The organism is Shewanella sp. GXUN23E, from assembly GCF_050865035.1.
Classification (GTDB): Bacteria; Pseudomonadota; Gammaproteobacteria; order Enterobacterales; family Shewanellaceae; genus Shewanella.
Genome location: NZ_JBOZWP010000012.1, coordinates 1 through 115343, shown reverse-complemented (window position 1 = coordinate 115343; position 115343 = coordinate 1). Strand labels below are relative to the sequence as shown.

Genomic DNA, 115343 nt, shown 5'->3' with positions numbered 1-115343 from the left:
CAGCGGGAGTTTTGCCCTTATTGCGGCACCCAAATCGCCTTTCGCGCGCAGGTAAATCCTGCCATGGTGGATGTGACTCTGAGCTCATTGGATGACGCAGAAGCCATCCGGCCTGAATATCATATCTGGTGTCAAAGTCAGCTCAGCTGGCTTCATCTGGACGACGGCCTGCCGCGCTTTGACGATGCAGGCCCTGATGAGGAGCCTGTTTAGTCAACGGGCTCAAAGGGCATCAGCACAGGTAGCAGCGCAGCTCGTCGGCCAGCGATACCGTACCTTTCACAAACCGCACTTTTCACAAAAAAAGCACCTTTCACTAATCACCAAATCACCCAGTGGCCTCATGTGACAGGTGCGGACTGAAAAACTGAGCACAGGCTTAAGGCCGACAAGCGCATATCCGGCCCTGACATGATTATACTCCCGCCAATCAGAATCTGAGTTTGGCTTTACCTTTGAGGTTATCGTTGTCTGTCACTTCCAGCTTCACTTTTGATGCTCTGTGGCCAAATATCACCGCCACCGGCCCATTAATGCGTGAGCCGTTGTTGAACTTCCATTTGTGAGATTTTATATAACCATCAGGATCATAGCTTTGTGAGATAAACAGCTGAATAAACCTCATATCAATGTGACGGATAACGGCCACCGGCTTTTGCTTATTACCGTGATTGGGCACCGACACTGTCTGCACCCGGGTATCGCTCAGGCCATCCTCATCAGTGACCGTCAGGCTGACCTGATAGTCTCCGGCGCGGTGAAATTTGTGGTTTGCCTGCTCGCTATCGGCACTGCTGCCATCACCGAAATCCCATAGATAACTCAGTAACTCACCATCCTCATCGCTGGAGGTGCTCTGAAAACTCGCCCTAAGCCCCTGAGTCTCGACCGTGAAGTCGGCCACCGGCGGATAGTTGGCGTCCAGAGTAATCGCATCCACCGAGGCATCCCCTTTTTCGCCATCAACCTGATAATCCAGACGGAACTGCACCTTCTTGCCTGTGTATCCGGACAGATCCACCTGTGCCAGCTCCCAGTCGCCATCCGTATGCTGAGGTCCATCCATCTGCCAGATTGGCTGCCAGGACTGGCCATCATCGATACTGGCCTGCATCGCCAGATTGCCCATGTGCGCACCATACATGTTGAAATAGAAACTCATAGAGGGCGCTACGACACGGGTAAAGTCATAACAGGGACTGAGCATGGCCACATGATCGCCGGCCGTGATAAAGGGCTCCATATTACTGGTATCGACATGGATAAAGCTGTGACCATCCACCGGCTCATCAGCCCCGGTACGGGAGGATGAAGTATCGCTGTCAAAGCGCCAGTTGAACCGGTTGTTTTTGACATCCTGAACCCAGGGAAATGGGGCGACCGCTTCGTTGATGTTGAAACCTTCGTGATGGGGATACGCCGTCACTGAGCTGGTATTACTGCAGGTTGGCAGTGCCCTGTCCATGCCGTAGGTGTTGAGCAAGTGGTACTTGTCAGTAGACAGTATGCGCTGCATCCGCGCCTGTTGCTGGGGCGAGAAATGGGTCCGGCACTTGTTGCTGCCGCCACTCATAAAGTTGGCGGCATCCGGCGCATAGGGCACCCCCTCCTCATCCAGCACATCACCGCTGTAGACGCAGTTTTCAATCAGATCATCACGGTCCGGATCTGCCGGGGTATCTATGACTTTGTCACCGTATTTCCAGCCCTCCAGCCCTTCCAGCAGCGAAATGGGACCGTCATTTTTACCCTGATAGGTATGCAGCAGACTCAGGTTGTGACCAATTTCATGCACAGGCGTGGTTCTGACCAGATCAACCGGGTCAACCTCTACCGCATCCGTTGCCTCATAGGGCCACCAGGCGTGACCGTTTTTACCGGAAAGCTCGGTCACTATGATGTTGTAACTGTCCAGCGCGAAGAAGGGCCTCAGCAGCTCCTCTTCATCAGTATCCCAGCCATCATCCGGATTATGAAAACCTGGCACCTCCTCGTTGGTGATGTACAGGGTATCACCCAGGGAAAACTGCAGCCCCATCTCCTGATATCCCAGATTCAGTTGCTCAATACCCTGCGCCAGCATCTCCTCGGTTGCCTGCGCGCCCGTTCCGTCTTTTTCCTCAGCGGCCACCAGAAACCTGACCTTAATGGTGTTGTCGCTGTCCTCTGTTGCCTGAACCAATGAACTCCCTGAGTACATCATCATCAGTGCCAGCATGCCTGAACTTAAGTATTTCACTGTCTTGTTCCTCCCTCACAATTAACTGTGAATCAATATGATTGTTATCGGGCGGGGTGGACTTTCCTGCCCGGAATCCATCAGACATGGGAGTGAAAGGAGCACAAACTGTTTCCAGATCGTTTTTATATCGGTTTTTTATCTATTAACCCCAACGGATTCATTTGAAAGAAGAAAAAGATCAGAACACCAGACTGCAAAATCAACAAGCTGTGGAATTATTATCCACTGAAATCGACTGTTTTTGCACAAATATAAAAAAAGCCGACAGGTGATTCCGGTCGGCTTCAATATCAATTTCGTTTAATCGCTGCGCTGCGTCAGCGGGATCACCCCACCACCAGCATCTCGCACTTATGGCAGTCAAACACCAGCTTGAACTGCTTGCCACCCAACTCCATTTCCAGCGGCTCGGCTTTCAGGCCCGGCACCTCTTTGGGGCACATGTTGTAGCTGTAACGAATGCAGTGTTTGGTGATCATCAAAGGCGCATCGCCCTTCACCGGCCGCACTTCATAAGCATCACGGATAGATACCACGCCATGGCGGGTGTAGAAATCCCTGGCCTTCTGGTTGGATACATTACCCAGATAGGTCAGGCTGCGCTGGGGATAACGCACACTGTCATCCCGCTGCCAGGGAGTGGGCCGCTGATAACCCGCAACCCGGGCCTGACTCAAGGCATCGATGGCCTCGCGGCGCAGCTGGTTTATTACGGATGCCGGCGCAAATACCTCGGCGGCATCGCCATACTCCACCCGGCCGGGCATAAAGTCTGTGCCGCCCAATTTGCCGAGGTTCTTGCGCAGCCCCTCACAGTTACGGGCGATATCTTTGGCCACCTGTTTATCGAAATCCGCACTCACCTGGACTGAGTGACCGTGCCTGTCAGCAGCAACCAGCGCCAGTCCAGTGGCGGTCGCCGACAGAGCAAAGTCCACCGGAATAAGCCGCTCAGCCGACTCTTTGGCCAGCAGCGCTTCAAATGCCTGATCCCGGTTGCGGTATAAGGTCACACCAACACGCAGATCTTTGGGCATCATCTTGAGATACAGCACATTGCCTTCGGCGCGGTTGACCCGAAAACCGGTCAGCTTGTCATCGGACAAGCGGGCTTTTTCAAAATTGCGGGCAAAAAAGCCCAGACCATCGCCGTTCTGAAATACCGCATCTGAGTCCACCACGATATGGTCTTTGCCTATGTGGCTGACCTTACCCACTTCCACCCCGAGATACTTGGGGGTACGGAAATCGGCGATACCCGGCTTGCGATCATGGACAAAGTAATCTGTCTTGCCACGGTTAAAGCTCTTGTCCGGATCCGGCACAAAGGTATAGCTGCAACGGCCATGGGAGGATGCCTGCAGCTCGGGGCGGCGGGCGATGATCTCATCCAGCTTCTGCCGGTAGTGAGCCGTGACGTTCTTGACATAGTTGACGTCTTTAAGGCGACCTTCAATCTTGAAGGAGCGAATGCCGGCGTCGATCAGTGCTTCGAGGTTATCCGTCTGGTTGTTGTCCTTGAGCGACAGCATATGGTCATTGGTGGCAATCACCTCGCCCTGACGGGTCTTGAGATTGCCCGGCATACGGCACTGCTGCGAACACTCACCGCGGTTGGCACTGCGATCGGTATAGGCTTCGGAAATGTAGCACTGGCCACTGAACGCCACACACAGGGCGCCGTGGATGAAAAATTCCAGCCGCGCCTGAGTTTCACTGGCCACCGCGCGGATCTGCTCAAGACTCAGCTCCCGCGCCAACACCACCTGAGAGAAGCCCACATGTTCCAGAAACGCCACCTTTTCCGGCACCCGGTTGTCCATCTGGGTACTGGCATGCAGGGCAATTGGCGGCAAATCCAGCTCAAGCAGTCCCAGATCCTGCACGATAATGGCATCCACTCCGGCTTCATACAGCTCCCAAATCAGCGCACGGGCGTCGTCCAGCTCACTGTCCAGCAAAATGGTGTTTACCGTGGCGAACACCTGAGCATGGTAACGATGGGCAAATTCACATAACCGGGCGATATCGGCCACGCTGTTACCGGCGGTATGACGGGCACCGAAGGCAGGGGCACCGATATACACGGCATCGGCACCGTGACGAATGGCTTCAATACCGAAATCGGCATTCTTGGCCGGTGCCAGCAGCTCCAGTTTGTTGTCTGCCAGTGCCACCGGCGCAGCAGTCATCGGCTTGCTGGTCGCCGCGCCGGGAGTGAAGATTTCAACGCCATTTGTGTTCATTGTTTAAAACCGCCTATGTGAGTCAACTCACCCTTGATACATCATCGCCTGCTCAGTGACGAAAAATCAGAGCCAGATCACCAGTGAAAAATCGGCGAGAGTATAACAGAGCCTGAGCAGCAGAAAAGTTCCGGGGCAACAAAAAGCCAAAACCCGCCATCAATGGCGGGTTTTGGCATGGGTTAACGCAATCAATACCGGCAATTCAGTTCAGCGCAGTTTGACCACTTTCAGCCGGTTGGCGTTGGTGACCACAGTCAGGGAGGATAGCGCCATCGCCGCGCCAGCCACCACAGGACTGAGCAGAATGCCAGTTAGCGGGAACAGTACACCGGCCGCCACAGGAATACCCAGGGTATTGTAAATAAAGGCGCCAAACAGATTCTGTTTGATGTTGGCCATGGTGGCCCGGGACAGCGCCAGCGCATCACCCAGAGTCGTCAACTTATGGGACAGCAGGGTAAAGTCAGCGCTTTCAATGGCCACCTCAGTGCCACTGCCCATCGCAATGCCCACATCGGCGCTGACCAGTGCCGGCGCATCGTTAATACCATCACCGACCATGGCGACAATCCGCCCCTCAGATTTGAGTTTCAGCACCTGAGCCTGCTTTTCATCCGGCAGCACATTGGCGATCACCTCATCAATGCCCACCATGGCAGCTACTGCCCTGGCGGTTTTCTCATTGTCACCGGTCAGCATCACCACCCGGATCCCCTGTTTTTTGAGCACGGCTATCGCCTCGGCGGCATCTTCTTTGACCGGATCGCTGATGGCTATCATCCCGGCCAGCTGACCATTGAGCGCCACATAGACAGGGGTTTTCCCGGCACTGGCCCAATTTGCCAGCTGAGGTTCAACGCCCTCAAGGCCGGTGACACTCTGTTGCTGCATCAACTTGGCGTTACCAATGGCCCAACGCGCGCCGTTGATCTCGCCGGTAATGCCCCGCCCCTGATGATTGTCAAACTGCTCCGGTTCCTGCAGCGTTATCCCGGCCTCTTTGGCCCTGGCCACCATGGCGGATGCCAGCGGATGCTCCGAGTGTTGCTCGAGCGAGCCGATGGCCTGCAACAAAGCGGTTTCGTCAAGCGCCTCACCAATCACCTGGTTGAGCACAAGCATATCTGTCACCTGCGGCTTACCCAGGGTGACTGTGCCGGTTTTATCCAGCACCACAGTGTCTACTTTGGATGCGGTTTGCAGCGCTTCACCGTTCTTGACCAGCACGCCCATCTGCGCGGCGCGGCCCACTGACACCATGATAGACATGGGCGTTGCCAGCCCCAGCGCGCAGGGACAAGCGATAATCAGCACACTGGTGAGCACCACCAGCGCATGTGACAAGGCCGGTGCCGGACCTGCCAGATACCAAATCACACTGGACAGCAGCGCAATGACCACCACCACAGGCACGAAGTAAGCCGCAATCTTGTCGGTCAGGCGACCGATGGGCATTTTGGAGGTCTGCGCCTGCTGTACCAGCGAGATGATCTTCGCCAGTTTGGTGTCCCCCGCCAGCGCGGTGACCCGGTAAACCAGTACGCCATTGCCGTTGACCGTACCGGCACTCAGGCTGTCGCCGGAGTGTTTCATCACAGGCACAGGTTCGCCGGTCAGCATGGACTCATCCAGCGCCGAGGAGCCTGATTCCACGCTGCCATCCAGTGCCACTCTGGCTCCGGGCTTTAATCTCAGGCGATCACCAATACGCAGCGCACTGATTTCCACTTCCTCATCACCCTTTGCCGTCACCCGAATCGCCGTGGTGGACTGCATCCCAATCAGCTTTTGCACCGCTTCACTGGTTTTGCCCCGGGCCCGCAGCTCCAGCGCATGGCCAAGGTTAATCAGCCCCAGGATCATCACACTGGCCTCGAAGTACACATGACGGGTACTGGCCGGGAAGTACTGAGGGAACAACACCACCAGCATGGAGTAAAGCCAGGCCGTGGTGGTGCCCAGCACAATCAGGGTATCCATGTTGGAGCTGCCGACTTTCAGCGCCCGCCACATGCCCTGGTAAAAGTGCTTACCTGTGGTAACAAGCAAAATCCCGGTAATGACCCCCACTATACCCCAGCCAAGCTGCAGCGAGGGCGAGTTAATCATCATCTCACCACCGGCCAGTCCCCAGAGCATCAGTGGAATACCCAGCCCCAGGCCCAGCGCCGCTTCTATCATGCGCGTCCGGTACTCTTTTTTGTCGTTCAGCTGCTTTTGCGCTGCCGCCTCACGGGCATCGACCACCAACTCTGCCCGGTAACCGGCTGAAGCAATACGGGCAATGGCATCATCGGCAGACAAACTGCCGGCCACCTGTACCTGCTTATCTGCCAGATTGACCACGGCACTGCCATCATCAAAAGCCTTCTCGATTTTTGCCACGCAGGAGGCGCAGCTCATGTCCGGCACATAAAAGGTCATGGCATCGGCCAGCGCGCGGTTATCCGTTTGCGCTGGGCTTTTCTGCACTGGGCTTTTCTGCTCTGGCTCAGGGCTTGATTTACCTGGCTCAGGGCTGTTTGTATTTGGCTCAAGGCTGTTGTTCACCTGCGCCTGCTGACGCTCACTTGCCGTCTGCGAAGCGCTGGCAGTGTCAGCAGCACTTGTTGAGTGTCCGGCATTTGCCGGCAACAGGCTGGCAGGATATCCGGCGCTGTCAAAGGTTTCGAGCAAAGTGATATCGGCAAGTGTCGAGCGCACTGCAACAGTTTTGGCCGTCAGATCCACTGTCACCTCAACGGTACTGCCGGTATCGGTTGCCAGCGCTGCAAATGCTTTTTCAATACTGGCCTGACAGTGAGCGCAGGTCATATCCGGCACCGCAAAAATTCGCATCGCCGCAGCACTCTTGTCCGCGGAGACAGCCGCGTTCACCTCGGTGCCTTGCGGTATCGCTTCAGCCTTATCGTTTTCGACCGGTTCATAGCCTGCAATATATAAGCGCGCTTTGGCTTCACCCGGGCTTATCTCGCCATAAAGACGCAGGGATTTACCTTCCACCTCAGTTTCGGCTTCAATACCGGGCAACTTATCAAACAGCGCGCGAATACGACCGGCGCAGCCACCACAGCGCATATTACTGATGGTCAGAATTACCGAAGGCACGCGCTCTATGCACTCTATGGACTGGGTGCGCTGCGCACCGGCTGGCAGACCAATCTTGGGCACAACACTCTCAGGTACAGCAGGCTTAACCTGATCATGAGGCGCCAGCGCACCGCTCAGTTTGATGACAGGTGCAGCACCGGCCATGGCTGACACAGGGTTTAATACCAGCGATGCTGATGGCTTGCTTGTCGCAGCAGAACCCTTGCCAGTGTCCGCTTTACCTTCAGGGATATGCTCGCCATCGGCAGTCATGTGCTGCGCCTGATAACCGGCGTCATTCAAGCGTTCGGCAACCGCCTGACTGCTCAGGCCGCCTGTATAGGTGAGTGTTTTGGATGGCAAATCAAAGCTCAGTTTATCGGCTTCACTGGTAAACAGTGCGGTGATTTTACGGATACAACTGCCACAGTTCATATTGGCGATATGGAAAACCTGTCCCATGCTTTACTCCCCCGGCATCTGCCGGGCCATTGAACTTTAGATGGAGCAAGAGTAAAGTCTCCCCCAACTGGAGAGTCAAGCCTCTTTTTAAAGGGGTTTGCAGCCCGGCTCAAAAATACACTAACCCAATGGTTGAAAAGGGATCTGAATGAAAATCGGTGAAGTGGCCAAACGTACCGGTATGACCATCAAAAGCATCCGCTATTACCACGATATTGGCCTGATCACCGCCCAGCGGGGCGACAACGGCTATCGGGTCTATCGCGAGCAGGATATTGCGGCGCTGCAGTTCGTGCACCACTGCCGCGAGCTGGGATTTTCACTGGAAGATTGTCAGGCTTTGCTGTCACTGCGCAATGATCAGGCGCGCACTTCCGCCGAGGTAAAAAGACTGGCCATGGCACATCTGGCTGAAGTCGATACCAGGATCCGCAAACTCAACACTCTGAAAAAAGAGCTGAAAGCCCTGGTTGATGAATGCAGCGGAGATGAAAGTACAGAGTGCGCCATCATCAATGGGCTCAGCTGCAGCAATCATTAATCAACGTTTGAACTTTGCCAGCAGCCAGGCAAGCGCGCTGCGCTGCCCGGCGTCCGACAGCCCGAAAAAGATGCAAATCCAGGGACTGAGCAGAAAAAACCAGGGAATCCCCGAAGTATCCCGCCCACTGAAAAACAGATAAAGAAAGCCGCCGTAAATCACCGCAACTCCCGCAATACCCACCACCAGCAACATACGGCGGGTCCATTTCTCCAGGCTATCAGCAAAGGACAAACTCAATTCTCCCCTATTTTTTGGTCGCGCCAATTGTGACAGAAAAGCCCCAGATTGCGTAACTGATTTGTGACTGTGTATTCTCAATGATGCTGCTATCGTTGTTCGCTGCACTATTTATTGGGCCGGCAATTGATTCAGCAAGAGCTAAAGTTATATTTGCATTAATCCTGAACTACTCACCAATCAACACCCCCGGGTAACATTCTCCCCTGCCCTTTGGAATAATAGTTAAACATTGACACTAATTAATTATTCGCCCACTACCTATTTTTATTTAGAGGACTATGCTCAATGCTGTTGTGTACTTAACTGTACCAACAGGCATTAACTATTGATGTATTATCCAGTTCAATGGCGGATTAATCGTGGCAAAATGATATCACTGAATATCCTGCATTTTATTTTTGATTTCTGATTCAGTGTATAGTTTTCATTTTTAACCATAGTGTGGTGCTGTCTGTCATTGATATCGAGTCAAAGATAACCCTTTGCTATGGAATAAATGATGAAAGCCAACCGTAATATTTTATTTGTTGCCAATGAGCACATGCATGAAGATGATGGTCTGGCGTTGACGACTTTGCAGCAATTGTGCGACGCAACGCAGGCCCTCGGGTTTCAAAATCATTACGCCAGATCCATTGAGGATGGTTTGCAGAAAATCACCGGCAGCCATCACTACAGTGCACTGCTGTTACTGTGGGATGAGCAGCAAACCACAATGCCATCTCAGTCTATCTCGTTATTAACCCAGATTCGTCAGCGCAATCCACAATTACCGATATTTTTGATTGCTGAGCAGGATGTTGTTAATCAATTACCGCTGGACGTTATTCAGCAAGTCAAAGAATACATATATCTCTATTCTGAAACCCCGGCATTTACCGCCAACCGTATCAATACTGCGGTGCAGCAATATTACCAGCAATTATTGCCAGTATATTTTAAAACGCTGAAAGAGTTTACTGAAGCCGGTGATTATTATTGGGACTGCCCGGGACATATGGGTGGTATGGCTTATACCAAACATCCTGTCGGCGCGGAATTCCTGAATTTCTACGGTGAAAATATGTTGCGCTCCGATATTGGGGTCGCCACCGGTGAAATGGGGGATTATCTCGAACATACCGGTGTTCCCTATCTGTCGGAACAAAAGGCGGCGAAATTATTTGGTGCCAAATGGACATTTTATTGTGTTGGCGGGTCTTCCGCATCCAACCGGATTGTTTCCCAGGGCGCCGTGGGCGCAGATGAAATCACATTGGTGGACCGAAACTGTCACAAATCATTGAATCACGGACTTACACTCTGCAGAGCACGTCCGGTTTACCTGCAGCCAACCCGAAACGGTTACGGCATGATTGGCCCCATCCCCAACAGACGTATGACTCCCGAAGCCGTTCAGGCGCTGCTGGATGCCAGTCCGCTGGTCAAGGATGCCAGTCATCCCAAACCCACTTATGCAGTGGTCACCAACTGCACCTATGATGGTTTTTGTTATAACGCCGGACAGGTCGCCAGCAATCTGGGACAAAGTGTACCCAGACTGCATTTTGACGAAGCCTGGTACGCCTATGCCAAATTCCATCCCCTGTATCAGGGCCGCTATGCCATGGGAATAGAGGACGATCAGCCAGATCGTCCAACTCTGTTTGCCGTGCAATCCACCCACAAGATGCTGCCTTCACTGTCCATGGCATCGATGATCCACGTCAAACCCTCTGCCCGCGCGCCGGTCAACTATGAGGACTTCAACGACGCCTTTATGATGCACGGCACCACATCTCCCTTCTATCCCATCATCGCCTCCATGGATGTGGCCGTTGCCATGATGGAGGGCGATTCCGGTCGCTCTTTGATGCAGGAATCGCTGGATGATGCCATCGAGTTTCGTAAAGCCGTGGTCAGGATAAAGCGTCAGTTTGCCGCTCAGGATACCGTTCCAAACTGGTTCTTTGATGTACTGCAGCCCACTCAGGTGACCGACCCCAACACAGGTGAAACCTTTGATTTTGAACAGGCTCCGGCGGCGCTGCTCAGCGCTTCTCCGGCATGCTGGCAACTGCTTGCCGACGATGAGTGGCACGGTTTTGCCAGGGAGGATATTGAAGATACCGACTGTATGCTGGATCCGGTGAAAGTCACCATTACCTGTCCGGGGGTCACGCCAGCCGGTGAACATCAGTCTCAGGGTATCCCCGGCTATGTGGTGGCCAAGTTCCTCGACTCCCGCCACACCGAGATTGCCCGCACCGGCGACTACACGCTGCTGATCCTGTTTTCCGTCGGCACCACCCGCGGTAAGTGGGGCACGCTGGTAGAAAGTCTGGCCGAGTTCAAACGACTTTATGACTCGGGTGTTGCGGCATGTGAAGCCATTCCGTCACTGCGCGATGCCTCCCCCATCTACCGGAACCTGAGCCTGAAAGAACTGTGTGATTTGATGCACAGGCAAATGAGTGAGCTGAAATTGCTGGAACATCTGGCAGCAGCCGTCAACACAGTGCCACAGCCAGTCATGTCACCCGCTGAGGCTTACCAGAAAGTCGTCAGATACCAGACTGAGTCGATTCCCGTCAGTCACTTCGGCGGACGTATCGCCGCCAGCATGCTGGTGCCATACCCTCCCGGAATTCCTGTGCTGATGCCCGGTGAACGCGTTGCCAGCGACAATGCCGCGATTGTCAGCTACCTGCTGGCACTGCAAAGTTTCGATCGCCAGTTCCCTGGATTTGAGCATGAAATTCACGGCGTCAAAGTCGATGACCAGGGCAACTATCACGTCCGGGCCATCATTGAAGATCAACAATCCTGCCAGCCCCAGACTGAGTGCAGGCCTTAGCACCATCCGGGCCTGCAGCCTGCCTGACAGGCCCGCTTGTTACCTGACGGAACAACGAGGTACACCATGTCACAAGAAGACTCCTCCAAAGGAACATCCAACGGCAAATTAGGCATGCTGGCGCTTGTCGCCATCGTGGTTGGCTCGATGCTGGGCGGCGGTGTATACAGCCTGCCGCAGAATATGGCACAGCATTCTGCCATCGGACCTGTGATTATCGCCTGGCTCATTACCGGCTTTGGCGTTTACTTTATTGCCAATACTTTCAGGATATTGTCTGACACCCGTCCGGATCTGCAGGCCGGCATCTACATGTACGCCAGTGAAGGGTTCGGTCCCTTTGTCGGCTTTAATGTTGCCTGGGGTTATTGGTTGATGACCTCATTCGGTAACGTGGCTTTTGCCGTTATCCTGATGGATTCGATGAACTATTTCATGCCCGGAGTGTTCACCGGCGGCAATAACCTCACCTCGGTTATCTGCGGCTCAATTCTGATCTGGGGCTATAACTTCCTGGTGCTGTCCGGCGTCAAGGTTGTCGGCTTTGTCAACACGCTGGGAACCATAGGCAAACTGGTGCCGCTGGTCATCTTCACCTTTGTGGTCGGCGCTGCGCTGAACTATCACCAACTGACCACTGACATCTGGGGACAGGTGCATACCGCCACCCAGGCACCGCTGGGGGGACTGGGTGGGCAGATTATGTCGCCCATGATCGTCGCCCTGTGGGCCTTTATCGGTGTGGAAGGCGCAGTGGTGCTCTCCGGCCGGGCTAAAAACAAACAGGATGTGGGTAAAGCGACGCTTATCGGCTTTTTGATTGCCCTGCTGTTTTATATTCTGCTCTCTATTCTGCCTTTCGGGCTGGCGCCGCAACATGTGCTGGCAAACATTCCCAATCCATCCACTGCGGGTGTGCTGGAAATGGTCGTTGGCCACTGGGGCTCCTGGCTGATGAACATTGGGCTTATCATCTCGGTACTGGCCGGGTGGCTGGCCTGGACATTGCTGTGCGCAGAGATCCCTTTTGTGGCAGCGCAGCATGGTACCTTCCCCAAAGAGTTTGCCATCACCAACAGCAAAGATGCCGCCTCCGTTTCGCTCTGGGTCAGCAGCTTTGTTATGCAGGCCGCCATGTTGCTGGTTTACTTTGCCAACAATGCCTGGAATACCATGCTCAGTATCACCACGGTAATGGTACTGCCGGCGTACCTGACCAGTACCCTGTTTCTGTGCAAAATGTGTCTTAACGGGAAATTCGATCAATATGCCCCGCAAGGCCGCAAAATGGCGCTGCTGAGCGGTATCATTGGCTTTATTTTCTGTCTGTTCATGTTCTATGCCGGTGGCATGCAATATGTGGTGATGATCCCACTGCTGCTGACTCTTGGTTTACCTGTGTATATCTGGTCCAGAAAAGAGCTGAAAAATGGTAAGCCACTGTTTTGTCGAAAAGAGCTGTTGTACCTGGCAATACTGCTGGTGCTGGACGTGCTGGCGCTGGCACTGTTTTACACAGATACCATCAAACTTTAACGGCGCCATCCTCAACGTAAGCGGCATGCCATCGATAAGGACATAGTCGATAGCCCCACTTCAGGTACAGCAACATTCAGCAGGAGCGTTCTGACCCTGTCGGTCCGGCGCTCCTTTGCTGTTGCCTCCAAATCACGGGCAACAGCTCGCTATCGTCCCAAACAATCACCACAAGTCACGCCCCCTGGGGGAATGGCCCGGGTCCAAACGACCCGAATGAGAATCCGCGCAGCTAAAGCTCAACGCTCAAAGAAGATTCACACCACCTGTTTTTACGGCTAGTTTGAGCTGCAGGGTTGCAAAAAATCTTGTTGTAAAAAACGTTGACCGAAAAGGTTGGTAAAAAGGCAGGTATAAAAAGCAAGCTCAGCTGGTTGATAGCCATGACTCAGGGATATCTGCACAGGCTAACGCAACCTGCGTACCTTCGCCTTTGAGCAACATCATTAAAGGAGCCGATATGACGCTGACTCTGACCGAAGTAGACGGTGTTATCATTCAGCCGCGCCATCAGGCCAGCTGCCATTGTGGTGCGGTGCAGTTTGAGCTTCAATTGCCCGTGGGACTTGTCGATGTGCGCCGATGTGACTGCTCGCTTTGCCGGCGCAGAGGCGCGATTGTCGCGTCGGTTCCACTTGCTGCCATCCGCATCCTCAGAGGGGCCGACAGCCTGAGGCTTTACCAGTTCAACACCAAAACCGCGAAACATTATTTCTGTGGCCACTGCGGTATCTATACCCATCACCAACGGCGCTCAAATCCACAACAATATGGTTTTAATGTGGCCTGCCTTGAAGGAATTAATCCACTGAAAATCAGCAATATACCAACTTACAATGGTGTAGAGCACCCAGCCGACCAAGTTAAATAGTGCCCAAAACCTATCAACGGAGCACTGACGTTGCGAGCATTGAACGACGCGGCGGTGTACTCGCGCATCATTGCGGCATTTACGTCAGTGCCGAAAGCGTCCATTACGCGGATCTAAACCGTTGATAAACCGCACGCCCCACTCAGGTCTGCCTCAGATAAACACATCAGCGGTCATCCGCAGAAGTCAACGCGAACACTTCAGTTTTCAAAATACCATTTCCGCCAAAGAGGCGGTTTGCAGAGACAAAAATGCCCGGATATTCCGGGCATTTTCAATTCAACTGGCAAGCTTTTATCGCTTCGCGCATCCACAACTTTCAGCTAACTTGCAGGTGCAGATTTTTTCTGCCAGCAAGGCGCTGGCGACCTATGTTTAGCAACGCTACATGAGGAGCCGGCAACACAGTGAGCGGGAAAGAGATGCCCTGCCTCGCTTTTAAGCACAAAACTTAGAGACGGATGCCGCCATCAACTTCCAGAACCCGTCCATTGATGTAGTCATTTTCTACCGCAAACATCACGGTTTTGGCCACTTCCACAGGCTTGCCCAGACGCCCAACCGGCACCATCTGCTCCAAACGCGCCAGTGCTTCTGGCTTCATGCCAGCGGTCATTTCGGTTTCAATTACACCGGGCGCTACCGCCACACTGCGAATGCCGTAGCGCGCCAGTTCTTTGGCCCAGCCCACAGACATGGCAGCAACCCCGGCCTTGGAGGCAGCATAGTTGCTCTGCCCCATGTTACCGGCACGGGCCAGACTGGAGATATTGATGATGATGCCCTGCTGAGCTGAGTTGATCATGGCTGCCGCCGCTTCACGGCCGCACAGGAAGCTGCCGGTCAGATTGACATTGATCACCGACTGAAACTGCGCCAGCGACATGCGGTCGGTAACTTCACCGTCTTTGGCTTTCAGCAGCATACCGTCACGCAGAATACCGGCATTGTTGACCAGCACATTGACCTGCCCCAGGTCTTCCAGAATGTACTGAAAACCGGCCACCACGTCCTCTTCGTCGGTGATATCCAGCGCATAGCCCTGCACCTCGGTGTGAGGATGGCTGGCACCCAGATCAGCACAGGCGTTTTCCAGCTTGTCCTGATCCACATCGATAAGCGCCAGACGCGCACCGGCTGCGGCAAATTCCTGGGCCATGGCCAGACCCAATCCGCCTGCGCCACCTGTGATGACGACTACCTTATCTTTCAAATCCATCCGCTTATCCTCAATTCTTGTACGTAATTCGGTTTATTCGTCGTTGGCAGGCACCGCAAACTGCTCAAAAATACTGGAGAAATCCCGCTTGCCGTGGCCGCTCCGGGCATGGCTGACATACAGGCTGCGGGCCAGTGCCCCCATGGGCGTGCTGGATTGGCTGGCCAGTGAGGCATCCATCGCCAATCCCAGATCCTTGACCATCAGATCCACCATAAAGCCGCCCTGATACCCTTTTGAGGATGGCACATTGTCCATCACCCCGGGACAGGGATTATATTTATCCAGCGTCCAATTACCACCACTGCTGACCTTCATGATGTCGGATAACACCTTGGGATCCAAACCATTATCTATACCAAGGGACAAAGCTTCACTGGTGCCAACCATGAGCACAGACAGCAGCATGTTATTGCAGATTTTGGCAATCTGGCCGGCGCCCGCGCCACCGGCGTGGAATATATTGGCGCCCATCGCCTCAAGCACAGTTTGTGCCCGGGCAAAGGCAGAGTCACTGCCACCACAGATAAAGGTCAGGGTTCCGGCTGCCGCGCCTGCTGTGCCGCCGGATACCGGCGCATCGATAAACTCCAGCCCCTTTTCGGCCGCGGCCGCAGCCACTGCGCGAGCACTTTGGGCATCAATGGTGGAGCAGTCAATCAGCAAAGTATCTTTACCAACCACATCCAGCAGGCCCTTGTTACTGCCATCGCCACTGCTGTCAGCGCTGTTGTCACCAAGATAGAGACCACGCACATGTTTGCCCGCCGGCAACATGGTAATCACCACATCAGCCCCGGCCGCGGCGCCGCAGGCAGTATTGGCACTGAGACCACCAACGTCGGTCAGTGCCTTGAGCGCCGCCGGATTCAGGTCAAACCCTGTCACTGTCATGCCAGCCTTAACCAGATTGGCCGCCATCGGGCCGCCCATATTACCCAAACCAATAAATGCTACCGTGGCCATTGGGGTTCTCCTTTGTCTGTGTGTTGGGCCGCAAGGCCGTATTCCATTCCGTTGATCATTACCATGCGAAGCGGTTAAAGCCCACGCAGTGGATGACTGTTCGCATCCCAGGGCGAGCGGGTCAGTTTGCCAAGAGCAGCGTCAGTGACCTCGTCCAGGGTGGCAAACTGCCAGCGGGGATTTTTATCCTTATCCAGCAGCAGCGCCCTGACGCCTTCACAGAAATCCCCATAGGCGCAGCAATTGACGCTCCAGCCAAGCTCTGTACGAAAACACTCGGCCAGACTCATCTGTGCGCCCAGTTGCATCTGCGCGTCAATCAGCCTCCAGCTGAGCGGGCTGCCAGCCAGAAAGGTGCTGCGGGCCCGCTTGAGCCAACTGTCATCAGTCTCAAGCAGACTCAGCCTGGTGTGAATATCCGCTATGCTGCCAGCCATCAATGCATCGATGCGATGCTGATTAGCGTGCAACTGACTGCCGGTTTGCAGCGCACTGTCAGCAAACCGCCCCAGCACAGCGGTCAAGAGTTCGCGGTTGTCTGAAGCCTCATCCTGCCAGTGCACTTCTGCCAGCGCATCCCACAGTGGCTCTTTGTTATCTCGGTCAATGGCCACATCCGCCAGTCCCACATACAGAGCATCGGCAGCATTCATGTTGTAACCGGTCAGCCCCAGAAACAGGCCGGTTTTGCCTGGCATGCGATTGAGAAAATAACTGCCGCCCACATCCGGATACAGGCCAATGGTGACCTCAGGCATGGCGATACGCGAAGTCTGGGTTACGACACGGTGACTGGCGCCAGCCATCAGCCCCAGACCGCCGCCCATGACGATGCCATCGCCCCAAACCAGCACAGGTTTGCCCAGCTCATGGATGAGATAGTCGAGCTGATATTCCTCGGTAAAAAAGGTCGCTGCCGCTGGCGATATCTCGCCGGGTGACGCCAGTGACGCCTGGGTAATGGCGCGTACATCGCCACCGGCACAAAACGCCTTGTCGCCGGCGCCATCAAGCACCACGCAGGCAATTTCATCCTGCAGTTGCCAGGCTTTGAGCTGCAGGGTCAGCAGCCGCACCATATCGAGATCCAGCGCGTTGAGCGCCTGTTCCACATTCAGGGTAGCTACACCTATCTGCTTGCCGCCCTCACATCCCAGGGTTTGAAAGACTACTTTACCCATCATGCTTACCTCAGCAGTTTTTCCATTGTGGCTTGCGCTTCTCCAGGAAGGCATTGACGCCTTCGGCCTGATCTTCAGTATCGAACAGACCGATGAACAGTTCACGCTCCAGCGGCAACGCCTGAGTACGCGGCATGGCGCGTCCGGCCTGAATAAGCTGCTTGCACACGGCGACACTGGATGGACTCTGACTGGCCACTTTGGCGGCAAGCTCAATGGCGGTTTCCAGCGCCAGGCCGGTATCGACCACCTCTTCCACCAGCCCGATGCGTTCAGCCTTGTCCGCCTTGATACGTTCACCACAAAGGATCATGCGCTTGGCCCAGCCTTCGCCCACCAGCGCCGTCAGATTCTGAGTGCCACCGGCGCAGGGCAGCAGGCCCACAGTGGCTTCCGGCAGTGCCATCTGCGCCTGCGTCTCGGCAATACGGATATCACAGGCCAGCGCCACTTCCAGCCCGCCGCCCATGGCATAACCGTTGATGGCGGCAATCGACACACCCCGAAAAGCACTTAAGGTTTCAAAGGCTTCGCCAAAGGCCATCGCCATGGTGGCGGCATTGCCCTTGTCACCGTCGGCAAACAGTTTGAGATCGGCACCGGCGGAAAAAAACTTGTCGCCTTCACCGGTCAGCACCAGCGCATAGATTTCAGGGTCGGCATCCAGCTCGAGAATTTTGTTTCTCAGGTTGTACAGGCCCTGCTGAGTCCAGGTATTGGCCGGTGAATTGCTGATGGTCAAAATGGCCGTGTGGCCTTCAATGCGTTCAATCAATTGGGTCATGCTTACTTCCTTAAATGCTGCTTGCGTCCTTAAATTCGGGCATTGCCACGGGGGCGAGTCTATTTACAGAGACCAACCTGAGCCGTCACGCGGCTCCGGCGGCCAACGCCGGTCAGCGAATGTCACCCACATGCTCATCGAGCAGACGGCGGGCAATGATCAGGCGCATAATCTCGTTGGTGCCTTCGAGGATCTGGTGCACCCGCACATCGCGGAAATGGCGCTCCAGCGGATATTCACGAATGTAGCCATAGCCGCCATGCAACTGCAGCGCGGCATCACACACCTGAAAGCCGACATCGGTGGCAAAACGTTTGGCCATGGCGCAATAGGCGGTGGCCTCCGGATCTCTGTTATCAAGCTTGAACGCAGCCAGCCGCACCATCTGACGCGCGGCCACCAGCTCAGTGGCCATATCCGCCAGCTTGAACTGCAGCGCCTGAAAAGCCGCCAGCGGCTTACCAAATTGCTTGCGTTCTTTAAGATACTCAGTGGCTCTGTCGAGCGCCGCCTGCGCCGTGCCCACCGAGCAGGTCGCGATATTGATGCGGCCGCCATCCAGCCCTTTCATGGCGAAGGTAAAGCCCTGACCTTCCTGCCCCAGCAGGTTGGACACGGGCACCCGCACGGCTTCAAAGGTGACCAATCGGGTGGGCTGGGCATTCCAGCCCATCTTGTGCTCGGCCTTGCCATACACAATCCCGGGCGCATCGGCGGGGATCGCGATGGCAGAAATGCCTTTGGGGCCCTCAGCCCCGGTGCGGCACATCACCACCAGCATTTCAGTGGCACCGGCGCCTGAGATAAACATCTTGGAGCCGGAAATCACATACTCATCCCCCTCGCGCACCGCTTTGGTCTGCAGCGATGCGGCATCACTGCCGCTGCCGGGTTCAGTCAAACAGTAGGACGCCAGTTTCTGCCCGGTCGTCAGGGCTTCGCTCCACTCGGCGCGCAGGGTTTCGCTGCCCCAGGTAGTGATCATCCAGGTCGCCATATTGTGAATGGTGAGCATGGCGGTGGTGGCCGTACAGCCCATGGCCAGCTCTTCAAAGATGATGGCCGCATCCAGACGACTCAGTCCCATGCCACCTTCACCTTCCGGTGAATACAAAGAGCAGAAGCCCAGCTCCCCGGCTTTATGGATCACTTCCTTGGGAAAATAATGCTCTTCATCCCAGCGGGCGGCGTGAGGCGCCAGCTCATCGGCGGCAAACTGACGGGCCAGTTCGGCAAACTGACGCTGATCTTCGTTGAGATTGAAATTCATCTGACAACTCCTGTTGCTTGTATCCTTGGCTTGTATCTTTGCGCTCCAGCTCTGCTGAAGCCGGTATCTTTTTAACAAACGGGATGCCTGACAGCATCCCGTTTGACATCCATCAGCGCAGGGCAATGGTCATATTGGGGCCGGACGGAATATCATCCTCGAACCAGCGGGCGGTAATGGTTTTGGTTTCAGTGAAAAAACGCACCGCCTGCTTGCCATAGGCGTGCTGATCGCCATAGAAACTGCCCTTCCAGCCGGTGAACGAGAAAAACGGCAGGGGGACAGGAATGGGTACGTTGATACCCACCTGACCCACTTCGATTTCGTGCTGGTATTTACGGGCGGCAGCGCCGCTGGCGGTGAAGATAGAAGTGCCGTTGCCATAAGGGCTGGCATTGACCAGGGCTATCGCGTCTTCCAGTGAGTCCGACTCCACACAGCACAGTACCGGGCCAAAAATTTCTTCCCGGTAAATGGTCATCTCAGGGGTGACCTTGGTGAACATGGTCGGCCCCACCCAGTTACCTGACTCATACCCTTCAACGGTAAAGTCTGAGCCATCCAGCAGACACTCAGCGCCTTCTTCCTTGCCTTTGGCGATCAGGCCCAGCACCCTTGCCTTGGCCTGTGGGCTGATCAGCGGGCCGTAACCTGCCTCTTTGTCATCCCACAATCCGGGACGAACCGCCGCCAGACGCTCTTTCAGCTCAGGGATCCACTCTTTGGCCTTGCCGACAAACACCGCCACCGAAATCGCCATGCAGCGCTGACCTGCCGCGCCCACAGAGGCCCCCACCAGGTTGTTGAGCACCTGCTCTTTATTGGCATCAGGCATGATCACACTGTGGTTTTTGGCACCGGCGAATGCCTGTACCCGCTTGAGGTGGTCAGTGCCTGTCTTGTACACATACTGGCCGACACCCACAGAGCCGACGAAAGAGATCGCCTTGATATCAGGATGCGTCAGCAAAATATCCACTGCGCTCTTGTCACCATGCACCAGCTGCAGCACACCTTTGGGGGCACCGGCCTGTTCAAACAGTTCAGCCAGTCGCAGCGGGGTCATGGGGTCCTGCTCGGAGGGCTTGAGTACGAAGGTATTGCCGCAGGCAATGGCCAGCGGGAACATCCACAGCGGGATCATCGCCGGGAAGTTAAACGGGGTAATGCCGGCGCAGACGCCCAAAGGCTGGGTGTAGCTGTAGGTATCAATTTTACGGGCGACGTTTTCCACGGTTTCGCCCATCAGCAAAGACGCGATATTGCAGGCGTGCTCGGCCACTTCAATGCCGCGCCACACATCACCTTTGGCATCTTCAAAGGTTTTACCGGTTTCCTTGGCCAGTATGGTCGCCAGTTCATCATGGTGTTCTTTAAGCAGATGCTGGTAGCGCAGCATCACCCTGGCACGCTCGGATACCGGCGTTTCTTTCCAGCTGGCAAAGGCGGCTTTGGCACTTTTGATGGCAGCATGTACTTCATCATCGGTGGCACAATTAATGTGGGCGATTGGCTGGTTGTTGGCCGGGTTGGTGACTGTGATCTGACGGGTGCCGTTACCCTGGGTAAATTCGCCGTCGATGTAATGGTTGATTAGCGTGGTCATGTTCTGGTCCTGTTGATTATTCGCGTTCCCTGTGGCCTTCAACCCGCTGGAAGTTGACCGGTAGCCGGGAAAAACTTGCCAAAGAAACAGGGCCGCATCGCGTCACGATGCAGCCCTGCGGGTTATTCAATCTCGATTGCCATGGCCGTGGCTTCGCCGCCACCGATACACAGACTGGCAACACCGCGCCTCAGCCCCTGATTGCGCAGGGCATGGATCAGGGTCACCAGAATACGGGCACCGGAGCAGCCGATGGGATGACCCAGGGCGCAGGCGCCGCCATGCACATTCACTTTAGTTTCATCCAGCCCCAGCTCAGAAATGGCCAGCATGGTGACCATGGCGAAGGCTTCGTTGATCTCATACAGATCTACTTCATCCTTGCTCCAGCCAGTTTTGGCAAACAGCTTGTTCATGGCGCCAACCGGCGCTGTGGTAAAGGCCGCAGGCTCCTGGGCATGAGTAGTGTGACCACGGATCACTGCCAGCACGTCCAGCCCAAGCTCAGCCGCCTTTTCACGGGAGGTGACCATCAGCGCCGCCGCACCATCGGAAATGGATGAGGAATTGGCGGCCGTGATGGTGCCATCTTTGGCAAACGCCGGACGCAGGGTTGGAATCTTTTCCGGGCGGGCATTGCCCGGCTGCTCATCGGTATCGATAACCAGCTCGCCCTGACGGGCAGCCACAGAGACAGGCACAATTTCCTGATTGAAAGCACCGGAGGCAATCGCGGTAATGGCCTTTTGCAGTGATGACAGCGCAAACGCATCCATCTGCTCACGGCTGATGCCAAAATCATCTGCGGTTTTCTGCGCAAAGGTGCCCATGGCGCCGCCTGTGTAGGCGTCTTCCAGACCATCAAGGAACATATGATCAAGCACCTTGCCATGCCCCATGCGCATACCGCCACGGGCTTTATCCAGCAGATACGGCGCCTGACTCATGCTCTCCATGCCACCGGCAATCACCAGTTCAGCACTGCCGGCTTTCACCAGATCATGAGCCAGCATCACGGTTTTCATGCCTGAGCCGCACACCTTATTGACGGTAGTGGCACCAACGCTCAGTGACAGCCCTGCACCCAGTGTTGCCTGTCTGGCCGGTGCCTGCTTAAGCCCAGCTGGCAACACGCAGCCCATCAGCACCTCGTCCACCAACTCACCGGCAATACCAGTGTCAGTCATTAGCCCTTTAATGGCTGTCGCTGCCAGTTGCGGCGCAGGTACAGTGGCCAAACTGCCCTGAAAGCCTCCCATAGGGGTGCGCCTGGCCGCCACAATCACAATATCCTTTTCAGTGCTCATAACCACTCCGATTGCTTGTATCTGCCTCCTGTCGCTATCACAGAAAGCCTTTGATTGCTCAAATAACAGCACTGTGACGTTTACGCGAACGTAAAGCAAGTGTTAATTAGTCTAATGCATTCGCTTTACTCCCTGACAAATGTCACTCTGAATTTACAAAACGCCCGCCCGGCACCATGCTGCCAGCGGGCATAGTGAAGTGACTCACACTGGTCATACCCCTGAGGCAAGTGGTGGCCCTCTGTCACGTGATAGCCATCCGCGATGGAAATAGCCTTAAGCGATGGAGATGGACTTAGCACTAAGCGAAGGAAATAGCCCTAAGCGATGGAGATGGACTTAGCCCTAAGCGCTCGAAACAGCCTTAAGCCATCGCAATAGCCCCGCCCTCCCGGCATCAGCGCTTTAGCATTAGCTTTGAGCCAAGGGCTCTCAGCATTCATCATCAGGCGTTACGGCGAAGCCCGCTCATTTCAGCACAGGCTTTCAGCTTGGCTAACGCAGATTCTTGAATGGTTGGTATTGAACGTTGACGAATAACTGCCGGGGAAGTTGGCAGTTATATAAGGGATGACAGCCCGGTCGAGATCCGGCAAGGTAAAAATTAAACAAGGTCGGCCAACGGCAAGCTGGGGCTTGCCGGCTGCACCATCAGGGAGAAAGCCGTCATATGCCAGTCAAATCCGCACCACAGCAAACAATCTCCACAGCCCACACTGCGAATCCAGCTCACTCAGCGCACGGACCAACACTGAAATCGGCCTTTGCAACACTGCAAATAGGTGCCGCCCGCTCCGATGGCACACTGTATCTGACCAATACCGAGGTTCTGTTCGAGCCCCTGAGCAAAGCGCTCAGTCTGGGACGCTGCCGGTTCAGTCGGCAGGCCATCTCTGAGGTTCAACAATGTCTTGGTAAAGGCGCGGGGATATTGCCGTTAACCCGGGATGCCATTCGCATTACCCTCAATAGCGGCGAACATTATGAGTTCGTTCTGGCCAATCCCGACCAATGGATTAACGCGCTGCAGGCCGTCGCCGGCTAAGCTGCGCCACAACTGGGGCTGGAATTTACCGGAATACTTGCCAACGGCGCTTAGCGGTGAGGTAAGGTCTGTTGCGATACGTGCAGATCCGCACGGATGCAGTCATGGATTCATATCACCGAATATCGAAAGGCCTGTCGCCAAATATCGTGAAATGCGATGTGGTATCCGCCCGGTTATTCCGACAACCGGGAAGATACCGAATGAGCACGGCGCTTATGACTCCCAGGGCGTCATGGCATTCATATCATGCAGATCATAAGGCGTCAGCTGATAAACATAATAGTTAAGCCAGTTGCTCACCAGCAAACTGCCATGCCCGAACCAGCGGGCCACGGCCTCGTGCTGTGGATTGTCATTGGCAAAGTAATTTTGCGGAATATCCGGCTCCAGCCCTTCTCCCAGATCCCGGAAGTACTCATCCCGCAATGTATGTTTCTGATATTCCGGATGGCCGGTCACAAACAGCTTGCGGTTATCTTTTGACAAAATCAGGTAGGCACCGGCTTCATCGGAGTGCGCCAGTACATTGAGCTCGGGATGGGCCTCCAATTTGGCCAGCGGAATTTCTGCATAGCGCGAATGCGGCGCAAAAAACTCATCATCGAAACCACGCAGCAACGGATAAGGCTGACTGGCACGCCGGTGGGGAAATACCCCGGAGCGTTTGCGTGCCAGCAATTCACGCTCCAGACCATACAGATGGTACAGACCGGCATGAGCCGCCCAGCACAGATACAGGGTTGAGGTGACATGGGTTTGCGACCAGTCGATAATCTCCTGAATCTTGCTCCAGAAGGTCACTTCTTCGTAAGGCACCTGGCCCAGCGGCGCACCGGTAATGATTAGGCCGTCATAGTTATTGCTGCGCACCTCATCAAAATCCCGGTAAAAGGTATTCATATGATCTGTCGGAGTATGTTTGGAGACTTTGTCATGAATACGCAGCAGGTCCACGTCCACCTGCAGCGGCGTGTTACCCAATAATCTCAGCAGCTGGGTTTCAGTTTCAATTTTGTTGGGCATCAGATTCAGGATAAGCACCTTCATCGGGCGAATATCCTGATTGGCTGCGCGGGTTTCCGACATAACGAAGATATTTTCGGAAATAAGCACCCCGGCAGCGGGGAGATTGTCTGGGATCCTGACCGGCATACTGCGCCTCTTCCTTAGTAATGGCAGGCGCAGTATCCGGCTCTGGATTAATGGCCTACCTTGTTCAACAGTACTGATATCGGCTCGCTGGCATTCAAGTCGACGTTATAAGCCTGAGTGTTGATGAACAGCAGCTGATCCCCCAACATAATGCGGGCACCGATGGCATAGGTATGACCAGGCTCAAACTGATCTCTGGCCATCACAAAGGAGAAAGTGGACGGCGTACTGACATCGTCACGCACCATCTCGGCAATCACTTCTGCCGGCGCATCAGCGCGGGAAACGTCTTTAAGCTGCACAGTCAACACCGCATCCGGTGGCAGCGCAATACGTTCGCGGTACCAGACCTCACCGTGGATATCCACTGTGGCATTCTGGGTAGCACAGCCACTCATCAATCCGGACACCAATACCAGCGGGGCGGCGATGAATTTAATCCATTTGTTCATAAACTCTCCTAAATCATACATTAAGACTTCTGGATGTCTACACTTCCAGATATAAATCTTGAAGTCACCTGTGGTTGTTCCTATGATAAGCGCCCCTAGGTTTGCCCGAAACCCATATGACTCAAGCGACTGCAATAATTATTGGCGCCAGCTCACAATTGAGCCGTGAAATTGCCAAACAACTCAGTGAACAACAGGTGAAGCTGGCATTATTGGTGCCCTCCCCCGACACCATCGCCGACTTTGCCGCGAGCCTGCCCGGTGATATCAGTGTTCATGCGCTGGATATTTATGCTCCCGACACCGCCATCGCGCAACTTGAACAGGTATGGCAGGAGCTGGGCGGCGCACATCTGGTGCTGGTCAATACCGGGGTTAATCATTATGACCCTGAGCTGCCCTGGGCACCGCAGGAAGATATTATCAAGGTCAATGTCACCGGCTTTGCCGCCATGTGCAACACCGCCTTTAATCTGCTGCGGTCACAGGGCTACGGCCAACTGGGCGCCATCAATTCCGTCGCCGGTCTGCGTGGGGGACCCAGCATGTCCTATCACGCCTCCAAAGCCTTTGCCCAGAATTACCTCGAAGGCCTGTCGATGCACGCCCAGCGCCTGAAACTGCCGATTACCATTACCGATATTCAATTGGGTATGCTGGATAAAGCCGCGATGCAGGGCGCTAAGATGTGGCTGGCACCTTTGCCTGTAGTGGCCAAACAGATCCTGTCAGCGTTGGCAAAAGGCAAACGCCGCGCCTACGTTCCCAAGCGCTGGATTATTGTGGCCTGGATGACCCGTTTGCTGCCGGAGTTTATTTACAACACCCGCCGCTGGAAGAAAAAACAGAAAAAGCAACAAGCGGAATAACGCCGGGTAACAGACAGAAAAAAGCCGGCTTACGCCGGCATAAATCGGAGCACCTGGGGAGAGTGCTCCAGCAGAAGACAGGGAACGAAGACTGTCTTTAGAAAACGTAACCGACGCTGATCATGTAGACCCAGGGATCGATGTCAGCTTTGTATTCCAGTGGACCGGCAACGGTATCAAATTTCACATCAGTGCTGATATCGGCGTACCAGATTGAACCATTCACCAGCCAGTTTTTGTTAACCTGATAGTCCAGACCTACCTGAGCAGCAACGCCCCAGGAATTGGACAGGCTCAGATTATCCAGCTTCAGATTAGTGCCAAGAGCCTGCTCAACTTTCGCATTGGCATCCGATTTAAATTCGTTATCAAAGAAGTTGGTGAAGTTCACCCCCAAACCGATATAAGGACGCAGTTTGGACTGGGCATCACCGAAATAGTACTGGGCAACCAGAGTCGGTGGCAGGTGCTTGGTTTCAGCGATATCAATCCCTGCCAATGAAACTGTGTGCTTGAATGGGGTCGCGGCCAGCAGTTCAATACCGATATTGTCGGTAATCATATAACCAAAGTTCAAACCCAGTTGCGTGTTGTTATCAACGGAGAATTCACCCAAATTTGGCAAACCCAATCCCGTTAAATCTACATCCTGACTCGACTCATTGGGCGCTACCATCACCGCACCGGCACGCACAATAATATCACCGGCCTGGTGAGCCAATGCAGGAGCAGAAATCAGGGTGGCAGCAATCAACGCAGACAGCACAGACTTTTTCATTTTCACTCTCCATAACAACAACGCAAAACGCTGTTTTGTTCACATCCTTAACAAGTTGTGAATACACTGCCAAACTGTGTTGCCAAATAAATTGATCTCTATCAAGTAAATGAGGTTGCAGAATATTTCACCAGTATTAAGTCGATCTGGATCACATATTTCACTGATTTGTTACATGCATTCAACGGATAACCCGGGGTAAGTATCGAGCCAGCCTTTGCCGGCAATCCGCTGCAAAAACAGCTGGCGTTCGCGTTTAATATTGTGGCTGATACCGCCATCAAACAGGCAGGCGAAGCCAAATGCACTGATAAGCTCAAGCTCGTTGTTGGCATTAAGCCTCACGGCCACCGCGGTTTGCCGCTCTGGCCAGAAGGACATGGCATCCAGCACGCTGTGGTAAGGCCGGTCGCCATTGCGCACATGCATACGAGCCTGATTCTTGACTGACCAGGGCAACTCCCCGGCAATCGCACCAAGTTGCAGTTCCAGTTGCCTGTCATATTGAGACAGCAGATTGTGCTGGCCGAAATAAATGACATCCAAATCATTCAGCGGCAATGCGGTCTCACGATAAAGTCTGTCCCATACCAGATTGCGCACAAATCCAGCCGCCAGCCACAGCTCATCGCCCGTTTGCGCGGCAACCCGGGCCACGGTTTGCAACATCACCATTCGCGCTATGTCCTGCGAAAGCCAGTGAGTGATCTGGCGTCTGGCGCTGACTTCATCCAATGCGATTCTCCTGCTGAGTAACGTTCATAACAACCTTAACCGGACGCATAAAAAAAGGCCCCTTTCGGGGCCCTGATTTACTGGCCGACCGGCTTCATCAGCACTTCTGTGGTAAATTTGCCGTTATTAATAACCGGATAACGGTTGAAGGTCTGGAACAGCACCTGTCCCTTGTAGGTGATCATTGCCACAACCCCGTAATTGACCCTGGGCGCCACAGTTTCCGGTGGCAGAATAAACTTGAACGGCACCGGCACACGCGCGATTTCAAAGGTTTTTTGCGCCAGAATAGAGCCGGGAGTATCCAGATCAATAATGGCAATATTGATGACAGCCCCCGGAGGCAAGGCCACCCGTTCAAGGTAACCGGCAGCACCGTTAACAATCACCGGCTTGGGTGGTTCGACTGTCACACAGGCAGAGATCCCCAGGATCAATGTGCACAATGCCAGCACGCGCACCAGACTGTTGAGCATATTATTTTCCTCCCTTGTAACGCATGAGGCCTTCCTGCGTGGTGGATGCCACCAGGTCGCCGGCCTGATTGAAGAACTGACCACGCACAAAGCCACGTCCGCCAACCGCATTGGGGCTGTCGATGCTGTACAACAACCATTCATTGAAGTTAACCGGACGGTGGAACCACATAGCGTGATCTATCGTGGCAAACCGCATCCCCGGCGTCAGGAAAGACACGCCGTGGGGCTGGGCGGCTGTCACCAGGAAATTGAAATCCGAGGCATAAGCCAGCAGATATTCGTGTACACAGGTATCCGCAGGCAAGTTGCCATTGACCCGCATCCATACATGACGCACAGGCTCACAGGTCGCAGGGGCGATAGGATCCAGCGGCTCAACCAAACGCATCTCAATCGGCGCATCCGCCACAAAGGCCTCGAGGATTTTTGGCGGTACCTTATCCTGCATGGTCATGGCGGCCTGCTGTTGATTCATCAGCCCCTCTGGCCCGGGAACCTGCGGCATGGGAGCATGATGGCTGAAACCGGCCTCAGGCGTCTGGAACGAACAGGTCATATAAAATATCGGCTGACCTTTCTGAATCGCCTTCACCCGGCGGGCACTGAAACTGCCGCCATCGCGCATAATTTCAACATCATACACAATCGGCTGCTTCTCATCGCCCGCCCGCAGAAAATAGGCGTGAAAAGAGTGCACCATCCGACCGGGCTCCACCGTCTGACGGGCAGCGCTCAGCGCCTGCCCCATCACCTGACCACCAAATACATGGCCCAAACCAATATCCTGACTCTGGCCACGAAACAGTCCCAGTTCGATGGGCTCCAGTGACAACAAAGACACTAAATCATTTAAAACCTGACTCATGATTACCACTTAATGGAATAAATTGAAGCTGTAAGTCGGAGCGTCAGTATAACCTGCTGTCGCGTGGAGAAAAGGCCAATAACCATTTGATTTCATCCCGGGCATATTTCAGCCACAGTGAGCTCAGGCGCAAAGCGTCTGCCCACGGCTCATTGGTCCGTCATCCAGCGGTCCTGTGCCACCGACGGCGGCTGCCAGCCAAATCCGGCTCTATACCGCTCACCAGGACTGTCTCAACTGCCGCGGGAAATCGGGCAGTGTTGACCCGTTGCCCGGACGAAATCATCAGGTCCGGGCAGGACAAAGCTATAGCGCTTGTTAAAAGGAATGAACAGCCAGGAGATCAGTTCCTGTCCATAAGAGGTATAAATTAATACAGAAAAACGGTAACATGTGCGCCCTTCCGACAGGCTGTCAACACGCCCGGCGGAACAGGTCCCTGAACACTTGCAACAGAAATGAACATGAACAATCCCTGGATTCTCGCCATTCGCCCCCGCACTTTGCCTGCAGCCATCGGCCCTTTGCTGGTCGGAAATATGCTGGCACTGCGACTGGACTCTTTCAGCCTGACCATCGCCCTGCTGTCTACCGCCTGCGCGGTACTGTTGCAGATCGCGGTAAATCTGGCCAATGACTATTTCGATTTTAAAAACGGTATCGACACCGAAGAGCGTCTCGGCCCGGTGCGGGTCACTCAAAGTGGTCTGCTGTCACCCAAGGCGGTGCGCAACGCCATGATCCTGTCGCTGATCGCAGCGGTCGCCGTTGGCATGTTTCTGATTGCCCATGGCGGCTGGATCATCGCCCTGCTGGCGCTGTTTGCCGTACTGGGCGCGCTGGGCTACAGCGGCGGTCCTTATCCACTGGCCTCCCACGGTCTTGGGGAAGTGGCCGCATTCGTGTTTTTTGGTCTGGTGGCCGTGGTCGGTGCCTATTTTCTGCAGGCCGGTACCACCAGCACCGATGCCTGGCTGCTGGGCAGCGCCATCGGTTTTTTCAACGCCGCCATCATGCTGGTGAACAATACCCGGGACATTCAAACCGATACCAAAGCCAACAAACGTACCCTGGCAGTGCGCATTGGTGAAGGTCGTGCCAAAGATCTGTATCAGGCGCTGGTATACCTGCCCTTTGGCCTGATCATAGGTGGCTTTCTGGTGGGAGTTCTGCCCGGTTGGCCGGTGCTGCTGGCCGGTCCGGCCTTGCTGATGGCCCGCAGTCTGAGCAGCGCCTTTCAGCACACCAGCGGTCAGGCTCTTAACCCGTTACTGGGACGCACCGCCAAGCTGACCATGGTGTTCAGCTTCCTGTTCAGTGCTGGTTTGATACTGCCGCAATAAGCCCGGTTCAACACGGCCAATACCGACCCCAACAAAAAGGCTTCGCGCCATCACAGCGCGAAGCCTTTTACATACCAACTTCATTAATAGTTTGATCAATTCAGAGCGTGTCAGGGATGCTGATTCAAGGCGCATTGATTGACTCAGGGTGGCTCCCTTTGAGAGCAATGCAACACAGAAGCAGGATGCCCGACACGCTCACGCAGTGCGGCAATGCTCTTGATTCTGTGTTGAGCTGTCTCAAGTGCATTGAACGCCCGCTGAAACAGATCAACGATTAAATGAAATTGTTATAAATCCCCGCCATCAGTTGACTTTAACCAGATCCCGGGGCGAGTGGCTCCAGTTCAGATGATACTTTTCAGCTGCCGGTTTATCGGTACGCTCGAAGGTGTGAGCGCCGAAATAATCCCGCTGCCCCTGCAATAAGTTGGCAGGCAATACGGCCGTGCGGTAACTGTCGTAATAACTCAGCGCACTGCTGATACAGGGCATGGGGATCCCCAGCATGACGCCATGGGCAACCACCTGCCGCCAGCGCTGCTGATGAGTGGCCAGCATGTCGGCAAACGATGATGCCCCCAACAGGTGGGCCAGCTCAGGCTCGGCGTCAAAGGCATCTGCAATCTGCTGCAGGAACCCGGCGCGGATAATACAACCGGCGCGCCAGATGCGGGCAATATCGGCAAACTGCAGCTGCCAGCCCTGCTCACTGGCATTCATCGCCATCAGTTGAAAACCCTGCGCATAACAGGCCACTTTAGCGCACAGCAGCGCCGACTCCAGCGCATCGATAAAGCCGTCGCGGTCAGCGACCTGATAATCCGAAGACGCCGTCAGCTCGCGCGATAACTGCTGTCGCAGCGGCTTTTGATTGCTGACAGCCCGGGCATACACAGCTTCGGCGATGGTTGGCGCGGGACAACCCAGCTGCAAACTGGATACCGCGGTCCACAGCCCCGTTCCTTTCTGCCCGGCCTTATCCAGAATCACTTCCACCAGCGGCGAGCCGGTCAGCGGATCCTGCTGGGACAGAATGTCAGCACTGATCTCCATCAGATAGGAGTTCAGCGGCCCATTGTTCCAGCGGGCAAATACCTGACCTATCTCAGCCGCCGCCATGCCAAGGCCGGCAGACAGCAGATGATAGGCTTCGCAGATAAGTTGCATATCGGCATATTCAATGCCGTTGTGTACCATCTTCACATAATGACCGGCACCGGCGGGGCCTATGTAAGCCGCGCAGGGCTCGCCGGCCACAGGTGCCTGACCGGGCGCCGTGCGCTCAACCGGCTGCCCGCTTTGCGGGTCGACCTTGGCGGCAATCGCCTGCCAGATGGGGGCCAGATGCGTCCAGGCTGCTACACTGCCGCTGGGCATCAGGCAGGGACCGAATCGGGCACCCATTTCGCCACCGGAAATCGCTGAACTGAAGAAATGAAACTTGCCGCTGTATTGCTGCTCACGCTTGATGGTATCGGTCCACAGGCTGTTGCCTGTGTCTACTACGATATCGTCCGTCTCAATACCGGCATTGAGCAATGACTGACACACAGCATCCACAGAGGCGCCGGCAGGAACTGACAACACCAGTAATCTGGGCCTGGCCAGGCTGGCGAGCAGCGAGGGTAAATCAGTAAATCCCGAAAGACGAGCCGGGGTGCCGAATTCTTGTTGTGCTTGTTGCTCGGCGGCGCGGATTTTGGCGACGTCCAGGTCAAAGGCGGAGACAGCATATCCATTGTCGGCAATATTAAGTGCCAGATTTTTGCCCATCACGCCCAGACCAATGACACCAATCGCCGCAACGGATGTTTCATGTTGCATTAAATGGGTTTCCAAAGACTGGGGAAAAATCACGGGCGCGATTATAACGGTAACCTTGGCGCAAATTCCAGCACACAATCTGTTACATCAAAACAACAGGAGGCATCTCATGATGCCTCCTGATTCTTTATTGGTCAGATTGTCGGCAAACCGTCGCAGGGGTTACCTGAAGAAAAATCAGGCGTATCCCAACTTGGCCAGCGCCTCTTTAACTAACTCCAGCGTCAACGGATCTTCGATGGTAGCCGGGATTTTCAGCGGCTGATGCGCCGCAATCTGGCGCATGGTACCCCGCAGGATTTTCCCTGAGCGGGTCTTGGGCAGTTTGGGGATAGCCGTCACCAGCTTAAATGCCGCTACCGGGCCGATTTCATTGCGCACCAGCGCCACCAGCTCCTGCTGCAACTGCGCCTCTGAAATATCCACTCCATTACGCAGCACCACCAGCCCCAGCGGCAACTGACCTTTCAATTTATCCTCAACCCCGATCACCGCCGCTTCCGCCACGGCGTCATGCTGGCACAACACTTCCTCAAAGCGGCCGGTGGACAGTCGGTGTCCGGCCACATTAATGATGTCATCGATACGGCTCATGATGTACAGATAACCGTCCTCATCCAGATAACCGGCATCCCCGGTCAGGTAGTAGCCCGGATACATGGACAGATAGCTGTCCTCGTAGCGTTTGTCATTGCCCCAGAGGGTCATCAGGGTTCCCGGCGGCAGCGGCAGCTTAATGACCACATTGCCTGAAGTATTGGGCGCCACAGGCTGCCCCGATTCATCCAGCACCTCCACCTGATAGCCAGGTACAGCCTGCGCCGGTGAGCCGGGTTTAATCGCCACCGGATCTGTCCCCATCAGGTTGGCGGCCACCGGCCAGCCGGTTTCTGTCTGCCACCAGTGATCGATCACCGGCTTACCCAGTTTTTCCGATGCCCAGTTGAGGGTATCGGGATCGCAGCGCTCTCCGGCCAGATACAGGGTATCCAGGCAATCCAGATTGATTTCCCGGATAAACTCACCATCGGGGTCTTCCCGCTTGATGGCGCGAATGGCGGTGGGGGCAGTAAAGAAACTCTTCACCCCATATTGATTGATTGTCCGCCAGAATGTCCCTGCATCGGGCGTACCCACCGGCTTGCCTTCAAACAGCAAACTGGTAGCCCCCACCAGCAGCGGTCCGTAGACAATATAAGAGTGACCCACCACCCAGCCGACATCGGATGCCGCCCAGAACACATCACCGGCTTGAATGTTGTAGATATGCTTCATCGACCAGGCCAGCGCCACCGCATGCCCGCCGTTGTCGCGCACCACGCCTTTGGGCTGACCTGTGGTGCCTGAGGTGTAAAGAATATACAGAGGATCAGTGGCTTTTACCGGCACACAACCTAGCTGCGGCGAGCCAGGCACCACTTCGTCCCAGTCATGATCCCGCCCCGGCTGCATCTGCGCCTGGCACTGGGGCCGATTGAGAATAAGGCAATCGCTTACCTGATGGGCAGACTGGCGCAAAGCCTCATCCAGCAATGGCTTGTACTGCACCACACCGGAAGGCTCGATGCCACAGGAGGCGCTGATCACCACTTTGGGTTTGGCATCATTGATGCGGGTTGCCAGCTCATTGGCGGCAAAGCCACCAAACACCACTGAATGAATCGCCCCTATACGGGCACAGGCCAGCATGGCAACTGCAGTTTGGGGCACCATCGGCATATAGATAACCACCCTGTCGCCCTTCTGTACTCCAATGGAATGCAGAAATCCGGCAACCCGACTGACCTGCTCAAGTAACTCGCGGTAACTGATCGCCTGCTCAACACCGGTGACCGGGCTGACATACTGGATAGCGGTTTGGTCACCCAAACCGGCGGCCACATGGCGATCCACCGCGTTATAACAGGTATTGAGCTCACCACCGGCGTACCACTGATAAAAAGGTGCCCGACTGTCATCCAGCACCTTGTCCCACAGGGTGTGCCAATCGATAGCGCTGGCCGCTCTGCTCCAATAACCATCCCTGTCCGTCAGCGCCTGAGTCCGTAACTGCTCGCCCATGCTCCCCATACAACCTCCGCTTTTCATCCTTCGCCGGGTAAGTGAAACCGGGATCCCGCTGAACGAAATTCCGGCATATCCCTGACTAGATCTCATGTCCGCGTAATTTTGAGAATTAGACTTTGGGTTGAGACAAAGCTCAGACAAGCCCGCCAACGCCCATAGTGACAGCAAATTATTAACATTAAGCAGGCGACAATCTTTACCTTTACGTAAACTTCATATAAGGTGCTTAAAAACAATACACAGAGTCTGTCGATGAACACCAACCAAGCCCTACAAACCACATATTCAATCAGTGATTTATCAAAAGAATTTGATATTACCACCCGAAGCATTCGGTTTTATGAAGATCAGGGGCTGCTCAAACCCAAACGCCGTGGTCAGACCCGCATCTACAGTCTGAAAGACAGAGTGCGCCTGAAGCTGATCCTGCGCGGCAAACGCCTTGGATTCTCACTGGCGGAAACCCGTCGTTTGTTTGAGCTCTACGATGCAGATAAAAGCAGCACCACTCAGCTCAATACTATGCTTGAGCTGATTGAAGAAAAGAAGACAGCGCTGCAGCAGCAGATGGACGACATCAAAGTGGTATTGATGGAACTCAACTCAGCCGAGCAGCAGTGCCTGGGTGCGCTGGAAGACAGCAGAGTCAAAGGTTAACCGGAATATCGCAACGCCAAAAGTACACAAGAGCATCAGCTCACAGAGAATCTGAATAACAACAATAAGTTGCGCACCTGCTGACAGGAAAGCCAAAAGAAGCTGACCGAAGCAGACTGACGCAACCGGAGGCAAAAGCCTCCACAGGACCCAATAAGTCGCCCAACAAGACACAAGGATAAGTAACCATGAGCCTGCTCTACACCAGCCTGAACTTCGGTTTGGGTGAAGAGATTGACATGCTGCGGGACGCAGTCAGTCAGTTTGCCAGCAACGAAATTGCCCCCATCGCGGCCAAAGTCGATGAGCAAAACGCCTTTCCCAATGAGCTCTGGCCGGTACTGGGCGACATGGGGCTGCTGGGGATCACAGTGGCTGAAGAGTATGGTGGCGCCGGTATGGGTTATCTGGCTCATGTGGTGGCCATGGAAGAGTTATCCCGCGCTTCGGCCTCTATCGGTCTGTCCTACGGCGCCCACTCCAATCTGTGCGTCAACCAGATCAACCGCAATGGCACCGAGGCCCAAAAAGCCAGATACCTGCCCAAGCTGATTAGCGGCGAGCACATCGGCGCGCTGGCCATGAGCGAGCCCAATGCCGGTTCGGATGTGGTGTCGATGAAGTTAACCGCCCGCAAACAGGGCGATCGCTACGTCCTCAATGGCAACAAGATGTGGATCACCAACGGCCCGGATGCGCACACCTATGTGATTTACGCCAAAACCGATGCCGATAAAGGCCCGCACGGTATCACCGCCTTCATCGTTGAGCGAGGTTTCAAGGGCTTCAGTCAGGCACAGAAGCTGGACAAGCTGGGGATGCGCGGCTCCAACACCTGTGAGCTGGTGTTTCAGGATTGCGAAGTGCCGGAGGAAAACATTCTGGGCGGCCTGAATAATGGCGTGAAAGTACTGATGAGCGGCCTGGATTATGAGCGCGTAGTGCTGTCTGGTGGCCCACTGGGGATCATGACCGCCTGCATGGACATAGTGGTGCCCTACATCCACGAGCGGCAGCAGTTTGGTAAATGCATTGGTGAGTTTCAGCTGGTGCAGGGCAAACTGGCCGACATGTACACCGGCATGAATGCCGCCAAATCCTACATCTACAATGTCGCCAAAGCCTGCGATCGCGGTGAAACCACCCGCAAGGATGCTGCCGGGGCGATTCTGTACTCCGCTGAGCTGGCCACCAAAATGGCGCTGGATGCCATTCAGCTGCTCGGCGGTAACGGCTACATCAACGAATACGCCACAGGTCGTCTGCTCAGGGATGCCAAGCTGTATGAAATAGGCGCCGGCACCTCGGAGATCCGTCGCATGTTGATTGGCCGCGAGCTGTTCAACGAGTCCCGTTAACGCCCAGGCCAGCCCTTTTCAGGCTGGCCTGACTTTGCCGACGCAACCCAAAATAAGGAAGTGTTGTGGTGCAATTCAACTCCCGAATCAATCCCAAAAGTGCTGAGTTTCAGGCCAAAGCCGCCGATATGCAGGCGTTGGTGGATGACTTGCAGCAAAAGGTTCACACCATTATGCAGGGCGGCGGCAAGACGGCCTGCGAGCGACACACGGCCCGCGGCAAGCTGCTGCCCAGAGAGCGGGTCGAGCGCCTGCTGGATGCCGGTTCCCCCTTTCTGGAGGTGGGCCAGTTCGCCGCCTTTGAGGTGTATGACGAAGCCGTGCCTGCCGCCGGGGTCATTGCCGGTATTGGCCGGGTCAGCGGCGTCGAGTGCATGATCATCGCCAATGATGCCACGGTCAAAGGTGGCACCTACTATCCGCTGACCGTGAAAAAACACCTGCGCGCTCAGGAGATTGCCGAGCGCTGTCACCTGCCCTGCATCTATCTGGTGGACTCAGGCGGTGCCAACCTGCCCCGCCAGGATGAAGTGTTCCCCGACAGGGACCACTTCGGCCGCATCTTCTTCAATCAGGCGCGCATGTCGGCCAAAGGCATTCCCCAGATTGCCGTGGTGATGGGATTGTGCACCGCAGGTGGCGCCTATGTACCGGCCATGGCCGATGAGTCGATTATCGTCAAAGAACAGGGCACCATTTTTCTGGCCGGGCCGCCGCTGGTGAAAGCCGCGACCGGAGAAGAGGTCAGCGCCGAAGAGCTGGGCGGCGGTGATGTGCATACCCGCATCTCAGGGGTGGCAGATCATCTGGCGCTCAATGATGAGCATGCACTGGAGCTGGCGCGCCAGGCGATCACCCGCCTGAATCATCAAAAGCCGCTGGCGATTGAGCTGAAACCTGCCAAGGCTCCCAGGTACGACATCCATGAGCTGTACGGCATAGTCGGCACAGATCTGAAAAAGCCTTTCGATGTCAAAGAGGTGATTGCCCGCCTAGTGGATGACTCAGATTTTGACGAGTTCAAGGCCAACTATGGTGCCACTCTGGTGTGCGGCTTTGCCCGCATCTATGGCTATCCGGTGGGCATAGTCGCCAACAATGGCATTTTGTTTTCTGAATCCGCCCAGAAGGGCGCGCACTTTATCGAGCTGTGCTGCCAGCGCAAAATTCCGCTGCTGTTTCTGCAGAACATCACCGGCTTTATGGTGGGCAAGAAGTACGAACATGAAGGCATTGCCAAACACGGCGCCAAGATGGTCACCGCAGTATCCTGCGCCAGCGTGCCCAAATTCACTGTGCTGATTGGCGGCTCCTATGGCGCCGGCAACTATGGCATGTGTGGCCGCGCCTTTAATCCCACCATGATGTGGATGTGGCCCAATGCCCGCATCTCTGTGATGGGTGGTGAGCAGGCCGCCGGCGTGCTGGCCACGGTCAAGCGTGATGGGCTGGCCCGTCAGGGGGTAGAGTGGAGCCGCGAAGAGGAAACGGCGTTCAAAAAGCCCATCGTCGAGCAATATGACAAAGAGGGTCATCCCTACCATGCCAGTGCCCGCCTGTGGGATGACGGCATCATTGACCCGGCCCAGACCCGGGAAGTGGTAGGACTGGCACTGGCCGCCGCGCTCAATGCGCCCATCGAAGAGACCCGCTTTGGCGTGTTTCGGATGTAAGGGGGCAGACATGGATTATCAATACATCAGCACCCGGGTAGAGCATGGCGTTGCCAGCCTTGTTCTCAATCGCACCGACAAACACAACGCCTTTGATGAGGTGATGATTGCCGAAATGCGCTCGGCGCTGACGGCGCTGGCACAAAGCGATTGTCACTTACTGGTGCTCAAAGCCGAAGGTAAGCATTTCAGCGCCGGAGCCGATCTGCACTGGATGCGCAAACAGGCCGGCATGGATCTGCCACAAAACCTTGACGATGCGCGGCAACTCGCCGGTTTGATGCAGCAGCTCGATACTTTCCCCCGGCCGACACTGGCACTGGTGAACGGCGCAGCCTTTGGCGGCGCACTGGGACTTGTCTGCGCCTGTGACATCGCCATTGCCAGCCCCAATGCCAGTTTTTGTCTGAGCGAAGTCAAACTCGGGCTTATTCCGGCGGCGATCAGCCCCTATGTGCTGCGGGCCATGGGCGAGCGGCAGGCGCGCCGCTATATGTTAAGCGCTGAAAAATTCGATGCCCACACCGCGCTGTCGCTGGGCGTGGTACACCAGCTTGCCGATAACCTCCCAGCCGCGGAAGCCGCCATGACAGCCCAGCTGCTTGGCAACAGCCCGCAGGCCATGACCTGGTGTAAAACCCTTATCGCCCACCAGCAAAGTGGTGTCATCGATGCAGGGATCATTGATTACACCAGTGAGCAAATCGCCCGCATCCGGGTGTCTGAAGAAGGTCAGGAAGGACTCAACGCCTTTTTCGACAAGCGCCAACCCGCCTGGTGTCAGGCCAGTGTTCAGCCATCAGGAGAAGGCAAGCATGCTGACTAAACTCGTTATTGCCAACCGCGGTGAAATTGCCTGCCGTGTGATCCGTACCGCCAGAGCCATGGGCATCAAAACCGTCGCCCTCTACTCAGATGCCGACGCTCAGGCCCGTCATGTCGAGATGGCCGATGAAGCCGTGTATCTGGGGCCAAGCGCGCCAGGCGAATCCTATCTCAGAGGCGATCTGATCCTGCAAATCGCCAAAAATTGCGGCGCCGATGCCATTCATCCGGGCTACGGCTTTTTATCGGAAAACGCCGGATTTGCCCGCGCCTGCGAGCAGGCAGGCATCCGTTTTGTCGGCCCGGGCAGTGATGCCATTGATGCCATGGGCAGCAAAAGTGCCGCCAAAGCCATTATGGAAAAAGCCGGTGTGCCACTGGTACCCGGCTATCACGGTGATGATCAGAGCGATGCTGTGTTGCTGGCGGAGTCGACGCGCATTGGCTATCCGCAACTGATCAAAGCCGCCTTCGGTGGCGGCGGAAAAGGCATGCGGGTAGTGGAGTCTGCCAAAGAGATCCAGGAAGCCATCGATTCAGCCCGCCGCGAAGCCCGCTCGGCCTTTGGCAACGACAAACTGCTGATTGAGCGTTATCTGCGCAAGCCCCGCCACGTGGAAGTGCAGGTATTTGCCGATACCCATGGCAACTGTGTGTACCTGTCTGATCGCGACTGCTCGGTGCAGCGCCGTCATCAAAAAGTGATTGAAGAAGCCCCGGCACCCGGGTTATCGGATGCGCTGCGCAAGCAGATGGGTGAAGCCGCAGTGGCGGCGGCCCGCGCCATCGATTATGTCGGTGCCGGCACAGTGGAGTTTCTGCTGGATACCGAGGCCAATACCGGAGCAAAAAGCGGGGCCAATACTGGGGCAAAAAGCGGGGATCAGCAAAGCTTCTTCTTTATGGAAATGAACACCCGCCTGCAGGTGGAGCATCCGGTCACAGAGATGGTCACCGCCCAGGATCTGGTGCGCTGGCAACTGCTGGTTGCCGCAGGCGAGGTGCTGCCACTGATGCAGCATGAGATCCGCATTCAGGGCCATGCCTTTGAGTCGCGCATCTATGCCGAAGATCCCGCCAATCACTTTCTGCCGGCCTGCGGCACAGTGCAGTTTTTACGTGAGCCGGTACAAGATGCTCATGTGCGCATTGACTCAGGCGTGCGTCAGGGCGATGAGATCAGTAACTTCTACGACCCCATGATCGCCAAGCTGATCACCTGGGATGTCGACAGAAGCGCGGCGCTGAGCCGCATGGCCAGTGCACTGGATGAGTTCAAACTGACAGGGCTTAAGCACAATATCGCGTTTCTGGCGCGCATCTGCCGTCACCCGCAGTTTGCTGCCGCGCAGCTGTGTACCGATTTTATAGAGCGCAATCAAACCCTGCTGCTGACAGAGCAAACCGTGGATAACACCGCCGCCCTGCCTTTGGCCGCCCTGTACCGCCTGCTGTGGGATAACGCTCAGCAGCACGCCGCTGCTCAGGCAGGAAAACTGGCCGAGCCGGATTCGCCCTGGCAACAGTTCAGCGGCATGCGCCTGGGCGCCCCCAGCCGTTTTGATGTGATGCTGCAGGATGATGAACATCAGGTGCATGAACTGATCCTGACCCGCTCGGCCAATGGCGAATATCTGCTGATGGCTGGCGAGCAGCCTATCCGCCTGCGCGGTGAGCTGACAGCGGATGGCATGACGCTGACCCTCAACGGCCATCGCATGACCATCACAGTGGCACGCATGGGCGATGACTTTACCCTGTTTATGCCACTGCCGGATGCCGGGATTGCACCTGTGCATTTTCGCGCCGTGAAGACTCACAATGAGGACAGTGGCGATACTCACGCCAATCCCCTCAATGCACCGATGAACGGCACAGTGGTGACCCATCTGGTGGAAGTTGGGGCCAAGGTCACCAAGGGCCAGGGGCTGATGGTGATGGAAGCCATGAAGATGGAGTACACCATTACCGCCCCGGCGGATGGCAAAGTCAGCGAGTTTTTCTTCAAGGCCGGTGAACTGGTCAGTGATGGCATTTTGCTGCTGGCCTTTGACGCAGACACAAGCGCAGACGCAGACTCGGGCACAGGAGCTGACCCGAGTAACACAGGAAAAGCCAGGCAAGCGGAGGTGACAGATGCGCGCTAAGCAGATCAGCCTGTTTGAAGTCGGTGCCAGAGACGGCCTGCAGAACGAACGCGCTGTGCCGCTAGAGGCCAAAATTGCGTTGATTAATGCACTGGCAGAGGCTGGGGTAAAGCGCATCGAAACCGGCAGTTTCGTGTCACCCAAGTGGGTGCCGCAGATGGCCGACAGTCAGGCGGTGTTTGCCGGCATCACCCGTCACACAGGTGTGCGCTACAGCGCCCTGACTCCAAATATGCAGGGACTGGCAGGAGCCATTGACGCCAGAGCCGATGAAGTGGCGGTGTTTGCCTCCGCCTCTGAGGCCTTCAGTCAGCGCAACATCAACTGCTCCATTGAGGAGTCAATTGAGCGGTTTATCCCGCTGATAGACAAAGCAAAACAGCTAAATTTGCCGGTGCGCGGTTATGTCTCCTGCACCCTGGGTTGTCCCTATGAAGGTGAGATAGCTGTCAGCGAAGTGGTACGGGTGTCTGAGATCCTTTACAAACTCGGCGTCTATGAGATCTCCCTGGGGGACACCATAGGCATTGGCACACCGGATAAGGCCCGTAATATGCTCAAAGCCGTGGCAGAAAAAGTGCCGGTTGAGCAGCTGGCCCTGCATTTTCACGATACCCGCGGCCAGGCGCTGGCCAACATTCTGGCCTGTCTGGATACCGGCGTCAGCACCATAGACACCTCAGTTGCGGGTCTGGGTGGCTGCCCCTATGCCAAAGGCGCTTCGGGTAATCTGGCGAGTGAAGATCTGGTGTACATGCTTCATGGCATGGGCATAGAGACAGGCATAGATCTGCTGAAACTGGCGCACGCCGGGCATGAGATCAGCCGCGTTCTGGGCCGCCCCAGTGGCTCAAAAGTGGCGCTGGCACTGGGCAAGCCTGAATAACACAGTCAATACAGCCGGCAGCCACTGGTGCATTCAGGCGGTCGGCCAACAAGGATAACAACAGGGCAGCCTTGGCTGCCCAACGCAAGGAGTAACAGTATGGCAGGACTGAATAAGGTCGTTGACAGTTATGAGGCGGCGCTGGCCGGTCTTACCGACGACATGACCATCATGGTCGGCGGCTTTGGTCTGTGCGGCATCCCCGAGGGCTTAATCGCCCGCATGGTGGCGATGCAAGTCAAAGGGCTGACCGCCATTTCCAACAACGCCGGAGTCGATGACTTTGGACTGGGGCTGCTGCTGAAACACCGCCAGATCAGCACCATGATCGCCTCCTATGTGGGCGAAAATGCCACCTTCGAGCAGCAGATGCTCAGCGGTGAGCTGAATGTCATCCTCACCCCTCAGGGCACGCTGGCGGAAAAAATCCGCGCCGGTGGTGCCGGTATTCCGGCATTTTTCACCGCCACCGGCTACGGCACCCCTGTGGCTGAGGGCAAAGAAACCCGCGAGATCAACGGCCGTCACTATGTGCTGGAGCCTTCACTGACCGCCGATTTCGCCCTGATCCGCGCCTGGAAGGCCGACACCATGGGTAATCTGGTATTCCGTAAAACCGCCGCCAACTTCAATCCCATGATGGCCACCGCGGGTAAAATCACTGTGGTCGAGGCTGAGGAAATCGTGCAGCCAGGTGAGCTGGACCCTGACCATATCCACACGCCGGGGATTTATGTTGATCGGGTGATTAAAGGCACCTTCGAGAAGCGCATCGAGCAGCGCACTGTTAAAGCCAAGAACTAAATCGGGTAAGGAGACGCAATATGGCACTGACAAGAGAACAACTGGCCCAGCGTGTTGCCCGTGAACTGAAAGACGGTTATTACGTCAATCTGGGCATTGGCATCCCGACCCTGGTGGCCAACTATATTCCCGATGGCATCGAAGTGATGCTGCAGTCGGAAAACGGCCTGCTCGGCATGGGGGAATTCCCCACCGAAGAGACGATCGATCCGGACCTCATCAACGCCGGTAAACAAACCGTCACCGCGGTAAAAGGCGCATCATTCTTCTCCTCCGCCGAGAGCTTTGCCATGATCCGTGGCGGCCATGTGGATTTGACCGTGCTGGGCGCCTTTGAAGTGGATGTGGAAGGCTCCATCGCCTCCTGGATGATCCCGGGCAAGCTGGTCAAAGGCATGGGCGGCGCCATGGATCTGGTGGCCGGCGCCGACAATATTATCGTCACCATGATGCACGCCGATAAATATGGTAACTCCAAGCTGCTGAACAAGTGCGAACTGCCGCTGACCGGTTTTGGCTGCATCAAGCGGGTACTGACCGATCTGGCCTTTGTGGAAATCAAAGATGGCGCCTTCCATCTGCTGGAGCGCGCCCCCGGCGTCAGCGTCGAGGAAATTATCAGCAAAACGGCCGGCGCCCTGGTGGTGCCCGAGCATGTGCCGGAAATGCAGTTTTAATCCCTTTCAAAATAGCAAAACCACCCGGACGGGTGGTTTTTTATCGCTTGTAAACGCTGGGCAGTATTGCCCGCGCCAGACTGGCATCCTGCAAAAATCACCTTGTCAGACACTTTCTGGCCTGTCATATCCTATATCACACGCCCAGTTCAACCCGATTACAGAGTGACGGCTTACATCCGAAACTGTGAGCTGAGCTCAAACGGCTGCTTTCTTGCGGGTTTTCTGGCAGGTTAAATAAAGTCACCGGCTAACCGGAGAGCCACCTATGTATTCATCCCAGCCAGGTCAGGTCTTTCGTCTGACTGCCGTGTTCAGCATGATTTTTGCCTTGATAGGATTTTCCTACAATGTCTGGCGCATGGAGGTCACAGAACAAAATGCCACGGTGCGGGATGCCGCTTTTGAAATCCTCAAAGAGGTCGCCGAGCTGGAATTGATAGTGTATGCCGCTCACTATGATGCTGACAGCGACACTGGCAATCCCCGTCGTGGCTGGGTCAAGGTAGGCCTCATTGAGGATTTGGCCTTGTTGATGCCAAAACCCGCGCAGCGATCCGCCGCTGCGCTGAAACAGGTGTGGCAACAGAATTGGGGCATCATGGGTCAGGATGAGCAGGCCGCAATGGCGATTGTCAGTGCGCTGGACCGCACCCGCAGTGAGATACGACAGGCGCTGATCACGCTGGAGTAACCCACACTCGCCCCCTGAATTGCTCGGCACCCCAGCATCCCGGGCGATATCTGACGATGATGGCACAGTAAATTTCTGACCGATGATACCTCTAAAAAACTGAAATCGATTTGCCCACGGGCGCAGAAAATATCTCTATTTGGCATTTCAAACTGTTTTTATAAAACAAGAATTCTCAAAAACAGCATTTCATCATCATAATTTCATTCAGTTTTTTTTAATTGTCAGGACAAAGGAAACTGTGATCCCGCGCCATTGAGTTGCTTCCAGGCCGGTTTTAACCTGTTGGCGATGAAATGAATTCCAAGGGAGTGACCATGAAACTGAAACACCTGACTCTGACTCTTATTCTGGGCAGCACACTGGCCGCTGGCCATGCCCTCGCCTATGATGCCGAATTGGCCAAAAGCTATCAGGCACAATTTGCGGGCATTGAAGGCGCTGCTGCAGGTAAAAATCTGGGTCTGATGAGCCCCGCAGCTTTTGTTGATGCCGTAAAAGCAGGCAAGCAAATGGTGGCTCTGGATATCCGCACCCCTGCGGAAATGTCAGTATTTGGCCTGACTCTGCCAAATAGCCTGAATATCCCTGCTAATCAGGTATTTGAGGCCGAGAACCTGGCTAAACTTCCCACTGACAAACCTATCGTGGTGTTCTGTAAGTCCGGTGCCCGTGCAACCGCTATCGGTACCGCCCTGCGCCACGCCGGTTTTGACAATGTGAAGATCCTGAAAGGTGGTTTCAAAGGCCTGTCAGCCTATATGGGCCCGGGTGAAGCCAACTGATTAAGGAAGTCGCCCGGGTAAGCCTCCCGGGCCCCCTGCTTGCTCTTTCTCCATGATCCGTTTTGGATTTGGCAGCCTGATGGCTGCCTTTTTTTGCCGAAAAGCGCCCTGAAACCCGGCCGCCTAAAAAGCCTGACCGGCCACGCTTGTTGAGCGATGCCGCAGATGCCCCCTCGCAGCAATGCCAGCTATCCACAGCTCAGCAATCCGCCGGCGATGGCCGCAAATACTGGCACCCATCAGCGCAAATCTCTACAATGTCGCCAACTTGTCGCGATAACAACAGCAAAGTATTCCATGTCTGAGTTTTCCGTCCTCACCCCACCCGGACACCACAAAAGTGCCCGTATTCAGGCGCTTTGCGCTCCGGCGGGTGTCGCCAAGGCGTTGACCCTGGCCAATATTGCCCGCCAGTATCCGGGCACCAGTTTAATTCTTACCCATGACACTCCCAGCGCCCTGACTTTGGAAGCTGAGCTGAACTATTTGTTATCCGGCTCAGGTACCGACGTGCGTTTGTTTCCTGACCGTGAAACCCTGCCTTATGACAGTTTCTCGCCCCATCAGGATTTGATCTCGGCCCGTCTCGAAACACTGTCACGCCTCGGTGGCGAGAAACATTCTGTGCTGATTGTGCCGGTATCAACCGCCATGGTGCGCCTGCCACCGCAATCTTTTCTCAGTGGCAATGTGCTGATACTGAAAAAAGGCGACAAATACGATTTGCAGAGCATGCGCCAGCGCCTGACTGATACCGGCTACCATCTGGTCGATCAGGTGTATGAACACGGTGAGTTTGCCATTCGCGGCTCGATTCTGGATCTGTTCCCTTCCGGCAGCAACAAGCCGGTACGCATCGAACTGTTTGATGATGAAATTGAGTCACTGCGATTTTTTGACCCGGAAACCCAGCGTTCCAGCTCGGAAGTGCCGCAATTGCGCATGTTGCCTGCGCGGGAGTTCCCGACAGACAATCAGGCCATAGAAGGTTTTCGCCAGCGCTATCGCCGCCGCTTCGAAACTATCTCCAAAGAGCCAGAGTCCATCTACCAGCAGGTGAGTAATAAACTCATGCCGGCAGGTATCGAAAACTATCTGCCGCTGTTTTTCGACGATACCGCCACGCTGTTCGACTATCTTCCCGCCGATACCCAGGTGATCTCCTGTGGTGATATTGAAGCAGCAGCCAAAGCACATCTGGCGGAAGTTGCCCAGCGTTATGAAGATCGAAGAGTTGATCCGTTGCGACCATTGCTGGCCCCGCAGGAACTGTATCTGCTGACAGAGCAGCTGTTTGCCGCCATCAAGCCATTACCCCGTTTTGTGGTAGCCCGCAGCAGCGATGCCAATGAAAGCCATAAACAGGCCAAAGCGACGGCGTTACCGGACATTACCGCCAATCACAAGCTCAAGCAGCCGCTGCAGGCGCTGGCTCAGTTTCATGCCGGGCAGCCCAATATCCGGCTGCTGTTTGTCGCCGAATCCGAAGGCCGTCGTGAAGCCTTGCTTGAGCTGCTGGCGAAGATTGCCATCCGCCCTCAGGTGTTGCCTCATTTCAATGCATTTGTGGAAAGCAAAGCGCCACTGGGACTGATTGTCGCGCCACTGGCCAACGGTTGCCTGCTGACAGATGCCAATTTGGCGGTGATTTGTGAGACTGAACTCTTCGGTCAGCGCATTGCCCAGCAGCGTAGACGGGAAAAAGAGCGCCAAATCAGCAGCGATCTGCTTATCAAAAACCTGGCAGAACTCAAGGTCGGCCAGCCTATCGTACATCTGGAGCACGGCGTAGCCCTGTATCAGGGGCTGGAAACCCTGGACACAGGCGGTCTGGTTGCCGAGTATCTGAAGCTGGAATATGCCGGCGGCGACAAACTCTATGTACCTGTCTCTTCATTGCATCTCATCAGCCGCTACAGTGCCGGCACGGAAGAATCGCTGCACCTGAATAAACTGGGCAATGAAACCTGGGCCAAAGCCAAACGCAAGGCGATTGAAAAAATCCGCGATGTGGCGGCTGAGCTTTTGGATGTGTATTCCCGCCGTCAGGCCCGTCCCGGTGAAGCCTGTAATCTGGATGAAGAGGAATATGCACTGTTCGCCAGTGGCTTCCCGTTCGAGGAAACCGCGGATCAGGAATCTGCCATCCATGCCGTGCTGGCGGATATGCGCTCGCCCATTGCCATGGACCGTCTGGTGTGCGGTGATGTGGGCTTTGGCAAAACCGAGGTCGCCATGAGGGCAGCGTTTGCCGCCGTCAACGATGGCAAGCAGGTGGTGGTGTTGGTACCCACTACCCTGCTGGCACAGCAGCATTACGAAAACTTCAAGGACAGATTTGCCGACTGGCCGGTGACCATCGAAGTGATGAGCCGTTTTCGCACCGCCAAAGAACAGGATCAGGTGCTGGAAAACCTGGCACAGGGCAAAGTGGATATCGTCATTGGCACCCACAAACTGCTGCAATCCGGGGCGAAATTTGAAAATCTCGGACTGCTTATCATCGATGAAGAGCACAGATTCGGGGTACGCCAGAAAGAGAAAATCAAGGCGCTCAGAGCCAACGTGGATATTCTCACACTGACCGCCACCCCCATTCCCAGAACCCTGAACATGGCCATGTCCGGCATGCGGGATCTGTCTATTATCGCCACCCCGCCGGCCAAGCGTCTGGCGGTGAAAACCTTTGTGCGCGAATACGACATAGCCACAGTGCGCGAAGCCATCATGCGGGAAATCCTGCGCGGTGGTCAGGTGTATTTCCTGCACAATGCCGTGGAAACCATTGAAAAATGTGCCGCCGATATCCGGCAGCTGGTGCCGGAAGCCCGGGTTGTCACCGCCCACGGCCAGATGCGCGAGCGCGAGCTGGAACAGGTGATGTCAGACTTCTATCACCAAAGGTTCAATGTGCTGATCTGTACCACCATTATTGAAACCGGTATCGATGTGCCCAGCGCCAACACCATTATTATCGACCGCGCCGACCATTTCGGACTGGCCCAGTTGCACCAGTTGCGCGGCCGGGTTGGACGGTCCCACCATCAGGCTTATGCGTACCTGATGACCCCTCATCCCAAGCGCATGACCAGCGATGCCCGCAAGCGTCTGGAAGCGCTGGAAGCACTGGAAGATTTGGGCGCAGGCTTTATGCTGGCTACCCAGGATCTGGAAATCCGCGGTGCCGGTGAGCTGCTGGGTGATGAGCAGAGTGGTCATATCTCCAAAATCGGCTTCAGCCTGTATATGGAGATGCTCGAAGGCGCAGTCAAAGCCCTCAAGGAAGGCAAGGAGCCATCGCTGGCGCAGATGCTCAACCAGCAGTGCGAGATTGACCTGAGGATCCCGGCGTTGCTGCCGGAGGATTATGTGGCAGATGTCAACATGCGGCTGTCGCTGTACAAACGCATCGCCAACTGTGACAGCGCCGCCGCGCTGGACGAACTGAAAGTTGAACTCATCGACCGTTTTGGCATGCTGCCGGATGCAGCCAAAAATCTGCTCAGTCTGACGCTGTATAAACATACCGCCACCGCCCTTGGGATCAGCAAGATTGAAATGCATGCCAAAGGCGGCAGCATGGAGTTTGCCGATCATCATCAGATAGATCCGGGATTTATCATTGGTTTATTGCAGAGCCAGCCACAAATCTATCGTATGGATGGGCCGAATAAGTTAAAGTTTCTCATCCCGGCAGAAACGCCGAAAGACAGGCTGGAGCTGGTTAGCACCATACTTGAGCAACTGTCACAACATCGTCTTGGAGAGTAAACGTGTTCCGTTTTATTGGAATTTCCCTGATGCTGGTCACTCTGCTTGGTGCCCCGCAGGCCTTTGCCAGTGAAGAAAACTGGTTCGAGGTGGAGGTCTATGTATTCAGTCGTCAGGCAAATGACACTGAGCAGTGGCCCGAAGATGCGGTGCCTGCCGATACCCGTAAAGCCATCGATCTGATCACCCCTGTGGTCGTCACCAATTTGAGCAGCCTCAATTCCGCGCTGAATGGCTGCGATGCCTCTGACTGGGCAACCCGGGCAGACTGGTGTAATGAGCAGCTGCAAACTACCGCCAAAGCGCATCCGGAAGTGATCCCTGCGGCGGTAGGAGCTCCCAAACCGACCTATGCCAAACCTCAGGAAGGGGCCGTGCTGCTGGCCAGTAGCCAAGGGCAATTTGATCAGATAATTGGTAAAATTTCCCGCGAGCCCGGTGTCACCAGTCTGCTGCATATGACCTGGCAGGAGAATATGTTGCCCCGCCGTCAGGCCAAGCCTATCCGCATCTTTGCCGGCAGAGACTTTGGCAAACAGTATCAGGAAAACGGCCTGTTGCTTGAGGACGATGATGATCTGACGCAGCATTTCAGCTACCTGAACGAATTTATGACACCGAAGGGCGAGCAGCCGGTATGGCAGTTGGATGGCACCATCAACATCTATCTGAATCACTGGCTTTATATAGAAACAGATCTGGTGCTCAGAGAAGAAGGTGAGAAAGCCCGTCTCAAAGGAACCCTGGAAGATGACCTGGCGCCCGGCCAGAGCCAGGATACGCAGCATCAGGCCGCCGAACAATCCCAGGCTGGGGACTCAACCCCCTTCCTGTATGCCATTCATATGAAACAGAATCGTCGGGTCAGAAGTGACGAGATGCACTACTTTGATCACCCCAAGCTTGGCCTGGTGATCCAAATTCGCAAGATGCAGCAGCCGGATGATAATCAGACCGGAGCGCCGGCACCGCAACCACCTCGCCAGAACGCACAGTAAACAACAAAAGGGCAGATTAACTGCCCTTTTTGCTGCCGTAACCAGCATGTCTTGCAAGCCGCTCCGAGCATTGGCTAGAGCGCGATAATCGAAAAATCCAGATAAAATTCATCACCCGGATCTTCATCGACGTCAACTCGACTGACACTGGCCGATGACGAACCCTGATGGCACCAGTCAATCAGTTGCGATACCGCAGGCTCACTGCCCTGTGCCAGAATTTCTACCCGACCATCATCGAGATTCCCCACATAGCCGGTTAGACTCAACGCGTTGGCCTTATCCAGCGTCCAGCGGCGAAACCCCACCCCCTGAACCAGTCCAGATACCCTGATACGTACCCTTTTCATCAAAAGGCTCCAATCAATGCCGTTACCGGAACCATATACCAGGGTTTTTCAACGCGCAAAAAAAACAGCTAGCGAAACCGCTGCTAGCTGTTATCGGGCGACATACGCAAACTACGTCATAAGCGGCCACACCTGTATCCAGATGTAACACGCCTCTGACGGTCGTCACTCTACAGGGATTATAGAAATCCGCAACTGTTTTTTAGCCATATCCCCGACTTTTTAACCATTTACCAGCACAAAATACCAAACAATGATCACCAAGCAGCTAAAGCATCGACCTAACATATTGATAAATAGGGGAAGACTTATACATAGACGGGAACGGTTGCTGCAATTCCGGACAAAAATAGCCGTCTGACAGCGGCGCCAAAACGCCGCGATATATCAGTCTAACCACAGGGAATCAGAGCATATTTTCAATGAAAGCAGGCATCGTGGAGCAAACATCGGCGGGGGGGCTGAGCAGGAAAAAATCGACAAATGACCGGCAACAGGGCCGGTCATTGATACTGACAATTTACCGTATTATTCAACTGGCGTCGCGAAACGCCTTGATAGTCATCAAATGCGAGGCAAGGGACGGAAACTTGTGCGGCTGAGCCTCATCCCAATGCACCTCATAAAAAGGCGACAAGGTATCGGCGATAGTGGTCGAATCAAACACTTCATCCTGCCTGGACAGCACAACCAGACTTTTACCCCGGTTTTTTTCCCTGAATTGCGATACGCATTTATTGGCGATATCAGCATACTCTTCTGGCCGGTCAATTTTGCCCGCCATATTCTGCTCAGGCCACAGATTGGGGTTGATCAATACACTTCGCAGCCCGGAGAGAAAGCCGATACGCTCACACCAATACGCGCCCAACCCCACCCCAATCATCAGAGGGCTGGCGTCATCGCTGAGTTTGCACTGCTTATCAACTTCATTGAGCAGGTGCTGCATATCATGGCGAGGATGCGCCGTGCTGTAGCTGATTAACCGTACATCCGGGTCAATAAATGCCAGTTGCCGTATTTTATCGTGATTGCCCGGACTGGTGGCATCAAAACCATGAAGGTATAAAATCATTTTGCCTCCTGTTATTGATTCGAACATCCATTGATTTGCATCGCCAACTCCCTGCCCCGCAGCCACCGCTGTTCATTCTCCAGTGCACTGACAGCATGCAGTGAGTCAGCCTTGAGCCTGCTGGCCGGACGGGTCGATGCCTGCTCAGGCCAGGGGAAATCCGCCAACACCTGTGCCACTCCGGCCGGATCGTTACACAGCAGGATCATATCGCAACCGGCATCAAGTGCCGCAGCGGCCCGGGCTCTGAAGCCACCGGCAAAAGACGCGCCGTGCATCCCCAGGTCATCAGAGAATATCACGCCATCGAACGCCATCTTATCCCGTAATATTTGTTGTAACCAATAGCGGGAGAATCCGGCGGGATTGGGATCAACTGCCGAGTAAACCACATGTGCCGGCATCATACCATCCAGCATACCGGTGGCGCACAGACGTATAAATGGTTGCATATCGGCAGCCTCTATTTGCTCGTAGCTGCGCTCGTCAACCGGCATGGCAATATGAGAGTCGGCCTGAACACTGCCATGACCGGGGAAATGCTTACCGACGCTGGCCATGCCGGCGCTGCGCATTCCCTCTATCCAGGCAGTCGCCAGCCGGGTCACTTCGTCGGGATCCGCGCTGAAACTGCGCTTGCCGATGACCTCGCTGATACGATTAAGATCCAGCACCGGGGCAAAGCTTAAATCAATATCGCAGGCCAGCAACTCAACCGCCATCACAAAGGCCAAATCCCGCGCCCACAGGCAGGCCTTGTGCATATCATTGTCAGCGGCGATCAGAATATCCCCCATTGCGGGGATAGAGGTAAAACCTTCGCGAAAGCGCTGTACCCGACCGCCCTCATGATCCACTGCGATCAGCAAATCCCGGCGAACTGCGCGGATCTGCCGCACCAATTCACATAACTGGACACGGCAGGAAAAATTCCGGCTGAACAGAATCACACCACCGACGGCCTCATGTTGCAGCTGCGCCGCCTCCAGCTCGCTGACCTGCAGGCCCACCAAATCCATCATCAGGTAACTCATTACTTCCCCTGCAACTGGCCAATATCAGCATTTCTTGGGAAAAATGCGCCATCCTGCACAATTTCACTTTTCCCGGATAAGCTTATCTGACATGGCTCATCAAAAAATCTAATGCTAAAAAACCGTAAAACCTATGGGATACTGGCAACCTGCGAATCACATTACGTCATACAAGTCCCATCTCCTCGTGCGTTTCAGGCCAAGAGTAACCCGAAGTGACAGGCAGCGCGAGTGATAACGGCAAGCAACCATAAAAGGCGAATCTCATGATTAGTGTTTTTGATATGTTCAAGATTGGCATCGGCCCTTCAAGCTCACATACCGTGGGTCCAATGAAGGCCGCCAAGGCCTTTGTCGACATCCTCGAGCACAAAGGCCTGCTTGGCAGGATTGATGAATTGCGCTCGGAATTGTTCGGCTCTTTGGGCCAGACCGGCAAAGGGCACGGCACAGGCAAAGCGGTGATTCTGGGGCTCATGGGTGAAGATCCGCAAACTGTCGATACCGACAAAGTGGATGAAATCCTGTGGCGGGTCGATAAAGAGCAGCAGCTGGTATTGCACAATGGTCATATCGTCAAATTCACCCGCGAAGAAGGCATTACCTACCACAGACGCAAGTCATTGCCGGCCCATGCCAATGCCATGACACTGTATGCTCTGAGCCAGGGAGAAGTGCAGTATGAACGCACTTACTACTCTGTCGGGGGTGGTTTTGTGCTGGATGAAGACGAGATCCTCGCCAAAAACGCATCTCCTGCCACCCCAATTGCAGAAGTGCCCTTTGATTTCAACTCGGCAGCCCAGTTGCTGGCACTGTGCAACGACAATGGCCTGAGTATTTCATCCCTGATGATGGCTAATGAGCGAACCGTCACCGCTGAAGCCGAGGTCAAAGCCGGGCTGTGGAAAATCTGGGAAACCATGAAGTCCTGCATTGAACGCGGTTATCAGCGCGAAGGACTGCTGCCGGGCGGACTCAAGCTGCGTCGCCGGGCGCCTGGTCTCTATCGCCGCCTGAAAGCGGAAGGCAAAAACAACATGGATCCCCTGACGGCCATGGACTGGGTGGACCTGTTCGCTCTGTCAGTCAATGAGCAGAATGCCGCCGGTGATCGGGTGGTCACAGCGCCAACCAACGGCGCGGCAGGCATTATTCCGGCAGTACTGTGTTACTACCACACTTTTGTACAGCCGGTTGATGAAGACATTTGCGCCCGTTACCTTTTGACGGCTGCCGCTATTGGCATTCTGTACAAGAAGAATGCCTCTATCTCCGGCGCCGAGGTGGGTTGCCAGGGCGAAGTCGGCGTGGCTTGCTCGATGGCCGCAGCCGGTTTAACAGAGATCATGGGGGGCACAGTGGTGCAGGTTGAGAATGCCGCTGAAATCGGCATGGAGCACAACCTGGGGCTGACCTGTGACCCTGTCGGCGGACTGGTGCAGGTGCCCTGCATTGAGCGCAATGCCATGGGCGCGGTCAAAGCCATCAACGCCTCACGTATGGCACTCAGGGGTGATGGTAATCACAAGGTATCATTGGACAAGGTAATCAAAACCATGATGGATACCGGCAAGGATATGCGCTCAAAATACAAGGAAACCGCCAAAGGCGGCCTGGCCGTCAACATTGTTGAGTGCTGATTGTCGCCACAAAAAATCCCGCACTTGCGGGATTTTTTATGCTCGTCGAAAAACCGGTGTGTTATGGCTTCTCAGCGAACCGGCAGTTTAAAGTCAGCAAACATCTCATCAATGGCCTGTGCATCTCTGAGCGCCACGGCTTTTTCCACCACATCCCGGGTCAGGTGCGGCGCAAAACGTTCAATAAAATCGTACATATAACTGCGCAAAAAACTGCCTTTGCGGAATCCGATTTTAGTCGTGCTGTACTTAAACAGATGACTGGCATCGATCACCCGCAGATCCTGATCCAGTTGCTTATCTATCGCCATGGTTGCGATAACGCCTACCCCCAGTCCCAAACGGACATAGGTCTTCAGCACTTCCGCACTGGTGGCGCTGAACACAACTCTGGGCTCAAGCCCGGCCCGATTAAACGCCTTTTCAATCTCAGAGGCTTTATCAAAACCAAATACATAAGTGACCAGTGGATAACGTGCCAGTTCCTCGATACTGAGTTTGCTGACATTGGCCAGTGGATGGTCTTTGGGGACGACAATACTGCGATTCCAGTGATAACAAGGCAGCATGATAAGGTCGCTGTACAGGTGCATCGCCTCGGTAGCAATAGCAAAGTCCGCATCGCCGCGAGCCGCAAGTTCGCTTATCTGTTGCGGCGTGCCCTGATGCATATGCAGATTGACCTTGGGGTAACGGTCGATGAACTGACGGATAATATGGGGCAAGGCATATCTGGCCTGGGTATCCGTGGTGGCAATGTTCAGCTCCCCCTGATCCGGGCGAGTATACTCTTCAGCCACTCGTTTGATGCTGTCAACTTTGCCCAGAATATCGTTGGCAATCGCTATCACCTGTTGTCCGGCAGGCGTCACATGGGTAAGGTGCTTGCCACTGCGGCCAAAAATCTGGATACCAAGCTCATCCTCCAGCATACGAACCTGCTTACTGATCCCGGGTTGGGAGGTATACAAATTTTCAGCCGTGGCCGAAACATTGAGGTTATGGTTAACTACCTCGGCAATATACCTGAGTTGTTGCAGCTTCATAGTCCATCCTTTGCTTGCTGGGCCGTAGTGGGATCCTGATAATCAGGCATAGAATGCTGTTCCGTTTCTATAATCAATGGTTATAGTACAGCCAAAATATTAAATCAAATCGGAATAAAGAGACAAGAGTAACTCACAAATGAGACAAGATTCGCGGCGTGGACTAAGATAACTATGCTAGATTATTGATTTAATGTAGCATTGGCACAACTAAGCAAATTCTGGATAACCTATGATTTTTTACCTGGTTCTCATTCTAATAGGCGCCCTTTTGCTGTTGGTTATCGGCATCAACATTATTCAGCAACAAAAAGACCGGATGGAAACAGAACGTCGCAACGAATTGATCCGTCAGCGTGCGATTCTTGAAGAGACGGAAGCCATTTTGTCTAACTCGGCCATGCTGCCCTGCTCCAATCAGATTATTCTCGTACTTTACCGCCGAATGAATGACGCTCTGATTGCTGCGGTCGCTGTTGCGTCCGACAAACAAAAAGGAGAGTACGAAAGACGTCAGTCAGATCTGGCCTCCCAGATTGATAGTCTTTCAAAAAATGCTGCAGCGGCACCACCACTGGAAAATTTCCGTCTGCCTGACAATGACAAGCAGGTGTTGCTGTTGGTTCAGTCGCTGAAGAAGCTCAAAGCGATTCTGAGGGCTGAAAACAACAAGGGAAAGGTTGACCCCAACATTTTCAGTCAGGAAGAGAAGCGTATCGATAATTTGCAGTTGCGGATCAATGTCGACTCCATGTTGAGCCGCGCTCGTTCTGCAATTGGGATAAAGCAGTATGGCAGTGCCAAACAGATGGTGACCAAAGCACTGACCACCCTCAATGCCCTGAAAGCTCAGTCTCCCAACGACCCTTTCATCAGCAAGAAAGCCGACGAAGCCAAGATGCTGCTGGATGAAGTCATGGGGGCTCAAAAGCGGGATGACCCGATTCCGGCGGCAAAGGAAAAATCCGAAGACGACCTGGATATTCTGTTTCAGCAAAAAAAGAAGTGGTAAGACATTTTATGAAAAGGAGCCGGCGGGCTCCTTTTTTTTGCCTCAAATCACCACCAACACCGCATCAAAAGCAAGCCTGGCCACCAACTTATAAGTCAAGGGGTCATAGCCAGACTAGACTCGCACTCCGCCCCCGTATTATCCGCGTCATTCCACCGCCTTGGAACCCCAGCAGATGTGAGATACCCCAACTCAGGATGTCTGAGGCAGTCGGAGAATCGTAAGAAAAGGTAAGCCTATCTGAGAAGCTTAGGTGCAAGTGCTTTCTACACCTGATTTAAAGTAAAAGCCCCGCAATCGCGGGGCTTTATCAGTGCGTTTTATTTAGCCTTGGCCGGAGCCTTTTTCTTGGCAGGTACTTCTTCAACCCACTTGCCATCGACAAACTTGGCAATCCAACCGGTTGCCTTGCCGTTAACCTCACTGGCAACGTACTGCTCTTTGGTCTTGCGGCTGAATTTCACCAGCGTCGGATTTCCCTCGGCATCAGTGACAGGCGCATCGGCCAGATATTGGTACTTGGGCCACAGCAACTCACGATATTTCGCCAACTCGGCTACCAAAGGTGCACGGGTCTCGCGAGATTTAGGGAATGTGCTGGCCGCCAGGAAGATACCCGCCGCACCGTCTCTGAGTACGAAATACGCATCCGATTTACTGCATTTCAGCTCAGGCAAGTGCACAGGATCTTCTTTTGGTGGTGCGACTTCACCATTTTTCAAAAGCTTACGTGTGTTCTTACAGTCAGCATTAGTGCAGCCAAAGTACTTGCCGAATCGGCCGTTCTTGAGCTCCATATCACTGCCACAACGGTCACATTCAATCACCGGACCTTCGTAGCCCTTGATCTTGAACTGTCCGAGCTCAACCTCATAGCCCGGGCAACTTGGGTTGTTACCACAGACATGCAGCTTACGGGTTTCATCCAGCAGGTAAGAGTCCATCGCGGTGCCGCAAAGATTACAGCGATGCTTGGCACGCAGGGCTTCCATCTCCGCATCTTCACTGCTGACCGCTTCGTCACCGGGAGTCAGGTTCATGGTGGTTTTGCAGCGCTCTTTCGGTGGCAAGGCATAACCACTGCACCCCAGGAATACCCCGGTAGTGCCGGTGCGGATCCCCATGGGGCGGCCACAGGTTGGGCAGGCGATGTCAGTCAGCACCATTTCATTGGGCTGCATACCACCGGCTTCCGGCTCCTGCTCGGCTTTGTCGAGTTGCCCGATAAAGTCCTGATAGAAACCGTCCAGTACCTGCTTCCACTGTTTGTCGCCTTTGGCGACATCGTCCAGTGTCTGTTCCATACCTGCGGTAAAATCGTAACTCATCAGCTCCTGGAAAGACTGCAGCAAACGCTCGCTGACAATTTCACCCATCTTTTCTGCATAGAAACGGCGGTTTTCGACTTTCACATAACCCCGATCCTGAATGGTCGAGATAATGGTGGCATAGGTAGAAGGACGACCAATACCCCGCTTTTCCAGCTCTTTTACCAGCGAAGCTTCGCTGTAACGGGCAGGAGGCTTGGTGAAGTGCTGCTTGGGATCCAGTGCCTGCAGGCTCAGCGATTCATCCACATCCACTACAGGCAAGGTATTGTCTTCTTCGTTTTTCTTCTTGAGCGCAGGCTGTACCCGGGTCCAACCATCAAAACGCAGAGTGCGACCATTGGCCCGCAGGGTGTAGTCACCGGCAGCAACGGTCAGACGAGTGGCATCATAACGGGCAGGCGTCATCTGGCAGGCCACAAATTGGCGCCAGATCAGCTCATACAAACGCTGCGCATCACGCTCCATATCGTTCAAAAACGCCGCTTCCACTTTGACGTTGGAAGGACGGATTGCCTCGTGGGCTTCCTGAGCGCCCTCTTTGCTGCCGTAGCGGATTGGTGCATCAGGCAGATAGGCATCACCGAAATCTTTGCCGATAAGCTCTCTGACGCTGTCCAGCGCTTCCTGACTCAAATTGGTAGAGTCGGTACGCATATAAGTAATATGGCCGGCTTCATACAGACGCTGTGCCAGCATCATGGTCTTTTTAACCCCAAACCCCAAACGGGTACTGGCCGCTTGCTGCAGGGTTGAGGTAATAAATGGCGCCGAAGGTTTGCTGGAGGTCGCTTTGTCCTCGCGCTCCACCACCCGGTAGCTGGCGCCTTTGAGCGCCTCTACTGCCGCCATTGCCTGAGCCTGATTGACTGGCTCAAACGCCTTACCCAGATGCTTGACCACTTCCATGCGCAGATTAGCCTGTCCCTGAGTCAGCAGATCGGCATGCACGTCCCAGAACTCTTCAGGTACAAAGGCTTTGATTTCGCTTTCGCGCTCGACGACCAAACGCACAGCCACGGACTGTACCCGTCCGGCAGACAAGCCGCGGGCCACTTTTTTCCACAGCAGTGGAGACACCATAAAGCCTACAACCCGATCAAGGAATCGACGGGCTTGCTGAGCATTTACCATATTGGTGTCCAGCTCTGCCGGGTGACTGAAAGCTTCCTGAATGGCTGTTTTGGTAATCTCGTTAAACACAACGCGCTTATACCGTGAAGGTTCGCCGCCAATCACCTGCTGCAGGTGCCAGGCAATCGCTTCCCCCTCACGGTCCAAATCCGTTGCCAGGTATATCTGATCCGCAGAATCAGCCAGGCTCTGGAGCTCTTTTACCACCTTTTCCTTACCCGGCAGTATTTGATAATTCGCCTGCCAGCCATGTTCGGGGTCTACCCCCATTCTGGCTACCAGAGATTGTTTCTCTTTCTGCTTTTTATAAGCTGCCTTTTCCTCGGCAGACATTTTTCGAACTTCGGCGGGAGACTTGGAGGCGGTCTTTCCTTCGGAAGAGGATGAGGTGGGCAGATCACGGATGTGACCCACACTGGATTTAACAATGAAATCTTTACCAAGATACTTATTGATCGTCTTGGCTTTGGCCGGCGATTCGACGATGACTAGCGATTTACCCATAGTATGATTTGCGCCAAAAAGTCTCAGGAAGGTGGAAAGTGGCACCATATATAGAGGGTTGTCCGACGAGTTTCAAGTCCGAGTCTCCGTTATATGCGCCAGCGAGTCACTTTTTAATCAAGCATGAAAAAAATGTAAAAAATAATATTGCGTAATTAAAAACTATTCTTTCATGTTTTACCACAGCAACCCCAATAGTTATGCAAATCACTGTCCGGATGCAAGTTCTGTCTTGGGAAGCTGCCTTGTTAAGCCTCGGGGCTTGGTTATACTGGGCCACAGTTAAACCTTGCCAGGAGCAGGATTAAGGCCCCTGTGCAAGACAGAAACAGTTTCGCCGGTAACTGCAATCTTCGCAAAATAATCATTATTAACCCTGCAAGGAAAAGCAATGAAGCAATTTGAAGCAAACTTTGATGGGCTTGTCGGGCCGACGCACAATTATGCTGGATTATCATTTGGTAATGTGGCTTCGTTAAATAATGCTGCCCAGAAATCCAATCCCAGAGCCGCTGCCAAACAAGGATTGCAAAAAGCCAAAGCCTTAGCCGAGATGGGAATGATACAGGGGATGCTGGCACCACAGGAGCGTCCTGATATTTACACCTTAAGACGCATAGGATTTTCGGGCAGCGACGCACAGGTTATCAACCAAGCTTATCAACAAGCACCGGCGCTCCTGAATGCCTGCTGCAGTGCATCAAGCATGTGGACCGCCAACGCTGCCACTGTGTCCCCCAGTGCTGATACCGCAGATGGCAAGCTGCACTTCACCCCCGCCAATCTGGTCGACAAACTGCACCGCAGTATTGAACCTGAAACCACAGGCAACATACTCAAAGCCATCTTCAACAATGAGCAATACTTCAGTCATCATCAGCATCTGCCTGAGCATGCCAGTTTCGGCGATGAAGGTGCAGCCAATCACACCCGCCTGTGCCAGGCCTATGGTGATAGGGGGCTTGAACTGTTCGTCTATGGCCAGCAGGCGACCAGCCCCAACGCTATCAAGCCCCGCAAATACCCTGCCAGGCAGACACTGGAAGCCTCACAGGCGGTGGCACGTTTGCATGGTCTTGATGACAGCACGACGGTATTCATTCAGCAAAACCCGGATGTCATCGATCAGGGCGTGTTCCACAATGACGTGATTTCAGTCGGAAATCAGAATGTGCTGTTCTATCATGAACAGGCGTTTCTCAATACCGATACTGCGTTTGACGAGATCCGCCGCAAACTCGCCGGAGATATCCATTTCATTAAGGTGCCCACGGCCAAAGTGGCGATTAATGATGCGGTAAAGAGCTACCTGTTCAATACCCAGATTATTACCCTGCCAAGTGGCAAAATGGTGATTATTGCGCCGACCGACTGCCAGGAAAATCCAGCAGTCAATGCTTACCTGCAGGAACTGCTCACCCTGGATACGCCCATCAAAGAAGTCAGATTTTTTGATGTGAAGCAAAGTATGCAAAACGGTGGCGGCCCTGCATGTTTGCGTTTGCGCGTAGCCATGAATGAACAGGAGCTGGCTGCCGTCAACCCAGGTGTGCTACTGACCCAAGCGCTGTTTGACAGACTCAATACCTGGGTCGAAAAACATTACCGGGATCAACTCTCTCAGGCCGATTTGGCCGACCCTCAGCTTGTGATTGAATCGCGCACCGCACTGGATGAACTGACGCAAATCATGCAGCTGGGCAGTGTTTACCGGTTTCAGAGATAGCCGAACATAAAATAGAAAAGGCGCCATAAGGCGCCTTTTCGTTAAAAAACAGATTACAGAATAATCACATCAATTGGATCAAATACTGTAGTTACCCCACCAGGAGTCACAACTTCCACTATCAATGACCCTGAATTAGGTTGATCTTCACCCTTAATAACCACAGTGAAACTGGTTCCGCCATTACTGTTCTCGTTAGGCCAGATATAACTGGCGGTATTGGTGATTGAACCGGCACTGGTCTTGAAATTAACCTCAGTCCCCTGAGGCATCGGTTGGTTATGCAAATCGGCAATAACCACTGTCACGCTGCCGGTACTTTTACCTGCAATGGTCAACTTGCCGTCACCATTATCTATACCTGTACTGTCCTTAATTTCGACCAGTGTTCCATATGCATCACCACCGGACATCACCAGAGTCAGACTGCCCCGCACATAGATCGACTTTTTCTTAACTGATCCATCAGCGCATCCACTATGAGCAGGAATACTGCACAGCACACCGTTATATACCCCATCCGGCTCGTCATAGACGCCATCAGCGTCAAAGTCGATCAGTTCCTCATTATCACCACCGGCTTCACCGCCAGCCTGCTGAGGGTTGAAATAGCCGTCTTCGTTATGGTCTACATAAGCGTCACCTTTATCATAAGGCGCCCCACTGACATCTTTTCCATTGATGAATTGCTGATATTCAGATTCATCAAAACGCCCGTTACCATTAAGATCCGGGAAAGACTCTTCCCCAATGGCATAAGCGGTTATCGTTGTTCGACCACCATAAGGCTGTCCCATAAATGGAATAACCTGAGCATAATAGTTCGGATCATCATCTAACCTGTTACCGGCGGGCCTGGGATTCTGGCTTTCCCACATAACGGTACAAGCACCATCAATAGTGGTACAGGAATCTTCAATGTCCCCACCTTCGGTGACAAAATTAACTGCAGTACCGTCACGAACTGGGTTGTTGAACGCATCTGAAAGGCGCGCAGTCACTTTTACCTGAGTACCATCAATCCCCCATGCTTCCGGGTTCAGAATTTCCGCAGATAGCGAGAAACTATCCTGATCAGGGATGCCGGTAGAGACAACAAGTTGACTGGACTGGCTTGAAATCGCAGGCGTCGTCCCGCTCACGGTAGCGGTTACCCTTACGGATGTCGCTACCGTTCCACTGTTAATGACAGTTTGAACAATGCCCAGATCATTGGTTGTTGCAGACTGAGGGTTAACAGCGATACCGCCAATATTGGTATTCAATGAAAACTCTACCAGCTTGTTATTCACAGGATTACCGTTGGTATCCAGCACTTTGAACTTGACTGTAGACGATTCATCACCACCTGTGCCCAAAATACCAATGTTTTCAGGGGTAGCGGATTGAAATACAATACTGCCAACCTCAGCAGACAACACATTGATAGTTCCTGTAGCAGACAGATTTTGTCCTCCAGCGTTGGCGGTAACATTTATAGGATCGTCACCAACACAACCTTTGGCAAGATAAGTACTTGTTGCAACGCCATTAATGGCCACAATAGGTGAACTTATTTCAGCTTTTGGATTGGTAGCGGTACTGCAGGTTGAACTGAAATTGACCTCCACGGGCTGGTTAAAGGCATTACCTTCGTCATCCTGAATTCGCACGCTCACTGTCGCTGTACCACCTGCGGATAAGGTCGCCAGGCTAACACCTGCTTTACCGGCGACAAAAGGATCACCACTTCCCATCAACACGTTTGTGGCGCCAATCACCACCAGCGTTTCGCCCTTTTCACCTGAGGCCAGGGTTGCTGTCACAACCCCGGCTCCCAGATTATTGCCGGCATAAATATCGACCGTCGCAATACCATTTCTGGTGACAGCCGTATCGATGGGCAACTCCCCTTTTGTCGTTGAAAAGGTCACAATCACCGGCTTGCTGATACCGGTAACATTGGCAGTGAGCTTTCCGGGAGTAATAGAGTTAATGGAATCAATTGGATTACCGGCACTGTCTGTCAGACTCAACACTACCTGAGCGCCTCCAGTGGCATCGCCACCATCACCAGCCATATTAAAGCCGACAGAATCACTCTCACCAGAGCCTATTGATGCGCTTACAGAGCCAGCCCCTTCTACTGAAGCTGTCCTCAATACTATACTGGCGACACCGGCACTGTTGGTTAGCGCAGTGCCTATAGCAGGATCGAATGTTCCCATACGACTGTCATTCAGACTGAAAGTCACCAATTCACCGGTGATAGGTAAGCCGCTGGAATTAAATACTGAAGCAGTTAATTCGGCCGGCGCTGCGGCCGTAATATCCGTATTGGATATTGCCAAATCAAGTTTCACAGTGGGAGTTGGGGTCGTTCCACCGCCATCTTCCGAGATACTTCCCCCACCGCTGCACGCGACCATAAACAAACATGCCAAACCGGCGAAAAAGACGTTAAACGCTGACTTCATGTCAGACTCCCTGTCAATTTAAACAAAATCCAAGTCACAGACTTTTTACTTATAGGCTAACTCTACACAATTTTCACCCAACAGATCCACGACAATAACAACCCATGTATCAGGATTTAGTCGGTTTTTAGTGCAAACAGAGATTTCCTGCCAGCAGGAATCCTGCTAGTCTCTATCAGCTTACATAAATATAAGAAACGCATAATAAACATATGGGAAGTGCTATGAATGCGACTAAAAACAGTAAATTTGGCTTGACCGGCAAGATATTGTTGGGCATGGGGACAGGTATATTTCTTGGTCTGCTGCTGCGAAATTTATTCCCTGCCAGTGAGTTTATTCAGGAATACATCACTGACGGACTGCTTCACGTTGTTGGAACTATTTTTATCTCCAGTTTGAAAATGCTGGTTGTTCCTCTGGTCTTTATTTCTTTGGTATGCGGTACCTGCTCGTTAAGCGAACCCTCCAAATTAGGACGACTGGGAGGAAAAACACTCGCGTTTTATCTGTTTACCACCGCGATTGCACTGACTATCGCCATTATGGCGGCTATTCTTGTCCATCCAGGTAACGCCTCATTGGCATCCGAAAGCATGAATTACAGTGCCAAGGAAGCGCCCAGTCTTGCCAGCGTGCTGATCAACATAGTGCCATCCAACCCACTCAAGGCCATGACTGACGGTAATATGCTGCAAATTATTATCTTTGCGGTGATCTTTGGTTTTGCTATCGCCCATATCGGGGATCGCGGCAAGCGTGTGGCTGCCCTGTTTGATGACCTCAATGAAGTCATCATGCGAGTGGTTACCCTGGTAATGCAACTGGCTCCTTACGGTGTATTTGCCCTGATGGCCAAGCTGGCGCTGTCTTTGGGCACTGAGACATTCAGCAGTGTGGTGCAGTATTTCCTGGTAGTACTGGGGGTACTGCTGGTACATGGCTTTGTGGTGTATCCGATTCTGCTCAAATTGTTCTCAGGCTTAAGTCCTTTTACCTTTGTGCGTAAGATGCGCGATGTGCAGCTGTTTGCCTTCAGCACTGCCAGCTCCAATGCCACCTTACCGGTCACCATAGAGACGGCAGAGCATCGGCTGGGAGCCCACAACAAGATTGCCTCCTTCACCCTGCCTCTTGGCGCCACCATTAACATGGATGGCACCGCGATTATGCAGGGGGTTGCCACTGTGTTTATCGCGCAGGTGTTCGGTATCGAACTGACGCTGACCGACTATGCCACAGTGGTGGTCACCGCTACCCTGGCGTCAATTGGCACGGCCGGGGTTCCTGGTGTCGGCCTCATCATGCTGGCCATGGTACTGAATCAGGTTGGCCTGCCGGTGGAAGGGATTGCACTGATTATTGGGGTCGACCGTCTGCTGGATATGGTACGCACCGCCGTAAACGTCACCGGCGATACCGTGGCTACTGTGGTAATAGCCAAATCAGAAGGAGAGTTTGATGAGCAGGTGTTCAACGATCCCAAAGCCGGCAAAACCTCAGGAAGCTTCGAGCAGGAAGTGCATAAAGCTGGACGTTAAGCTGCAATAATCAGGTTATGAAATACAGAAAAGGCGCCCTCAGGCGCCTTTTTCATTGGGATACAGATTAACGTTCCCAGTAACTTTCTTCCAGGCTGTCTTCACGCTCGGGCAAACCACGGGACAGGCGTGGACTGTGCTGCGCCAGTACTTCGTAAGCTACCCGGTTGGCATACTTACAAATTTGCGAAAACGACGAGTAACACAGGCCATCACGCTTATGCTTGCTGGAGCCGGGAACATTGGCCTTGTGGAAGGTATTGGCTGACAGATCATGCAGCAACGCAGACAGAGCACCATCACCCGCACCATTGGTGTTGCGGATCCGCTCCGGACCACCCATGTATGGGGAAATATGAGCGTACACCTTCAACGGTTGCTCACAGTCCTGCTTGAGCTTTGGACGGGAGAATTCATAGCGGTTGAACTCAGGAATTGAGCCTGGCAGCAAAGGATGTGATGTTTCACGCTTCTCGTTGTCATCGGTATAACCTGCGGTATACAAACCGGCAGGGCCGGCCGTCAGCAAAATCATATCGCACCACTCCAGTGTCGCCTCACAGGCCTGCAGCGGATCTTTATGGCCGGTAAGCGCCTCAGCCTCATCCTCATTCATCGCCAGAATGGTAACGTGTTCCCGGATGAAATTTTGCCACCAGAGCGGATCTTCGGCGATCAAAAAGCGGGTGCCCAACGTCAGTACCACAGGCACTTCTGCCGCTTTGGCATACTCAATGGCCTTCATGGCGGCATCGGTAATACCATCCCCTTCGCTGGCTCGCATCAAATACGCGGTCAGTACCAGCGCAGAGCCACCCTGAACCACATCCTGATCAATATAATCTGGGGTGAGTTTGTCCATGGCCCCTTTACTGATGGCGAAAGTACGCTCGCCACATTCAGAGATCAGGGTAAAACAACGGCCAATAGGGCCATCAACAGGTTGCAGATAGTTCAGATCCACCTTTGATGAGGTGTGGCACAAATAACGATAGGAGTAACTGCCCACTTCGATATTTTTGGACATCACCCCAAACAGCACAGAGCGGTCGTCAGCCAAAATGGAGTAATTGTGCACTGTATTGCCAATGGTGCCACCGGCAAACTCATCACTGATGAGGCCCTGGCTTTGCAGCTCAGTATACAGAGCGTGCGCCTGCTCATCGTTGATCAGCGTGGAGTTCCCTTTTGGCAGATTGTAACGGGCCAGCAGTTCGTCTTCGACTTTGGCCTCAATATCAACCAGTGTCTGATCGATACCACTGATATAAGTGGTAAAAGGCTCTGGCAGCTGAGTCAGCTGAGCCAACAGAGGATCTCGGGTTTTGACAGGAAAATAATGCTTGGATTTGCGCTGACCGGGAAACTTCATATCTCATTCTCTGTTGCGGCGTCCATGCTCTGCTGATAACGACTCACTCCTGCCGCTACCGTAAAAATTAAGCTTACGCCAGAATCCAAAAACCTCACAACACAGGAGGTGTGCGGTGCATTTTTGCCCTGGTTTGAAGGCGGCAGATTCTACCACAAATCAGCCGCTTCACCAGTCATTCAACAGATTTTTCAGCGTGGCCTGCGCAGCAAATCAATTTCCACTCTCCGGGGCCAAGCTTTTGTCCGGTAACAAAAAAGCCCGCAAACGCGGGCTTTTTAAGCAACACAGAAGATTACTTCAGCGCAGCAACGACCTGAGCAGTCACATCGGCAACGGACTGAGTGCCATCGAACTTGCTGTATTTGGTGTTACCTTCAGCAGCCATATTACCGTAGTAGTTCACCAGCGGCTTGGTCTGCTCATGATAAATATCCAGACGCTTGCGTACTGTGGATTCTTCATCATCCGGACGAATAACCAGATCTTCACCGGTCACGTCATCCTTACCTTCTACTTTAGGTGGATTGAATACCACATGGTAAGTACGGCCAGAACCTGGATGTACACGACGGCCGCTCATACGCTTGACGATCTCTTCATCCGGTACATCAATTTCAACCACATGGTCGATGTTGATACCATTGGCTACCATAGCGTCAGCCTGAGGAATGGTGCGTGGGAAACCGTCCAGCAGGAAGCCCTTGGCACAATCGTCCTGAGCAATGCGCTCTTTTACCAGACCGATGATCAAATCATCGGAAACCAGTTGACCTGCATCCATCACCTTTTTGGCTTCCAGACCCAGCGGAGTTCCCGCTTTCACTGCGGCACGCAGCATGTCGCCGGTGGAGATTTGTGGAATACCAAAGTGCCCCATAATGAATTGAGCCTGGGTTCCTTTACCGGCACCCGGGGCGCCCAACAGGATAATGCGCATTTCAGAAATCCTCTCGTTTCGCATTCGTATATGTTTTCGGGCAGCGATCTTCGCACATATGGCTGCCATATAGAAGGGCTTTTACTAAGACCTTAGACTAAGCTCGCTTAATATTTCATCGTCTTATCGAATCTGGGAAGGTGCGAACAAGTCCTCGCAGAGCAAGCACTGGACTTATTCGCACCTTCCTGAGTTCTGCACCGACGTTAGATCAGTACAGCAATGAGTACAGTTTGCGACGATATTGATTGGCCAGAACATTGCCCTGACCGATGGCGGTCAGAATATCCAGAAATACCTGTTTGACCTGACCATTGCCCGCACCCAAATCCTGCTTAAGCACATCAAACAGCAGTGCCAGTGCTTCTTCATCTCGGTGTGCCTGATGCAGCGCTTTGGCAAGTTGCTGACGAATATCCAGATTATCGGGCGTTGCCTCAAACTTTTGCTGCAACTCGCGGATTTCCGGTGTATCAGCCGCCTCCTGAGCCAGTTGCAACTTGGCCATCAGGGTCTGATAGTAGCTGTCCTGTCCGGCAAGCCCTACCGCATTAAGCTCGGTTTCTGCCGCCGCCAGCTCATGAGCCTGTAAATACGCATCTGCCAGCGCCAGACGAATATCATCGCCGGGTTTGGCCTGCAGGGCCTGAGTCAACAACGCTATCGCCTGTTGTAACTGACTGTCGTCCGGATTGGCCGCCAGTATTTGCCGCGCCTCGTCCAACTGCAGTTGCCACACAGGTGGCAGATGTTTCTCCAGCAACGCCGACAGCGCCGCGGCATCCTGAGGCCCGGCCAGACCATCCACCGGCTGCCCCTGACTGAGCAGCAATATGGTGGGCAGTGCCTGAATACGGAAGTAAGAAGCGATTTCCATCTGCGCTTCGCAATCCACCTTCGCCAGAATGAACCGGCCCCGACACAATTGCTCCAGAGTCTGCACAGTCGCCACACTCTCGGGCTGCTGCCCAGCCCAAAAGGCCAGCACAACCAGCTTTTCCATGCTGGCATTGACGACGTCCTGAATGTTCTCTTTAGTTAAATCCAGAATAGTTTCCATAATCTTCCCCAGGCGGTATGGCTCAACATGCCTTGCTCAGCCATACCGTCTCAGTCCGCTGAAAAACGGGGCCCAAAGGCCCCGTTATCATCACATTACTTGAGTCCGGCCAACAACATATTGTTCATCAGCTTAATGAAGCTGGACGGATCGGCCAGGCTGCCTTTTTCTGACAGAAGTGCCTGTTGCAGGATCAGGTTGGCCCAGTCAGCAAAGGCCTGCTCATCCTGCTCGTCGTTCAAACGCTGAACCAGCGGATGCGCAGGATTGAGTTCAAACACCGGCTTGGATTCAGGCACTGCCTGACCAGCCGCCTGCATCAACTTGATCATCTGGGAAGACATCTCGCCTTCACCGGCGACCACACAGGCTGGCGTGTCGGTCAGACGGGAAGTCACCTTCACCTCTTTGACCTTATCGCCCAGAGCAGTCTTGAAGCGCGCCACCAGCGACTCGCTCTCTTTGGCCAGTTTTTCCTGCTGCTCTTTCTCAGCAGCATCTTCCAGCTCACCCAGATCCAGATCGCCCTGAGTCACGCTGTGCAGCTGTTTCTCTTTATATTCATTGAGATGGTTAACCAGCCACTCGTCGATGCGCTCACTCATCAGCAGCACTTCTACGCCTTTTTTGCGCAGCAATTCCAGATGTGGGCTGTTGGCTGCGGCCTCATAGCTGTCTGCCACAATATAGTAAATGTGCTTCTGCCCGTCTTTCATGCGGCTGATGTAGTCATCCAGCGACACAGTCGGCGCCGCCGAATCCGCATGAGTGGAAGCGAAACGCAGCAGACCGGCGATGCGCTCCTTGTTGGCGAAATCTTCCGCCGGGCCTTCTTTCATCACCTGACCAAATTCGCTCCAGAACTGCTGGTACTTGTCAGCGTCGTCTTTGGCCAGCTTTTCCAGCATGCCCAAAACCCGCTTGGTCAGCGCATTACGCAGGGTACGGGTGACTTTGTTGTCCTGCAAAATTTCACGGGAGACGTTCAGCGGCAGGTCGTTGGAGTCAATGAGGCCCTGCACAAACCGCAGGTAGGACGGCATAAACTGCTCGGCGTCATCCATAATGAACACCCGCTGCACAAACAGCTTCAGGCCATGCTTGCGGTCACGGTTCCACATATCCCAGGGGGCTTTGGATGGAATGTACAGCAGGCTGGTGTATTCCTGATTACCTTCCACCTTGTTGTGCGACCAGGTCAGCGGATCGGCAAAATCGTGGGAGATATGCTTGTAGAACTCTTTGTACTCTTCGTCGGTCACTTCCGAGCGGGAACGCATCCACAGGGCGGTGGCTTTGTTCATCACCTTCCACTGACCTTCGGTGGCAGGGATTTTCTCGCCATCCGGACCTTCATGCTCAGGAGTCCCTTCTTCCCACATTTCTACCGGAATGGAGATATGGTCTGAGTACTTGGTGATGATGGAGCGCAGACGCCATTCGTCAGCGAACTCTTTTTCCTCTTCACGCAGGTGCAGAGTGATTTCGGTACCGCGGTTGTTTTTGGTGATGGTTTCCACAGTGAAGTTGCCTTCACCTTCAGACTCCCACTTCACCCCTTCATCGGCTTTGTGACCGGCGGCACGGGTGCGCACAGTCACCTTGTCGGCCACGATAAAGGCGGAATAGAAGCCTACACCAAACTGACCGATAAGCTGAGAATCCCGGGCCGCATCACCGGACAGATTCTTGAAAAACTCAGCCGTACCGGACTTGGCAATGGTACCCAGATGTTCGATGACACCATCACGGGTCATACCAATACCATTATCCTCGATGGTAATGGTGCGCTTTTCGCTGTCAGCGCTGATCCGCACCCGCAATTGACCATCGCCTTCGTACAGGGCGTCATTGGTCAGAGCCAGGTAGCGCAGCTTGTCGGCAGCGTCGGCGGCGTTGGACACCAGCTCCCGCAAAAAGATCTCTTTGTTGGAGTACAAAGAGTGGATCATCAAATGCAGCAGCTGTTTGACTTCGGTCTGAAAACCATGAGTTTCCTGATGTGACATAAGTTTTTCCCTTGTTGTTACACAATGAACTGTTATCAAAGATGGGGCCGGGAAAATGCTTTTCAAGGGAAAAAATTCACATTGCAAACAAACGGCTAAAAAAAAACCAGACATAAAGTCTGGTTTTCGTGCCTGACGGCGATTCAGAACGACTGGCGACCGGTAAAGGCCAGTGCCAGTGTGGTACTGTCGACATATTCAAGCTCACCGCCCACGGGGACGCCGTGAGCGATACGGCTGACATTGACCTGATAGCGTCTGGCAATATCCGCGATAAAGTGCGCGGTGGCATCCCCCTCAACGGTGGGATTGGTGGCCAGGATCAATTCACTGACCTTGCCTGCAGCCAGATGTTCTTCCAGCAATGACAGCCCAAGTTCCTCAGGCCCGACACCGTCGAGCGGTGACAGATGCCCCAGCAGCACAAAATAGCGGCCGCTGAAATGACCTCCGGCTTCAATCGCCAGCACGTCTGCCGGCGTCTCCACCACACAAATGGTGTCTGATTGTCCCCGACGGGCGCTGTCACAAATAGGACAAAGCGTCTGCTCGGTGAAGGTACGACACGACCGGCAGTGGCCCACCTCACTCATGGCTCTGGCCATGACATCGGCAAGATTCTTACCCGCAGGACGTCCCCGCTCGAGCAGGTGGAACGCCATACGCTGGGCAGATTTTGGGCCCACACCGGGCAAACATCTGAGGGATTGGATCAACTCATCCACCAGAGGAGAGAACTTCATATCAGCTCCGCTTAGAATGGCAGCTTCATGCCAGGAGGCAGTTGCATGCCACCGGTCACTTCGGCCATTTTGGCTTTCTGATTTTCTTCAATGCGACGTGCTGCATCGTTGCAGGCAGCAGCGATCAGATCTTCCAGCATCTCTTTGTCGTCTTCCAGCAGGCTGGGATCGATTTCCACTTTACGTACGTTGTGAGATCCAGTCATGGTCACTTTTACCAGGCCGGCACCGGCTTCACCGGTCATTTCCATGCGGGCAATTTCTTCCTGCATGCGAGCCATTTTCTCTTGCATCATCTGGGCCTGCTTCATCAGGTTGCCCATTCCGCCTTTTCCAAACATAGTCTTACTTCTCTAGAGTTAAATAGCGTTAAGTCGGCTAATCTTACTGAATTCAGATAGATTAGCAATCGTACCCGAAGCCGCGTGGCGCTTATTGCGAGCCAAGTTCAGGAATACTGCGGCCCTTGATGGATAACAGCTCACCGGGATACACCACAGAGTCGTCATCCAGCTGAGCGCCCATGACCTGAGTCAACCAGCGAATATTGTCATCATCATGCAACGCCGTTCGGGCGGCCACCAGCAATTCCTGATGGAATCGGGCCCGCACTTCCCGCGGCGTTTCCCGCTGCGCATCCTGACCAACTTCAACGGTCACGGATAACGCCATTCCGGCCAGCTCGCCCAGGGCTTCCTTAAGTTGCTCAATAGCCGATGCCGCCGCCAGATGCTTTTGATCCGGCTTGAGCAGCAGTGCGATTTGTTCACCCCAGGATAAACAAATGGAGTTGACTGCCAGTTGTCGTACCCGCCCACCAATTTTGAGCCCGGACATCTGTTTATACCAGTGTAAATCCAGCGCATGCCCCTGCACATCGCCAGCCACGGTCAACACGCCGCCATCAATCGTATCGTTGACTGGCTTGCCCGTTTTTGTCGAAGTCTTCAGCTCTGGTTGACGGACCGCTGGTAAAATGTCAACCACAGGCGTGTCGGTATCGATTGATGCCGCCATCTCCTTGCCGGCGAACTCCCGGGTGGACAACACATCATCTTCTGCCCGGAATTGCCCGGAAAAGACATCATCGATTGCCGGTAAGGTATCCACATTGACAACCTGTTGAATCGGCGCATCCTCCCAAGGGGGACGGTCTTCATCGGCGATGAAGGCAGTCAGCGGCTCCGCTCTGCCAGGCGTATGTTGCAATGATTCAAGATACCCACAGCTTGCATCATCATGCTCAGCAGTCATTGGCGGAGTAACAGTGTTACTCACCACGTCAGATATCTCGGTCGCCATGCCGATGCCAGCCTCACTATCCGACTCAATACCGGCACTAAATTCGTGTTCTGCCTCCTGAGCCTGTTGCTGAGTGGCATGACTGACATTGCTGGCAGTCGGCGCATCCACCGTCGAGGGGCGATGAGCTGTTGTACCTGTTGATGCTGTTTGAGCGGCGACCACTGCCCCTGTCGATTCATCGGTTTGCAAACCGGCCAACAATGAATCCCGGGCGGCCAAGATAGCGTCCAGAAAATCATCATCAAGACCGATGTCAGCAGCAGGTCGACTGAGCAGCGGCGCAGGCGCGGCGTCATCGGCAGGTACGAATTGCATTTCCTGCATATCCACCGGCAGCGAAGAGGGCTCAGCATCCATATCGCCCATAAAGTACTGTTCATAGGCGGCTAAATCATCTTCTGCGCTCGCCATCGATGCAGACATGTCCCCACCTTCGATTTGCACGGATTGGGCGCAGGCCCCGTTGGCATCAGCGTGCTGGGATGGCTTTGCGCCATCAGCAGTATCAAGCGGCTCAGACGCAGTATCTGCGCCCTGACTTAGCCCGGTGGCAGCGTCATCCTCTCCGTATCCCAGTGACTGCGCCTGACTGAGCAGCAGCGCCTGCTCGGCCAACAAGGCAGCGTCATTCGGGATATCATCTTCAGCCCCCGAGTCAGACACAGCTTGAGCGTTGGCTGTGGTCTCGATTTGAGTGTCAGTGTGAGCGACTGTCGTTGATGACCAGGAACACTGACTATCCAGCGCTGGCGCAGGTGTTTCTTCCTCGGCAACGCGGGCAGCATCAGTTACAGCCTCACCACCGGCAATCCCAGCCTGGTTGAGCTCATCAGAAGAGTTCGGGGCACACTCCGGCCTGGTCGCAGTCTCGACGTCATTTTGCGTTGTGGATGCTGATGGAATGCTGACCATCGCTGGTGATGCCGGCTGCGACGCTAATTGCAACGCTGGTTGCGACACAGCCTGAGCAGAGGTGTCGTCCCCTTCCGTGCCGGTCGTTCCACCGGCAGGCTCAGTCTTTCCCGGCGAGTGCGAGCCTCCTGCCGCAGGTGTCCAGTGACCGGCAACCGGTTCGGGTAAAAATGCCACTGCCCGCAAGAGCGCCATCTCCAGCCCGGACTTGGGATCCGGAGCATGGGGTAAGTCTTTGCGACCTGTCAGCAAAATCTGGTAATACAGTTGGATTTGCTCAGCTTTGAGCACGCTGGCAAAGCCTTTGATCTGCTCAGCGTACAGCGACAGCTGCGCTGCCGCAGGAGCAAACTGCGTCAGGGTGATTTGATGCAACAATTCCAGCAGACTGCGCAGCACTTCGTCGGCATCGGCGCCGTAACTTAAAATCTGCGCCGTCAAATGCATCAGCTGAGCCACATCGCCCCTGAGCAACGCCCCAAGCAATGCAATTACCTGTTGTTCATCTATGGTGCCCAACATGGTCTGCACCTGACTGAGCATCACCTGGCCTGCACCAAAGGCAATCGCCTGATCGGTCAGACTCAGAGCGTCACGCATCGAGCCATTGGCGGACTTGGCCAGCAAGGTCAGTGCCTGAGGTTCAAAAGGCAGTTGCTCTTCGGTGAGCACATGATGCAGCTGCCCGGCAATATCTTCCTGACTCAAACTTTTGAGATTGAACTGCAGGCAACGGGACAGCACGGTCACCGGCAGCTTTTGGGGATCTGTCGTGGCCAGCAGGAATTTGACGTGCTCAGGCGGCTCTTCCAGGGTCTTGAGTAAGGCATTGAAACTGGACCGCGACAACATGTGCACTTCGTCGATCAGGTAAACCTTGTAACGACCGCGGGTCGGGCGGTACTGCACATTGTCCAGCAACTCCCGGGTATCATCTACCTTAGTACGGGACGCGGCATCCACTTCAATCAGGTCAACGAAGCGACCCTGGGCAATTTCAATACAACTGGCGCATTGGCCGCAGGGATTGGCGGTCACGCCGGTTTCGCAGTTAAGGCCTTTGGCAAACAGGCGCGCAAGACTGGTTTTACCCACACCACGGGTGCCGGTAAACAGATAAGCATGATGCAGTCGTTGTTGGCTGAGCGCATTGGTCAGCGCATGCAGTACATGGGATTGACCAACTACCTGGTCAAAATTGGCAGGGCGCCATTTTCTGGCCAACACCTGGTAAGACATGAAACTCCCCAAAAGTTAATTAGTTCCGGGAGCAAGCTCCGCGTAGTCTGGGCACAATAGCACGCTATTTCAGGACATGCTACAAGGTGACTACGCCGAGCTTTGGGGACGCTGGATTATTCGCCTTCAAACTCACAAAGTGTGAAGAGTTCCAGTCCCTGTGCCTGCAAACGTTGCTCGCCGCCCAGATCCGGCAGGGAGATAACAAAAGCAGCATGGTTTACATCACCACCCAGCGCACGGATCAGTTTTACCGTGGCTTCAATAGTGCCACCCGTGGCCAGCAGATCATCAACCACCAGCACTTTGTCGCCCGGTTTGATGGCATCTTTATGAATTTCCAGGGTGTCGTGACCATATTCCAGCTCATAGCTTTCGGCGATGGTCTCACGTGGCAGTTTGCCTGGCTTGCGAACAGGAACGAATCCTACACCCAGCTCCAGTGCCAACGGCGCACCAAACAGAAAACCGCGGGCTTCAGTGCCCACAACTTTGGTAAATCCCATTCCCTGATACTGAGCCACCAGCGCTGCAATAGTCGCCTGATAAGCCTCTGCATCTTCCAGCAAGCTGGTTACATCGCGGAACATAATGCCCTGCTTGGGGTAATCAGGAATGGTTTTAATGCTCTGCTTGATGAGGGTTAAGCTTTCACTGTTCATAGACATATTCAATTACTTAACTCGCCGCTACCCACACATACGGGTAGCCGGACGTAAACAACAAAAAAGTCCACACGAGGTGGACTCATACATGCCCTCACCTACGCCAATTTGCAGGGTAAAAGTGAAGGTGGTCAATCCGGGACAAGCTTAAGCCGCTTTCTCTTTGGTTGCAACCACAACCTCAGACAAGCGACTGACCAAGGCTTGTCTGGCTTCACAATTCAGCGGTTTGCTCATAAAGAACGCCAGCTTTTCGGTATCGGTATGCTCGGCTATCTGCTCGAAACTGCGGGTGCTGAGCATCACCACGGGAACGGACTGAAATGCCGCTTTCCCTTTTAAAATACCCAGCAAATGGGGACCATCGATGATGGGCATGAAATACCCGGTGATCACCGCATCAAAATGTTGTTGTTCACAGGCCTGCAGGGCCTGTATGCCATTGTCTCTTGTCGTGACCTGCCAGCCTGCGGCGTCAAACAGATCCCTTAAGCTGTCGCGACTGATCCGGTTATCATCAACGATCAATACACTGTGAGTCATCCTGATTTCTCTGCTCCTGTCAAAAGGCGCCGGGATCCTATATCAAATGCATGACAATTTCATGAGAAAAAACCAGAAAAGCGACATTGCAACGGAAAGTCTGCTGTTTTACAGCCAAATGGCTTACTCAGATCGCTGAATCTCATGGGACGCTATCACGGGCAGGCGCCACAGATAACACATGAGCGCCAGACAACAGACACACAGCATAATTTTGACCCACACCAGTGGCACAATCGCAATACTCACACCAAAACTGAGCAGGCTAACCATCATGGCACGACGTTTAAGACCAGGCCTGACCGCACGCTTTTCTTCCCAATCTCTGAGGCTCTGGGAAAACCAGGGGTGCTGCAACAACCAGTTGTGCAAACGTTCACTGGAGCGGGCAAAGCAGTAGGCAGAAAGCAGGATGAAAGGAACTGTTGGTAACAAAGGCAGCACTATACCCAATATCCCCAGCGCCAGACTGGTTAAACCAACACACAGAAAAAAGCCACGTTTTACTATCATCCATTTACCCTGAGTTCAGACCACCATTTCATCTCTTACTGAATAAGAGTGGCTGGGAAGTATAATGAATTCAAACACGGCGTAAACCGTCACAACTGGCACGAACACCCCACAACAGCGATGTTCGCACCCTCTCAGGTTTACACCAGTCCGGCCAACTTCAGCCACGACAGGGTTGCAGGCAAAGTAGCAATCAACAGGGTCAACAGAAATACCACAACATACAATCCATTAAATGGTTCTTTAAAAGGGGCATCGCTCATGAGTCTTCTTCCTTACAACCAACTTCCAGTGTGATTTCAGTCACATTTTAGTTGATGTAAAAAAAGACGTCATACTTTTGCGTGAACATGCGACCAAACTTTAAGCAATCAGTTTGCGAATGATGCCTTTTTGAGCCATTTGCGTCAGCAGCGGCAAGATCCCCTGCTCAATCATGGAAACATCCAATGATGGGAAATTGGCTTTACACCATTCAGTTAACTCACTTATCTGCCATCCCCGCCCATCCGCCAGAACGTTAAGTACCTGAGCAGTCAACGGTGCCAGGGATAAAAACTCGACCTCATGCATATCATCGCGATAGACACAGAAATACTGTGGCTGGCTGGCAGGCTCTGTCGGTCGATAATCGGGCCCGATATGCTGAACCTCGTAGGCGTACTGGGCAACCCGCGCCAGCGGTGACAATACCAATCGGTCCTGCGCAGCGATGATATCCAAACGCACAAACACCGGGTTATCGCGCGTGACCGCGACCTGCAACTCCAGATATTCATAGTGCGCCAGCTCCAACATAAAAGGCGGATCTGCGCTGCCGGGTTCATACTCATTGACCAGAAAATCCAGAAACTCTCCGGCAATCTCAACAAATATCGGCGTACGGCAATCATGCTCAGCGAAAAAAGTCTGCACCAGAGCCAACCAATCCGGCTCCTCATACAAACTTTTGAGTACCGGCATGGCGTTGCCCACAAAACCTTCGACATTATTGAAAAACAGCTCGCGATACACCTGCATGTGGCGGGTATCGGTATCCACTGGAAGTGGATGGGATGGATCGCGGATATAGTCGATAAAACTGGACTGAATTTGCTGAAACGACATCAGGCCCTCCTTGATTCAGGTTGAGCATGTCGTTGCAGACGATGAATTTGCTCAATTTCAGCAAGCAGTACCTGAGTGGAGGGAATGTTAAAATCACGCTCCAGTAAGGTGGGATGTACCCCATGAATAGCATAACAATCAGCCAGCAACTGCCAGACAGGATCCACGACATCGGCGCCGTGAGTATCAACAATAAGATCCGGCGCTTCAACATAATGACCGGCGATATGGATGTAGCTTATCCGCTCTGTTGGCATGGCCCGCAAAAAGGCGCTGGCATCGTACTGGTGATTGATGGAATTTACATAAATGTTGTTCACATCAAGCAGTAGCCGACAGTCGGCCTCGGCGAGCACAGCGTTAACAAATTCCAGCTCAGTCATCTCTGCACCAGGTGCGGCATAAAAAGACACATTCTCCAGGATGAGTGGACGCTCGATAATGTCTTCAACCTGGCGTACACGTCCGGCAACGTAACGCACCGCTTCCTGCGTAAAAGGAATCGGCATCAGATCATACAGATGACCGCCACCCGAGCAGTAACTCAAGTGCTCTGAGTAACACTCAATCCCGTGCTCATCCATAAAGGTTTTGACACTTTTGACAAAATCAATATCCAGCGGACCAGGACCGCCGATGGACAAAGACAAACCATGAGCAAAAAATCGGTGGGCTTCCGTCAACTGCCGAAACTGGTAACCAAATCGGCCCCCCAGTGTCATCCAGTTTTCCGGAGCGACTTCAAAAAAATCGATCGCCTCGGGCACACTGTGACAAAACTCATCCAGCATTTCCCGTCTCAGTCCCAATCCCGCTTGTTTGTTCATGCTCTCTCTCCTGTCGGTACATCAGACAACACAGGGTCGGCTTTACCGACCCTGTTATTCAGCACGGAAGATCAGTGGGCACCGCCACACTTACCTTCTTTGGCTTTCTTGTCGCCACCGCACTTACCTTCACCACATTTTCCTTCTTTGGCTTTTTTATCGCCGCCGCATTTGCCCTCTTTGGCTTTCTTGTCAGCGCCGCATTTGCCTTCTCCGCATTTACCTTCTGTGGCTTTTTTGTCGCCGCCGCACTTGCCTTCACCACACTTACCTTCAGTGGCTTTCTTGTCGCCGCCCTTACCTTCACCACATTTGCCTTCGCTGGCTTTTTTATCGCCACCGCATTTGCCTTCACCGCATTTGCCTTCGCCACCGACAAGCTGGTAGCCGCCGGACATTTGCTCGAAACCAAAAGGGCTGGCGTCCACTTCAGAGGCGTACACACTGCCAACGACCACGGCACCCAAAGCTACTGCTACTGCGGTTTTTCTCACTGAACTCATACTCTGTCCCTCGCTCAATTTGTTGGTTATCTCTTATGGCGCCGGCATGCTCAACTGCCGACATGTTCAAACAGACCCGACTTAATACGTTTCCATTTCATTTTTTGCCCAACATCACAAAATACTACCCATTTTTTTGATAGGCACCGCACAGTTATCTCACATTCAGCAACAAAATCAATCGTCAACAGCAACCAGACCAAAGCAGATGAGCCCTCATGGATCCCGACAAAATCTGCCCCTTTGTATCGTGCGAACGATGCAGTAAAATGCCTGCCCTTTACGCAACTATCCCGGCGCAACATGACACCCAAAGTAGTACTGGCCCCCATGGAGGGGGTTGTCGATAACCTGATGCGAGATCTGCTCTCGACCATTAATCCCTATGATTTGCTGGTGACTGAGTTTGTTCGGGTGGTCGATTTACCCCTGCCGGATAAAGTCTTCTACCGCCTGTGTCCTGAGCTGGAACAGGGCGGATTTACCCCATCCGGCACCCCGGTTCGGGTACAGTTGCTGGGACAGAATGAAGAGATGCTGGCGTGGAATGCCAATCGTGCCATTGAGCTGGGTTCCCATGGGGTAGACATCAACTTTGGCTGTCCGGCAAAGCTGGTGAACCGCAGTAAAGGTGGCGCCGCGCTGTTGCAATATCCGGAGCAGATGTACCGTATCGTCAAAGCCATGCGCGCCGCAGTCCCTGCAGATCAGCCGGTCACGGCAAAAGTGCGTCTGGGCTATGAAGACAAATCCATGTATATGGAAATCGCTGATGCGGTCGCCCTGGGCGGCGCCGATGAAATCGCCGTCCATGCCCGCAGTAAGGCTGACGGTTACAAACCACCGGCTTATTGGGAATACATCGCCCGCATTCGTCAGAAACTCAGTATTCCGGTAGTTGCCAATGGCGAGATTTGGTCGGCCGATGATGCCCGCCGATGTATCGACGTCACAGGTTGCAGCACCGTCATGATTGGCCGCGGTGCGATTTCATTGCCTAATCTGGCAGCCAGTATCAAGCATGGCGACGCCCCCTATTCGTGGCAGCAAACGCTAACGCTGATGCTGGATTACAGTGAACGGGAGCTCAGTGGCCGCAAGAGCACTTACTATCCGGCACGGATCAAACAATGGTTCAGCTACCTTAATCGCCAGTACCCTGAAGCCAGTGAGCTGTTCAGAGAACTGCGGATCCACAAAGATACCCAGAGTATTGTGTCCTGTCTCGGTCAGGCGATGGATAATTTGTCGGCAAAAGACTGATTCCATGATTAGTTCATGGTGGTTTGATCTTTGTCATGGCTGGCTTGAGGTTTGGCCGTAGACTGGAGCGAATAATCCTCAATACTCAATGAGCTGTGAACAACGATCATATTCAATCCCGTCTGGACAAATTGACGCAAACCCTGTGTCAGCAGGCCTGTGAGCTGCTGAACAAGCCCGGGGCTGATGTGACCTTGGGAGAACTGATTGATATTTTTATCGCCAATTCACTGGACAAGGAACCTCTGTATCACAGGTTACTGCGACTGGATGCCGCCAGATGCCAGCTGGAGCTGGGACTTTACGGGTTGTGCGCCGATTGTGAGGAAGAGATAGAGCAGCAGGTGCTCAATCTGGATATCACTGCCCAGCGCTGTGACAGTTGTCAGTCCAGATACGACAATGAGCACAGACACGAGTTACTGAGAGATCACTAAAAAAAGCCCCGCAACTGCGGGGCTTTCCATTGGCGCTATTTCACCTTAGAAGCGCATGGTCGCACCGACGTAGAAGTAACGTCCCAGGGTGTCATAGGTGTAAGGATCGGTATTGGAATCCGTGTTACCTGTGTAGTAAGGCGGCGCCTTGTCGAACAGGTTATCAACACCGGCACGCAGACTCACTTTTTCCGTCAGCAGATACTCACCGGAAATATCGTGGTACACCACGCTTGGCGTGGTCGGCGCGTAACACTTGTCAGGCTTGGCCAAACAGGCGGCGCTGTCCATACCATCAATGTAACGGGCCATGTAGTTCACTTTCCAGTCACCGGCGTTCATGGTCAGGTTGAGGTTAGACTTCCACTTGGCATAGCTGCCACTGCCACCAGTGATAATACCGGCGTAGTCAATTTCCTCGCCCAGCACTTTGACTGTGTACTCTTCCAGATAAGTGGTATCCAGCCCCACTTTCCAGTCAAAACCGGCAGCTTCGAAGTTATAAGCCAGGTTCAGGTCATAACCCGAGGTGTTTTCGGCACCGATATTCTGCAGGCCGTTGTCGAACACTACCCGCTTGGATGGATCCAGGTAGATATTTGAAGACTGACAGATTGGGTTATTGGTGTTGATTAGCTGACCAGATCCACTGGGGTCAAGACACAGATCCACAATGTACTGAGAGTTCACTGCCGCAATGGCGTTTTCAATCTCAATATTGTAGTAATCCAGCGTCATGCTGAAACCATCCAGCCAGCTTGGTTCGAACACCATGCCCAAGGTCAGAATGTCGGCTTCTTCCGGGGTCAGCATATCGTTGCCGCCCACAGTCACCAGCGCCTGAGCCTGAGCGCCAGGATAGGTCACATAGTCAAAGTCCGGTGACTTACCTGCATACAGTTCATTGATGGTCGGCGCACGGAATGCGGTAGAACGAACACCACGCAGCATCAGGTCATCATAGATTTTCCAGGTCAGACCCAGCTTCCAGGTGAAGTCGTCACCAAAGGTGCTGTAGTCGAAGTAACGCACGGCTGCACTGAGGTCCACCTGTTTGGCCAGGAACACATCGGCCAACACCGGCACGGCGAATTCCACAAAAGCTTCATTCACGTCGAACTCACCACCGGTTGGCTCCACCTTGGGATCGTTGGCCAGACCTTGAGAAGTCAGTGAGTCAGGGATATACCAGGCTTCTTCAATCCGGTGTTCAATGCCCGCCGCCATACCAACAAAACCGGCAGGGATTTCAAACAGTTCACCGGAAATGGCCGCACTGTATACCTGCAGCTGTGACCCACCTGAGTTCACTTCGGTGTAAACATGTTCACCCAGATTGCTGAGGTTCCAGGAGGCCTGATCCAGCGGGTTAAACAACACATTGTCTGAGGTTGACTCAGCAACGGCTTTCTTGATGGCGCCCATGTTCAGCAGGTTGGCCAGACGATCTACCGAGTCGTTGCGGCCAAAGTTGTAGGCCACTTCCCACTTCCAGCCATCCAGCACATAACCTTCCAGACCAACCACAGTTCTGAATGTGTCAACAACCTGAGAAAACTCACGGTTACCCACATCAGTCAAACGACGGCCATAAGAGATTGAGTCACCCGCTACAAATGGATAAGTTACGCCATCGACGGCCATCCAGTCAGCAAACTCAAAATCCATCCATACCGGTTGCGGCGCCATTTGCTGCTCAGACCAACGCTTGGAGTAGGTGGTTTCGGCAAACAGTGTGATGTCGTCAAATACTTCATAGGTACCCAGCGCACTGAAATTGACCTTCTGCATTGGCGTACGCAGGAAGCTCACGCTGGTGTAGTTATAAAAGTCTTCGTTAGTGAAGTCACGCCAGGTGTTATCTGCATCACCCTTCAGCTTACCGCCGTCAGTACCGGCAGCATTTTCCCACCACAGCGTCCCGCCGGGAGCGTATGAGCTGCCGCCACAGAACAGCGCTTCACCGCCATCGGTTTCGTCAATAGGACAGTTGGAGAAATCACGATCGGCCTGGCTGGCATCGCCACGATTCAGGTACTGCAGACCAACAACCACATTACCCTTCTCAAAACTGCCCCCCATGGTCAGGTCAAAGCCAACTTCTTTGGCGTCACCTTCACCGGAAATGCCGCCGATCAGGTTAAACTCTGCGCCTTCAAAATCACGCTTGAGAATAATGTTGACCACTCCGGATACCGCATCAGAGCCGTAGACCGCTGACGCACCATCTTTGAGCACTTCAACCCGCTGCACCATGGCAACCGGGATGGTATTCAGATCCACCGATGATGCGGCGCCGGTCCCGGAACCGACACTGCGACGACCATTGATCAGCACCAGCGTACGGTTAGAGCCCAATCCGCGTAAATCGATACGGGCATTACCGCCGGACCCATTGTTGATGCCCGGGTTGGTCATAGCGCCGCTGGCAGCGGTAATAGTCTGTAACACCTCATCCAGACTGGTTGCGCCGGTTGCCTGAATTGCGCTGGCATCCAATACCGTCACCGGACTGGAGGTTTCCATATCCGAGCGCTGGATACGTGAACCAGTTACTTCAATCCGTTCTACGTTACTTTTTTCTTCCTCAGCAATAGTCACACCAGAAAATGCTACCCCCGCAGACACGGCGGTTAACAATGAATATTTGATGGCTGCTGCCGTTTTGGTCAACGAACTCATATCTGTCTCCCAATTTTGACTCAATGCTGTCAAAACAATGCTTTTTTATAATTAATATGTAGTCGAGACGTTAATCTCTACACTAGATACTGTTAAAGCCGTTAGGGAGCGTCAATGCGATTTACACTCAAAAACACAACATAACTCAAACATTTCCAGCCAAGCGTGACGCCAATCACAATAACCTTTTTAAATCACATAGTTATAATCAAGCATATGCCAAAATATTGGTCGTTAAGAAAGCCATCATCCAACCACAAAAGCAAACCAAAAATACACAACAGAGACATCAATTTAAAAATCTCAACACAACTGAATCAATCTGTATCAATATTCATTTGGCATAGTTTCATTGGCGCGGGAAATAAAAAAAGCCGGCAATGATGCCGGCTTTCTATTTATTGCAGATTAGAGCTTCTGGTTGTAGCGGATATAGTACTCACGACCAATTGGGTCATACAGGTAAGTATCATATCCCGGGAAGCCCAGATAATCGTTCAATGGTGGCTCTTCGTCCAGCAGGTTACGAATACCGGCTTCAACCTTGGCATTCCATGGCAGGTTGTAACCTACCTGAGCATCCAGGATCCACTGACCATCGGTACGGGCAAGTTTAGTCTCGCCTTTGGACAGATAATTCTCTTCCTGAGACGCAGTGTAACGGCCAAACAGTGCGGCTGACCAATCACCCTGAGTCCAGGTGGTGTTCAGGTTGATACGGTACTGCGGGCTACCCAGCTCACCAACAACATCCTGCATTGGTGATGATGGGCCATCCTTCTCTTCCCAGGAAATCACATAGTTGGTTTCAGCACCGAAGCGGAATTCACCAACGCTGGTTTCCAGCAGGTAGCGGGCATTGAAGTCGATACCTGACGTAGACATGGTGCCCAGGTTCATCTTTGGCAGCACCAGATAGTCAATTTTGCCAGTGTCCGGGTTACGGAACAGCAAGCCACTGACATCAACACCGGCCGCTTCCTGGTTCAGGATATCCTGAGAGTCCATGGTTGTGATCACGTTGTCGATTTCGATGTCGTAGTATGACAATTCGAAATCCAGCGCGTCAGTCACGTTCCACACGATACCCACAGACAGAGAAGTTGACTCTTCGGCTTCCAGATCTTCGTTACCCTGATACTGAGCCTTGTACTGAGCCTGCTCACAATCAGCCACGCCATTTTTACAGCCTACCTGGTCAACGGCCCACAGGAAGGTTTCAGATGCGTTGGCATACATGTCATCGAAAGTCGGTGCACGGAAACCGGTACCATAAGATGCACGCAGCAACAGTGAATCAACCGGACGGTAGCTCAGACCCACTTTAGGGTTGAAGGTGGAGCCGAAGTCACTGTAGTCATCGAAACGGGCAGACAATTCCAGATCCAGACCGTCAATGATAGGCACCAGAGTTTCAGCACTCAGCGACAGCACCTCACGACTCTTGCCCTGAATGATGTCGCCACCCGAGCTACCCACGATATCACCCAGGTTAGAGGCAGCATCACTCATCTGGTCAAATTCAGTACGGTTCCATTCGATACCCAGCGCCAATGGCACTGAACCTTCCGGCATATCAAACAGATCGAAGCTTACGCCACCGTCAACGCCATAAGTCTGAACGCGACCGGAGAAAACAGCAGTGTGACCCGCTTTCTGGATCATGGCTTCATTGTGGCCCTCTTGATAACCAGCACCGGCGGCAAAGTAATCCAGATCGCCGTTATCCAGCATATCCTGAATAATCGAAGCGTTGGCAGTACCGGTTTGTACTGTGGTCACATCGGAGCGGATCCACTGGGCACCCAGGTTCCAGCTCATGCCACCCATCACATCCGCATAGCCATCCAGCGCAGTCAGGAAGTTGATGTCAGAGTCTTCCACTTTGGTGATACGGTTACCCAGTGGCGTAGTACGCATTCTCAGGGCGATCTCACCTTTGTAGTTACCCTTGTCATCCTTTTCTACACCGATGAATTTACCATTGGCGTCATACTGCAGCAGGCCCTTCAGATAGTCGTTGCCATACTTCTTGACAGTCGCTTCATAGATAGCCGCGTTTTCTTCGGTGTAGCGCAGGGTTGGGCCGTTGCTGTTTGGTGCAGCAGCGTACTGACCTTCGGTCCATACCTTGGTCATCATCAGACGGTTGGTCCAGTTGATGTCATCGGTCAGGGCGTGGTCAACTTTCACAAAGCTGGAGAAACGTTCCTGGGCAGCCATAGTGGCAGACGCTGATGCAGCGTTGTACAAACACTGGTTACCACTGACAATGCTATTGCCTTGAGAATCACAACGCTCGTCGGCGAAAGACACAGACTCATAGCCTGCCAGATTGCCATCTTTATCGTACTTGGGCTTGCTGTAATCCACGAATGAACCTGAACCCGGCCAGCCATAAGAGCTGTACATGGTGTCACTGAAACTGCGATCAGCGTCATACAGCGGGCTGCGGTTAAAGTATTCCACCGAGGCTACTACGTTGGTGTTCTCGCCCACAGTACCGAAGGTCATACGTACGTTGGTGCTCTCAGCGCCACCGTGCTGGGTAATCCCCTGCTCGGCATCAATCTCCACACCGTCATATTCTTTCTTGGTGATGATGTTGATTACGCCGGCAACCGCATCAGAGCCGTATACCGCAGATGCGCCATCACGCAGTACTTCGATACGCTCAACGGCAGCCATAGGCACAACGTTCAGGTTTTGGGTACCACCACCGAAGGCAACTGAGGTGCCCATACGACGACCGTCGATCAGCACCAGAGTACGGCTGGCACCCAGGCCACGCAGGCTCACGGTAGACTGAGAAGACTGACCGGAACCGAAACCGGATGCATCACGGAACGAGCCAAAGCTGTTGGATGCCAGGTTACGGACAAAATCAGATACAGTGGCCACACCGGATGCATCGATCTCGGCACGGTCAATGACGGTGACAGGAGAAGAGGTTTCCATATCAGTGCGCTGAATACGGGAACCGGTAACTTCTATACGCTCAACATTCGCTCCGCTTGCAGCTTCCTGTGCCAGGGCAACACCTGAAACAGAGGAAGAAACTAAGGCAAACATGCTAAAACGCACGGCTTTAGCAACGACGGTTTGCTTTGACATATTATCTTTCCTTTATAATTTGCTTATATGAAAGAAGAGGTATTCACATAAGCTTATTTTTAGTTACTGCGACCTCTTGGAAAGAAAACTTATCAATAACAACAACAATAGCAATATGGGTTATTGTTGCATTTTGTGCGCATTAATTTAGTTATTGTAAATTTCAATCGAGATAATTAAATCCCAAAATCTTACAATATCGATACTTACTGGCTTCAAACAGTCATTGCATCAACTTGTGTCATTACATCTACAAAACATCTGCATGTTGAATTTTTTTTGAGTAGTTCAATACAATTTGCAATACCGTGACATACATCACACCAACGTCAGCAGTTTATTCTGAGTGTGAGTCTTGTGAAGTGACACCGGCGGGATTAAATATTAAACAAATATAAAAAAGCCGGGAAATATTTCCCGGCTTAAATTTCATCAGAAGGTCACTTCAATACCTGCGTAATATTCACGTCCGACTACGTTGTAGTAGCTGCGTGGATAATGTGGCCAGGAGTTATCAGTGGCATCCAGTTCAGGTTGCGCATCAAACAGGTTGTTAATGCCGCCTGACAGTTTTACCGCATCGTTGATGAAATAACTGGCCGTCCAGTTCACTTCCACGTGGCGATCCACTGTCACACTGTATTCACTGTCCCATCCCTTTTCGATGAAGTAGTCCATGTTGACCCCGTTCATCTTATCGGTGTACACCACCAGCAGGTTGGTGGAGAAGTTATCCAGTCCCCAGCCCAGATTCAGGTTAGCTTTCAGTTTTGGTGCAGAATCTTCACCATCCAGCAGATCCAGCGCCTCTGAATCCGGCGTCAGCTTACGTTCCCACTTGGTCAGATAAGTACCGTTCAGGGTTGAGCTGAAATCACCATAACCGGTTTCAAAGCTGTAACCTACGCTGAAATCAATACCTGCGGTCTTGTTGGACGACATATTCATCGCCTGAGTGTTAATCAGTACAATATTGCCTTCGGCATCACGAACGACCTTGTCACCATAGACGTTCTCATGATTCAGAATGTACTGGGCACTTGGGCTGGATACCATGTTATCGATATCCACCATCCAGTAATCCACACTCAGGTTCAGACCTTCGTACTCATAGACCAGACCGATGTTGTAGTTGCTGCCACTTTCCGCTTCCAGATGCGGATTCGGACCAACGAGCACATTCACCGAATCAATCTGCTCCTGGGTCACAGGGTCAATCACAGATGAATAAGCGCGGGTAGGCTGACCAAACAGGCGCTGCATATCCGGCGCGCGGAAGGTTTCCGCATACAGGGCACGGATGAGCAGACTGTTAATTGGACGGTATTCAACCGCCACCTGTGGACTGAACTGGCCACCCACATCTGATTCATCATCGTAGTAGTCATAACGACCTGCCAAGGTCACAGTCAGATCATCAATCACTGGCAGTGCCGCTTCCACGTAACCGGCGTATTGACCACGATCGCCGCTGGCTGAGCTGCCACCTTTACCGATCACTGCGCCCTGAGTGGACATGGCATCAGACTTGTCGTAGAAACGCTCCAGCGAGTATTCAACACCGGTAGCATAGCCAATGGCGCCACCTGGCAGTTCAAACGGCAGCTCGCCGTTAATGCCAAAGTTAAAGGTAGACAGGGTTGACTGGCCGCGTTTATTACCGATGAAGTTCAGCATTTGTGCATCTTCGGCACTGATCTTGTCCAGCAGGGATACACCGTTTTTACCCGAGGTCACATAGTTGAACATGCCATGGTAAGTCGGAGAGCCACCGTAATAAGCATTCACTTCCTGACGGGCAATCGACCAGGAGGTGTCATATTCAATATCTTCCGTCAGATAACCGGTCAAACCGGTCACAAAGGCAAAGTTATTGGTTTCAAACTCGGAAGTGCGGGGACCCACTTCCAGTAAGCGGCGCTTGTACTTGTACTCGCCGTCAGTTGCATTGGCAAAGTCACCACCAAAACCAACAGACTTGTCATAGGTCTGGCTGAGACCAAAACCGCCGGCGTCAGACACAGTCACTTTATCGCCATGTACCTTGAATACCAGATCGTCATCCAGGGTACCGGACTCAATTTCAGTGTAAGAAGTCGAGTGGGTGTAATCCAGGCGGGAATACCACTCATGGTTATCACCGATTTCCTTGGTCAGGTTAATCATGGTGGAGTAGCGCTTTTGCTCTGGCATAAAGTCACGCTGGGCGGCGCGGTCAAAACCACAGCCAGCCTTCTCACCCAACCAAACAAAACCACGGGCGGTACATTGCTCCGGCGTCAGGGTATCAACCAGTGACTTGCCATCCAATGTGCTGAGGTTAACCCCATAGGAGCTGTAACCGGCATATCTTGCGCCCGCAATCATATCCGTACCCCATTCAAGGCGATCGCTCGCTTTCAGCGCTTCTCTGTCTTCATATTCCAGGAAGAAAGTCAGATTGGTGGTTTCGCTGGACGCGCCGGTCATCAGGGAGAACTGATTATTCTGCAGGCCACCGTCATGGGTGTCGGAGAAGCGGTACTTGAAGGTCGTTTCTTCCACATTCTTCTTCAGAATAATGTTGATTACCCCGCCCATTGCATCAGAGCCATAAATCGCTGAGGCGCCAGTGGTCAGAATTTCAACACGCTCAATCGCGCCCATGGGGATGTTGGCGGTATCCACAAAACTGCTGGTACCACCGGCACCAAACGGATACTTGGGCACACGCTTACCATTGATCAGGGTCAGCACCCGACCGGCGCCCACACCACGCAGGTTGACCGATGAAGCGGCTGGCGTAAAGCCGTGCACTTCCTGCTGGGTCATGGAACCACCTGAGTTCTGCGACAGGTTATCCAGCACGTCCTGAACCGAGTTAAAACCGCCTTTTTCAATATCTGCAGCACCGATCACTACCACAGGAGAGGCATTTTCCATATCAGTACGCTTGATACGGGAACCGGTTACCTCAATACGTTCTACATCAGCGCCTTGGCTGGCAGCACTCTGAGCCAGAGCGACACCGGATACAGAAGCCGAAACCAACGCAAACAGGCCCAAACGCACCGCGTTGGCCACTGCAGTCTGCTTTGACATATCATCATTCCTTTATATTTGCTGACAGCAAGTGAGAGGCATTTCTGTCAGCCTTGTTGTAATTACTATGGCCTCTGGGATGAGGAAATTAGCAATAACATCAGGAAGATCAATATGGATAAATGCTAGCAATTATAATGCGTTGTAATCACTTCGTAATCACAGGCGAGAAATAGTGTTTTGCAACTAACTCAATTACCCACCCAATGTGGGTTACACCACACAACAACAGGCAATGAACACACACGCCAAATTAACAACCAAATCAGTTTCAACTTTTAATAATTTTGCCTTTATCACCATTTTGTGACACCAGACACAACAGCAAAACCATCTGCGCAAGTCGCTTAGCCTTTCATTCACAAAAAAATGCCGGGCTCATGGCCCGGCATTGGTTTTCAACAATTCATTACATCTTAAAGTCCAGCGTCAGGTACCAGAAACGACCTATATTGTCATAAGCGCCTTGTCCTGAACCGTTACCCGTCATAATACCTGGCAGGCCCCGGTCAAACACGTTATCGACCCCCAGACCAATGGCCAAACCATTCTCGAAGGTATAAGTACCAAACAAATCGGTCACTGAGTAAGTGCCATACTCCATAATATCTGAGTATGGGATCGGATAACTGGCGTTGAACTGATCTGTGTATCTGGCCACCCGGTCGATATAACTGGTTTTCCAGTTAAATTGCCAGGCGTCGATGCTGTAGTTAATCCGCAGTTGCCCTTCCCACTTGGGATCACCAATCACCCCGGCATACTCATAGTAAGAATCCGGTTCATCCTGGAATGCAAAGCGTTTACTTTCAATCAGATAGGTAGCCAATAAATTGGTTTTTACATCGCCGCCAGCCAGCGGGAAGTCATAGCCAATCTGCATATCCACGCCGGAGGTTTTGGACATGGCAATATTCTGTACTATCTGCAGAATATTGGTGATCTGATGGTTGTCCTTATCCCTGGTTATCAGTGCGCAATACTGGTTATTGATGCCGGTGGGCGAATCCACACAGCGGTCAATAATATCCTGTGCACTGATAGAGCTGATCGCATCGGTAATTTCGATGTCCCAGTAATCCACCATCAGACTGAAGTTATCAATAAAGCCCGGTTCATATACAAAACCCGCCGTCACAGATTTGGATTCTTCCGACTTAAGCTCTGGATTACCACCTGACAGACCTTCCAGGGTCTTGTCATCATAGGGATCATCAAAGCCAGCCGGAATCCCCAGCGCCGCACAGTTGGCTGCACGGATAGCCCGTTGCTCAGGCGTCAAATCGGCAAGCTCACTGGCTTTACAGCTGTCATTCACCCGGAAGAAGTTTTGTGACTGCGCGGAATACAATTCGCCAATGTTAGGCGCACGAATGGCGGTGGCAACCGTCGAGCGAACGCGCAAATCATCGTAAACAGTCCAGTTCAGTCCCAACTTCCAACTGGTTGCTTCGCCTACTGAGGAGTAGTCGGCGTAACGCACCGCACCATCAATATCCAGTTGCTGGATAAGCGGCAAGTCCGCCAGTACCGGCACAGATACTTCAGCGAATACTTCTTTTACGTTGAACTTGCCGCCTTCACTTTGCAGCGCGTTAAAGAAGGTATTACCGGCAGCGGCAAACGGGTCCTCGTTGGAATTACTCTCTTCACGACGGTATTCCACCCCGGATGCAAAGCCAACATAGCCCGCCGGCAACTCAAACAGAGCAGAATTGGACACTGAGCCCCCCGCCACAAACTGCTCTATGGTCGAGGTCCCTTTGGTCGTGGTGCTGATATAGTTCTTTGCCGCTTCAGAGACGCTGCCGTTACCAAACAGGTTGGTCGGTACGCAGCCATTGGCCCTGGCCTCTTCATCCCGGCAAACAATATTGCCATCGGCATCTCTGATAGCGTCGATGGAGTCCTCAAAGTTTTTGTAAATCAGGTTATTTAAGTTAGTGCGATCGTGCTTGGTCTGCCCCCACACCACATAGGTATCCATGCTCCAGCCATCGGCAATATCGCCCTCCAGCCCCAACACATAACGCTGGGTCGTGCGCTTATCTTCTTCAGTCCGCGGTCCCATGTCTGACATGAAACGGTTGATACTGATGCTGTCTCTACCGGCCGCATCCATGATGGCACCCAATTCATCGCTGATATAAGCATTGTCGCGGCTGATGGTGGTCGTTGGATTAAAGAAGAAGAATGCCGGCTGCCCTGAGGTCGTGGCGTTGGTCTCAGAATACTTGGCTTCCAGATAGGCATTCAGTGAATCGGTTACATCATAATTGACTTTCACGTTCACCGTAGCGCGGTCAAACTCAGGCTGCAGCTCTTCCCATTGGCGCAAATTGATGTAATCACAATCACCGGCACAGTATGACCCATCATAAATGTCGCCACGGTTGACTTCACGCACACTGCCATCATCATTAAAGGTGTACCAGGTGCCACCTATGTTAGTGGTGCCACCATTGCTGATCCGATAGTGGCCCCCTTCCAGGGTTTCATAGATGCTGTCGCCGTTGGGATTCTTGTAGTGCACCCACGACTTGGAGGTTTGATCCCGTTCCAACATGTCCAGCCTGGATTGCTGGGCATATTCAGCCGAAATCGCCGCATTACCACGGCCGTTATCAAAATCACTGCCATAAGACAGCGAAAAACGCTGGTTATTGTAACCACTATCTTCCGCCCAACCGCCACTGGCGCTGGCATTAAAACCTTCAATACGTTTCTTCAGCTTGAAGTTAACCACGCCGGTTACTGCATCTGCGCCGTAGATAGCCGATGCGCCGCCGGTGATAATTTCGACACTTTCAACCCACTCGGTTGGAATGGTGTTGATGTCCATGGCGGCAGAGCCCGGCACTGCCGCCACATGACGCTTACCATCCACCAATACCAGTGTGCGGTTAGAGCCCATGCCCCGCAAATCCAGAGTATTCAAACCCGCAGTACCAATAGAAGTACCTGAATTACCCAAAGTGTAGGTATTCGCCAGTTGAGGCAATTCATTCAGTGCTTCAGCGATATTCACCGCACCGGTTTTCAGCAAATCATCGCCGGTGATGACAGTAACGGGAGTTGGTGCAATCGCCCCTTCCCGGTTAATACGGGAACCTGTCACTTCAATGGTTTCTATTTTGGCGGTATTAGGGGCGACTTCTTCGGCAAGCGTCACAGCAGACGTCGACGATATAATGGCAAACAGACTAAAATTAACCGCTTTAGCCACGGCAGTTCGCGTTGACATACTCATCATTCCTTTCATTGTTGTTTTATTTTTGCAACCAGTGACACTGTCGCGCCACATTCGCAAATATCACAAACAACAAACGATTACGTCAACACTACTTTAATTAACAATATTCACACATTGAATGATATTTAAAAACATCACCAGTTGGGTTTTTCGACAATAAACGTAACAATCGCATCCAAACGCACGTTAAAACAAATTAAAACAAACAACAATTTAACAATCCAGGTATTTACGAAATAATTCAAATTCAAACGCCGTGACATTGATCACGTAAAATGAATTTCCCTGCACCTCAATTTGCAAACGCATAATCGAGAATGTTCAAACTCATAAAAAAGCCAATTTCAAGGCCGCGAATAATCCTGCCAAATTCGCTTCAAGGCTGTACTCGTGACGCCCTATCAATAGCAATCTGGAAAATCTCGACTGTGTACGGTACGAATTAAAACACAAAAAAAAGGAGCCCTAAGGCTCCTTTTTCATATTCGAAAACGAATTAACGAGTGCGTGGGCACAGTTCTTCAGCACTGAAGAAGTAAGCAATTTCACGCTCGGCAGAAGCCAGCGCGTCAGAGCCGTGAACTGCGTTCTCATCGATGCTGTCAGCAAAGTCTGAACGGATCGTGCCGCGAGCGGCTTGTGCAGGGTTGGTTGCGCCCATGATTTCACGGTTGGCCAGTACTGCGTTTTCGCCTTCCAGAACCTGAACCATGATAGGACCAGAGGTCATGAACTCAACCAGCGCGCCGAAGAAAGGACGCTCGCTGTGTTCTGCATAGAAGCCTTCAGCCTGCTCTTTTGACAGGTGTACCATTTTAGAAGCGATGATCTTCAGACCGGCAGTTTCAAAACGGTTGTAGATGGCACCAATGTGGTTCTTGGCAACAGCATCAGGCTTAATGATAGAAAAAGTGCGTTCGATCGCCATGTTACAAGCTTCCTTTGTTAGCGAGTGTAGTTATTTCCGCGCGGATTATACGAAATTTGATTGTTAAAGCCTATCTTTATAGCGCACTTATCTGTGATTTTTGTCACAGTCGGTGTTTTGCAAAGTTTTGCGCAGCGCAAATAATTTAGCATTTCCTGAATCAACTGATGACCAAACACCCAACAGCGCACCTCATGGACTGTTTGTTTCTGAGCCGCAGATATAAAAAAGCCCCGTAATTCGGGGCTCTGTCAGGCATTTGATAGTCAAAAATGACGCGCTCAGCCTTCACTCACCATATTGATGGTGTACTTGGGAATATCGATCACCAGATCGCAATCCACCACTTTGGCCTGACAGGACAAACGGCTCTCAGGCTCCAGACCCCAGGCTTTGTCCAGCATGTCATCTTCCAGTTCATCACTGGGCTCCAGCTCATCAAAACCTTCACGCACGATGCAGTGGCAAGTGGTGCAGGCACAGGACTTTTCACAGGCATGCTCAATCATAATACCGTTGCGCAGCGCCACATCCAGAATGGTTTCGCCCACTTCGGCTTCTACCACCGCGCCTTCCGGGCACAGATCCTCATTGGGTAAAAATACTAACTTTGGCATATCTGATCTTACCTATATTTGATCAACCGACTGGCCAGCCAGGGCCTGACGGATAGAGTTGTCCATTCTACGGGCCGCAAAGTCCTGAGTGACCACATCCAGAGCCTCAATGGCACGGGTGATGGCATCAGCATCCTCTCCGCCGGCCAGGGTTGCAACCTCGGCCATTGCGGCATCAATCGCCTGCCGCTCTTCAGTGGTCAGCAGCTGACCATCTTTGGCAAGCGCCGAATGCAGCGATTCCAGCACCCGGGCCGCTTCCACCTGCTGCTCTGCCAGCATACGCCGACTGATGTCATCTTTGGCATGCTTCATGGAATCTTTGAGCATAGTGGCAATCTCGGTATCTGATAGCCCGAACGAGGGCTTAACCTGAATACTGGATTTCACGCCGGTGGATTTCTCCATGGCAGTCACACTCAACAATCCATCAGCATCAACCTGGAAGGTGACCCGGATGTGGGCAGCACCGGCCGCCAACGGCGGAATGCCCTTAAGCGTAAAGCGTGCCAGTGAGCGACAATCGTCCACCAACTCACGCTCGCCCTGCACCACATGGAACGCCATGGCAGTCTGACCATCCTTGAAGGTGGTAAACTCCTGCGCCCGGGCAACCGGAATCGTGGTGTTGCGGGAAACGATTTTCTCCACCAGTCCGCCCATGGTTTCAATACCCAGGGACAGAGGCAATACATCCAGCAACAGCAGATCTGACTCAGGCTTGTTGCCCACCAGAATATCCGCCTGAATGGCGGCGCCGATAGCGACCACTTTATCAGGGTCAATGGAGGTCAACGGGGTTTTACCGAAGAACTCGGCAACCTGCTGGCGCACCAGCGGTACCCGGGTAGAACCACCGACCATCACGGTTTGCAGCACTTCGTCGGCACTGACACCGGCATCGCGCAGCGCGCGGCGACAGGCCACTATGGTCTTGCGTACCAGGGCTGCGATCATTTCATCAAACTGCGCGCGGGTAATCTGTGCAGACAGCACACTGCCATCTTGCAGTGTGGCACTGGCCTGGGCCGTATCGGCATCAGTCAGCGCCTCTTTCACCCGCCTGGCTTCAATCAGTAGCTGGCGGCTCAGCTGCGCGCTGGCATTATCAAGCCCCCATACCTGTTGCAGATGGGCCTGCAGCAGATGATCAAAATCATCACCACCCAGCGCCGAATCACCACCGGTTGCGAGAACTTCGAACACTCCTTTGTTAAGACGCAAAATCGAGATATCAAAGGTACCGCCGCCGAGATCATAAACGGCAATCACACCTTCCTGCTGGGAGTCCAGACCATAGGCGATAGCCGCCGCAGTGGGTTCGTTGAGCAGACGCAGAACCTTCAGCCCCAGCAGATTCGCCGCATCTTTGGTACCCTGACGCTGGGCATCATCGAAATAGGCAGGCACAGTAATCACCACGCCTTCGAGCTGGCCACCCAATGTTTCTTCGGCCCGGCTCACCAGTGGCCGCAGGATTTCACTGCTCACCTGAATCGGATTTACCTGCCCCTGAGGCGTATTGAACACCGGCAGACCATGCTCACTGGCACTGAACTCATAGGCATGCTGATAATCGCCGGACTGAATGTCCGCCAGACTGCGTCCCATAAAACGCTTGACTGAGACTATGGTGTTGACCGGATCTTTGGCTGAGTGCGCAGCCGCATCGTAGCCAGTCAGAATCTCATCTTCGCCATAGAACACAATGGACGGCAGCGAATGTCTGCCATGGGGATCGGGTAAGGTTGCCGCTTCGCCACTGCGTACTGCAGCAACCAGGGAGTTGGTGGTGCCCAGATCGATACCGACCGCCAGTCTGTGTTGATGGGGGGCGGCACTCTGACCAGGCTCAGCAATCTGCAATAGGGCCATAATGCTTAACTCTTAAAAATTTGGCCCAATAGTAAATTGAGCCAAAGAAAATGAAAACCGCTAAGGTGAACTATTCAAACAGAGCATCTTCAGCCCGGGCCAGTTCGTCCTGCAACTTTGCCATAAACTTGAGTTTACGGATTTGATCTGCAGCATTGGCCTTATTCGCTGGTGCGTCGGACGCCAGCAAAGAAGCAAGATGGGCAAAGATATCGCGCTGATAGGCGGCGAAAGAAGTATGCAGTTCATCAATCAGTGCATCGGCTTTGGCACTGTGCGCAATCTCTTCGAGGGCTTCGCGCCACTCCATCTGCTGCATGAGGAAGCCGGTGTCTCTGACGGTTGCCGTTTCATGACTGATATCCAAACCAGCCAGGGCCAGCATATGCTCGGCACGGCGCAGCGGATCTTTGAGGGTTTGGAAACCGTCATTCACCTGGGCTGTCTTTTGCACAGCCAGCAGCATTTCCTGCTCACTGCCACCGGCAAATTTGTCCGGGTGCACCGCCCGCTGCAGCTCGCGATAGCGGCTGGCCAGCTCGGCGGTGTCAACGTCGAAAGATTGGGGTAAATCAAATAACTCGAAGTAATTCATAGCGCTCAGACAGTGAAGCTCTCACCGCAACCACACTCACCTTTGGCGTTGGGGTTGTTGAATTTGAAACCTTCGTTGAGACCTTCCTTAACGAAGTCCAGCTCAATACCCTGCAGGTAGATGAAGCTCTTGGCATCGATGATAATATTGACACCATCAATCTCATACATCTCGTCATCAGCGTTGAGTTCATCAACAAACTCAAGCACATACGCCATACCACTACAGCCGGAGGTTTTCAGGCCCAGGCGTAAACCCAGACCTTTTCCTCTATTGGCCAGGAATGACTTTACCCGCTCTACTGCAGAGGGTGTCATTGTAATTGCCATAGAGACTCCGATTAACCGTTATGCTTGGCTTTGTACTCATCCAGCGCCGCTTTAATCGCGTCTTCCGCCAGAATTGAACAGTGGATTTTCACCGGAGGCAAGGCCAGCTCTTCGGCAATATCGGTATTCTTGATAGCCGCTGCTTCTTCGATGCTCTTGCCTTTCACCCATTCAGTTACCAGCGAGCTGGAGGCAATTGCACTGCCACAACCATAGGTCTTGAATTTAGCATCTTCAATGATGCCTGCTTCATTGATTTTCAGTTGCAGCTTCATTACGTCGCCACAGGCGGGGGCTCCCACCATACCGGTCACTACTGACGGATCATCTTTGTCAAACGAACCTACGTTACGTGGGTTCTCGTAGTGGTCAATTACTTTTTCACTGTATGCCATGATACTGCTCCAACTCTAATATTCTGCTCAGGATCAGTGGTGATTCCACTGCACCTTGTTCAAGTCCACACCGTCTTTGAACATTTCCCACAGCGGCGACATTTCACGCAACTTGCCGATGGAGTTCCTGATGGTTTCAATGGCGTAATCAATCTCCTCTTCGGTGGTAAAGCGACCGATAGAGAAGCGGATGGAGCTGTGTGCCATTTCGTCATTCAGACCCAGGGCACGCAGCACATAACTTGGTTCGAGACTGGCAGAGGTACAGGCAGAGCCGGAGGACACAGCCAGGTCCTTGAGAGCCATCATCAGCGACTCGCCTTCAACATAGTTGAAGCTGACGTTCAGGTTACCGCAGTAACGCTGGTTTTCATCGCCGTTGATATAAGTCTCTTCAATATCTTTGATGCCGTTCCACAGCTTGTCGCGCAGCATACGGATACGTTCGTTATCTTTTTCCATGTCGGCTTTCGCAATGGCTGCTGCTTCACCCAAACCCACGATCTGGTGAGTCGGCAAAGTACCGCTGCGCATACCGCGCTCATGGCCGCCGCCGTGCATCTGGGCTTCCAGACGAATACGAGGCTTGCGACGTACGTACAGGGCACCAATCCCTTTTGGGCCGTACATCTTATGGCCGGAAATCGACATCAGATCCACTTTGGTCTGCTGCACATCAATCGGCAGTTTGCCCGCGCTTTGGGCGGCATCCACATGGAAAATAATGCCTTTGCTGCGACACAGCTCACCAATGGCATCGATATCATGGATTACACCGATTTCGTTATTCACATGCATCAAAGTCAGCAGAATGGTGTCATCACGCATGGCGGCTTCCAGACGCTCCATCGGGATGATGCCGTTCTCGGCAGGTTCCAGATAGGTCACTTCAAAGCCTTCACGCTCCAGCTGACGACAGGTATCCAGTACCGCCTTATGTTCAGTCTTGCTGGTAATGATGTGCTTACCTTTCTTCTGATAGAAGTGAGCAACACCTTTGATGGCCAGGTTGTCAGACTCAGTCGCACCAGAGGTCAATACGATCTCTCTGTGGTCGGCATTGATAAGCTCAGCGATCTGGGCACGGGCATGGTCAACCGCCTCTTCTGCCTGCCAGCCGTAACGGTGAGAACGGGAAGCCGGGTTACCGAATACGCCGTCCATCGTCATGTACTGCATCATTTTTTCTGCGACACGAGGGTCGACTGGGGTTGTTGCTGAATAGTCAAGGTAGATAGGAAGCTTCATCACACACTCCGTACTTGGCATTGCCACACAGGCCTTACTGCCGACAACGTACTTCAAAAATTGGCTTTATAATCCGGATCAAGCAATGACACGCTGATCTTGCTGGATTTTATCCTGTTGAATCGAGATAAACTGCACATCCCGCTTTTGCATCAGTCCAGCCAGACTGATGCCATTTAAAAACTCAGAAATCTGTTTACTGAGATCGCCCCACAGCGAGTGGGTCAAACAACGGCTGCCGCCCTGGCAATTCCCCTTGCCGTGGCAACGGGTGGCATCGACGCTTTCATCAACAGCCATCACCACCATACCGACGGAGATATCTTCTGCATCCAGTCCCAACCGATAACCGCCACCGGGACCGCGGACACTGGCAACCAATCCCTGCTTTCTCAGCTTGGCAAAAAGTTGTTCAAGATAGGACAGCGATATTCCCTGACGTTCAGAGATATCTGCCAATGGGACAGGTCCCGCAGTCGAGTGAATCGCCACATCTAACATGGCGGTAACTGCATAGCGACCTTTAGATGTCAGTTTCATAACTCAATTTTGCTCCCCGATTGATATGGAAGCAGTAAAACATACCAGAGTAATTCAGTCAAGTATTTGTCCGACCAAATCACTCAGGTATTATCGCTGCGCTACCCGAGCCTACCTCATCATACGGCGGGCGTATTTAACCTTATTTCGTTGCCATTGTTCAATGCCAACGGGCCAAAATCACAGCATTTCGGTCAGATAATGGGATCAAACTCATCCAGTCCGCGTTGACGTTTCACCGCGGCTTCCTGCTCAGCTTCACTGAACTCGCCAACATCGAGTTCTGGCAACCTGTCGGTACACACATTGCCGCCCATTGCCTGCATCTCTTTACACAGGTCCTGCAGTTTGGAGTCCATCAGATGCATATGATCCAACATCTGGCCAATGGCGTTGGCTACCGGATCAGGATTATCCGGGGAGACTGCGTAGGCATCAAAGCCATATTTCCTGGCCATGGCACTGCGACGTTCGCTCTGGGCCTTGTTGGCTTCGGTCGGTGTCGCCACCATACGACCCGGGATGCCCACGACCGTGGTATTGGCAGGGACTTCCTTTACCACGACGGAATTGGAGCCTACCCGGCTGCCCTCACGCATCACAATGGGCCCGAGAATTTTGGCACCTGCCCCCACCACCACATTGTTTTCCAGTGTCGGGTGACGCTTACCGGCATTCCAGCTGGTTCCACCCAGCGTCACGCCGTGATACAGAGTGCAATCATCACCAATCTCCGCAGTTTCGCCGATGACCACACCCATGCCATGATCGATAAAAAAGCGCCGGCCAATGGTCGCTCCCGGGTGAATTTCCACCCCGGTCATCCAGCGCGAGAAGGTCGACAACAACCGCGCCGACAATTTCCAGTCGGCCTTCCACAACTTATGGCTTATGCGGTGCAGCCAAATCGCGTGCATCCCGGGGTAATTAAGCAATATCTCCAGCGTGCTGTTGGCCGCCGGATCTCTGTGATAAATGGATTCGATATCTTCTTTCAGTCTTGCTCTTACACCCATGGTCTTGCCCCGTTGTTACTTGTCGCCGTCACCGACTTTCTTGTCCACAGACGTCAATATGCCGCGCAGAATATTCATTTCATGGGTTTCAATGCGGGCTTTGGTAAACAGTCGTCTGAGCTTGGTCATCACCTGTCCCGGATGATTTTTGATGATAAAACCGGTACGTGACAACGTCTGTTCAAGGTGCGCAAAGAAACGCTCATGGTCTTCGCTGGAAGGATACTGAATGTCATCCACAGGTTTATGCTGTCCGGCAAGCCAGGCCATACGGGTTTCATAACACACCAGCTGTACTGCCTGGGCCAGATTGAGCGAACTGTATTCAGGATTGGCCGGAATAGACAGATGGTAATGACAGCGCTGCAGCTCTTCATTGTTGAGACCATGGTTTTCACGGCCAAATACCATGGCAACCGGCCCATTGAACGACTCAACAGCCAGCTTTTCGCCCGCCTGGCGCGGATCCAGCATCGGCCAGTCCAGCGTGCGACTGCGGGCTGAGGTGGCGATCACCAGGCTGCAATCACGGATTGCTTCTTCCATCGAGCCCACGGTTTTCAGCTCCTTGAGGATATCGCAGGCACCGGCGGCCAGCGCCACCGACTGGCCATCTGGCTCACATCTGGGTTCAGCCAGATACAAATTGGACAGCCCCATGGTTTTCATGGCACGGGCAACCGAGCCGATGTTGCCCGGATGGGAAGTACCGACTAATACAACACGGATATTACTGAGCATCGAAGGTCTTAATTTAATTCACAAACACAGAAGCGGAATCTTAACATGCCAGCGGCGGTTTACTTAACTACAAAATCGGCATTTGATATGTTCAGGGATTTGGGTATAATCCGGCCGCTATTTTTACTCGTTCTTTAACATCCAGGGGATTGCAATGCATCCAATGCTGACTATCGCTGTCCGCGCTGCCCGCGCTGCCGGCCAAACAATTATGCGTGCTTACACTGACTTCGACCGCGTTGAAGTGACTTCCAAAGGCATCAACGACTATGTGACCAGTGTAGACAAGGAAGCAGAAGCAGCTATCGTGTACCAGATCCGTAAGTCCTATCCGGACCACACTATCGTGGCGGAAGAGAGCGGTGAAAATCGTGGTACCAACAAAGATTATATCTGGATAGTCGATCCTCTGGATGGCACCACCAACTTCGTGAAGGGTATCCCTCACTTCGCCGTATCCATCGCACTGCAACATAAAGGCAAGACTGAAGTTGCCGTGGTATTTGATCCTGTTCGTAACGAACTGTTCAGTGCTGTACGTGGTCAGGGCGCCAAAATGAATGACTTCCGTCTGCGCGTATCCAATAACACCGACATGAACACCAGTGTTATCGCTACCGGTTTCCCATTCAAAGCCCGTCAGCACACTGAAACTTACATGAAGCTCCTGGGTGAAGTATTCGGTCAGTGTGGCGATCTGCGCCGTGCCGGCTCTGCTGCACTGGATCTGGCCTATGTTGCCGCCGGTCGTATGGAAGGTTACTTTGAAATCGGCCTGAAGCCATGGGATATCGCTGCCGGCGATCTGATCGTCCGTGAAGCGGGCGGTACCGTGACTGATTTCACCGGTGGCCACAGCTACCTGTTGTCCGGTAACATCATTGCCGGTAACCCAAAAACCACCATGGGTCTGGTTAAAACCGTTCGTCCTCTGCTGAGTGAAGCGCTCAAGCGTTAATTCCGACAGGACCCGAAAAACCGCCGCAAGGCGGTTTTTTTGTACCTCAAAAGAAATAATTTATATCTCCCATATAACATTCATTATTTTTGCAGCTTATAATACCCGACTAATTCACTTGGATATAAGGATAGGTCAATGCTGCAAATTCATGATCCACTGGCAAAACAACCCAATCCGCCGCTGTTTCGCCTCGGATTTCGCCCGCTGTTCCTGTTCGGCAGCCTGTTCAGCATATTGGCGCTGACACTGTGGCTGGGGCAATTGAACGGGGTTATCTTCCTCACTCCACAGGGAAATGTGTTGTGGTGGCATGGTCATGAGATGATTTTTGGCTTTGTCGCTGCTATCGTTGCCGGCTTTTTGCTGACGGCGGTGCAAAACTGGACCGGCTCACCTGGGCTCAGTGGCAAGCCACTTGTGGCCCTGTTTGGATTGTGGCTGGTCCCGAGGATTTTGCTGCTCGACAACCACTGGGCGCCCCTGCCGTTGGTTGCGGCCATTGATCTGGCTTTCTTACCGGCAACAGCATGGGTGGTCGGCCACGCGGTCTATCAGGTAAAACAGTGGCGCAATATGGTATTTGTGCCGATTCTGTGCACCCTGACTTTACTCAATGCAATCAGTTATTACGGACTTCTGTATGGTCCAGACGCAATCGCTCACAGTGCGTTGTACGCCGCAACTTTATTAATCGTGCTGCTTATCGCACTGCTCGGTGGCCGGGTGATCCCGTTTTTCACAGAAAGGGCCACACAGTGGCAAAGAGGCGCCAATATCCCTCTCCTGGAAGGTATCACTTTCGGTGCAATCCTGGTGCTTGTCCTTACCATGATCAGTCAACAACCCCTGCTGATCCGGCTAGCGGCAGCGGTGGGCGCAGCACTGCTGCTCATCAGGCAATTACGCTGGGGCATACGCCACTGTCTGCCAAATCCCTTGTTGTGGTCACTGCATCTGAGTTATCTGTGTATCCCAACCGGACTGTTGTTGATTGCGGCGGGCCTGCCAATATCTGCCGGTTTTCACCTGATGGCCGTTGGCGGCGTTGGTGGCATGATCCTGGCGATGATGGCCCGGGTATCCTTGGGTCATACCGGACGGCCACTTAAGGCTCCGGCTGTCATGCCCTATTGTTTTGCATTTCTTCTGCTTGGTGCCGGACTGCGGGCTATGGCCTCCATTGTGCCCACCTTCTTTCAGCTGGGGGTGTTGCTTGCAGCCATTGCCTGGCTGCTGGCCTTTGGCGGTTTTTGTTTGGTGTACGCCAGAATGTTATGCAGTCCCCGGGCAGACGGAAAAGCAGGATAATAAAGCATTTGGGGATGGGATCAGGTTCGCGATATAACACAGGCATGTGACGCACAGTGTGATTTTAATCACGCAGATTTTTCAATTTCGCGTCATGAAATCCTGATAAACTGGCCGAAAGTTTTAGTTCGCAGGATCTGGTATGGGAATTTACCGTAAAGTTGGCTTAAAGAGCGTCAAACTCGTTGAAAACATGGTGCTGGTGATCATCGCCATTGCCACCGTGTTTGCGATTGGGCAGGAAATCGTCCACATCTTCAAAATGGGCACAGTCGCATTGGCAGATCTGCTGCTGCTGTTTATCTATCTGGAAGTGCTGGCGATGGTGGGCAACTATCTGGAATCCGGTAAGCTGCCGATCCGCATGCCTTTATACATCGCCATTGTGGCACTGGCCCGTTACCTGATCCTGGATATGAAAAGCATGGATGACTGGCGCATTCTGGGTATCGCTGCAGCAACACTGGTGCTGGCGGCCACAGTGATTGTCATCCGTTGGGGTCAGTTGAAACTGCCCTACCCCAAAGTACCGGATGAAGACTGACAGCCATCCAAAGATAACCACACAAAGCGCGCCTTCGGGCGCGCTTTGGTTTTCAGGCTTGAACCGCGGCCCAGTACCTGCTTAATATAAATTCCAACAAAAACTCAGGAGTAACAGGGATATGTCATCTCCCGTCAAAGGATTTGAAGAGCGTCGTCAGTCCCGTCGTATCGATATGGAGCAGGCAGAGATCAGACTCAACTGGCAGGACAAACTCGAGCAGCGCCGCTGTGCTGCCGGTATTTGCCTGGATTTGTCACGCACCGGCGCCCTGATAGAAAGCCCGGCAGAAGTTGGCGTGGGTTACCGGATTGAGCTGACCTTGAATCCGGGGAGCGGCGACGAAAACCGGATCAGCGCTGAGGTGATCCGGGTTGAGCCTGCTGATAACGGCCAATTCAAACTGGCACTTGAATTGATTCAGTGATTACAGATGCGTCGGCTGTCGACCTGCCAGCCGGCGTCTGACTCAATAAATTTCTTCTTGCTGCGCAAAAAAGTAATCAGCTCATCGGCGCTCATGCCCTCTTTGCTGCAGGTGTGATAAGTCACATCAATGCCGAAGGTGTCCTGCATCAACTGCTTAAGTTCTGCTGCTGTCAGGGGTTTTGCCTGTGCCTGCATCAACGCCATGACGTCGTGGCCGTGTATGGATTTGCTCATCTGAACCTCAATAACATTCATATAATTTCCATGTTATAAACCAAAAGCGTAACGCAAACACTGATTTGGCGCACAATCTCTGGCAAAATAGCGTTTTTATGCCAATGCCGGTTTCGTTTCATGTCTTTGATCCTGCTGCTGACCCAACAGATGTGTGTGTATCTGGTGATCGTTTATCTGGTCAGCAAGACGCCTTTATTTAAACTGTTTACCGAAGAGGCGCCGCGTTTTCCCCATAAACTGTTTATCTATCTGGTGTTTTCCGGCTTTTGCATCATGGCCACCTATTTTGGTGAGCAGACCAATGATGCCATCGCCAATACCCGTGCCATGGGCGCCGTGCTCGGCGGTTTACTCGGCGGCCCGGTTACCGGCTTGCTGGTCGGCCTCACCGGCGGTCTGCACCGTTACTCTATGGGCGGTTTTACTGATGTCGCCTGCGCCATTTCCACCACCATGGAAGGCCTGAGCGCCGGGCTTATCAGCCAGTACCTGCGTAATCAGGGCAAGCGCGAATTGATTTACAGCCCCATGCTGGTCGCCATGGTCACCCTGTACGCCGAATTGATGCAGATGGCGCTGATCATGCTGATTGCCAAACCCTACGACCATGCCTGGGAGCTGGTAAAGCAGATTGCACCCCCCATGCTGCTGGTCAATTCACTGGGCGCCGCCGCCTTTATGAGCATGATACGTGACCAGAAAACCATGTTCGATAAGTTGTCATCCGCGTTTTCCGCCAAAGCGCTGAAGATCGCCGAGCGCAGTGTCGGTCTGTTGTCCCGCGGCTTCAATGAAGAAACCAGCGCCAAGGTTGCCAACATCATTATTGAAGAAACCAAAGTGGGGGCGGTGGCCATTACCGACAGGGAAAAGCTGCTGGCCTTTATTGGCACGGGTGCTGATCACCACATTCCCGGCACCCCCATCGCCTCGCAAATCACCAAAGATGCCATAGAGCACAACCGGGTGATGTTTGCCGATGGCGTGGAAATGCCCTATTCCTGCTCCCTGTCAGCCCAATGTAGGCTCGGCTCCAGTCTGGTGATCCCGCTGCGCAATGACACCGAAGTGATCGGCACCATTAAGCTGTATGAGCCCAAAAACAAGTTGTTTCTGAACATCAACCGCACCCTGGGAGAAGGCATTGCTAGGTTGCTGTCCAACCAGATTCTGTACGGCAAGGTCGAGCAGCAGCAAAACCTGCTGACCCAGACTGAACTCAAACTGCTGCAGGCTCAGGTGAACCCGCACTTTCTGTTTAATGCCCTGAACACCATCAGCGCTATTACCCGCCGTAACCCGGACATGGCCCGCACCCTGCTGCAACAGTTGTCGCAGTTTTTACGCATCAATCTCAAACGCACCACAGGTCTGGTGACTCTGGCCGATGAGCTGGATCATATCGACTCCTACCTGAATATCGAAAAGGCCCGCTTTATCGATAGGCTGCAGGTGGATATCGACATTCCCAATGAGCTGCACAGTATTCGGCTGCCGGCCTTTACCCTGCAACCCATCATTGAAAACGCGGTCAAACACGGCACCTCGCACATGCTGGAGACAGGACACATTCAGGTCCGGGGCGAGCAGGCAGACAATCAGATACTGCTGACCATCACCGACAATGCCGGCCTCTATCCGCAGCAGCCATCACAGGCACAACCAGAGCGTGAGCACAATGGACTGGGCATGAATCTGGTACATAAACGTATTCAAAATCAATTCGGTGCCCAATATGGCGTGCAGGTCAGCTGCGTGCCGGACATCAGTACTACAGTCACTATTCGGATACCCGCCATGGAGCCAGTACAATGATCCGCTGCCTTATCGTTGACGATGAACCCTTCGCCCGTGAAGAGCTGGCCGACATTCTTGAAGATGCCGGAGACATCGAGGTCATCGGTCAGTGCAGCAATGCCGTTGAAGCCTTGCAAGCCATTCACAGGGACAAGCCGGATCTGGTGTTTCTGGATATTCAGATGCCCCGTATCACAGGTATGGAAATGATTGCCATGCTGGATCCTGACAATATGCCAAGGGTTGTGTTTGTCACCGCCTATGATGAGTACGCCATCAAAGCCTTTGAAAATCATGCCTTTGATTACCTGCTCAAGCCAGTAGATGAACAGCGTCTGGCTAAAACGCTGGATAAGCTGCGCAAAGATCTGCGCCCCAGAGATATGACCATGCTGGCACCTGAGACACTGGAAGTGCTGCCTTGCTACAGCGGCACCCGTCTCAAAGTAGTGCCAATCAGGGATGTGGAATATGTATTCAGCGATCTCGGCGGTATCCATGTGGTCACCGCCCAGTGCAAGGTGCATACCCAGATGACCTTAAAGCTGATGGAAGAAAAAACCCCACTGGTGCGCTGCCACCGCCAGTATCTGCTGATGCCGGCGGCCATCAGTGAAATCATTCTGCAGGACACAGGTGCACTGGCCATCACCCATTCCGGCGCCAAAGTGCCCGTCTCCAGGCGATACCTTAAAAGTTTGAAGCAGCTGTTTGGCTATCAATGATTGGATGCAACTAATTAGGGTTTACATTTCACCCAACACCCCTCCGACGTCTCCGATGGGAATTAGGTGTAATCCGAGACTCAGAGTAACTAACTTGGGGACAGTTACTTTGGGCTGGTGGGGATAACGCACCGGCTCAGGGCGCGCAGCGAAGCGGAGCGTCCCTTGGAGCCCATTGTTAGATGCTTTTTGCCAACATAGCGATAGCACTTGAAAAGCCATCTCCATGACCAACCCTTGATATTTCAATTCGTTCATTCAACCCTGTATCACTTGTGAAGTTCAGGTCTTCGTATAAGGCTATTGGTAACTCACGATTATCTTTGAAACGTTTGTCTGGACCGCCTCGTTTATTAACATACTTCCAAGTTCGATCAACGACCTTTGCATCTCTTGGGACGCTTCCATCCTCGATGAACCTCGTGCTTTCCACCGATATTCTAAGGTTTGGATAACTCACGGCCCCAACACCATTTGGCTCAAAAATAAGCACCTTATCAGGAAAGAAGTACAAGGTTTGCTTGCCAACCGGTATGGATGGAACTGAAACATTGGTTTTTACATACGGTGGATTCCCTATGCCCAGTGATATTGAGGTTCGTTTGATTACACTCGTTGCACCAGCATTACGCTTTCTGTCCTTAACAGCCCCCTCCGCCTCTACATGCCATTTGCTCGACGATGATGAAAGCTGCCCGAAAGAATCATGTAGTTTCTGATAAAGCGCTTCTATTTCAGGTTCAAGCTCAAAGAATAGAACCGTTGTTTTTCTTAAACTATCCTTGACGGATGCAAAAATAGTGAGTGCGACTGAAACGGCTGCCACAACAAGTGCAAGAGTTGGTGTTTCTGAATTCTTAAAGACGACAAACGTTAAAATAGCGCCAAGCACTGCTATAAACGGCCAGAGTCTTACCTTCTTTCTATTGGCATTCATTTCAGCAACAAGATCAGCCGATGATGAATCAACCATGTGCGTGATATGCGCGCTCTCTATTTCTTTTAATGGTTCATGCTCAATCTCGGTGTTACTTTGCTGCAATTCTGGGCTATTTGGAGTTTGGTTTCTCCCAGTAGAACCAGAAGGTAAGGTTTTTCTGTAATACAAGCCTCCCCTTCCCATATGGACGTAGTTGCCCCGAGGCCCAGTTCCAAAGCGTAATCCTTTGACTCCAGCTGATACGCCAACGCCGGATTTCGATAAATTGAACCTGAAGGGTCCGACACTAATTGCTTTGCAAATATAAAATCCCATCTATGGAACTCCCTTCTTTTACATCTAACGCCCGCCTAAGGGGCTGGCAACGCATGCCACTAAACACAAACACAACAGCCATAACCACCGCGGCTCATTGGGGCTGGAAACGCCACGCGTTGACAGTCCCTCTTGAGGCGTTTGTTAGCAATATGCTCAAAAACCCAACACTTTAATTAAAATAGTACCTACTACTGCAACTATAATTGGTGCAACATACAATTTATGGATATTCGAAAACATCCCACTATCTGGAACAAATATTGTTTCTGCGATCTCGGAGTGCGTTCTAGCGACACTACCTTTTACCGACTCTTCTATCATCTGATCTTCAATTTTCTTACGAATATTCTTTAAACGAACAGATAACTGCTTGCCTAGTCCCCAGAAAGTAAGCCCAACAAATATTGTTAGATATATTAGGATAAAGGGAATGTTGTCAGACTCTGCAAGGTGTATATGATTTGGAGTTGGCGAGTTTTTCCAAAAAAACATTAGAAATTCGGTTTTCTGGTAAATCAACGCTACTAAATTCTTAAATGGGGCAGCGAATGCCGAACCAAATTTAGACCCATCATCTAACCGAAAGTAAATCATTTTTAAAAATGAAATAACCGTGGATATTGCGCTAGGTACAACGATTGTGAAACCTACAACCCTGTACAAGATAGACTTTCGTTTTGCCTCGTAAAAATTCAAAATACCTCCCCATATTGCCAACATTCTAATAACAAGAACGCCTGTTTATCTGAATAACCGGACGGCCTGTTTATCCATTTTTACGCGACCACCCTTTCCATTCGTTTTAGTCACAAAAATCTGCCAGTTAACGCCCCTATGGATAGATAACTTTACGGACAAATCGAGACGTCTCGTTATCTCGCGCCATCTGTCACGCTTATTGGGTAAACGTTATCAGTAATAGACTGAAAAATCGACACTTCCAAGCGACTCAGCAGATAAACGTGAACGTGCCGCGCGCGATAACAGGAATCGTTTCCTGTTATCTCAGATTAAACGGGATAACCGGCTCACATAAGCAACTTTGGGGCATAAATGAGCTGGCGGAATACACCAAGTCCCCGTCCGACGCTGCCGAGGGTGTTGCTGAAAATGGCGTAGCGAGGCATGGCCATTCTCAAGCATCCCTGCCTTTCATGGCATTTGGACATCCTGTCCGGCAGATTCCTCGCAGACTCCGTCGATTCCTGGGCGACTATTGCGAAGCAATGTTAAGGAGCACGAGGCAGGGTGAGCATGCCGAAGGCATTTATCGCGAACGAGAGTCATGGATGGAGAACTGGCTTTTGTATAGGGATATATTTAGCCAAGCTGGAGTGATTTACAGGGATGTAAATCGAGCGTCTGTCGCGATAGCCAATTTTCAGCATAAGCCCGAGGAGTTGTCAGCGTTGGTGGGGCGCCCTTTGGGGTGTTAGGGCGAATGTTTGCTTGTAGCAAACGCGCCTATGAGCGAGAGGTATGGATGCCGAACTGGCATTTATACAAGGATGTATTTGCTTTGGGCGAGCAAAGCTCCTTCCCCGGGTGTGGGCTGGAAGCCCACGACTTCAGTTAAACGAAGTTTGACTTCTCAGTGCCGCAAGCAAATGAAGCAGCGCTTCACGAATCCAGTATCGCCTGCAAGGCGATATCCTTGCCAACCTTCGACCACTCAGGGTCACAGAGCAACCACTCATAGTCTCAAGCTTACCTTTCAGGGAATTTGGCTGACCTCTGAGCCAAATTCCCAATCCGCTTAACCCAAGATTAATACCGCTTAACATTCGGGATTTACCGCTGAATCACTCTGGCGCAGCACTTCAGTGATTGCCGAAGTAAAATCCGCCTCAGTTAATAACCATGAGAATGATGACTATGAGTTGGTTCTTCCTGTGCGTCGGCCTGTTGGTCGCCGGTTACTTCATCTACGGCGCCTTTGTTGAAAAGGTATTTGGTATTAATCCAAAGCGCCAGACTCCGGCCCATGCCCATACCGATGGTGTGGACTATGTACCTATGTCAAAAGGGCGTGTGTATTTGATCCAGCTGCTGAACATCGCCGGCGTGGGTCCTATTTTTGGTCCCATTCTGGGTGCGCTCTATGGTCCGGCGGCCATGTTGTGGATCGTGATCGGCTGTATCTTTGCCGGTGCCGTGCATGACTACTTCTCCGGCATGCTGTCGGTACGTAATGGCGGACAATCTATCCCTCATCTCACCGGTAAGTATCTGGGCAAAGGTGCCAAGCACTTTATGAATGCTTTTGCCATCATCCTGCTGTTGCTGGTAGGCGTGGTGTTCATTTCAGCCCCTGCTGGTCTGCTGGCCAAGCTGACTGGCTGGAGCATGTCCATATTCGTCGGCATCATTTTCTGTTACTACCTGCTGGCCACCATTGTGCCGGTAGATAAGATTATTGGTCGCCTGTATCCCTTCTTCGGCGCGCTGCTGGTATTTATGTCAGTGGGACTGACTGTGGCACTTATCGTCTCCAGCGAGCACAGCCTGCTGCCTGGTGTTGAAGCCTCTGACTTCCTGTCAAACCTCAACCCTAATGACATGCCACTGTGGCCTGCCCTGTTCATTACCATCGCCTGTGGTGCCATCTCTGGTTTCCACGCAACTCAGTCGCCACTGATGGCACGTTGTATGGAAAATGAATCCAACGGTCGCTTCGTGTTCTACGGCGCTATGATTGGCGAAGGTATTATCGCCCTTATCTGGTGTGCCATTGCCCTGTCATTCTTCGGTGGTGTTGAAGGTCTGAATGAAGGCATGGCCGGCAACCCAGCCAACGTGGTGTATGAAGCCTCTACCGGTCTGCTGGGTGTTGTCGGTGGCTTTATGGCGGTACTGGGCGTTATCGTGCTGCCTATCACCTCAGGTGATACCGCTTTCCGCTCTGCCCGTTTGATCCTGTCTGAGTTCTTCAAGCTGCCACAAAACCAGCTGCCCAAGCGTCTGGTACTGGCCATCCCGCTGTTCATTCTGGGTGGGGTGCTGACTCAGGTCGACTTCGGTGTTATCTGGCGTTACTTTGGCGTTGCCAACCAGGCAACCGCGGTAATGATGCTGTGGACCGCATCAGCTTACCTGTTACGTCATAACAAACTGCACTGGATTTGTACTGTACCGGCCATGTTTATGACCACAGTGGTGATCAGCTTCCTGCTTAACTCATCCACCTTGGGCGCCGGTCTGCCAATGGATGTATCGACCATCGCTGGTGTGGTGGCGACTCTGGTGATTACCGCACTGATTATCTTCAGTGCCAAAGGTAAAGGCAGCACCGATTTGGCTGAAGACGCCTGATAATCTTACGCTCCTTTACAAAAAGCGCCGCAGCGAAAGCCCGGCGCTTTTTATTTGCCCACCAGCAAGTTGCACAACCCTAACAAAATAAAACAACATATTTATATTATTTATTATTGATTTCACACGCTGTTCGTATACCTTAGCCAGGGTTGGCGATATTTTGCGCTATCGCCAATCTCTTCGGGCGCAATCAGGTAACAGGCTGATATTTTGAATCGTTCTCCAGCAGTTGTCGTTCACCGTTGCCGTGGCAGGTGCTGAATTTGCACAGGGAGATCTCATAAAACAACACAATAAGTTATTACTGCTGCTGTTTTGGGCAATAGCCTTTCAATCCGCAGCCCAGACAGCACAAAAAGATTATCATCCCGGTTTGTTTGTCCGCGCCCCGATCACCAGTGATGGTGGTAAAGGTACGGCTGGTGTGGATTTTACTCTGGGCAGCGACAATCTGTCGGCTACCCGCCAGAGCAACGATCCCGGCTATCGCACCCATTTCCCGCATCCGGTTGCAGGGGTTGACGGCATAGTGGTGTTTGCCGAATGGCAACATATTCAACCTTCCTCGTTTGGCGAGCTGAAACAAAACAATATTATTGACCGGGCCATTGCGGCAGTCAGCCTCTGGAATGCCGAGCATCCTGGACAAATCGTCAAAATCCGCCTCAGGGCTCTGGCGGGGGTGCATTCGCCGCAATGGGTCAAGGATTATGCCGGCGCACTGGACGTCGACTGGTGTAAAGCAGAGCTGTGCGACACTAAGCTGCGCACATTTTCCATCCCCAAATTCTGGACCCCCGCCTATCACGAAGCCTGGGAAGACTTTCAAACCAAGCTGGCGGCCAAATATGACAGTGAACCGCTGATCGCCGATGTCTCCATCGCCGGCCAGGGCACATTACACACCGAAGTCACCTGGCGACACTACTCGTTTCCCTTTGCCTTCAAGCAACTGGTGGCCGGAGGGCTGAGGCTGGATCAAGACCTCAAATACTGGAAGCGGGACATCAGTTTTATGATGGAAACCTGGCCACAAACGCCGGTGGAAATGACCTTTAACGGGGTCAAATCCTATGAGGTCAATCAGGATGGTGAGCCGGTAAACCTGTCCGCTGCCACCACGGAAATTCCGGCGGAAATCCTGACTTATATGCGCTCGGAGAGTCAGCGCCTGGGCAACAAACGCTACTTTATCGCCAACCATACCCTTGGCCCCGAGGATAATATCGATACGGACACGACTCAGGACCCGAATCATATCCAATATCTACTGGCCCAGGAGCAACAAAAAGGCGCGACCCTGTATTATCAAACCCAGGTATTTACCTCGGATTACACCGCGCAGTTGCTGGACATTGCAGCCAATTTGGGGGCGATTCTGGTCGAAACCTCTCAGGGGGAAACTCCCGGATCGATACTCTCTGCCGCAGTGCAGGCAGGCCGGGCGCGACTCAAGCAGAATATCCCTCTGACAGATAGGGTAACGCTTGCCGATAGAAATGTGTCCCTGTCGCCGCTTCAACTTGATAACCAATACGGACAAGGCAATGTCATGACCCTGTATTCAGACACTCTCACCGCGTTCGATGGCAAAGCCAGTTTCAGAATTGCTGCCGATGTTCAACCCACAGCAGATAGCCAATTGGTCACCAATTCACTCGGCTATTGGGGGATAAACAATCCCCATTTCAGTGGCAGTGAACAACTGCAGTCGCTCACTAACCTTAGAGTGGTGGATTTTCAAGCCAATGGCAGTGACCTGAGCGCCGCCGATATTAGCAATCTCAGTTTTAAGATCCTGGTCTATACCGGTGCCAATGATGCTGATGATCAGGGTTTTATTGATATTGTGAACAATCATATCGACTGGCAGGATTTGGACAGTACGCAAACCACTTCTCGCCCGGGATTTACCAGCAGCGGCTTTCGCAGCAAAGTCTATGTAAAGCTGTTAAATCAGGGGAAAAATGTCAGCACCCTGAATCTGGGTGCCAGCAATAACAGCGGCACCTGGCGTATTGCCGATGTCATCGCGGGATTTCAGGAGTCGTACCGGTTAAATCAGCAAAGCAGCAATATCCAGGTGACCGGCAATACCGTATCGCTCAAACCCGCGTCAGCGACCCAGTTTGGCCCAAACAACACCGTCACGCTCAAATCTGATCCGCAAATTGGCTGTGAAAGCGGCAGCAGCTTTGAGATAACGGCGGTGCTGACGCCAACGCCTGGCAGCCAGATTGTCAGCAATAGCAATGGTAACTGGGGGATAGACAATGTTCACTTCTCTGCCAATGAGCAGACCGGGGAGATCAGCCAGATTACCGTGCAGCCAGCAAGTTGGCTGAGCCCGTCATCGCAGGGATGGGTTACCAATCTGGAATTCAAGTGGCTGCAACTCAATGGCGCCAACACTGATAATGCCACAGGCTTTATTCAGGTAGGCGGCAGCAACCATGACTGGCAGGATCTTGGCAGTGTTGCATCACAGTCCCGTACCGGCTTTAGCAGTGATGGCTTTTTCAGCTACGCCGATTTGGTCAGTCTGGCGGGTGCCAGCAGACCTGGCGCATTCAACCTGGGCGCAAGAAACAGCACTGATATCTGGCGTGTAGGTGATATTAAAGTCAACTACCAGCTATTGTGTCCATCAGCATCATAAATGTACCTCATGCCGGGCTGGCAGACCCACAGTGTGGAACTCTGCCAGCCCATTTTCGTTTACCACAAATGCATCACTGCATCAGGTAAAGGCTATAACGCTTCGCGCCACTGCAATTGCAGCACCCTCCACAAAGCCAATACCAGACTCACCTCGGCTTATCCCGATTCGGTGAATCCTGAGCCCACCATACCGGCCATCGGCAAACGGATGACAGCCGGTTGGATGTGCGTCAACGCGGCATTAATCCTGCTCCAACTGTCCGTCAATGCGCAGTAAACACCGGACTTTGTCCCCCTCTGGCAGCGTGCTACACTCAGGCACCCTATTTTTATGATGACATCCTGATTTACCCATGAAGCAGCTACTCGACTTCCTCCCGCTGGTGATTTTTTTTGCGTTCTATAAGTTTTATGACATTTACACTGCGACAGGTGTCCTTATTGCCGCCACAGCAGTTCAAATTGCGGTTACCTATGCCATTTACAAGAGTGTTGAGAAAATGCATCTCATCACCTTCGCCCTGGTTGCCGTCTTCGGCACGCTGACACTGGTATTCCACGATGATGCCTTTATTAAATGGAAAGTCACCATAGTCTATGCGCTGTTCGCCATCGCATTGGCAGTGGGACAGTTCATCAACAAGCCACTGTTGAAAGGCATGCTTGGCAAAGAAATGAAACTGGATGACGCGGTGTGGGCAAAAGCCACCTGGTACTGGGTAGGTTTTTTCCTGGTATGTGGGCTGGCAAATATTTATGTTGCCTTTTACCTTTCTCAGGACACCTGGGTGAACTTCAAGGTATTTGGCCTGACCGCGCTGACGCTGCTGAACACCATAGCTACCGTGGTTTATCTGTTTAAACACTTACCGGAAGATCAGAAAAAGGAACTCAAGTAATGTGGTACATGATTTCATCCCAGGATGTTGAAAACAGTCTGGAAAAACGACTTGCAGCCCGTCCTGCTCACCTTGCCAGATTGCAACAACTGGCCGACGAAGGCCGTTTGATGCTGGCCGGTCCGCACCCGGCAATTGACACAGATAACCCCGGAGAAGCCGGCTTTACCGGCTCACTGGTTGTCGCCGAATTCGACTCCCTTGAAGCGGCCCAATCCTGGGCTGACGCTGATCCCTACATCACAGCAGGCGTTTACCTGAGTGTGATTGTCAAACCTTTCAAGCCAGTTCTGCCCTGAGACACACTATGAAAATTGTATCTTTCAATATCAACGGTTTAAGAGCGCGTTTGCATCAACTTCAGGCATTGATTGATGCTCATCAGCCGGACATCATCGGCCTGCAGGAAACCAAAGTACACGACGACGCCTTTCCGGTAAACGAAGTGGAAGCCATGGGATACCGGGTGCACTACCATGGAGGTAAAGCTCACTATGGTGTGGCGTTGCTGTCTAAAGTAGAGCCAGAGTCGATTCAGAAGGGCTTTCCAACAGACGAAGAAGATGCCCAGCGCCGTATGATCATGGGTCAGTTCAAACAGGCTGATGGCAACATGCTGACTGTGCTGAACGGCTATTTTCCACAGGGTGAAAATATTCACCATGAGACTAAATTTCCGGCCAAGCGCAAGTTTTATCAGGATTTGATGCAGTATCTCTGCACCAATCACAATGCTGATGAAGATATCGTCATCATGGGTGATATCAACATTTCGCCACTGGATTTGGATATCGGCATCGGAGCAGCCAACGCCAAACGTTGGTTGCAAACCGGCAAATGCAGTTTCCAGCCAGAGGAAAGAGAGTGGCTTAAGACATTACTGGACTGGGGGTTTGAGGACACTTTCCGCAAATTGCATCCGGATATGGAAAATCGCTATTCCTGGTTTGATTATCGCAGCAAAGGATTTGATGATAACCGCGGACTGCGTATCGATGTGATTCTGGCAACCCCCTCTTTCGCCCAAAAAGCCTGTGCAGCTGATGTTGACTACGAACTCAGAGGCATTGAAAAACCTTCAGATCATGCGCCAATTTGGACTGAGTTCAACGTATAACTCCAAATTTCATTTAATAGCTGTTCTGTTTTAGCGGGAGTTCAATGCGCCTTGAATCAGAGTCCTTGATACGCTCTGAATTAATCAGGCTATTAATG

At 52.9% G+C, this 115343-nt stretch carries 93 protein-coding genes and 2 pseudogenes (1 of these 95 running past the window's edge); 38 read left to right on the top strand and 57 right to left on the bottom strand.

The features are described from left to right. Positions 1 to 213, top strand: partial view of a GFA family protein gene (locus tag ACRRUX_RS12190; RefSeq protein WP_432530642.1) — the 3' portion only. The gene continues 213 nt to the left of window position 1, outside the view; the window shows 213 of its 426 coding nt (coding positions 214–426); its start codon lies beyond the left edge, outside the window; it ends in the stop codon at positions 211 to 213. A 217-nt stretch (positions 214 to 430) separates the two neighbouring features. On the opposite strand, the gene ACRRUX_RS12185 is transcribed toward ACRRUX_RS12190, so the two are convergent. The 4 genes and pseudogenes from ACRRUX_RS12185 to ACRRUX_RS12170 form a co-directional block, all read right to left on the bottom strand. Next, positions 431 to 2239 carry a PKD domain-containing protein gene (locus ACRRUX_RS12185; RefSeq protein WP_432530640.1) on the bottom strand — a complete coding sequence of 603 codons (1809 nt, stop codon included), beginning with the start codon at positions 2237 to 2239 and terminating at the stop codon, positions 431 to 433. A gap of 329 nt (positions 2240 to 2568) precedes the next feature. Next, positions 2569 to 4488, bottom strand: a complete 1920-nt coding sequence (locus ACRRUX_RS12180) for a peptidase U32 family protein (protein WP_432530638.1) — start codon at positions 4486 to 4488, stop codon at positions 2569 to 2571. Positions 4489 to 4698: 210 nt separating this feature from the next. Further along, the gene (locus ACRRUX_RS12175; RefSeq protein WP_432530701.1) at positions 4699 to 6915 is read right to left on the bottom strand and encodes a heavy metal translocating P-type ATPase; all 2217 of its coding nucleotides are present in this window, start codon (positions 6913 to 6915) and stop codon (positions 4699 to 4701) included. Between the two features lie 234 nt (positions 6916 to 7149). Next, a pseudogene (locus tag ACRRUX_RS12170) lies at positions 7150 to 7329 on the bottom strand (heavy-metal-associated domain-containing protein); the annotation flags it as partial. Positions 7330 to 8191: 862 nt separating this feature from the next. On the opposite strand from ACRRUX_RS12170, the gene cueR reads away from it, so the two are divergent. Then, entirely contained in the window at positions 8192 to 8584 is a 393-nt protein-coding gene (gene cueR, locus ACRRUX_RS12165; RefSeq protein WP_432530636.1) for a Cu(I)-responsive transcriptional regulator, read from the top strand. On the opposite strand, the gene ACRRUX_RS12160 is transcribed toward cueR, so the two are convergent. Continuing rightward, a complete protein-coding gene (locus ACRRUX_RS12160) occupies positions 8585 to 8779 on the bottom strand; it encodes a hypothetical protein (RefSeq protein ID WP_432530699.1) in 195 nt (64 codons plus the stop codon). A gap of 544 nt (positions 8780 to 9323) precedes the next feature. Between ACRRUX_RS12160 and ACRRUX_RS12155 the strand changes: the two genes are divergently transcribed. From ACRRUX_RS12155 to ACRRUX_RS12145, 3 genes are all read left to right on the top strand, one after another. Continuing rightward, a complete protein-coding gene (locus tag ACRRUX_RS12155; RefSeq protein WP_432530634.1) occupies positions 9324 to 11663 on the top strand; it encodes an Orn/Lys/Arg decarboxylase N-terminal domain-containing protein in 2340 nt (779 codons plus the stop codon). 66 nt (positions 11664 to 11729) lie between these two features. Further along, entirely contained in the window at positions 11730 to 13199 is a 1470-nt protein-coding gene (locus ACRRUX_RS12150; protein ID WP_432530632.1) for a basic amino acid/polyamine antiporter, read from the top strand. A gap of 460 nt (positions 13200 to 13659) precedes the next feature. Further along, positions 13660 to 14070, top strand: a complete 411-nt coding sequence (locus tag ACRRUX_RS12145; RefSeq protein ID WP_432530630.1) for a GFA family protein — start codon at positions 13660 to 13662, stop codon at positions 14068 to 14070. 451 nt (positions 14071 to 14521) lie between these two features. On the opposite strand, the gene ACRRUX_RS12140 is transcribed toward ACRRUX_RS12145, so the two are convergent. From ACRRUX_RS12140 to ACRRUX_RS12110, 7 genes are all read right to left on the bottom strand, one after another. Beyond that, entirely contained in the window at positions 14522 to 15289 is a 768-nt protein-coding gene (locus tag ACRRUX_RS12140; protein ID WP_432530628.1) for an SDR family oxidoreductase, read from the bottom strand. 33 nt (positions 15290 to 15322) lie between these two features. Beyond that, entirely contained in the window at positions 15323 to 16255 is a 933-nt protein-coding gene (gene mmsB / locus ACRRUX_RS12135; RefSeq protein WP_432530626.1) for a 3-hydroxyisobutyrate dehydrogenase, read from the bottom strand. Positions 16256 to 16329: 74 nt separating this feature from the next. Then, positions 16330 to 17439, bottom strand: coding sequence for an enoyl-CoA hydratase/isomerase family protein (locus tag ACRRUX_RS12130; protein ID WP_432530624.1), 1110 nt, complete (start codon positions 17437 to 17439; stop codon positions 16330 to 16332). 7 nt (positions 17440 to 17446) lie between these two features. Further along, positions 17447 to 18220 (bottom strand): enoyl-CoA hydratase, encoded by a 774-nt coding sequence (locus ACRRUX_RS12125; protein WP_432530622.1) that lies wholly within the window; start codon positions 18218 to 18220, stop codon positions 17447 to 17449. Between the two features lie 112 nt (positions 18221 to 18332). Then, positions 18333 to 19490, bottom strand: a complete 1158-nt coding sequence (locus ACRRUX_RS12120; protein WP_432530620.1) for an acyl-CoA dehydrogenase family protein — start codon at positions 19488 to 19490, stop codon at positions 18333 to 18335. A gap of 112 nt (positions 19491 to 19602) precedes the next feature. Further along, entirely contained in the window at positions 19603 to 21096 is a 1494-nt protein-coding gene (locus ACRRUX_RS12115; RefSeq protein WP_432530618.1) for a CoA-acylating methylmalonate-semialdehyde dehydrogenase, read from the bottom strand. Between the two features lie 122 nt (positions 21097 to 21218). Then, the gene (locus ACRRUX_RS12110; RefSeq protein ID WP_432530616.1) at positions 21219 to 22403 is read right to left on the bottom strand and encodes a thiolase family protein; all 1185 of its coding nucleotides are present in this window, start codon (positions 22401 to 22403) and stop codon (positions 21219 to 21221) included. 670 nt (positions 22404 to 23073) lie between these two features. Here ACRRUX_RS12110 and ACRRUX_RS12105 point away from each other — a divergent pair. Beyond that, positions 23074 to 23448: a hypothetical protein gene (locus ACRRUX_RS12105; protein WP_432530614.1), complete on the top strand. Its 375-nt coding sequence runs from the start codon at positions 23074 to 23076 to the stop codon at positions 23446 to 23448. 216 nt (positions 23449 to 23664) lie between these two features. Here ACRRUX_RS12105 and metA read toward each other — a convergent pair whose 3' ends face one another. Further along, positions 23665 to 24603, bottom strand: coding sequence for a homoserine O-succinyltransferase MetA (gene metA, locus ACRRUX_RS12100; protein ID WP_432530612.1), 939 nt, complete (start codon positions 24601 to 24603; stop codon positions 23665 to 23667). Between the two features lie 47 nt (positions 24604 to 24650). After that, positions 24651 to 25055 (bottom strand): YbaY family lipoprotein, encoded by a 405-nt coding sequence (locus ACRRUX_RS12095; protein ID WP_432530610.1) that lies wholly within the window; start codon positions 25053 to 25055, stop codon positions 24651 to 24653. Positions 25056 to 25171: 116 nt separating this feature from the next. Between ACRRUX_RS12095 and ACRRUX_RS12090 the strand changes: the two genes are divergently transcribed. Then, complete coding sequence (locus tag ACRRUX_RS12090; RefSeq protein ID WP_432530607.1) at positions 25172 to 25924, top strand: SDR family NAD(P)-dependent oxidoreductase; 753 nt, start codon at positions 25172 to 25174, stop codon at positions 25922 to 25924. A gap of 97 nt (positions 25925 to 26021) precedes the next feature. On the opposite strand, the gene ompW is transcribed toward ACRRUX_RS12090, so the two are convergent. The 4 genes from ompW to tesB all read right to left on the bottom strand — a co-directional run bounded on the left by ompW (position 26022) and on the right by tesB (position 28781). Beyond that, positions 26022 to 26702: an outer membrane protein OmpW gene (gene ompW, locus ACRRUX_RS12085; protein WP_432530605.1), complete on the bottom strand. Its 681-nt coding sequence runs from the start codon at positions 26700 to 26702 to the stop codon at positions 26022 to 26024. Positions 26703 to 26873: 171 nt separating this feature from the next. Then, the gene (locus ACRRUX_RS12080; RefSeq protein WP_432530603.1) at positions 26874 to 27437 is read right to left on the bottom strand and encodes a nucleotidyltransferase family protein; all 564 of its coding nucleotides are present in this window, start codon (positions 27435 to 27437) and stop codon (positions 26874 to 26876) included. Between the two features lie 77 nt (positions 27438 to 27514). Further along, positions 27515 to 27913, bottom strand: coding sequence for a YbaY family lipoprotein (locus ACRRUX_RS12075; RefSeq protein ID WP_432530601.1), 399 nt, complete (start codon positions 27911 to 27913; stop codon positions 27515 to 27517). 1 nt (position 27914) lies between these two features. Further along, positions 27915 to 28781: an acyl-CoA thioesterase II gene (gene tesB / locus ACRRUX_RS12070; protein ID WP_432530599.1), complete on the bottom strand. Its 867-nt coding sequence runs from the start codon at positions 28779 to 28781 to the stop codon at positions 27915 to 27917. Positions 28782 to 29245: 464 nt separating this feature from the next. Between tesB and ACRRUX_RS12065 the strand changes: the two are divergent. After that, positions 29246 to 30124: pseudogene (locus ACRRUX_RS12065) on the top strand (1,4-dihydroxy-2-naphthoate polyprenyltransferase); the annotation flags it as partial. Positions 30125 to 30430: 306 nt separating this feature from the next. Here ACRRUX_RS12065 and gndA read toward each other — a convergent pair. Together gndA and ACRRUX_RS12055 are read right to left on the bottom strand one after the other, a co-directional pair. Continuing rightward, positions 30431 to 31951 (bottom strand): NADP-dependent phosphogluconate dehydrogenase, encoded by a 1521-nt coding sequence (gndA, locus tag ACRRUX_RS12060; RefSeq protein ID WP_432530597.1) that lies wholly within the window; start codon positions 31949 to 31951, stop codon positions 30431 to 30433. A gap of 177 nt (positions 31952 to 32128) precedes the next feature. Continuing rightward, positions 32129 to 34021 carry a propionyl-CoA synthetase gene (locus tag ACRRUX_RS12055; RefSeq protein ID WP_432530595.1) on the bottom strand — a complete coding sequence of 631 codons (1893 nt, stop codon included), beginning with the start codon at positions 34019 to 34021 and terminating at the stop codon, positions 32129 to 32131. Between the two features lie 249 nt (positions 34022 to 34270). Between ACRRUX_RS12055 and ACRRUX_RS12050 the strand changes: the two genes are divergently transcribed. The 12 genes from ACRRUX_RS12050 to ACRRUX_RS11995 all read left to right on the top strand — a co-directional run bounded on the left by ACRRUX_RS12050 (position 34271) and on the right by ACRRUX_RS11995 (position 49293). Then, the gene (locus ACRRUX_RS12050) at positions 34271 to 34675 is read left to right on the top strand and encodes a MerR family transcriptional regulator (protein ID WP_432530593.1); all 405 of its coding nucleotides are present in this window, start codon (positions 34271 to 34273) and stop codon (positions 34673 to 34675) included. Between the two features lie 188 nt (positions 34676 to 34863). Beyond that, entirely contained in the window at positions 34864 to 36033 is a 1170-nt protein-coding gene (locus ACRRUX_RS12045; protein ID WP_432530591.1) for an isovaleryl-CoA dehydrogenase, read from the top strand. Positions 36034 to 36098: 65 nt separating this feature from the next. Then, the gene (locus ACRRUX_RS12040; protein ID WP_432530589.1) at positions 36099 to 37706 is read left to right on the top strand and encodes a carboxyl transferase domain-containing protein; all 1608 of its coding nucleotides are present in this window, start codon (positions 36099 to 36101) and stop codon (positions 37704 to 37706) included. Positions 37707 to 37716: 10 nt separating this feature from the next. After that, positions 37717 to 38532, top strand: coding sequence for an enoyl-CoA hydratase-related protein (locus ACRRUX_RS12035; RefSeq protein ID WP_432530587.1), 816 nt, complete (start codon positions 37717 to 37719; stop codon positions 38530 to 38532). Then, complete coding sequence (locus tag ACRRUX_RS12030) at positions 38522 to 40678, top strand: biotin carboxylase N-terminal domain-containing protein (RefSeq protein WP_432530585.1); 2157 nt, start codon at positions 38522 to 38524, stop codon at positions 40676 to 40678. Before ACRRUX_RS12035 ends, ACRRUX_RS12030 begins: the two co-directional genes overlap by 11 nt. Continuing rightward, positions 40668 to 41564, top strand: a complete 897-nt coding sequence (locus ACRRUX_RS12025; RefSeq protein ID WP_432530583.1) for a hydroxymethylglutaryl-CoA lyase — start codon at positions 40668 to 40670, stop codon at positions 41562 to 41564. Before ACRRUX_RS12030 ends, ACRRUX_RS12025 begins: the two co-directional genes overlap by 11 nt. Positions 41565 to 41663: 99 nt before the next feature. Beyond that, positions 41664 to 42368 (top strand): CoA transferase subunit A, encoded by a 705-nt coding sequence (locus tag ACRRUX_RS12020; RefSeq protein WP_432530581.1) that lies wholly within the window; start codon positions 41664 to 41666, stop codon positions 42366 to 42368. A gap of 20 nt (positions 42369 to 42388) precedes the next feature. Then, positions 42389 to 43045, top strand: coding sequence for a 3-oxoacid CoA-transferase subunit B (locus tag ACRRUX_RS12015; RefSeq protein ID WP_432530579.1), 657 nt, complete (start codon positions 42389 to 42391; stop codon positions 43043 to 43045). 268 nt (positions 43046 to 43313) lie between these two features. Continuing rightward, the gene (locus tag ACRRUX_RS12010; RefSeq protein WP_432530577.1) at positions 43314 to 43739 is read left to right on the top strand and encodes a hypothetical protein; all 426 of its coding nucleotides are present in this window, start codon (positions 43314 to 43316) and stop codon (positions 43737 to 43739) included. 317 nt (positions 43740 to 44056) lie between these two features. Continuing rightward, positions 44057 to 44524, top strand: coding sequence for a rhodanese-like domain-containing protein (locus tag ACRRUX_RS12005; RefSeq protein ID WP_432530576.1), 468 nt, complete (start codon positions 44057 to 44059; stop codon positions 44522 to 44524). 297 nt (positions 44525 to 44821) lie between these two features. Then, a complete protein-coding gene (gene mfd, locus ACRRUX_RS12000) occupies positions 44822 to 48295 on the top strand; it encodes a transcription-repair coupling factor (RefSeq protein WP_432530574.1) in 3474 nt (1157 codons plus the stop codon). A 2-nt stretch (positions 48296 to 48297) separates the two neighbouring features. Further along, the gene (locus tag ACRRUX_RS11995; protein ID WP_432530572.1) at positions 48298 to 49293 is read left to right on the top strand and encodes a peptidoglycan binding protein CsiV; all 996 of its coding nucleotides are present in this window, start codon (positions 48298 to 48300) and stop codon (positions 49291 to 49293) included. Between the two features lie 74 nt (positions 49294 to 49367). Here the strand turns inward: ACRRUX_RS11995 and ACRRUX_RS11990 are convergent, their stop codons facing one another. The 3 genes from ACRRUX_RS11990 to nagZ all read right to left on the bottom strand — a co-directional run bounded on the left by ACRRUX_RS11990 (position 49368) and on the right by nagZ (position 51752). Beyond that, a complete protein-coding gene (locus ACRRUX_RS11990) occupies positions 49368 to 49643 on the bottom strand; it encodes an acylphosphatase (RefSeq protein WP_432530570.1) in 276 nt (91 codons plus the stop codon). Positions 49644 to 50175: 532 nt separating this feature from the next. Then, a complete protein-coding gene (gene ycfP / locus ACRRUX_RS11985) occupies positions 50176 to 50718 on the bottom strand; it encodes an alpha/beta hydrolase YcfP (protein WP_432530568.1) in 543 nt (180 codons plus the stop codon). Positions 50719 to 50729: 11 nt separating this feature from the next. Continuing rightward, positions 50730 to 51752 carry a beta-N-acetylhexosaminidase gene (nagZ, locus tag ACRRUX_RS11980; protein WP_432530566.1) on the bottom strand — a complete coding sequence of 341 codons (1023 nt, stop codon included), beginning with the start codon at positions 51750 to 51752 and terminating at the stop codon, positions 50730 to 50732. 266 nt (positions 51753 to 52018) lie between these two features. Between nagZ and ACRRUX_RS11975 the strand changes: the two genes are divergently transcribed. Further along, positions 52019 to 53395 carry an L-serine ammonia-lyase gene (locus ACRRUX_RS11975; RefSeq protein WP_432530564.1) on the top strand — a complete coding sequence of 459 codons (1377 nt, stop codon included), beginning with the start codon at positions 52019 to 52021 and terminating at the stop codon, positions 53393 to 53395. A gap of 71 nt (positions 53396 to 53466) precedes the next feature. Here ACRRUX_RS11975 and cysB read toward each other — a convergent pair whose 3' ends face one another. Further along, positions 53467 to 54441: an HTH-type transcriptional regulator CysB gene (cysB, locus tag ACRRUX_RS11970; RefSeq protein ID WP_432530562.1), complete on the bottom strand. Its 975-nt coding sequence runs from the start codon at positions 54439 to 54441 to the stop codon at positions 53467 to 53469. A 232-nt stretch (positions 54442 to 54673) separates the two neighbouring features. On the opposite strand from cysB, the gene ACRRUX_RS11965 reads away from it, so the two are divergent. Then, entirely contained in the window at positions 54674 to 55453 is a 780-nt protein-coding gene (locus tag ACRRUX_RS11965; RefSeq protein ID WP_432530560.1) for a hypothetical protein, read from the top strand. Between the two features lie 320 nt (positions 55454 to 55773). Here the strand turns inward: ACRRUX_RS11965 and topA are convergent, their stop codons facing one another. Further along, complete coding sequence (gene topA, locus ACRRUX_RS11960; RefSeq protein WP_432530558.1) at positions 55774 to 58419, bottom strand: type I DNA topoisomerase; 2646 nt, start codon at positions 58417 to 58419, stop codon at positions 55774 to 55776. 391 nt (positions 58420 to 58810) lie between these two features. Here topA and astB point away from each other — a divergent pair, with 391 nt between their 5' ends. After that, positions 58811 to 60145, top strand: a complete 1335-nt coding sequence (gene astB, locus ACRRUX_RS11955; RefSeq protein WP_432530556.1) for an N-succinylarginine dihydrolase — start codon at positions 58811 to 58813, stop codon at positions 60143 to 60145. Between the two features lie 53 nt (positions 60146 to 60198). On the opposite strand, the gene ACRRUX_RS11950 is transcribed toward astB, so the two are convergent. Next, positions 60199 to 62601, bottom strand: a complete 2403-nt coding sequence (locus tag ACRRUX_RS11950; RefSeq protein WP_432530554.1) for a hypothetical protein — start codon at positions 62599 to 62601, stop codon at positions 60199 to 60201. A 224-nt stretch (positions 62602 to 62825) separates the two neighbouring features. Here ACRRUX_RS11950 and ACRRUX_RS11945 point away from each other — a divergent pair, with 224 nt between their 5' ends. After that, positions 62826 to 64142 (top strand): dicarboxylate/amino acid:cation symporter, encoded by a 1317-nt coding sequence (locus ACRRUX_RS11945; protein ID WP_432530552.1) that lies wholly within the window; start codon positions 62826 to 62828, stop codon positions 64140 to 64142. A 67-nt stretch (positions 64143 to 64209) separates the two neighbouring features. Here the strand turns inward: ACRRUX_RS11945 and ACRRUX_RS11940 are convergent, their stop codons facing one another. The 14 genes from ACRRUX_RS11940 to ACRRUX_RS11875 form a co-directional block, all read right to left on the bottom strand. Then, complete coding sequence (locus ACRRUX_RS11940; protein ID WP_432530550.1) at positions 64210 to 65514, bottom strand: inosine/guanosine kinase; 1305 nt, start codon at positions 65512 to 65514, stop codon at positions 64210 to 64212. A gap of 295 nt (positions 65515 to 65809) precedes the next feature. Then, positions 65810 to 66454 carry an adenylate kinase gene (gene adk, locus ACRRUX_RS11935; RefSeq protein WP_432530548.1) on the bottom strand — a complete coding sequence of 215 codons (645 nt, stop codon included), beginning with the start codon at positions 66452 to 66454 and terminating at the stop codon, positions 65810 to 65812. Between the two features lie 211 nt (positions 66455 to 66665). Then, on the bottom strand, positions 66666 to 67514 hold the full coding sequence (locus ACRRUX_RS11930) for a co-chaperone YbbN (protein WP_432530546.1): 849 nt from the start codon (positions 67512 to 67514) through the stop codon (positions 66666 to 66668). A gap of 95 nt (positions 67515 to 67609) precedes the next feature. After that, on the bottom strand, positions 67610 to 69523 hold the full coding sequence (htpG, locus tag ACRRUX_RS11925) for a molecular chaperone HtpG (RefSeq protein ID WP_432530544.1): 1914 nt from the start codon (positions 69521 to 69523) through the stop codon (positions 67610 to 67612). Positions 69524 to 69666: 143 nt separating this feature from the next. Further along, on the bottom strand, positions 69667 to 70266 hold the full coding sequence (gene recR, locus ACRRUX_RS11920; RefSeq protein WP_432530542.1) for a recombination mediator RecR: 600 nt from the start codon (positions 70264 to 70266) through the stop codon (positions 69667 to 69669). An 11-nt stretch (positions 70267 to 70277) separates the two neighbouring features. Continuing rightward, positions 70278 to 70607, bottom strand: coding sequence for a YbaB/EbfC family nucleoid-associated protein (locus tag ACRRUX_RS11915; RefSeq protein ID WP_432530540.1), 330 nt, complete (start codon positions 70605 to 70607; stop codon positions 70278 to 70280). Positions 70608 to 70698: 91 nt separating this feature from the next. Beyond that, on the bottom strand, positions 70699 to 73722 hold the full coding sequence (gene dnaX, locus ACRRUX_RS11910; RefSeq protein ID WP_432530538.1) for a DNA polymerase III subunit gamma/tau: 3024 nt from the start codon (positions 73720 to 73722) through the stop codon (positions 70699 to 70701). 116 nt (positions 73723 to 73838) lie between these two features. Further along, complete coding sequence (apt, locus tag ACRRUX_RS11905) at positions 73839 to 74390, bottom strand: adenine phosphoribosyltransferase (RefSeq protein WP_432530536.1); 552 nt, start codon at positions 74388 to 74390, stop codon at positions 73839 to 73841. 144 nt (positions 74391 to 74534) lie between these two features. Beyond that, positions 74535 to 74930, bottom strand: coding sequence for a response regulator (locus tag ACRRUX_RS11900; protein WP_432530534.1), 396 nt, complete (start codon positions 74928 to 74930; stop codon positions 74535 to 74537). Positions 74931 to 75053: 123 nt separating this feature from the next. Continuing rightward, the gene (locus ACRRUX_RS11895; RefSeq protein ID WP_432530532.1) at positions 75054 to 75443 is read right to left on the bottom strand and encodes a YbaN family protein; all 390 of its coding nucleotides are present in this window, start codon (positions 75441 to 75443) and stop codon (positions 75054 to 75056) included. Positions 75444 to 75583: 140 nt separating this feature from the next. Further along, a complete protein-coding gene (locus ACRRUX_RS11890; protein ID WP_432530530.1) occupies positions 75584 to 75706 on the bottom strand; it encodes a hypothetical protein in 123 nt (40 codons plus the stop codon). A 100-nt stretch (positions 75707 to 75806) separates the two neighbouring features. Next, on the bottom strand, positions 75807 to 76550 hold the full coding sequence (locus ACRRUX_RS11885) for an HvfC family RiPP maturation protein (protein WP_432530528.1): 744 nt from the start codon (positions 76548 to 76550) through the stop codon (positions 75807 to 75809). Then, positions 76550 to 77377, bottom strand: a complete 828-nt coding sequence (locus ACRRUX_RS11880; protein ID WP_432530526.1) for an HvfB family MNIO-type RiPP peptide maturase — start codon at positions 77375 to 77377, stop codon at positions 76550 to 76552. Before ACRRUX_RS11880 ends, ACRRUX_RS11885 begins: the two co-directional genes overlap by 1 nt. 71 nt (positions 77378 to 77448) lie before the next feature. Next, positions 77449 to 77880, bottom strand: a complete 432-nt coding sequence (locus tag ACRRUX_RS11875) for an HvfA family oxazolone/thioamide-modified RiPP metallophore (protein WP_432530524.1) — start codon at positions 77878 to 77880, stop codon at positions 77449 to 77451. 303 nt (positions 77881 to 78183) lie between these two features. Between ACRRUX_RS11875 and ACRRUX_RS11870 the strand changes: the two genes are divergently transcribed. Together ACRRUX_RS11870 and ACRRUX_RS11865 are read left to right on the top strand one after the other, a co-directional pair. Further along, positions 78184 to 79143, top strand: coding sequence for a tRNA-dihydrouridine synthase (locus ACRRUX_RS11870; protein ID WP_432530522.1), 960 nt, complete (start codon positions 78184 to 78186; stop codon positions 79141 to 79143). Positions 79144 to 79238: 95 nt separating this feature from the next. Beyond that, positions 79239 to 79580, top strand: a complete 342-nt coding sequence (locus ACRRUX_RS11865; RefSeq protein ID WP_432530520.1) for a TraR/DksA family transcriptional regulator — start codon at positions 79239 to 79241, stop codon at positions 79578 to 79580. Positions 79581 to 79625: 45 nt separating this feature from the next. Here ACRRUX_RS11865 and ACRRUX_RS11860 read toward each other — a convergent pair whose 3' ends face one another. The 14 genes from ACRRUX_RS11860 to trmJ form a co-directional block, all read right to left on the bottom strand. Beyond that, the gene (locus tag ACRRUX_RS11860) at positions 79626 to 82262 is read right to left on the bottom strand and encodes a TonB-dependent receptor (protein ID WP_432530518.1); all 2637 of its coding nucleotides are present in this window, start codon (positions 82260 to 82262) and stop codon (positions 79626 to 79628) included. A gap of 408 nt (positions 82263 to 82670) precedes the next feature. Next, positions 82671 to 85376: a TonB-dependent receptor plug domain-containing protein gene (locus ACRRUX_RS11855; RefSeq protein ID WP_432530516.1), complete on the bottom strand. Its 2706-nt coding sequence runs from the start codon at positions 85374 to 85376 to the stop codon at positions 82671 to 82673. A 432-nt stretch (positions 85377 to 85808) separates the two neighbouring features. Then, positions 85809 to 88457 (bottom strand): TonB-dependent receptor plug domain-containing protein, encoded by a 2649-nt coding sequence (locus ACRRUX_RS11850; protein ID WP_432530514.1) that lies wholly within the window; start codon positions 88455 to 88457, stop codon positions 85809 to 85811. Between the two features lie 409 nt (positions 88458 to 88866). Continuing rightward, entirely contained in the window at positions 88867 to 91701 is a 2835-nt protein-coding gene (locus tag ACRRUX_RS11845; protein ID WP_432530512.1) for a TonB-dependent receptor plug domain-containing protein, read from the bottom strand. Positions 91702 to 92206: 505 nt separating this feature from the next. Next, the gene (gene ndk / locus ACRRUX_RS11840; RefSeq protein ID WP_432530510.1) at positions 92207 to 92638 is read right to left on the bottom strand and encodes a nucleoside-diphosphate kinase; all 432 of its coding nucleotides are present in this window, start codon (positions 92636 to 92638) and stop codon (positions 92207 to 92209) included. Positions 92639 to 92919: 281 nt separating this feature from the next. Then, the gene (fdx, locus tag ACRRUX_RS11835) at positions 92920 to 93255 is read right to left on the bottom strand and encodes an ISC system 2Fe-2S type ferredoxin (protein ID WP_432530508.1); all 336 of its coding nucleotides are present in this window, start codon (positions 93253 to 93255) and stop codon (positions 92920 to 92922) included. 12 nt (positions 93256 to 93267) lie between these two features. Then, entirely contained in the window at positions 93268 to 95130 is a 1863-nt protein-coding gene (gene hscA / locus ACRRUX_RS11830; RefSeq protein WP_432530506.1) for a Fe-S protein assembly chaperone HscA, read from the bottom strand. Positions 95131 to 95200: 70 nt separating this feature from the next. Continuing rightward, positions 95201 to 95725 (bottom strand): co-chaperone HscB, encoded by a 525-nt coding sequence (hscB, locus tag ACRRUX_RS11825; RefSeq protein ID WP_432530504.1) that lies wholly within the window; start codon positions 95723 to 95725, stop codon positions 95201 to 95203. 5 nt (positions 95726 to 95730) lie between these two features. Further along, positions 95731 to 96054 (bottom strand): iron-sulfur cluster assembly protein IscA, encoded by a 324-nt coding sequence (gene iscA / locus ACRRUX_RS11820; RefSeq protein ID WP_432530502.1) that lies wholly within the window; start codon positions 96052 to 96054, stop codon positions 95731 to 95733. A gap of 11 nt (positions 96055 to 96065) precedes the next feature. Further along, on the bottom strand, positions 96066 to 96449 hold the full coding sequence (iscU, locus tag ACRRUX_RS11815) for a Fe-S cluster assembly scaffold IscU (RefSeq protein ID WP_432530500.1): 384 nt from the start codon (positions 96447 to 96449) through the stop codon (positions 96066 to 96068). A gap of 33 nt (positions 96450 to 96482) precedes the next feature. Beyond that, complete coding sequence (locus tag ACRRUX_RS11810; RefSeq protein ID WP_432530498.1) at positions 96483 to 97697, bottom strand: IscS subfamily cysteine desulfurase; 1215 nt, start codon at positions 97695 to 97697, stop codon at positions 96483 to 96485. Positions 97698 to 97775: 78 nt separating this feature from the next. Next, positions 97776 to 98237, bottom strand: a complete 462-nt coding sequence (gene iscR / locus ACRRUX_RS11805) for a Fe-S cluster assembly transcriptional regulator IscR (protein WP_432530496.1) — start codon at positions 98235 to 98237, stop codon at positions 97776 to 97778. Between the two features lie 194 nt (positions 98238 to 98431). After that, positions 98432 to 99253, bottom strand: a complete 822-nt coding sequence (gene cysE / locus ACRRUX_RS11800) for a serine O-acetyltransferase (protein WP_432530494.1) — start codon at positions 99251 to 99253, stop codon at positions 98432 to 98434. A 15-nt stretch (positions 99254 to 99268) separates the two neighbouring features. Beyond that, positions 99269 to 99994 (bottom strand): tRNA (cytosine(32)/uridine(32)-2'-O)-methyltransferase TrmJ, encoded by a 726-nt coding sequence (gene trmJ / locus ACRRUX_RS11795; protein WP_432530492.1) that lies wholly within the window; start codon positions 99992 to 99994, stop codon positions 99269 to 99271. A 154-nt stretch (positions 99995 to 100148) separates the two neighbouring features. Between trmJ and suhB the strand changes: the two genes are divergently transcribed. From suhB to ACRRUX_RS11775, 4 genes are all read left to right on the top strand, one after another. Beyond that, positions 100149 to 100952 (top strand): inositol-1-monophosphatase, encoded by an 804-nt coding sequence (gene suhB / locus ACRRUX_RS11790; RefSeq protein WP_432530490.1) that lies wholly within the window; start codon positions 100149 to 100151, stop codon positions 100950 to 100952. A gap of 138 nt (positions 100953 to 101090) precedes the next feature. Next, complete coding sequence (locus tag ACRRUX_RS11785; protein WP_432530488.1) at positions 101091 to 102263, top strand: NnrS family protein; 1173 nt, start codon at positions 101091 to 101093, stop codon at positions 102261 to 102263. Positions 102264 to 102405: 142 nt separating this feature from the next. Continuing rightward, complete coding sequence (locus ACRRUX_RS11780) at positions 102406 to 102807, top strand: phosphate-starvation-inducible protein PsiE (RefSeq protein ID WP_432530486.1); 402 nt, start codon at positions 102406 to 102408, stop codon at positions 102805 to 102807. Between the two features lie 121 nt (positions 102808 to 102928). After that, positions 102929 to 103234, top strand: coding sequence for a PilZ domain-containing protein (locus tag ACRRUX_RS11775; RefSeq protein WP_432530484.1), 306 nt, complete (start codon positions 102929 to 102931; stop codon positions 103232 to 103234). Here the strand turns inward: ACRRUX_RS11775 and ACRRUX_RS11770 are convergent. Beyond that, positions 103228 to 103470 carry a YecH family metal-binding protein gene (locus ACRRUX_RS11770; RefSeq protein WP_432530482.1) on the bottom strand — a complete coding sequence of 81 codons (243 nt, stop codon included), beginning with the start codon at positions 103468 to 103470 and terminating at the stop codon, positions 103228 to 103230. The genes ACRRUX_RS11775 and ACRRUX_RS11770 overlap by 7 nt on opposite strands. A 120-nt stretch (positions 103471 to 103590) precedes the next feature. On the opposite strand from ACRRUX_RS11770, the gene ACRRUX_RS11765 reads away from it, so the two are divergent. Continuing rightward, positions 103591 to 105288, top strand: coding sequence for a LytS/YhcK type 5TM receptor domain-containing protein (locus tag ACRRUX_RS11765; RefSeq protein WP_432530480.1), 1698 nt, complete (start codon positions 103591 to 103593; stop codon positions 105286 to 105288). Next, complete coding sequence (gene btsR, locus ACRRUX_RS11760; protein WP_432530478.1) at positions 105285 to 105995, top strand: two-component system response regulator BtsR; 711 nt, start codon at positions 105285 to 105287, stop codon at positions 105993 to 105995. The genes ACRRUX_RS11765 and btsR overlap by 4 nt, the downstream gene beginning before the upstream one ends. A 178-nt stretch (positions 105996 to 106173) precedes the next feature. On the opposite strand, the gene ACRRUX_RS11755 is transcribed toward btsR, so the two are convergent. Continuing rightward, complete coding sequence (locus ACRRUX_RS11755; RefSeq protein ID WP_432530476.1) at positions 106174 to 107250, bottom strand: DUF4236 domain-containing protein; 1077 nt, start codon at positions 107248 to 107250, stop codon at positions 106174 to 106176. A 156-nt stretch (positions 107251 to 107406) separates the two neighbouring features. Beyond that, on the bottom strand, positions 107407 to 107949 hold the full coding sequence (locus ACRRUX_RS11750) for a YniB family protein (protein ID WP_432530474.1): 543 nt from the start codon (positions 107947 to 107949) through the stop codon (positions 107407 to 107409). A 1179-nt stretch (positions 107950 to 109128) separates the two neighbouring features. Here ACRRUX_RS11750 and ACRRUX_RS11745 point away from each other — a divergent pair. The 6 genes from ACRRUX_RS11745 (at position 109129) to xthA (ending at position 115245) form a co-directional block, all read left to right on the top strand. Beyond that, complete coding sequence (locus ACRRUX_RS11745; protein WP_432530472.1) at positions 109129 to 110565, top strand: carbon starvation CstA family protein; 1437 nt, start codon at positions 109129 to 109131, stop codon at positions 110563 to 110565. Between the two features lie 427 nt (positions 110566 to 110992). Then, positions 110993 to 113227, top strand: a complete 2235-nt coding sequence (locus ACRRUX_RS11740; RefSeq protein WP_432530470.1) for a hypothetical protein — start codon at positions 110993 to 110995, stop codon at positions 113225 to 113227. Then, positions 113228 to 113506, top strand: coding sequence for a hypothetical protein (locus tag ACRRUX_RS11735; RefSeq protein ID WP_432530468.1), 279 nt, complete (start codon positions 113228 to 113230; stop codon positions 113504 to 113506). A 76-nt stretch (positions 113507 to 113582) separates the two neighbouring features. Next, a complete protein-coding gene (locus ACRRUX_RS11730) occupies positions 113583 to 114128 on the top strand; it encodes a septation protein A (RefSeq protein ID WP_432530466.1) in 546 nt (181 codons plus the stop codon). Next, the gene (locus ACRRUX_RS11725) at positions 114128 to 114427 is read left to right on the top strand and encodes a YciI family protein (RefSeq protein WP_432530464.1); all 300 of its coding nucleotides are present in this window, start codon (positions 114128 to 114130) and stop codon (positions 114425 to 114427) included. The genes ACRRUX_RS11730 and ACRRUX_RS11725 overlap by 1 nt, the downstream gene beginning before the upstream one ends. Positions 114428 to 114435: 8 nt before the next feature. Beyond that, a complete protein-coding gene (xthA, locus tag ACRRUX_RS11720) occupies positions 114436 to 115245 on the top strand; it encodes an exodeoxyribonuclease III (protein WP_432530462.1) in 810 nt (269 codons plus the stop codon). Positions 115246 to 115343: the final 98 nt, after the last annotated feature.

Coding starts and splice junctions, on each gene's coding strand:
- ACRRUX_RS12180 (WP_432530638.1), bottom strand. CDS start 4,488: ATGAACACAAATGGCGTTGAAATCTTCACTCCCGGCGCGGCGACCAGC.
- ACRRUX_RS12175 (WP_432530701.1), bottom strand. CDS start 6,915: ATGACCTTTTATGTGCCGGACATGAGCTGCGCCTCCTGCGTGGCAAAA.
- cueR (WP_432530636.1), top strand. CDS start 8,192: ATGAAAATCGGTGAAGTGGCCAAACGTACCGGTATGACCATCAAAAGC.
- ACRRUX_RS12160 (WP_432530699.1), bottom strand. CDS start 8,779: ATGTTGCTGGTGGTGGGTATTGCGGGAGTTGCGGTGATTTACGGCGGC.
- ACRRUX_RS12155 (WP_432530634.1), top strand. CDS start 9,324: ATGATGAAAGCCAACCGTAATATTTTATTTGTTGCCAATGAGCACATG.
- ACRRUX_RS12150 (WP_432530632.1), top strand. CDS start 11,730: ATGTCACAAGAAGACTCCTCCAAAGGAACATCCAACGGCAAATTAGGC.
- ACRRUX_RS12145 (WP_432530630.1), top strand. CDS start 13,660: ATGACGCTGACTCTGACCGAAGTAGACGGTGTTATCATTCAGCCGCGC.
- ACRRUX_RS12140 (WP_432530628.1), bottom strand. CDS start 15,289: ATGGATTTGAAAGATAAGGTAGTCGTCATCACAGGTGGCGCAGGCGGA.
- mmsB (WP_432530626.1), bottom strand. CDS start 16,255: ATGGCCACGGTAGCATTTATTGGTTTGGGTAATATGGGCGGCCCGATG.
- ACRRUX_RS12130 (WP_432530624.1), bottom strand. CDS start 17,439: ATGATGGGTAAAGTAGTCTTTCAAACCCTGGGATGTGAGGGCGGCAAG.
- ACRRUX_RS12125 (WP_432530622.1), bottom strand. CDS start 18,220: ATGACCCAATTGATTGAACGCATTGAAGGCCACACGGCCATTTTGACC.
- ACRRUX_RS12120 (WP_432530620.1), bottom strand. CDS start 19,490: ATGAATTTCAATCTCAACGAAGATCAGCGTCAGTTTGCCGAACTGGCC.
- ACRRUX_RS12115 (WP_432530618.1), bottom strand. CDS start 21,096: ATGACCACGCTAATCAACCATTACATCGACGGCGAATTTACCCAGGGT.
- ACRRUX_RS12110 (WP_432530616.1), bottom strand. CDS start 22,403: ATGAGCACTGAAAAGGATATTGTGATTGTGGCGGCCAGGCGCACCCCT.
- ACRRUX_RS12105 (WP_432530614.1), top strand. CDS start 23,074: ATGCCAGTCAAATCCGCACCACAGCAAACAATCTCCACAGCCCACACT.
- metA (WP_432530612.1), bottom strand. CDS start 24,603: ATGCCGGTCAGGATCCCAGACAATCTCCCCGCTGCCGGGGTGCTTATT.
- ACRRUX_RS12095 (WP_432530610.1), bottom strand. CDS start 25,055: ATGAACAAATGGATTAAATTCATCGCCGCCCCGCTGGTATTGGTGTCC.
- ACRRUX_RS12090 (WP_432530607.1), top strand. CDS start 25,172: ATGACTCAAGCGACTGCAATAATTATTGGCGCCAGCTCACAATTGAGC.
- ompW (WP_432530605.1), bottom strand. CDS start 26,702: ATGAAAAAGTCTGTGCTGTCTGCGTTGATTGCTGCCACCCTGATTTCT.
- ACRRUX_RS12075 (WP_432530601.1), bottom strand. CDS start 27,913: ATGCTCAACAGTCTGGTGCGCGTGCTGGCATTGTGCACATTGATCCTG.
- tesB (WP_432530599.1), bottom strand. CDS start 28,781: ATGAGTCAGGTTTTAAATGATTTAGTGTCTTTGTTGTCACTGGAGCCC.
- gndA (WP_432530597.1), bottom strand. CDS start 31,951: ATGCAACATGAAACATCCGTTGCGGCGATTGGTGTCATTGGTCTGGGC.
- ACRRUX_RS12055 (WP_432530595.1), bottom strand. CDS start 34,021: ATGGGGAGCATGGGCGAGCAGTTACGGACTCAGGCGCTGACGGACAGG.
- ACRRUX_RS12050 (WP_432530593.1), top strand. CDS start 34,271: ATGAACACCAACCAAGCCCTACAAACCACATATTCAATCAGTGATTTA.
- ACRRUX_RS12045 (WP_432530591.1), top strand. CDS start 34,864: ATGAGCCTGCTCTACACCAGCCTGAACTTCGGTTTGGGTGAAGAGATT.
- ACRRUX_RS12035 (WP_432530587.1), top strand. CDS start 37,717: ATGGATTATCAATACATCAGCACCCGGGTAGAGCATGGCGTTGCCAGC.
- ACRRUX_RS12030 (WP_432530585.1), top strand. CDS start 38,522: ATGCTGACTAAACTCGTTATTGCCAACCGCGGTGAAATTGCCTGCCGT.
- ACRRUX_RS12025 (WP_432530583.1), top strand. CDS start 40,668: ATGCGCGCTAAGCAGATCAGCCTGTTTGAAGTCGGTGCCAGAGACGGC.
- ACRRUX_RS12020 (WP_432530581.1), top strand. CDS start 41,664: ATGGCAGGACTGAATAAGGTCGTTGACAGTTATGAGGCGGCGCTGGCC.
- ACRRUX_RS12015 (WP_432530579.1), top strand. CDS start 42,389: ATGGCACTGACAAGAGAACAACTGGCCCAGCGTGTTGCCCGTGAACTG.
- ACRRUX_RS12010 (WP_432530577.1), top strand. CDS start 43,314: ATGTATTCATCCCAGCCAGGTCAGGTCTTTCGTCTGACTGCCGTGTTC.
- ACRRUX_RS12005 (WP_432530576.1), top strand. CDS start 44,057: ATGAAACTGAAACACCTGACTCTGACTCTTATTCTGGGCAGCACACTG.
- mfd (WP_432530574.1), top strand. CDS start 44,822: ATGTCTGAGTTTTCCGTCCTCACCCCACCCGGACACCACAAAAGTGCC.
- ACRRUX_RS11990 (WP_432530570.1), bottom strand. CDS start 49,643: ATGAAAAGGGTACGTATCAGGGTATCTGGACTGGTTCAGGGGGTGGGG.
- ycfP (WP_432530568.1), bottom strand. CDS start 50,718: ATGATTTTATACCTTCATGGTTTTGATGCCACCAGTCCGGGCAATCAC.
- nagZ (WP_432530566.1), bottom strand. CDS start 51,752: ATGAGTTACCTGATGATGGATTTGGTGGGCCTGCAGGTCAGCGAGCTG.
- ACRRUX_RS11975 (WP_432530564.1), top strand. CDS start 52,019: ATGATTAGTGTTTTTGATATGTTCAAGATTGGCATCGGCCCTTCAAGC.
- cysB (WP_432530562.1), bottom strand. CDS start 54,441: ATGAAGCTGCAACAACTCAGGTATATTGCCGAGGTAGTTAACCATAAC.
- ACRRUX_RS11965 (WP_432530560.1), top strand. CDS start 54,674: ATGATTTTTTACCTGGTTCTCATTCTAATAGGCGCCCTTTTGCTGTTG.
- topA (WP_432530558.1), bottom strand. CDS start 58,419: ATGGGTAAATCGCTAGTCATCGTCGAATCGCCGGCCAAAGCCAAGACG.
- astB (WP_432530556.1), top strand. CDS start 58,811: ATGAAGCAATTTGAAGCAAACTTTGATGGGCTTGTCGGGCCGACGCAC.
- ACRRUX_RS11950 (WP_432530554.1), bottom strand. CDS start 62,601: ATGAAGTCAGCGTTTAACGTCTTTTTCGCCGGTTTGGCATGTTTGTTT.
- ACRRUX_RS11945 (WP_432530552.1), top strand. CDS start 62,826: ATGAATGCGACTAAAAACAGTAAATTTGGCTTGACCGGCAAGATATTG.
- ACRRUX_RS11940 (WP_432530550.1), bottom strand. CDS start 65,514: ATGAAGTTTCCCGGTCAGCGCAAATCCAAGCATTATTTTCCTGTCAAA.
- adk (WP_432530548.1), bottom strand. CDS start 66,454: ATGCGCATTATCCTGTTGGGCGCCCCGGGTGCCGGTAAAGGAACCCAG.
- ACRRUX_RS11930 (WP_432530546.1), bottom strand. CDS start 67,514: ATGGAAACTATTCTGGATTTAACTAAAGAGAACATTCAGGACGTCGTC.
- htpG (WP_432530544.1), bottom strand. CDS start 69,523: ATGTCACATCAGGAAACTCATGGTTTTCAGACCGAAGTCAAACAGCTG.
- recR (WP_432530542.1), bottom strand. CDS start 70,266: ATGAAGTTCTCTCCTCTGGTGGATGAGTTGATCCAATCCCTCAGATGT.
- ACRRUX_RS11915 (WP_432530540.1), bottom strand. CDS start 70,607: ATGTTTGGAAAAGGCGGAATGGGCAACCTGATGAAGCAGGCCCAGATG.
- dnaX (WP_432530538.1), bottom strand. CDS start 73,722: ATGTCTTACCAGGTGTTGGCCAGAAAATGGCGCCCTGCCAATTTTGAC.
- apt (WP_432530536.1), bottom strand. CDS start 74,390: ATGTCTATGAACAGTGAAAGCTTAACCCTCATCAAGCAGAGCATTAAA.
- ACRRUX_RS11900 (WP_432530534.1), bottom strand. CDS start 74,930: ATGACTCACAGTGTATTGATCGTTGATGATAACCGGATCAGTCGCGAC.
- ACRRUX_RS11895 (WP_432530532.1), bottom strand. CDS start 75,443: ATGATAGTAAAACGTGGCTTTTTTCTGTGTGTTGGTTTAACCAGTCTG.
- ACRRUX_RS11890 (WP_432530530.1), bottom strand. CDS start 75,706: ATGAGCGATGCCCCTTTTAAAGAACCATTTAATGGATTGTATGTTGTG.
- ACRRUX_RS11885 (WP_432530528.1), bottom strand. CDS start 76,550: ATGTCGTTTCAGCAAATTCAGTCCAGTTTTATCGACTATATCCGCGAT.
- ACRRUX_RS11880 (WP_432530526.1), bottom strand. CDS start 77,377: ATGAACAAACAAGCGGGATTGGGACTGAGACGGGAAATGCTGGATGAG.
- ACRRUX_RS11875 (WP_432530524.1), bottom strand. CDS start 77,880: ATGAGTTCAGTGAGAAAAACCGCAGTAGCAGTAGCTTTGGGTGCCGTG.
- ACRRUX_RS11870 (WP_432530522.1), top strand. CDS start 78,184: ATGACACCCAAAGTAGTACTGGCCCCCATGGAGGGGGTTGTCGATAAC.
- ACRRUX_RS11860 (WP_432530518.1), bottom strand. CDS start 82,262: ATGAGTTCGTTGACCAAAACGGCAGCAGCCATCAAATATTCATTGTTA.
- ACRRUX_RS11855 (WP_432530516.1), bottom strand. CDS start 85,376: ATGTCAAAGCAAACCGTCGTTGCTAAAGCCGTGCGTTTTAGCATGTTT.
- ACRRUX_RS11850 (WP_432530514.1), bottom strand. CDS start 88,457: ATGTCAAAGCAGACTGCAGTGGCCAACGCGGTGCGTTTGGGCCTGTTT.
- ACRRUX_RS11845 (WP_432530512.1), bottom strand. CDS start 91,701: ATGTCAACGCGAACTGCCGTGGCTAAAGCGGTTAATTTTAGTCTGTTT.
- ndk (WP_432530510.1), bottom strand. CDS start 92,638: ATGGCGATCGAACGCACTTTTTCTATCATTAAGCCTGATGCTGTTGCC.
- fdx (WP_432530508.1), bottom strand. CDS start 93,255: ATGCCAAAGTTAGTATTTTTACCCAATGAGGATCTGTGCCCGGAAGGC.
- hscA (WP_432530506.1), bottom strand. CDS start 95,130: ATGGCCCTATTGCAGATTGCTGAGCCTGGTCAGAGTGCCGCCCCCCAT.
- hscB (WP_432530504.1), bottom strand. CDS start 95,725: ATGAATTACTTCGAGTTATTTGATTTACCCCAATCTTTCGACGTTGAC.
- iscA (WP_432530502.1), bottom strand. CDS start 96,054: ATGGCAATTACAATGACACCCTCTGCAGTAGAGCGGGTAAAGTCATTC.
- iscU (WP_432530500.1), bottom strand. CDS start 96,449: ATGGCATACAGTGAAAAAGTAATTGACCACTACGAGAACCCACGTAAC.
- ACRRUX_RS11810 (WP_432530498.1), bottom strand. CDS start 97,697: ATGAAGCTTCCTATCTACCTTGACTATTCAGCAACAACCCCAGTCGAC.
- iscR (WP_432530496.1), bottom strand. CDS start 98,237: ATGAAACTGACATCTAAAGGTCGCTATGCAGTTACCGCCATGTTAGAT.
- cysE (WP_432530494.1), bottom strand. CDS start 99,253: ATGGGTGTAAGAGCAAGACTGAAAGAAGATATCGAATCCATTTATCAC.
- trmJ (WP_432530492.1), bottom strand. CDS start 99,994: ATGCTCAGTAATATCCGTGTTGTATTAGTCGGTACTTCCCATCCGGGC.
- suhB (WP_432530490.1), top strand. CDS start 100,149: ATGCATCCAATGCTGACTATCGCTGTCCGCGCTGCCCGCGCTGCCGGC.
- ACRRUX_RS11785 (WP_432530488.1), top strand. CDS start 101,091: ATGCTGCAAATTCATGATCCACTGGCAAAACAACCCAATCCGCCGCTG.
- ACRRUX_RS11780 (WP_432530486.1), top strand. CDS start 102,406: ATGGGAATTTACCGTAAAGTTGGCTTAAAGAGCGTCAAACTCGTTGAA.
- ACRRUX_RS11775 (WP_432530484.1), top strand. CDS start 102,929: ATGTCATCTCCCGTCAAAGGATTTGAAGAGCGTCGTCAGTCCCGTCGT.
- ACRRUX_RS11770 (WP_432530482.1), bottom strand. CDS start 103,470: ATGAGCAAATCCATACACGGCCACGACGTCATGGCGTTGATGCAGGCA.
- ACRRUX_RS11765 (WP_432530480.1), top strand. CDS start 103,591: ATGTCTTTGATCCTGCTGCTGACCCAACAGATGTGTGTGTATCTGGTG.
- btsR (WP_432530478.1), top strand. CDS start 105,285: ATGATCCGCTGCCTTATCGTTGACGATGAACCCTTCGCCCGTGAAGAG.
- ACRRUX_RS11755 (WP_432530476.1), bottom strand. CDS start 107,250: ATGGGATTTTATATTTGCAAAGCAATTAGTGTCGGACCCTTCAGGTTC.
- ACRRUX_RS11745 (WP_432530472.1), top strand. CDS start 109,129: ATGAGTTGGTTCTTCCTGTGCGTCGGCCTGTTGGTCGCCGGTTACTTC.
- ACRRUX_RS11735 (WP_432530468.1), top strand. CDS start 113,228: ATGTACCTCATGCCGGGCTGGCAGACCCACAGTGTGGAACTCTGCCAG.
- ACRRUX_RS11730 (WP_432530466.1), top strand. CDS start 113,583: ATGAAGCAGCTACTCGACTTCCTCCCGCTGGTGATTTTTTTTGCGTTC.
- ACRRUX_RS11725 (WP_432530464.1), top strand. CDS start 114,128: ATGTGGTACATGATTTCATCCCAGGATGTTGAAAACAGTCTGGAAAAA.
- xthA (WP_432530462.1), top strand. CDS start 114,436: ATGAAAATTGTATCTTTCAATATCAACGGTTTAAGAGCGCGTTTGCAT.